The sequence below is a fragment of the Rhodopseudomonas sp. P1 genome (assembly GCF_039642825.1).
GTDB classification, from domain to species: Bacteria; Pseudomonadota; Alphaproteobacteria; order Rhizobiales; family Xanthobacteraceae; genus Rhodopseudomonas; species Rhodopseudomonas palustris_H.
The window spans coordinates 1,137,944-1,247,325 of the sequence record NZ_CP088006.1 but is presented as its reverse complement, the minus strand read 5'-3'; the positions used below and the strand labels follow the sequence as shown (position 1 = coordinate 1,247,325).

General features: G+C 65.4%; 112 protein-coding genes, 1 tRNA gene and 1 pseudogene (2 of these 114 running past the window's edge). 38 read left to right on the top strand and 76 right to left on the bottom strand.

The features are described from left to right. Both ruvA and ruvC read right to left on the bottom strand, forming a co-directional pair. Positions 1-90: the start of a Holliday junction branch migration protein RuvA gene (ruvA, locus tag LRC39_RS05855; RefSeq protein WP_107354477.1), read on the bottom strand. 528 nt of this gene lie to the left of the window's left edge; the window shows 90 of its 618 coding nt (coding positions 1-90); its start codon is at positions 88-90; its stop codon lies off the left edge, out of view. A 280-nt stretch (positions 91-370) separates the two neighbouring features. Continuing rightward, positions 371-895 (bottom strand): crossover junction endodeoxyribonuclease RuvC, encoded by a 525-nt coding sequence (gene ruvC / locus LRC39_RS05850; RefSeq protein WP_107357407.1) that lies wholly within the window; start codon positions 893-895, stop codon positions 371-373. A gap of 196 nt (positions 896-1,091) precedes the next feature. Between ruvC and LRC39_RS05845 the strand changes: the two genes are divergently transcribed. Then, complete coding sequence (locus LRC39_RS05845; protein WP_346296632.1) at positions 1,092-1,397, top strand: hypothetical protein; 306 nt, start codon at positions 1,092-1,094, stop codon at positions 1,395-1,397. A gap of 45 nt (positions 1,398-1,442) precedes the next feature. Here the strand turns inward: LRC39_RS05845 and LRC39_RS05840 are convergent, their stop codons facing one another. Beyond that, positions 1,443-2,189 carry a YebC/PmpR family DNA-binding transcriptional regulator gene (locus tag LRC39_RS05840; RefSeq protein WP_164573973.1) on the bottom strand — a complete coding sequence of 249 codons (747 nt, stop codon included), beginning with the start codon at positions 2,187-2,189 and terminating at the stop codon, positions 1,443-1,445. Between the two features lie 196 nt (positions 2,190-2,385). Between LRC39_RS05840 and LRC39_RS05835 the strand changes: the two genes are divergently transcribed. Beyond that, positions 2,386-4,137 (top strand): methyl-accepting chemotaxis protein, encoded by a 1,752-nt coding sequence (locus LRC39_RS05835; RefSeq protein ID WP_346296631.1) that lies wholly within the window; start codon positions 2,386-2,388, stop codon positions 4,135-4,137. Between the two features lie 12 nt (positions 4,138-4,149). Here the strand turns inward: LRC39_RS05835 and LRC39_RS05830 are convergent, their stop codons facing one another. The 7 genes from LRC39_RS05830 to LRC39_RS05800 form a co-directional block, all read right to left on the bottom strand. Further along, positions 4,150-5,082, bottom strand: a complete 933-nt coding sequence (locus LRC39_RS05830) for an MBL fold metallo-hydrolase (RefSeq protein WP_346296630.1) — start codon at positions 5,080-5,082, stop codon at positions 4,150-4,152. A gap of 189 nt (positions 5,083-5,271) precedes the next feature. Next, complete coding sequence (locus LRC39_RS05825) at positions 5,272-6,486, bottom strand: acyl-CoA dehydrogenase (protein WP_346296629.1); 1,215 nt, start codon at positions 6,484-6,486, stop codon at positions 5,272-5,274. 60 nt (positions 6,487-6,546) lie between these two features. Further along, a complete protein-coding gene (gene ribB, locus LRC39_RS05820; RefSeq protein ID WP_012494818.1) occupies positions 6,547-7,626 on the bottom strand; it encodes a 3,4-dihydroxy-2-butanone-4-phosphate synthase in 1,080 nt (359 codons plus the stop codon). A 134-nt stretch (positions 7,627-7,760) separates the two neighbouring features. After that, positions 7,761-8,132: a carboxymuconolactone decarboxylase family protein gene (locus LRC39_RS05815; RefSeq protein WP_012494817.1), complete on the bottom strand. Its 372-nt coding sequence runs from the start codon at positions 8,130-8,132 to the stop codon at positions 7,761-7,763. 75 nt (positions 8,133-8,207) lie between these two features. Further along, a complete protein-coding gene (locus LRC39_RS05810; protein ID WP_107343254.1) occupies positions 8,208-8,396 on the bottom strand; it encodes a YgaP family membrane protein in 189 nt (62 codons plus the stop codon). A 115-nt stretch (positions 8,397-8,511) separates the two neighbouring features. Continuing rightward, positions 8,512-9,183 (bottom strand): Crp/Fnr family transcriptional regulator, encoded by a 672-nt coding sequence (locus tag LRC39_RS05805; protein WP_119020152.1) that lies wholly within the window; start codon positions 9,181-9,183, stop codon positions 8,512-8,514. Between the two features lie 146 nt (positions 9,184-9,329). Next, positions 9,330-9,590 carry a hypothetical protein gene (locus tag LRC39_RS05800; protein ID WP_346296628.1) on the bottom strand — a complete coding sequence of 87 codons (261 nt, stop codon included), beginning with the start codon at positions 9,588-9,590 and terminating at the stop codon, positions 9,330-9,332. Positions 9,591-9,798: 208 nt separating this feature from the next. On the opposite strand from LRC39_RS05800, the gene LRC39_RS05795 reads away from it, so the two are divergent. Continuing rightward, positions 9,799-10,137, top strand: a complete 339-nt coding sequence (locus LRC39_RS05795; protein WP_346296627.1) for a hypothetical protein — start codon at positions 9,799-9,801, stop codon at positions 10,135-10,137. A 31-nt stretch (positions 10,138-10,168) separates the two neighbouring features. Here the strand turns inward: LRC39_RS05795 and LRC39_RS05790 are convergent, their stop codons facing one another. The 6 genes from LRC39_RS05790 to LRC39_RS05765 all read right to left on the bottom strand — a co-directional run bounded on the left by LRC39_RS05790 (position 10,169) and on the right by LRC39_RS05765 (position 14,629). Beyond that, positions 10,169-10,963, bottom strand: coding sequence for a lytic transglycosylase domain-containing protein (locus LRC39_RS05790; RefSeq protein WP_346296626.1), 795 nt, complete (start codon positions 10,961-10,963; stop codon positions 10,169-10,171). 2 nt (positions 10,964-10,965) lie between these two features. Then, positions 10,966-11,907: a CsgG/HfaB family protein gene (locus tag LRC39_RS05785; RefSeq protein WP_119020150.1), complete on the bottom strand. Its 942-nt coding sequence runs from the start codon at positions 11,905-11,907 to the stop codon at positions 10,966-10,968. A 51-nt stretch (positions 11,908-11,958) separates the two neighbouring features. Then, positions 11,959-12,375, bottom strand: coding sequence for a curli production assembly/transport component CsgF (locus tag LRC39_RS05780; protein ID WP_012494811.1), 417 nt, complete (start codon positions 12,373-12,375; stop codon positions 11,959-11,961). Beyond that, positions 12,372-12,809 carry a curlin subunit CsgB gene (locus tag LRC39_RS05775; protein WP_346296625.1) on the bottom strand — a complete coding sequence of 146 codons (438 nt, stop codon included), beginning with the start codon at positions 12,807-12,809 and terminating at the stop codon, positions 12,372-12,374. The genes LRC39_RS05780 and LRC39_RS05775 overlap by 4 nt, the downstream gene beginning before the upstream one ends. A 50-nt stretch (positions 12,810-12,859) precedes the next feature. Then, a complete protein-coding gene (gene csgH / locus LRC39_RS05770; RefSeq protein ID WP_012494809.1) occupies positions 12,860-13,180 on the bottom strand; it encodes a curli-like amyloid fiber formation chaperone CsgH in 321 nt (106 codons plus the stop codon). 114 nt (positions 13,181-13,294) lie between these two features. Then, positions 13,295-14,629 (bottom strand): curlin, encoded by a 1,335-nt coding sequence (locus tag LRC39_RS05765; RefSeq protein ID WP_346296624.1) that lies wholly within the window; start codon positions 14,627-14,629, stop codon positions 13,295-13,297. A 350-nt stretch (positions 14,630-14,979) separates the two neighbouring features. On the opposite strand from LRC39_RS05765, the gene LRC39_RS05760 reads away from it, so the two are divergent. Then, complete coding sequence (locus LRC39_RS05760) at positions 14,980-15,633, top strand: hypothetical protein (RefSeq protein WP_346296623.1); 654 nt, start codon at positions 14,980-14,982, stop codon at positions 15,631-15,633. A 110-nt stretch (positions 15,634-15,743) separates the two neighbouring features. Here the strand turns inward: LRC39_RS05760 and LRC39_RS05755 are convergent. The 4 genes from LRC39_RS05755 to LRC39_RS05740 all read right to left on the bottom strand — a co-directional run bounded on the left by LRC39_RS05755 (position 15,744) and on the right by LRC39_RS05740 (position 19,150). Beyond that, a tRNA-Pro gene (locus tag LRC39_RS05755) sits at positions 15,744-15,820 on the bottom strand. A 120-nt stretch (positions 15,821-15,940) separates the two neighbouring features. Continuing rightward, positions 15,941-16,843: an amidohydrolase family protein gene (locus LRC39_RS05750; protein ID WP_346296622.1), complete on the bottom strand. Its 903-nt coding sequence runs from the start codon at positions 16,841-16,843 to the stop codon at positions 15,941-15,943. After that, positions 16,836-18,122: an MFS transporter gene (locus LRC39_RS05745; RefSeq protein WP_346296621.1), complete on the bottom strand. Its 1,287-nt coding sequence runs from the start codon at positions 18,120-18,122 to the stop codon at positions 16,836-16,838. The genes LRC39_RS05750 and LRC39_RS05745 overlap by 8 nt, the downstream gene beginning before the upstream one ends. 125 nt (positions 18,123-18,247) lie before the next feature. Further along, the gene (locus LRC39_RS05740; RefSeq protein WP_346296620.1) at positions 18,248-19,150 is read right to left on the bottom strand and encodes an AraC family transcriptional regulator; all 903 of its coding nucleotides are present in this window, start codon (positions 19,148-19,150) and stop codon (positions 18,248-18,250) included. 245 nt (positions 19,151-19,395) lie between these two features. Here LRC39_RS05740 and LRC39_RS05735 point away from each other — a divergent pair, with 245 nt between their 5' ends. Next, positions 19,396-20,382, top strand: coding sequence for an L-threonylcarbamoyladenylate synthase (locus LRC39_RS05735; RefSeq protein WP_430624937.1), 987 nt, complete (start codon positions 19,396-19,398; stop codon positions 20,380-20,382). A gap of 119 nt (positions 20,383-20,501) precedes the next feature. After that, the gene (locus tag LRC39_RS05730) at positions 20,502-21,929 is read left to right on the top strand and encodes an FAD-binding oxidoreductase (protein ID WP_346296618.1); all 1,428 of its coding nucleotides are present in this window, start codon (positions 20,502-20,504) and stop codon (positions 21,927-21,929) included. A gap of 2 nt (positions 21,930-21,931) precedes the next feature. On the opposite strand, the gene LRC39_RS24575 is transcribed toward LRC39_RS05730, so the two are convergent. The 3 genes from LRC39_RS24575 to LRC39_RS05720 are packed head-to-tail and all read right to left on the bottom strand — an operon-like array spanning position 21,932 to position 23,254. Continuing rightward, entirely contained in the window at positions 21,932-22,228 is a 297-nt protein-coding gene (locus LRC39_RS24575) for a type II toxin-antitoxin system RelE/ParE family toxin (protein ID WP_414534005.1), read from the bottom strand. After that, the gene (locus LRC39_RS05725) at positions 22,225-22,455 is read right to left on the bottom strand and encodes a hypothetical protein (protein WP_264054475.1); all 231 of its coding nucleotides are present in this window, start codon (positions 22,453-22,455) and stop codon (positions 22,225-22,227) included. The genes LRC39_RS24575 and LRC39_RS05725 overlap by 4 nt, the downstream gene beginning before the upstream one ends. A 25-nt stretch (positions 22,456-22,480) precedes the next feature. Beyond that, positions 22,481-23,254 carry an SOS response-associated peptidase gene (locus LRC39_RS05720; protein WP_346296617.1) on the bottom strand — a complete coding sequence of 258 codons (774 nt, stop codon included), beginning with the start codon at positions 23,252-23,254 and terminating at the stop codon, positions 22,481-22,483. Between the two features lie 61 nt (positions 23,255-23,315). On the opposite strand from LRC39_RS05720, the gene LRC39_RS05715 reads away from it, so the two are divergent. The 4 genes from LRC39_RS05715 to LRC39_RS05700 all read left to right on the top strand — a co-directional run bounded on the left by LRC39_RS05715 (position 23,316) and on the right by LRC39_RS05700 (position 25,087). Next, on the top strand, positions 23,316-23,813 hold the full coding sequence (locus LRC39_RS05715; RefSeq protein WP_107357405.1) for a hypothetical protein: 498 nt from the start codon (positions 23,316-23,318) through the stop codon (positions 23,811-23,813). Next, positions 23,810-24,253, top strand: coding sequence for an NUDIX hydrolase (locus LRC39_RS05710; RefSeq protein WP_346296616.1), 444 nt, complete (start codon positions 23,810-23,812; stop codon positions 24,251-24,253). Before LRC39_RS05715 ends, LRC39_RS05710 begins: the two co-directional genes overlap by 4 nt. Positions 24,254-24,315: 62 nt before the next feature. Beyond that, the gene (locus LRC39_RS05705) at positions 24,316-24,693 is read left to right on the top strand and encodes a TIGR02301 family protein (protein WP_346296615.1); all 378 of its coding nucleotides are present in this window, start codon (positions 24,316-24,318) and stop codon (positions 24,691-24,693) included. A 130-nt stretch (positions 24,694-24,823) separates the two neighbouring features. After that, positions 24,824-25,087, top strand: a complete 264-nt coding sequence (locus LRC39_RS05700; protein ID WP_011156635.1) for a hypothetical protein — start codon at positions 24,824-24,826, stop codon at positions 25,085-25,087. A gap of 20 nt (positions 25,088-25,107) precedes the next feature. On the opposite strand, the gene LRC39_RS05695 is transcribed toward LRC39_RS05700, so the two are convergent. Together LRC39_RS05695 and LRC39_RS05690 are read right to left on the bottom strand one after the other, a co-directional pair. Then, positions 25,108-25,263: a hypothetical protein gene (locus LRC39_RS05695; RefSeq protein WP_011156634.1), complete on the bottom strand. Its 156-nt coding sequence runs from the start codon at positions 25,261-25,263 to the stop codon at positions 25,108-25,110. 489 nt (positions 25,264-25,752) lie between these two features. Beyond that, positions 25,753-27,087 (bottom strand): dihydroorotase, encoded by a 1,335-nt coding sequence (locus LRC39_RS05690; protein WP_346296614.1) that lies wholly within the window; start codon positions 27,085-27,087, stop codon positions 25,753-25,755. Between the two features lie 147 nt (positions 27,088-27,234). Here LRC39_RS05690 and LRC39_RS05685 point away from each other — a divergent pair, with 147 nt between their 5' ends. Together LRC39_RS05685 and LRC39_RS05680 are read left to right on the top strand one after the other, a co-directional pair. After that, the gene (locus LRC39_RS05685) at positions 27,235-28,116 is read left to right on the top strand and encodes a YgfZ/GcvT domain-containing protein (RefSeq protein ID WP_346296613.1); all 882 of its coding nucleotides are present in this window, start codon (positions 27,235-27,237) and stop codon (positions 28,114-28,116) included. Further along, on the top strand, positions 28,113-28,769 hold the full coding sequence (locus tag LRC39_RS05680; protein WP_346296612.1) for a DNA-3-methyladenine glycosylase I: 657 nt from the start codon (positions 28,113-28,115) through the stop codon (positions 28,767-28,769). The genes LRC39_RS05685 and LRC39_RS05680 overlap by 4 nt, the downstream gene beginning before the upstream one ends. 6 nt (positions 28,770-28,775) lie before the next feature. Here the strand turns inward: LRC39_RS05680 and LRC39_RS05675 are convergent, their stop codons facing one another. Next, positions 28,776-28,937, bottom strand: a complete 162-nt coding sequence (locus LRC39_RS05675; RefSeq protein WP_164638985.1) for a hypothetical protein — start codon at positions 28,935-28,937, stop codon at positions 28,776-28,778. Between the two features lie 182 nt (positions 28,938-29,119). Here LRC39_RS05675 and LRC39_RS05670 point away from each other — a divergent pair, with 182 nt between their 5' ends. The 4 genes from LRC39_RS05670 (at position 29,120) to LRC39_RS05655 (ending at position 34,035) form a co-directional block, all read left to right on the top strand. Further along, entirely contained in the window at positions 29,120-29,737 is a 618-nt protein-coding gene (locus tag LRC39_RS05670; RefSeq protein ID WP_107343234.1) for a YfbR-like 5'-deoxynucleotidase, read from the top strand. A gap of 66 nt (positions 29,738-29,803) precedes the next feature. Further along, positions 29,804-30,310, top strand: a complete 507-nt coding sequence (locus tag LRC39_RS05665; protein ID WP_346296611.1) for a tyrosine phosphatase family protein — start codon at positions 29,804-29,806, stop codon at positions 30,308-30,310. Beyond that, positions 30,307-31,302 (top strand): NUDIX hydrolase, encoded by a 996-nt coding sequence (locus LRC39_RS05660; protein ID WP_107343232.1) that lies wholly within the window; start codon positions 30,307-30,309, stop codon positions 31,300-31,302. The genes LRC39_RS05665 and LRC39_RS05660 overlap by 4 nt, the downstream gene beginning before the upstream one ends. Positions 31,303-31,353: 51 nt before the next feature. After that, on the top strand, positions 31,354-34,035 hold the full coding sequence (locus LRC39_RS05655; RefSeq protein ID WP_346296610.1) for a DUF2339 domain-containing protein: 2,682 nt from the start codon (positions 31,354-31,356) through the stop codon (positions 34,033-34,035). A 34-nt stretch (positions 34,036-34,069) separates the two neighbouring features. Here the strand turns inward: LRC39_RS05655 and LRC39_RS05650 are convergent, their stop codons facing one another. Next, positions 34,070-34,654, bottom strand: a complete 585-nt coding sequence (locus tag LRC39_RS05650) for a hypothetical protein (RefSeq protein WP_107343230.1) — start codon at positions 34,652-34,654, stop codon at positions 34,070-34,072. A 114-nt stretch (positions 34,655-34,768) separates the two neighbouring features. Beyond that, positions 34,769-35,755: an MDR family oxidoreductase gene (locus LRC39_RS05645; RefSeq protein WP_346296609.1), complete on the bottom strand. Its 987-nt coding sequence runs from the start codon at positions 35,753-35,755 to the stop codon at positions 34,769-34,771. A gap of 351 nt (positions 35,756-36,106) precedes the next feature. On the opposite strand from LRC39_RS05645, the gene nadA reads away from it, so the two are divergent. The 3 genes and pseudogenes from nadA (at position 36,107) to nadC (ending at position 39,817) form a co-directional block, all read left to right on the top strand. After that, the gene (gene nadA, locus LRC39_RS05640; RefSeq protein WP_346296608.1) at positions 36,107-37,219 is read left to right on the top strand and encodes a quinolinate synthase NadA; all 1,113 of its coding nucleotides are present in this window, start codon (positions 36,107-36,109) and stop codon (positions 37,217-37,219) included. A gap of 94 nt (positions 37,220-37,313) precedes the next feature. Then, positions 37,314-38,888 (top strand): annotated as a pseudogene (locus tag LRC39_RS05635) (L-aspartate oxidase); the annotation flags it as partial. A 53-nt stretch (positions 38,889-38,941) separates the two neighbouring features. Further along, entirely contained in the window at positions 38,942-39,817 is an 876-nt protein-coding gene (gene nadC, locus LRC39_RS05630) for a carboxylating nicotinate-nucleotide diphosphorylase (protein ID WP_346296607.1), read from the top strand. A gap of 382 nt (positions 39,818-40,199) precedes the next feature. On the opposite strand, the gene LRC39_RS05625 is transcribed toward nadC, so the two are convergent. The 4 genes from LRC39_RS05625 to LRC39_RS05610 form a co-directional block, all read right to left on the bottom strand. Then, positions 40,200-41,159 (bottom strand): IS110 family transposase, encoded by a 960-nt coding sequence (locus LRC39_RS05625; RefSeq protein ID WP_142884215.1) that lies wholly within the window; start codon positions 41,157-41,159, stop codon positions 40,200-40,202. Positions 41,160-41,455: 296 nt separating this feature from the next. Next, positions 41,456-42,886 (bottom strand): cell wall hydrolase, encoded by a 1,431-nt coding sequence (locus tag LRC39_RS05620; protein ID WP_264075711.1) that lies wholly within the window; start codon positions 42,884-42,886, stop codon positions 41,456-41,458. A 320-nt stretch (positions 42,887-43,206) separates the two neighbouring features. Next, positions 43,207-46,209 (bottom strand): pyruvate, phosphate dikinase, encoded by a 3,003-nt coding sequence (gene ppdK, locus LRC39_RS05615; RefSeq protein WP_346296606.1) that lies wholly within the window; start codon positions 46,207-46,209, stop codon positions 43,207-43,209. A 91-nt stretch (positions 46,210-46,300) separates the two neighbouring features. Beyond that, positions 46,301-46,456: a DUF3096 domain-containing protein gene (locus LRC39_RS05610; protein WP_013500996.1), complete on the bottom strand. Its 156-nt coding sequence runs from the start codon at positions 46,454-46,456 to the stop codon at positions 46,301-46,303. A gap of 469 nt (positions 46,457-46,925) precedes the next feature. Here LRC39_RS05610 and LRC39_RS05605 point away from each other — a divergent pair, with 469 nt between their 5' ends. Further along, positions 46,926-48,212 carry an MgtC/SapB family protein gene (locus tag LRC39_RS05605; RefSeq protein ID WP_346296605.1) on the top strand — a complete coding sequence of 429 codons (1,287 nt, stop codon included), beginning with the start codon at positions 46,926-46,928 and terminating at the stop codon, positions 48,210-48,212. Between the two features lie 10 nt (positions 48,213-48,222). On the opposite strand, the gene LRC39_RS05600 is transcribed toward LRC39_RS05605, so the two are convergent. From LRC39_RS05600 to LRC39_RS05565, 8 genes are all read right to left on the bottom strand, one after another. Continuing rightward, a complete protein-coding gene (locus LRC39_RS05600) occupies positions 48,223-49,329 on the bottom strand; it encodes a hypothetical protein (protein ID WP_346296604.1) in 1,107 nt (368 codons plus the stop codon). A 565-nt stretch (positions 49,330-49,894) separates the two neighbouring features. Continuing rightward, entirely contained in the window at positions 49,895-52,060 is a 2,166-nt protein-coding gene (glyS, locus tag LRC39_RS05595; protein ID WP_346296603.1) for a glycine--tRNA ligase subunit beta, read from the bottom strand. Continuing rightward, positions 52,060-52,494 carry an endonuclease domain-containing protein gene (locus LRC39_RS05590; RefSeq protein WP_346296602.1) on the bottom strand — a complete coding sequence of 145 codons (435 nt, stop codon included), beginning with the start codon at positions 52,492-52,494 and terminating at the stop codon, positions 52,060-52,062. The genes glyS and LRC39_RS05590 overlap by 1 nt, the downstream gene beginning before the upstream one ends. Before the next feature lie 192 nt (positions 52,495-52,686). Then, positions 52,687-53,634 carry a glycine--tRNA ligase subunit alpha gene (locus LRC39_RS05585; protein WP_264054458.1) on the bottom strand — a complete coding sequence of 316 codons (948 nt, stop codon included), beginning with the start codon at positions 53,632-53,634 and terminating at the stop codon, positions 52,687-52,689. A 424-nt stretch (positions 53,635-54,058) separates the two neighbouring features. Further along, positions 54,059-54,247 carry a DUF4234 domain-containing protein gene (locus tag LRC39_RS05580; RefSeq protein ID WP_107343220.1) on the bottom strand — a complete coding sequence of 63 codons (189 nt, stop codon included), beginning with the start codon at positions 54,245-54,247 and terminating at the stop codon, positions 54,059-54,061. 118 nt (positions 54,248-54,365) lie between these two features. Beyond that, positions 54,366-55,268 carry a S49 family peptidase gene (locus LRC39_RS05575; RefSeq protein ID WP_346296601.1) on the bottom strand — a complete coding sequence of 301 codons (903 nt, stop codon included), beginning with the start codon at positions 55,266-55,268 and terminating at the stop codon, positions 54,366-54,368. A 245-nt stretch (positions 55,269-55,513) separates the two neighbouring features. After that, positions 55,514-56,293: a tRNA1(Val) (adenine(37)-N6)-methyltransferase gene (locus LRC39_RS05570; protein WP_346296600.1), complete on the bottom strand. Its 780-nt coding sequence runs from the start codon at positions 56,291-56,293 to the stop codon at positions 55,514-55,516. Then, complete coding sequence (locus tag LRC39_RS05565) at positions 56,286-56,513, bottom strand: DUF2007 domain-containing protein (RefSeq protein ID WP_264075702.1); 228 nt, start codon at positions 56,511-56,513, stop codon at positions 56,286-56,288. The genes LRC39_RS05570 and LRC39_RS05565 overlap by 8 nt, the downstream gene beginning before the upstream one ends. Before the next feature lie 208 nt (positions 56,514-56,721). On the opposite strand from LRC39_RS05565, the gene LRC39_RS05560 reads away from it, so the two are divergent. Beyond that, positions 56,722-57,732: a polyprenyl synthetase family protein gene (locus LRC39_RS05560; protein ID WP_107343216.1), complete on the top strand. Its 1,011-nt coding sequence runs from the start codon at positions 56,722-56,724 to the stop codon at positions 57,730-57,732. Between the two features lie 140 nt (positions 57,733-57,872). Here the strand turns inward: LRC39_RS05560 and LRC39_RS05555 are convergent, their stop codons facing one another. The 3 genes from LRC39_RS05555 to LRC39_RS05545 all read right to left on the bottom strand — a co-directional run bounded on the left by LRC39_RS05555 (position 57,873) and on the right by LRC39_RS05545 (position 62,573). Continuing rightward, on the bottom strand, positions 57,873-58,772 hold the full coding sequence (locus LRC39_RS05555) for a 4-(cytidine 5'-diphospho)-2-C-methyl-D-erythritol kinase (protein WP_346296599.1): 900 nt from the start codon (positions 58,770-58,772) through the stop codon (positions 57,873-57,875). A gap of 105 nt (positions 58,773-58,877) precedes the next feature. Beyond that, positions 58,878-60,659 (bottom strand): tetratricopeptide repeat protein, encoded by a 1,782-nt coding sequence (locus tag LRC39_RS05550; RefSeq protein ID WP_107354429.1) that lies wholly within the window; start codon positions 60,657-60,659, stop codon positions 58,878-58,880. 255 nt (positions 60,660-60,914) lie between these two features. Continuing rightward, on the bottom strand, positions 60,915-62,573 hold the full coding sequence (locus LRC39_RS05545; protein ID WP_107343213.1) for an electron transfer flavoprotein-ubiquinone oxidoreductase: 1,659 nt from the start codon (positions 62,571-62,573) through the stop codon (positions 60,915-60,917). Between the two features lie 201 nt (positions 62,574-62,774). Between LRC39_RS05545 and LRC39_RS05540 the strand changes: the two genes are divergently transcribed. After that, positions 62,775-63,602 carry a uracil-DNA glycosylase gene (locus tag LRC39_RS05540; protein WP_346296598.1) on the top strand — a complete coding sequence of 276 codons (828 nt, stop codon included), beginning with the start codon at positions 62,775-62,777 and terminating at the stop codon, positions 63,600-63,602. A 59-nt stretch (positions 63,603-63,661) separates the two neighbouring features. Here the strand turns inward: LRC39_RS05540 and LRC39_RS05535 are convergent, their stop codons facing one another. The 3 genes from LRC39_RS05535 to LRC39_RS05525 form a co-directional block, all read right to left on the bottom strand. Further along, positions 63,662-65,170: a glycosyltransferase family 39 protein gene (locus tag LRC39_RS05535; RefSeq protein WP_346296597.1), complete on the bottom strand. Its 1,509-nt coding sequence runs from the start codon at positions 65,168-65,170 to the stop codon at positions 63,662-63,664. A 71-nt stretch (positions 65,171-65,241) separates the two neighbouring features. Continuing rightward, positions 65,242-66,138: a ribonuclease HII gene (locus LRC39_RS05530; protein ID WP_346296596.1), complete on the bottom strand. Its 897-nt coding sequence runs from the start codon at positions 66,136-66,138 to the stop codon at positions 65,242-65,244. A gap of 95 nt (positions 66,139-66,233) precedes the next feature. Continuing rightward, positions 66,234-67,394, bottom strand: coding sequence for a PA0069 family radical SAM protein (locus tag LRC39_RS05525; protein ID WP_346296595.1), 1,161 nt, complete (start codon positions 67,392-67,394; stop codon positions 66,234-66,236). A 181-nt stretch (positions 67,395-67,575) separates the two neighbouring features. Between LRC39_RS05525 and LRC39_RS05520 the strand changes: the two genes are divergently transcribed. Together LRC39_RS05520 and LRC39_RS05515 are read left to right on the top strand one after the other, a co-directional pair. Next, complete coding sequence (locus LRC39_RS05520; RefSeq protein ID WP_346296594.1) at positions 67,576-68,142, top strand: glycosyltransferase; 567 nt, start codon at positions 67,576-67,578, stop codon at positions 68,140-68,142. A gap of 157 nt (positions 68,143-68,299) precedes the next feature. Further along, the gene (locus LRC39_RS05515; protein ID WP_346296593.1) at positions 68,300-69,241 is read left to right on the top strand and encodes a bifunctional helix-turn-helix transcriptional regulator/GNAT family N-acetyltransferase; all 942 of its coding nucleotides are present in this window, start codon (positions 68,300-68,302) and stop codon (positions 69,239-69,241) included. Positions 69,242-69,400: 159 nt separating this feature from the next. Here LRC39_RS05515 and LRC39_RS05510 read toward each other — a convergent pair whose 3' ends face one another. The 4 genes from LRC39_RS05510 to ypfJ form a co-directional block, all read right to left on the bottom strand. After that, positions 69,401-70,153, bottom strand: coding sequence for a CoA transferase (locus tag LRC39_RS05510; protein ID WP_346296592.1), 753 nt, complete (start codon positions 70,151-70,153; stop codon positions 69,401-69,403). Further along, positions 70,150-70,968 carry a CoA transferase subunit A gene (locus tag LRC39_RS05505; RefSeq protein ID WP_346296591.1) on the bottom strand — a complete coding sequence of 273 codons (819 nt, stop codon included), beginning with the start codon at positions 70,966-70,968 and terminating at the stop codon, positions 70,150-70,152. The genes LRC39_RS05510 and LRC39_RS05505 overlap by 4 nt, the downstream gene beginning before the upstream one ends. Before the next feature lie 112 nt (positions 70,969-71,080). Continuing rightward, positions 71,081-71,629, bottom strand: a complete 549-nt coding sequence (gene moaB, locus LRC39_RS05500) for a molybdenum cofactor biosynthesis protein B (protein ID WP_346296590.1) — start codon at positions 71,627-71,629, stop codon at positions 71,081-71,083. Positions 71,630-71,764: 135 nt separating this feature from the next. Beyond that, complete coding sequence (gene ypfJ / locus LRC39_RS05495) at positions 71,765-72,682, bottom strand: KPN_02809 family neutral zinc metallopeptidase (protein ID WP_346296589.1); 918 nt, start codon at positions 72,680-72,682, stop codon at positions 71,765-71,767. A gap of 380 nt (positions 72,683-73,062) precedes the next feature. On the opposite strand from ypfJ, the gene LRC39_RS05490 reads away from it, so the two are divergent. Continuing rightward, positions 73,063-74,193 carry a site-specific DNA-methyltransferase gene (locus LRC39_RS05490; protein WP_107354440.1) on the top strand — a complete coding sequence of 377 codons (1,131 nt, stop codon included), beginning with the start codon at positions 73,063-73,065 and terminating at the stop codon, positions 74,191-74,193. Positions 74,194-74,292: 99 nt separating this feature from the next. Here LRC39_RS05490 and LRC39_RS05485 read toward each other — a convergent pair whose 3' ends face one another. From LRC39_RS05485 to LRC39_RS05455, 7 genes are all read right to left on the bottom strand, one after another. After that, the gene (locus LRC39_RS05485) at positions 74,293-74,658 is read right to left on the bottom strand and encodes a cytochrome b5-like heme/steroid binding domain-containing protein (protein WP_346296588.1); all 366 of its coding nucleotides are present in this window, start codon (positions 74,656-74,658) and stop codon (positions 74,293-74,295) included. Beyond that, entirely contained in the window at positions 74,655-75,917 is a 1,263-nt protein-coding gene (locus LRC39_RS05480) for a ferric reductase-like transmembrane domain-containing protein (protein ID WP_346296587.1), read from the bottom strand. The genes LRC39_RS05485 and LRC39_RS05480 overlap by 4 nt, the downstream gene beginning before the upstream one ends. Positions 75,918-75,921: 4 nt before the next feature. Further along, positions 75,922-76,233: a hypothetical protein gene (locus LRC39_RS05475; RefSeq protein ID WP_346296586.1), complete on the bottom strand. Its 312-nt coding sequence runs from the start codon at positions 76,231-76,233 to the stop codon at positions 75,922-75,924. 214 nt (positions 76,234-76,447) lie between these two features. Beyond that, positions 76,448-77,101, bottom strand: coding sequence for a DsbA family protein (locus LRC39_RS05470; protein WP_346296585.1), 654 nt, complete (start codon positions 77,099-77,101; stop codon positions 76,448-76,450). Between the two features lie 61 nt (positions 77,102-77,162). Beyond that, a complete protein-coding gene (locus tag LRC39_RS05465; RefSeq protein ID WP_346296584.1) occupies positions 77,163-80,387 on the bottom strand; it encodes an efflux RND transporter permease subunit in 3,225 nt (1,074 codons plus the stop codon). Continuing rightward, positions 80,384-81,379: an efflux RND transporter periplasmic adaptor subunit gene (locus LRC39_RS05460; protein ID WP_346296583.1), complete on the bottom strand. Its 996-nt coding sequence runs from the start codon at positions 81,377-81,379 to the stop codon at positions 80,384-80,386. Before LRC39_RS05460 ends, LRC39_RS05465 begins: the two co-directional genes overlap by 4 nt. 1 nt (position 81,380) lies before the next feature. Next, positions 81,381-81,722 (bottom strand): ArsR/SmtB family transcription factor, encoded by a 342-nt coding sequence (locus LRC39_RS05455; protein ID WP_430624924.1) that lies wholly within the window; start codon positions 81,720-81,722, stop codon positions 81,381-81,383. Positions 81,723-81,802: 80 nt separating this feature from the next. On the opposite strand from LRC39_RS05455, the gene LRC39_RS05450 reads away from it, so the two are divergent. Next, positions 81,803-82,006 carry a YgaP family membrane protein gene (locus LRC39_RS05450; protein WP_346296581.1) on the top strand — a complete coding sequence of 68 codons (204 nt, stop codon included), beginning with the start codon at positions 81,803-81,805 and terminating at the stop codon, positions 82,004-82,006. Positions 82,007-82,209: 203 nt separating this feature from the next. Here the strand turns inward: LRC39_RS05450 and LRC39_RS05445 are convergent, their stop codons facing one another. From LRC39_RS05445 to LRC39_RS05435, 3 genes are all read right to left on the bottom strand, one after another. After that, positions 82,210-82,602 (bottom strand): NifB/NifX family molybdenum-iron cluster-binding protein, encoded by a 393-nt coding sequence (locus LRC39_RS05445; protein WP_264054435.1) that lies wholly within the window; start codon positions 82,600-82,602, stop codon positions 82,210-82,212. A 250-nt stretch (positions 82,603-82,852) separates the two neighbouring features. Further along, entirely contained in the window at positions 82,853-83,386 is a 534-nt protein-coding gene (gene petA / locus LRC39_RS05440; protein ID WP_164636624.1) for a ubiquinol-cytochrome c reductase iron-sulfur subunit, read from the bottom strand. Between the two features lie 88 nt (positions 83,387-83,474). Next, the gene (locus LRC39_RS05435) at positions 83,475-84,065 is read right to left on the bottom strand and encodes a PadR family transcriptional regulator (RefSeq protein WP_346296580.1); all 591 of its coding nucleotides are present in this window, start codon (positions 84,063-84,065) and stop codon (positions 83,475-83,477) included. A 304-nt stretch (positions 84,066-84,369) separates the two neighbouring features. Here LRC39_RS05435 and LRC39_RS05430 point away from each other — a divergent pair, with 304 nt between their 5' ends. Together LRC39_RS05430 and ccoG are read left to right on the top strand one after the other, a co-directional pair. After that, a complete protein-coding gene (locus tag LRC39_RS05430; RefSeq protein ID WP_263990744.1) occupies positions 84,370-84,570 on the top strand; it encodes a hypothetical protein in 201 nt (66 codons plus the stop codon). A gap of 119 nt (positions 84,571-84,689) precedes the next feature. Further along, positions 84,690-86,132, top strand: coding sequence for a cytochrome c oxidase accessory protein CcoG (gene ccoG, locus LRC39_RS05425; RefSeq protein ID WP_264054432.1), 1,443 nt, complete (start codon positions 84,690-84,692; stop codon positions 86,130-86,132). A gap of 45 nt (positions 86,133-86,177) precedes the next feature. Here the strand turns inward: ccoG and LRC39_RS05420 are convergent, their stop codons facing one another. The 3 genes from LRC39_RS05420 to LRC39_RS05410 all read right to left on the bottom strand — a co-directional run bounded on the left by LRC39_RS05420 (position 86,178) and on the right by LRC39_RS05410 (position 88,285). Beyond that, a complete protein-coding gene (locus tag LRC39_RS05420) occupies positions 86,178-86,702 on the bottom strand; it encodes a carboxymuconolactone decarboxylase family protein (protein ID WP_346296579.1) in 525 nt (174 codons plus the stop codon). A gap of 39 nt (positions 86,703-86,741) precedes the next feature. Next, positions 86,742-87,500, bottom strand: coding sequence for a sulfite exporter TauE/SafE family protein (locus LRC39_RS05415; RefSeq protein ID WP_107354421.1), 759 nt, complete (start codon positions 87,498-87,500; stop codon positions 86,742-86,744). A 131-nt stretch (positions 87,501-87,631) separates the two neighbouring features. Beyond that, on the bottom strand, positions 87,632-88,285 hold the full coding sequence (locus LRC39_RS05410; RefSeq protein WP_346296578.1) for a 2-hydroxychromene-2-carboxylate isomerase: 654 nt from the start codon (positions 88,283-88,285) through the stop codon (positions 87,632-87,634). 262 nt (positions 88,286-88,547) lie between these two features. Here LRC39_RS05410 and LRC39_RS05405 point away from each other — a divergent pair, with 262 nt between their 5' ends. Beyond that, on the top strand, positions 88,548-90,494 hold the full coding sequence (locus LRC39_RS05405) for an alkyl/aryl-sulfatase (RefSeq protein ID WP_346296577.1): 1,947 nt from the start codon (positions 88,548-88,550) through the stop codon (positions 90,492-90,494). 174 nt (positions 90,495-90,668) lie between these two features. Continuing rightward, a complete protein-coding gene (locus tag LRC39_RS05400; RefSeq protein ID WP_346296576.1) occupies positions 90,669-90,890 on the top strand; it encodes a hypothetical protein in 222 nt (73 codons plus the stop codon). 3 nt (positions 90,891-90,893) lie between these two features. Here LRC39_RS05400 and LRC39_RS05395 read toward each other — a convergent pair whose 3' ends face one another. Next, a complete protein-coding gene (locus LRC39_RS05395; protein ID WP_346296575.1) occupies positions 90,894-92,081 on the bottom strand; it encodes a cytochrome P450 in 1,188 nt (395 codons plus the stop codon). A 153-nt stretch (positions 92,082-92,234) separates the two neighbouring features. On the opposite strand from LRC39_RS05395, the gene LRC39_RS05390 reads away from it, so the two are divergent. Beyond that, the gene (locus LRC39_RS05390; protein WP_346296574.1) at positions 92,235-93,125 is read left to right on the top strand and encodes a helix-turn-helix domain-containing protein; all 891 of its coding nucleotides are present in this window, start codon (positions 92,235-92,237) and stop codon (positions 93,123-93,125) included. A gap of 227 nt (positions 93,126-93,352) precedes the next feature. On the opposite strand, the gene LRC39_RS05385 is transcribed toward LRC39_RS05390, so the two are convergent. The 4 genes from LRC39_RS05385 to LRC39_RS05370 all read right to left on the bottom strand — a co-directional run bounded on the left by LRC39_RS05385 (position 93,353) and on the right by LRC39_RS05370 (position 95,676). Continuing rightward, positions 93,353-94,210, bottom strand: a complete 858-nt coding sequence (locus LRC39_RS05385; RefSeq protein WP_346296573.1) for a class III extradiol dioxygenase family protein — start codon at positions 94,208-94,210, stop codon at positions 93,353-93,355. A 15-nt stretch (positions 94,211-94,225) separates the two neighbouring features. Next, entirely contained in the window at positions 94,226-94,600 is a 375-nt protein-coding gene (locus LRC39_RS05380) for a protocatechuate 4,5-dioxygenase subunit alpha (RefSeq protein ID WP_346296572.1), read from the bottom strand. A gap of 140 nt (positions 94,601-94,740) precedes the next feature. Further along, the gene (locus tag LRC39_RS05375) at positions 94,741-95,391 is read right to left on the bottom strand and encodes an NUDIX hydrolase (RefSeq protein ID WP_346296571.1); all 651 of its coding nucleotides are present in this window, start codon (positions 95,389-95,391) and stop codon (positions 94,741-94,743) included. A 78-nt stretch (positions 95,392-95,469) separates the two neighbouring features. Then, positions 95,470-95,676, bottom strand: coding sequence for a hypothetical protein (locus LRC39_RS05370; RefSeq protein WP_107343182.1), 207 nt, complete (start codon positions 95,674-95,676; stop codon positions 95,470-95,472). A gap of 244 nt (positions 95,677-95,920) precedes the next feature. On the opposite strand from LRC39_RS05370, the gene LRC39_RS05365 reads away from it, so the two are divergent. After that, the gene (locus tag LRC39_RS05365; protein ID WP_346296570.1) at positions 95,921-97,555 is read left to right on the top strand and encodes a class I adenylate-forming enzyme family protein; all 1,635 of its coding nucleotides are present in this window, start codon (positions 95,921-95,923) and stop codon (positions 97,553-97,555) included. A 270-nt stretch (positions 97,556-97,825) separates the two neighbouring features. After that, positions 97,826-98,788 (top strand): IS5 family transposase, encoded by a 963-nt coding sequence (locus LRC39_RS05360; RefSeq protein ID WP_346294990.1) that lies wholly within the window; start codon positions 97,826-97,828, stop codon positions 98,786-98,788. Between the two features lie 166 nt (positions 98,789-98,954). On the opposite strand, the gene modD is transcribed toward LRC39_RS05360, so the two are convergent. Next, entirely contained in the window at positions 98,955-99,797 is an 843-nt protein-coding gene (gene modD, locus LRC39_RS05355; RefSeq protein WP_346296569.1) for a ModD protein, read from the bottom strand. A 246-nt stretch (positions 99,798-100,043) separates the two neighbouring features. Between modD and LRC39_RS05350 the strand changes: the two genes are divergently transcribed. Beyond that, positions 100,044-100,634, top strand: coding sequence for a DUF2478 domain-containing protein (locus LRC39_RS05350; protein ID WP_346296568.1), 591 nt, complete (start codon positions 100,044-100,046; stop codon positions 100,632-100,634). 14 nt (positions 100,635-100,648) lie between these two features. After that, positions 100,649-101,044 (top strand): ArsC/Spx/MgsR family protein, encoded by a 396-nt coding sequence (locus tag LRC39_RS05345; RefSeq protein ID WP_346296567.1) that lies wholly within the window; start codon positions 100,649-100,651, stop codon positions 101,042-101,044. 7 nt (positions 101,045-101,051) lie between these two features. Here LRC39_RS05345 and LRC39_RS05340 read toward each other — a convergent pair whose 3' ends face one another. Then, positions 101,052-101,666 carry an SAM-dependent methyltransferase gene (locus LRC39_RS05340; RefSeq protein ID WP_346296566.1) on the bottom strand — a complete coding sequence of 205 codons (615 nt, stop codon included), beginning with the start codon at positions 101,664-101,666 and terminating at the stop codon, positions 101,052-101,054. A gap of 194 nt (positions 101,667-101,860) precedes the next feature. Here LRC39_RS05340 and LRC39_RS05335 point away from each other — a divergent pair, with 194 nt between their 5' ends. Both LRC39_RS05335 and LRC39_RS05330 read left to right on the top strand, forming a co-directional pair. Next, the gene (locus LRC39_RS05335; protein WP_346296565.1) at positions 101,861-102,988 is read left to right on the top strand and encodes an NAD(P)/FAD-dependent oxidoreductase; all 1,128 of its coding nucleotides are present in this window, start codon (positions 101,861-101,863) and stop codon (positions 102,986-102,988) included. A gap of 44 nt (positions 102,989-103,032) precedes the next feature. Continuing rightward, entirely contained in the window at positions 103,033-103,407 is a 375-nt protein-coding gene (locus LRC39_RS05330) for a rhodanese-like domain-containing protein (protein WP_346296564.1), read from the top strand. A gap of 13 nt (positions 103,408-103,420) precedes the next feature. On the opposite strand, the gene LRC39_RS05325 is transcribed toward LRC39_RS05330, so the two are convergent. Next, a complete protein-coding gene (locus LRC39_RS05325; RefSeq protein ID WP_346296563.1) occupies positions 103,421-103,849 on the bottom strand; it encodes an ArsR/SmtB family transcription factor in 429 nt (142 codons plus the stop codon). A 240-nt stretch (positions 103,850-104,089) separates the two neighbouring features. Between LRC39_RS05325 and LRC39_RS05320 the strand changes: the two genes are divergently transcribed. Continuing rightward, entirely contained in the window at positions 104,090-104,965 is an 876-nt protein-coding gene (locus LRC39_RS05320; protein ID WP_346297476.1) for an alpha/beta fold hydrolase, read from the top strand. A 114-nt stretch (positions 104,966-105,079) separates the two neighbouring features. Here the strand turns inward: LRC39_RS05320 and LRC39_RS05315 are convergent, their stop codons facing one another. From LRC39_RS05315 to LRC39_RS05295, 5 genes are all read right to left on the bottom strand, one after another. Continuing rightward, positions 105,080-105,781 carry an ABC transporter ATP-binding protein gene (locus LRC39_RS05315; protein ID WP_346296562.1) on the bottom strand — a complete coding sequence of 234 codons (702 nt, stop codon included), beginning with the start codon at positions 105,779-105,781 and terminating at the stop codon, positions 105,080-105,082. Further along, positions 105,774-106,508 (bottom strand): ABC transporter ATP-binding protein, encoded by a 735-nt coding sequence (locus LRC39_RS05310; protein WP_346296561.1) that lies wholly within the window; start codon positions 106,506-106,508, stop codon positions 105,774-105,776. The genes LRC39_RS05315 and LRC39_RS05310 overlap by 8 nt, the downstream gene beginning before the upstream one ends. Next, the gene (locus LRC39_RS05305; protein WP_346296560.1) at positions 106,495-107,550 is read right to left on the bottom strand and encodes a branched-chain amino acid ABC transporter permease; all 1,056 of its coding nucleotides are present in this window, start codon (positions 107,548-107,550) and stop codon (positions 106,495-106,497) included. The genes LRC39_RS05310 and LRC39_RS05305 overlap by 14 nt, the downstream gene beginning before the upstream one ends. 358 nt (positions 107,551-107,908) lie before the next feature. Then, positions 107,909-109,132 carry a substrate-binding protein gene (locus LRC39_RS05300; RefSeq protein ID WP_346296559.1) on the bottom strand — a complete coding sequence of 408 codons (1,224 nt, stop codon included), beginning with the start codon at positions 109,130-109,132 and terminating at the stop codon, positions 107,909-107,911. A 4-nt stretch (positions 109,133-109,136) separates the two neighbouring features. After that, positions 109,137-109,382: the 3' end of a branched-chain amino acid ABC transporter permease gene (locus LRC39_RS05295; RefSeq protein WP_346296558.1), read on the bottom strand. Its footprint extends 612 nt past the window's final position; the window shows 246 of its 858 coding nt (coding positions 613-858); the start codon falls outside the window, past its right edge; its stop codon occupies positions 109,137-109,139.

Below are 109,382 nucleotides of genomic sequence, written 5' to 3'. Positions count from 1 at the left end.
GCAGTGCACCTGATAGCCAACGCCCTGCACGTCGAGGATCACGTAATCCTCGCCGTAGCTGTCGATGATGCCCTTGAGCTTGCCGATCATGTTGCGGCTCCAAGGCGAGGCGCCTCTTCTCCCCTCTCCCTTGCGGGGAGGGGTCGGGGGTGGGGGACCACGGGCACGGTGCTCGCGTCGCCCTCACCCCAGCCCTCTCCCGCAAGCGGGAGAGGGAGCGCGCTGTTCTCTTCCCCCCTCCCCCCTGCGGGGAGGGGTCGGGGGTGGGGGTCACCGAGCACTGTGCCGGCGTCGCCCTCACCCCAACCCTCTCCCGCAAGCGGGAGAGGGGGCGCGTCGCGCAAGGGAAGAGGCATCGCTCCAAACATCCTCACGCCCCCACCGCCTTCAGCCGCTGCGCGGCGCCGCGGTGGTGGGCGTGGGTGATGGCGATCGCCAGCGCATCGGCGGCGTCGGCACTTTTCGGATCGGCTTTGGGCAGCAGGATCTTCAGCATCATCTGGATCTGGGTCTTGTCGGCATGGCCAGCGCCGACCACCGTCTTCTTCACGAGATTGGGCGCGTATTCGGCGACCAGGAGGCCGCGCATCGCCGGCACCAGCATCGCGACACCGCGCGCTTGGCCGAGCTTCAGTGTCGCGGCGCCGTCCTTGTTGACGAACGTCTGCTCGACCGCCGCTTCAGCCGGCGCATGCTCGGCCAGCACTTTTGTCAGCCCGTCATGGATCGCCAGCAGCCGCTCGGCCAGCGGCAACGTATCACGCGGCTCCACCGTGCCGCACGCGACATAGACCAGCCGATTGCCCTCGCTCTCGACCACGCCCCAGCCGGTGCGGCGAAGGCCGGGGTCGATGCCAAGGATACGGATCGGGCTACGAATCGACGCTGGGGTCATGCGCATGTGATAGCGCCGAAAAGCTTAAGAACAAAATAGCAACGGCGCGCTGTGCGGAGCCTTCCCCAGCGCCGCATCGAGAGTCCCGGCAAACGCGACGCTCCTCGTGCAAACCCGAGGTGAGCAGATTGTGTTTTACAACCTAAAGTTGTGATGATTGCATAGCGCTATCGGAGATAGCCGATAGGAGATCATCATGAGCCGAGTTATCACTCACGGTCAGGTTAAACGGGTTTCGGAAACTGACGCCTTTGCAGTGCCGGTGGAGAGCCTGACGTTTCCCACCCTCCAGCCAATCGGCCCTTTGCCGCCGGCTGGAACAACGGGCGTTCTCATCACCCAACGCGTGCCGAACACGCCTTACACGCCGGCTCCGCCGCCGCCACCACCGGTGCCGGCGAACCAGACCATCATCTACGAGGACGGAAACAACAACAACACCATCTACATGCGAGTGGTGTCGGTGGTCGGGCCTGCGAAGTACAACATCGCGGTGCTTTAAAGCGACACGTCGTGGATGCGCGGCCGAGCGGCCGCGCAGTCCTGATCAGCCGGCCATCTTCGCCATCAGGGCGTCGGAGACTTCGAAGTTGGCGTAGACGTTCTGAACGTCGTCGTGGTCGTTCAGAGCGTCCATCAGCTTGAACAGCTTCTCGCCGGTCTCGTCATCGACCGCGACCGTGTTTTGCGGCTTCCAGATCACCGCCGCCTTGCGGGCCTCGCCGAACTTGGCTTCGAGCGCCTTGGCGACATCACGGAAGGTTTCCTGCGAGGCATAGACCTCGTGGCCGGCCTCCGACGACACCACGTCGTCAGCGCCGGCTTCGATCGCGGCATCGAGCATATCGTCGGCCGAGGCCTTGTCGGCGTCGTATTCGACGATGCCGACGCGGTCGAACATGAACGACACCGAGCCGGTTTCGCCGAGGTTGCCGCCCGACTTGGTGAAGAACGAGCGGATGTCCGACGCGGCACGATTGCGGTTGTCGGTCAGCGCTTCGACGATCACCGCGACGCCGCCGGGGCCGTAGCCCTCGTAGCGGATCTCATCATAGTTCTCGCTGTCGCCGCCGATCGCCTTCTTGATCGCGCGCTCGATATTGTCCTTCGGCATGTTTTCCGCACGCGCCGCCAGCACCGCGGCCCGCAGCCGCGGGTTCATCGCCGGGTCGGGGGTGCCGAGCTTGGCGGCGACGGTGATTTCGCGGGCGAGCTTGCTGAACAGCTTGGACCGCTGTGCGTCCTGGCGGCCCTTGCGGTGCATAATGTTCTTGAATTGCGAATGTCCGGCCATGCGCTCTCTCTCGCGGGTCGATCCGTTGGAATTTCGGGCTGCGGCGCGGCGTTATAAGCGGCGCATCCGCCAAAATCAAAGACTTGCCGCCGCCATCCGGCGCGAAACCCGTAATTCCACTGAAAGAAAATTTAACCGTAACTTCACGGGGTACCGCGAGAGTAGCAGGCCATCTTCTAGTTTTGCGGGAGGAACCATGGCGTTCGGCCTATTTCGCAAGCGGTCGCCGGAGACGGCGGCCCTGAACGTCGTGGCGGGTCCATCTCCGTCGGCACCCGAACCGACCGTCGCGGAGACCGATTCCGCCCGTGAAATCCTCGAATTGCTGGAGCTGGAACTCGGTTCGCTGATTCGGCAGCTCGAACGCGCCGCCCATTCCGTGACCACCGGCGTGCAATCGACCACCTCGACGCTGCACACCATCCGCGAGCGGACCGACGCCCTCACCGGCCGCAGCAGTGCGGCCCAGGCGACCGCCAGTTCGTTCTCCGAGGCCGCCGACAAATTCACCCATTCGGCCCACGGCATCGGCGCCCAGGTCCGCCAGGCCTCGCAGCTCGCCGACGACGCCAGCGCGGCCGCCAATGAGGCCACGGCCAATGTCGAGCGGCTGCGCGATTCGTCAGCCGCGATCGGCAACGTGGTCAATCTGATCTCCCAGATCGCCCGCCAAACCACGCTGCTGGCATTGAACTCGACCATCGAGGCGGCGCGCGCGGGCGCGGCCGGCCGCGGTTTCGCCGTGGTGGCGACCGAGGTGAAGGCGCTGGCGGTGCAGACCCAGGAGGCGACCGAGGAGATCAAGCGCAAGATCGACGCGTTGCAGCGGGATGCCTCCAGTTCGGCCGATGCCGTCCATCGCATCACCAGCGCGATCGCGGCGATCCGGCCGGTGTTCGACACCGTCAACGGCGCGGTGGCCGAACAGAACGCCACCACCGGCGACATCGCCGGCAACGCCACCTCGGCCTCGACTTTCATCGCCTCGGTCGGCGACAGCGCCGCGGAAATCGACAGCGCCACCCGCGAAGCCGAGCAGCACGGCGACGAGGTCGCACGCGCCGGCCAAAACGTCACCAACTTCGCCGAGAAGCTCCGGGCCAGGACCGCGGTTCTCCTCAAGCTCGGCGACCGCGAAGACGCACGGCGGCGCGAGAAGCTGCCCTGCCACCTGCAGATCGATCTCGACACCCCACGCGGCAGGATCACCGCGCCGGTATACGAGATCTCGATGGACGGCGTACTGATCAGCGGCCCTGCCGCGGGCACGCTGACGACCGGCCAACAACTGGCCGCTGAGCTTCAGGACATCGGCGCCTGCCGCGTCCGCATCGCCGAGCACGGCAAGGCCGGCGCGCTGGCGCGGTTCGTCGCCCTCGACGCAGGCCTGCAGCAGCGGATCGAGGATCGGCTGTGGGCGATCCGTGACGAGAACACCGAGTTCGTCACCCGGGCCATCGAGGCCGGGCATGAACTTTCGAAGATCTTCGAACGCGGCATTGCGTCCGGCGCGCTGACGCTGGAGCAGATGTTCGACGAAAACTACGTCGAGATCGCCGGGACCGATCCGAAGCAATATCGCACGCAATATCTCGATTGGGCCGACCGCGCGTTGCCGCCGTTCCAGGAAAGCTTCCTGGCCAAGGACCCGCGGATGGCGTTCTGCGTGATGATCGACCGCAACGGCTATCTGCCAGTGCACAACAAGCTGTACTCGCAGCCGCAGCGGCCGGGCGACGTCGCCTTCAACACCGCCAACTCACGCAACCGCCGGATCTTCAACGATCCGGCCGGGATCGCCGCAGGACGCAATACCCGCTCGTTCCTGATTCAGAGCTACGCCCGCGACATGGGCGGCGGCCAGACCGTGATGATGCGTGAGATCGATGTACCGGTGCGCGTGCGTGGCCGGCACTGGGGCGGCTTCCGCACCGCGTACAAACTGTGAGCGGATCGGCTGCTAACCAGAAAGCCGGTAGCGGCCGCTGATCACCGGGTCGCCCTCGGTGGCGACAACGCCGCGCATCACCAGATCTTCCAGATGCGCCAGCACCGAGTAACCCGCGGCGCTGACGAGCCGCGGGTCGATGCCGATATAGATCGCCCGCACCATGCTGGGGATATCGGTCTCGCCCTTGCCGAGGCGATGCAGGATCGAAGCTTCCCGCGCCAGCCTGTGCCGCTTCAGGAATCGCGAGTAGCGCGGGCCTTCGGGAATCTCGGCGCCGTGGCCGGAGAGATAGAGCTGCTCATCGCGGCCGATCAGCCGGTCCAGCGACGCCATGTAGTCCGGCATCGAGCCGTCCGGCGGCGCCACGATGGTGGTCGACCAGCCCATGATGTGATCGCCGACGAACAGCGCATCACCCTCGCGCCAGGCGAACGCCATGTGGTTGGCGGTGTGGCCGGGCGTCGCCACCGACTCGATCGTCCAACCGTCGCCTTCGATCATGTCGCCATCGCGGATTTCGACGTCCGGCTTGAAGTTGCGGTCGGCGCCGGACTCGGTCGACACCGTCTCGCTCTCGAAATACGGCCGCGACGCCCGATGCGGCCCTTCGGCATAGACGGTGGCGCCGGTCGCCTGCTTGATCAGCGGCGTGCCGGGCGAATGGTCCTTGTGGGTGTGGGTGACCAGGATGTGCGTGACGGTCTCGCCTTTGACGGCGTCCAGCAGCGCATTGGCATGGGCCTCGTCCGCAGGGCCCGGATCGATGATCGCGACCTTGCCGCGACCGACGATGTAGCTAACGGTGCCGGTGAAAGTGAACGGCGACGGATTGTTGCACAACACGCGGCGCAGGCCGGGACGGATTTCCTCGACGACGCCCGGCTGCAATCCGAATTCGCGATTGAACGGAACGTCGTCCTCGGACCTGCTCTCGTCGCTCATGGCTTTTCCAACCAAATTTGATTGTTGTTTGTTCTTACCAACTCACCCGGATAGTCATCCCCCGCGGATGCGGGGGATCCAGTACTCACCGCCATCGCGTATCGCGAACGCTCTAGGATACTGGGTCGCCCGCCTACGCGGGCGATGACGGCAGAGCGGGAAACGGAGGGCGCGGACTTACGCCCCGCCTTACGCGAACGCCTGCAGCCCGGTGATCGCGCGGCCGAGGATCAGCGCGTGCACGTCGTGGGTGCCCTCGTAGGTGTTCACCGTCTCGAGGTTCTGGGCGTGGCGCATCACGTGGTACTCGATCTGGATGCCGTTGCCGCCGTGCATGTCGCGGGCCATACGGGCGATGTCGAGCGCCTTGCCGCAATTGTTGCGCTTGACGATCGAGATCATCTCCGGGGCCATCTTGCCCTCGTCCATCAGCCGGCCGACGCGCAAAGACGCCTGCAGCCCGAGGGTGATCTCGGTCTCCATGTCGGCGAGCTTCTTCTGCACCAGCTGGGTCGCAGCCAGCGGACGGTTGAACTGCTTGCGGTCGAGCGTGTACTGCCGGGCGCGGTGGAAGCAGTCCTCAGCGGCGCCCATCGCGCCCCAGGAGATGCCGTAGCGCGCGCGGTTGAGGCAGCCGAACGGACCCTTGAGGCCCGACACGTTCGGCAGCAGCGCGTCTTCCGGAACGACCACGCCGTCCATCACGATCTCGCCGGTGATCGAGGCGCGCAAGGAGAGCTTGCCGCCGACCTTCGGAGCCGACAGGCCCTTCATGCCCTTCTCGAGGATGAAGCCACGGATCTGGTTGTCGTGCGCGGCCGACTTCGCCCACACCACGAACACGTCGGCGATCGGCGCGTTCGAGATCCACATCTTGCTGCCGGTGAGGCGATAGCCGTCGGCAACCTTCTCGGCCTTGGTCTTCATGCCGCCGGGATCGGAGCCGGCATCCGGCTCGGTCAGGCCGAAGCAGCCGACCCATTCGCCGGAGGCGAGCTTGGGCAGATACTTCTTGCGCTGGTTCTCATCGCCGTAAGCGTAGATCGGATACATCACCAGCGAGGACTGCACGCTGTTCATCGAGCGATAGCCGCTGTCGACCCGCTCGATCTCGCGCGCCACCAGGCCATAGGCGACGTAGCTGGCATTGGCGCAGCCGTATTCTTCCGGCAGCGTGACGCCGATCAGGCCGAGTGAACCCATCTCGTTGAAGATCTCGCGGTCGGTCTTCTCTTCGAGATACGCTTGGTTGATGCGGGGCAGCAGCTTGTCCTGGGCGTAAGCGCGCGCGGTGTCGCGGATCATCCGCTCGTCTTCAGTGAGCTGATCTTCCAGCAGCAGCGGATCATCCCACTTGAAGCTCGCCTGAGCCGGCTTGTCCTTGGTTTGCGCGCGCACGCTCATCGATTGTCCTTTCAGACCTTGCCGCTTCGGGCGACGTTGATGGGGAGGGTAAAACCTCGGTCAGGTGCCTTCAAGGTGCTCGTTGCCGACGATTTCGATGCCGAAACCCGACAGGCCCTTGTAGTCGATCTGCGACGTGGTGAGATGACGGATCGACGTCACGCCGAGATCACGCAGGATCTGCGCACCGACGCCGATCTCGCGCCATTGCCGGTGCCGGTCGGCTTCGGCGGTCTTCTGCTCGTCGATCGGCGACACCGGCACGCCAGCGGCGCCATCGCGCAGATAGATCAGCACGCCGGAACCGTTCTTCTTGAACTGCGCCAGTACCGATTCCATCCGCCGGGGACCGGTGAAGATCTCCTTGACGATGTTCGGCTTGTGGAACCGGGTCAGCACGTTCTTGCCGTCGCCGACGCCGTTGAAGACGAAGGCGATGTGGGCGATCTCGTCGAACGGCGAGCGATATGCATAGCCCTGCATCACGCCGATCGGGCTTTCGACCGGGAACGTGGCGACGCGCTCGATCAGCTTCTCGCGGGCCTGGCGATGCGCGATCAGGTCGGCGATCGTAACCAGCTTGAGATTGTGCTTCTTGGCGAATGCGACGACCTGCGCACCCTTGGTCACGGTGCCGTCGTCGTTCATCAGCTCGCTGATCACACCGACCGGCGGCAAACCGGCGAGCTTGCACAGGTCGACCGCAGCCTCGGTATGTCCCGAGCGCAGCAGCACGCCGCCCTCACGCGCGATCAGCGGGAAGATGTGGCCGGGGCGCGCGAAGTCGGCGGCGCCGGCATTGGGATTGGCGAGCGCGCGGCAGCACGATGCGCGCTCGTCCGCCGAGATGCCGGTGCCGTTGTCCGGCTTGTAGTCGATCGAAACCGTGAAGGCGGTGGTGTGGTTGCTGTCGTTGTGCGCGACCATCGGGTCGAGCCGAAGCCGCCGCGCGTCTTCCATGGTGATCGGGGCGCAGACGATGCCCGAGGTGTGGCGGATGATGAACGCCATCTTCTCCGCCGTGCACAGCGAGGCAGCGACCACCAGATCGCCTTCCCCTTCACGATCATCGTCATCGGTGACGACGACGATTTCGCCGGCGGCGAAGGCTTGCAGAACTTCTTGAATCGGGTGCGCCATGATCGGATCTCTGAAACAGGACCCGACCATATGACGCAGCGCGGGCGGCGACGCAAGGCGGGCCAGCCGGGCGGCCGCCTTGCGCGAAATTCTCTACCGCAGAGCGGAATTGAAACGACGCGTGCGGTTGGCCGTTACTCCGCAGGCGAAGTCGCCGCGGCCTTCTTCTTGACGAACTGATCGTAAGCCTCGACCGCCTGGGCGGCGTACATCACGCTCGGGCCGGCGCCCATGTAGATCGCCATGCCCATGGTCTCCATCACCTCGTCGCGGGTCGCGCCGTGCTTCACCGCGGCTTCGGCATGGAAGCCGATGCAGCCGTCGCACCGCGTCGCCACCGAGATCGCCAGAGCGATCAGCTCCTTGGTTTTGGTATCGAGCGCATTCGCCTTGAGCGCGGCCTGGGCGATCGCCGAGAAGCCCTTCATGACGTCCGGCGCGCCGGTGCGGACTTCGCGCAGCGCCACCGACAACTCGCCCGTCAGATCGATCCAGTTCTTGTGCATGGTTTCACCTATTCAACAAAGGCAACTCCCGGGAGCGGGCTGCGCCGCCCCGAGAGCCACACTTGGGTAGTGACGTCAAGACTTGGTCGAGCAGGTCTTGATGCCGAGCAGCGTATAGGCCGGGCAGAAGCCGATTCCCGCGGTCAGCAGCGGGACAACGCCGATCCAGGCCCAGATCGGACCGCCGGTCAGCGCCCAATAGATCAGGCCGGCGCCGACGATGGCGCGCAGCAGACGATCGATCATTCCCATGTTCACAGTCATCTTCGTTTCCCCTCGCTCGGTTGAGTGACACGCTGGTTGTATGGCGTGCGGGGATCACGGTCTGTGACCAAGTCACCGGCGACAGAGAAGACGTCGAGAATCTGCGAGGAGAGGTTCAGCGGGCGGCCTGCGCGGCGGCCCGCAGCGGGGCAGCATTGCGCAACTCGACACGACCTCGTCCGAGGCTGACCCAGCCGCGGCGTTCGAAGGTCTTGAGATGGCGGCTGACGACTTCCCGCGCCGAACCGATCTCGGCGGCGAGCTGGGCATGCGTGATCGACAATTCGCGGCCGTCCGCCGCCAGCGCCAGCAAGCGCGAGGCCAGCCGCGTCTCGATCGAGGCGAACGCGACGTTTTGGATCACCGCCATCAGATCCGCCATACGTGCGGCCTGGGCGTTGAACACGAAGCTGCGGAACTGCGCCGAGCGGCCGATCAAATCGTGGAACGTCGCGGCCGGCAGGCCCACCGCCTCAACCGGGCTCTCGGTCACCGCGAAAGCGCTGTAGCTGTCGGAGGCGAGCAGCGCCAACGTGGTGAGAATGCAGATGCTGCCGGGGCCGAGCCGGTACAGCACGATCTCGTTGCCGGCCGGATCGAGCTGGAACACACGTACCGTGCCGCGGCACACCAGAATGAACATGCCGCAGGGCTGATCCGGAGCGAACACAGAGGCGCCGGCCGGCAGGCTCATCGCCATCGCGGCCCCAGCCAGTGCGCTCCGTTCCGTCTCCGGCAGCTCCCCGAGCGCCGGGAAGCCGCGCAACCAATCCACAGCAGGCAACATCGCCACCAAGCCAGTTCGCGTTCGACCTGCGAAGGATAGAGGCGAGCGCCGCAGCGTCCAGTTGATCTTGATCAACCGAACGCGGCGGCGAACCGCCGCGCACGCGACTGGCGCATCTGCGAAGTTCGAAGGACGCGCAGAACGCGTTACGGATTCTCGGTCGCGGTCGACGGGCCAGAGATCACGTCACCATCGCGATGGCGCCAGTAGCGGGCGCGCAGGCGCGGCGCAATCAACCACGCGATCGGCGCTGCAACCACGAAGCTCGCCACCACCATCGCCGGAACCCATGCCATGGCGTTCTGCGACAGTGCGGGGATCGTCAAGATGGCGACCATGCCGATGCCGAACAGCACCGCGTTGGTCATCATGTAAACGAGAGAAGCGATGCGAAAGCGGTTGGACATCTTGAACCTCCTGTTCGGAGGTCAATGTCAATGATGCGAGAGTGTTCCGAGAGGAACATGGACCGACGGGTCATCGCAGCGATGATGGCCTACGAGCCGGAGATGTCGGCGATTGTCGAGCCACGCTTAATTCCTGTCGTAGGAGGTCACGTCTCGTGTCCTCATCTTTCGACGGTGTTATGTTACTTTCCACTGTTCGATTTGCGAGGTGGCGCAGCTGCAATCTTCAGTTAAGGTGGTTGAATTCGTCAGGGACTTCAACGCGATGTCTTGCTTACGGAAATCGCTACTGATCGGTGTCGTCGTGCTGCTCGCTGCTCCGGTGCAGGCGCAGCTCTCGCCCAATCCCCGCGCGGTCAATGATTGCACATTGCTGACAGATCCGACGGCGCTGCGCCGATGCATCGAGAAGCAACAGGGCGTCACGACCTATTCCGAAACGCCGCCACCGCGAAGCGATGTCTCACCACTGCTCAAGCGCGAAAGCGACTATTATCGGCGCAGCAAGGCCAAGAAGCCGAAGCGGAAACGCAACCGCCTGCCATGATCGGCCGTGCCGGTTCATCGGCACGTCGGTTTCAATATGCCGTCTGCAGGATGCAGCCGCGACCACCGGCGGCGACGGAAGCGCACAGCTCGGCCTCGGCGGTCGGCTTCTTCGTACTCGCACGACCGCGCTCTGCGCGGTTGGCAGCGCGCGGAGCGGCAGGCGCCGGGACGGCCGGAAGCACGCGTGTCGTCGCGGCAACGGCCGGTGAGACGATCGGCGGCCGGGCCAGCACGCCGGCGCTGATCGCCGACGCATCGGCACGATTGGCAGCCCAATCCTCCGCACTGGAGCCGGTGATGCGCAGCACGTAATCGCGGGTTTCGGCCGGCAATTCCGAGGTTCCGCGCAGCCAAGACGACACCCGGCCAGCGCCGGCATTATAGGCGGCGGCGGCGAGGCCGAGATTGCCGAACTGGCGGCGTAGGTCGGCGAGATAGCGCGCGGCGGCCGGGATCGCCTTGAACGGGTCGAATGGATCGTCGAGCCCGCGCGCGGCGGCCGTGCCGGGCATGAACTGCGCGATGCCCATGGCACCAGCACGGCTCACTGCCAGCGTGAACATGGTGCTTTCCTGGTTGAGCAGCCGGGTCAGGAACGCCGGCGGCAAGCCATTGTCCTGCGCGGCCTGCGCAATCACTTGCGCCCATGGCACCGTTGGCGCGGCGGGTGCATCAAACGACGAGTCGCCGGCGCGCGCGGTCACCACCAAGCCGCCGGCATCGGCGACGCGCTGCTGCGCCATCACACCGCCGCAGCTCGCGCCGGCCACGATCGCGGCAAGTGCCACTTTCCATAGCCAGGCGAGAGTGGCCCGCGCTGCCATGGTCAGCTCCGCGGTGCCCATTCCGGCGAATGATCGATCTTCTCGGCCTCGATCCGCTCCTCCTTGGTGAGATACGGCTTCATGAACGCCGGCTGCGGCTTGTCGCGGTCGAGATAGTCGCGGATCAGCTTGGCCTCCATCGCCGGATCGGCGAACCGCCACAGCTTGTCGCGCGCGCCCTCCATGATGGTGGAATACACCGCAAGGTCGATCGCCTGCCGCACCGCTAGCTGGGTCGGCTCGGTGCGAGTGATGCCGGCTTCGATCTGCAGCAGCTTGTCGAGCGCGACGTATTTGTAGGTGTTGCCCTGCAACGACACCGAGTACACCGTCTTCGTGGTGGTGACGCTGGTCAGCACCTCGCCGGTCTGCACCGAGGCGACCCGCAGGGCGACGGTCACCATATCGCGGCGGAACTTGGTGTCGGCGCCGATGCCGAGATAGTTGGCGCCAATGCCGCCGGTCATATAGTTGGCGTCGAAGGCGACGATGCCGCCCTCGATCAGGAGACCGGCGAAGCGCATCGGCGGCAACGGCTTGGCGCGATCGCGGTCGAACTCCTGACGGGTGGCGCGGACCAGCTGACGCTCCTGCAGCAGGTCGTTGAGGCCATTGCGTTCGACGACGCGGAACCAGGCGCCACCACCGGCGCGCTTCAGCGCATCGATCGCCAGTCCGGCGCCGCCCTGGGTGACGGCGCGCGAGAATACTGCGACGTTATCGTTTGGCTCGTTCTTGCCGGTGAGATCGGGGAATTGATAGATCGCGATGTCGATCTTCTGCTTCGGCGGCGGGAGCGTCTCGAGATTGACAGCGGTCGGCGACGGCGGCGTCACCACCGGCGGCTCCTCGAAGAAGCTGTCGCGATGACCGGGCCGCGAGCAGCCCGCGAGCAAAGCCGCCACCGCGGCGAGGCCAATGATCGATCTGAAATAACGTGTCACGCCAAATATCCTCAAACAACCTCCGGCCAACGCCGGCAGGTGAAACTCGGGTCAATGCGTCACGGTCGGCAGGCTGATCTGAGTGACGGTCGAACCGTCGTTGATCGTGATGTTGGTCTGACCGTCGACCTTGGCGAAGCTGATCGTCGTGCCCTGGAACGTGAAGGTGCCGCTCTGCTGCGCGTTGGTGCCGAAGATTGCCTGGGTGACTTGGTTGGCGAGCGAGGCGTAGAGCTGGCTCTGCAGCTGCTGGGCAAAGATCTGCGACTGCGTCAGCTGCTGCGGCCCGCTGGTGGGCGCCGCGCGGTTGAAGTGATTGCCCGCGGTCGCCTGCTGCATCTGCCACGACCCGTTCAGCGGGCTGCCGCCGAACGCCGGATTGGTCGGGGTGTAGACCAGGCTGCCCGCATCGGCCCCGGCGACACTGGCGCCCAAGGCGAAGGCGGCGAGGATGCCGGCGTATTTCATCGATGACCTCCCATTTGCACGATGACGGCCCCGCCATTGTTGCCGACCTGGCTGAGGCCATAGCTGAGATTGCTGCCTATCTGGGTGCTGCTGTAGGCGTTGCGGTTGCCGGTGACGTCGATCCTGGCGCTGTTGTTGTCGCCGATCTGACTGTTGTGCAGCACGTTCTGATTGCCGTTGACGGTGAAGCCGGACTCATTGCCGGAGCCGAGCTGCGACTGCAGCGTCACGTTCAACGAGCCGCGCACGTCGGACGTCACGGAGTTCGCATTGCCGGTCTGGTTGACGATCGCCGTATTGTGGCTGCCGCTCGGCAGCGCGCCGTCGGCGACCGCCCCCTGCTGCGCCCGGTTCACAAGATAGCCGGAAAAATCGGTGTAGAGATCGGCCGACTGCGCCGACGCCACACCGGCAAACGCCACGCCGCCGATCATCGCTGCGGCTACCCGAGGCACGGCTAATCGCATCGCTCGTGTTGATGCGGTCATTTGACTGTCTCCGGATCGAGATCGCATTGAATGGTGATGTTGCCGAACGACACGTCCAGCTTGGCGGCGTATCGATTGGCGGTGCTGTAATCGAGCACGACGTTGCCGACGGTCACGCGCTGCTCGGCGACGGCGCTGAAGGCGCCAGCTTGTTTGATGCGCGAGGTACCGGCTGCGCCGGTCTTGTCGACGGCCAGCGTGTAACTGCCGCCACCGTCGCGCGCTGCAGTGATCACGCCGCGCAACGTGACGTGACCGCCGCTGACCGCAGCCTCGACCTCACATTGGACAACCGGCGGGACTTGATCCACAGCCATAAGAACTCTCCGCGACGCAACCACGGGAAGATCAGCGACCGGACATGTCCGGTCGCTGCAATTCCCGGAAGAGAGCGAGGCGCGAACACCTCGCCTCAGGGCTTCAGCCCGCCATTACGGCTTCTGCTGAATGTTGGCGTGATTGCCCGTGCCGACCTGGTTCACGTTGGAGACGTTGTAATTGCCGACTTGAGCAACAATGATTCCGTTGCTCGACCCACTCTGGGTATAATAGCTGGCGCTATACTGACCGACTTGATTCACGTCTGCCGAGTTGAAACTTCCGGCGGTCTGCGAGCCTTTGCTGTATAGACCATTGCCGTCCTGCACCACGTAAGCAGTGTTCGACACCGCCGTGGCGGACTGGTCGTTGATGATCTGGTTGAAGGCGGTGCTGACGGTGTTGGTCTGCTTGTAGTCCAGGAGGTTGCTGGATCCCGCCTGATTATTGCTGACATAATTATACGTGCCGGCCTGCGCTCCCTTCAGAGTCTCGCTATTTCCGCTCTGCGTGTTGAATACTTGGTTGACGTTACCGGTCTGAGAACCGTTGGCACTGTTGGAAGTACCTGTCTGGGTGTTGATGTAGGTGTTGCTGTCGCCGGTCTGCGTGATCGGGCTGTCGGTGCCGTAGATACCTCCCGTCAAGCCGACGACGTTCCCGACATTCGTTTGGATCGAGCTGAAGACGTTCGCGTTACCGTTCTGCCAGGCGTTGGCGCCCTGCAGATTTCCCGACTGGCTGATCGACAGAGAGTTCGAATTGCCGCCGCCCTGCACGGCGACCGCGTAGTTCAGGCCGGCGCTGTTCTGCGTGATCGAGGCGACGTTGTAGTTGCCACCGGTCGGCAGCGCATTGCCCGTAGAGGCATCGGTCTCGGCTGCGCCGATGCCCTGACGAACATAGGCCATGCCCCACTCGCCGGTTTGATTGACCGAGGTCGAGTTGCCGGTATTGCCCTGCTTGATGCTGAAGACGTTGTTCTTGCCATCCTGGATGACGGAAACCTTGCTTCCGTTCGACGACGAATCCTGAGTAATCTTGTTGAAGACACCCGGATCGTTGGTCCAGTTCCAGCCGGACGGAACGGCGCCATTGCTGGTGCCGGTCTGCTGAAGCTCGACGTCGCTGCCGGTACCGTCCTGAACGATTGCGGCAGAGTTGCCAGCACCGGATTGCTTGCCCTGGATGTCGCGGCCGACGCTGTTGGAGTTGCCGGACTGCGTCACCGTGAGAATGTTCGCTCCCGATAACGTTCCATTTTCCTGAGTGAATCCCGAGTTGCCATTGAAGGCACCGACACTGTTGCCGTTACCGGACTGCGAGACGTCAGCCTTCTGATTGTCGCCAGACTGGTTCAGGTACACCGTGTTGGAGTCCGCAGCGAACGCAGCGCTCGCGGACAACACCAGCACGCTGGCCGTTACAAAAAACAGATTACGCTTCATCGACAAATACTCCCCTGTTGAAAGATCAATGCCGTATGTCCAGCGGGCTTCGCCGCTTGGAGCCCCGAATTGTTAGGGGGAAGCCAAAGGTTAAACAATGATTAAGTTGTGTCATTATGGGGCAAAACATGCTTTTAGCGATGTACACTTGGTGAGTGAGCTATACACTTTTAAGTAATCGACTTCCTTTCCCGAAATAGAACAGTCTAGATAAGCGAGCTAACAGCGATTAGCTGTCACTAACGAAGTAATAATTGTTGAGATCACAAAGGGACGGCAAGATTGGACTCGCGCCTTCTGGAGTTTCGGACTAGAAAATAACTACGCGCCCAACCATGGGTGGTATCAAAATGATGCGTTTGATCTATGGGGCAGCGCTGGTCTCGAGCTTGGTCGGCGCGGCTCATGCACAGTCTTCACAGCCCGCTCCGGCGTCGAAGCCGGGGGCCGTCAACGTTGATGGTACTAAATCACCATCGATCTCCGGGCCGGCAGCCGCCGATTCGCCGAAATGTCCGGAGGCCTGCGTCCGCGCCAACAACGAGAAGGCCTCGGCGATCTGCGCCCGCAAGATCGAGGCGCAGGCTCCGGGCGACTTCGAGTGGATCAGCAGGCCGTTCTCCGGCATTTTCCAGCAGGCTGATCCATCAAAGCCGGACAACGCTATCGTCAATTATCGCGGCGACTCGATCCGCTTCCTGTCGCCGCAGAAGGAGTGGGTGCGCGTCTCGTATGAATGCGCCTTCGACGCCGAGCGGGGCACCGTGGTCGGCGTCCGCGTCCGCCCCGGCCGGCTCGACCAGCCAATGGCGCTGCAGGCCCCACCGGGGTCGAACGGGCAGCCGCAGCAGACTGGCCCAGTGAAGGCCGGACCATTGGCCGAGGCCATCCTGAAGGCCGCCAAGCAGCGTGGCGCCCAGCCGCAAAAGCCGCCGCCGCCCAAGGTCGGCGAACCGAGCCCGATCGACTTCACCCAGATCGATTCCCGCCGCGGCAGCTGGTGAAGGCCACATCGGCGCAGCGGCTCGCACGGCCTTGCACAGCGGCGGCCGCGTCGTGATGCTGTGAAACGAAGAAGGGATCGGGAAAAGCGAGGGGAAATCGCTGAAAATCTTGGTCGGAGTGGCAGGATTCGAACCTGCGACCCCTGCGTCCCGAACGCAGTGCTCTACCGGGCTGAGCCACACTCCGACAAGAGGCCCGGCTTATAGCGTCCACCTTTCGGCTTCGCAAGCGTTCCAATCGATATTGAGCAGGATTTTTATCCAACCGCCGCCCTCCGGTCAGGGCGGCGGTCGCGCGCATGAAAGCTCAGCCCTGAACGGGCGTGAAGCCGTAGAGACGGTAGGCGTTGTCGGTGAAGACGCGGTCGCGCGCGGCCGCATCCGGCACCCAGTCGGCGAGCAGATCGAGCAGCTCGCCAACATTCATCATGTGCGTCCAGGTCGCGACGTGCGGCCAGTCGCTGCCCCAGACGCAACGATCGGGCGCCGTCTCGTGCAGCAGGCGGGCAAACGGAATGGTGTCGAGATAGGGAAATCCCGCGACCGTGTTCCGATAAGCGCCCGACAGCTTCACCCAGGCGCCGTCGCGGACCAGCGACACCAGCGTCTGGAAGCCGGGATCGTCGATCCCCCGCGACACCGGGAAATGCCCCCAGTGATCGACGATGAACGGCACCGGCAGATCGCCGAGTTGCGGCGCCAGCGGCACGAGATCCTTGGCATCGATCAGGAACTGCAGATGCCAGCCGAGCTCCTTGGCCATCGCCGCATATTCGCCGACGCGCTCGAACCCGATGCCGCCGCCATACAGGATGTTCAGGCGGAGGCCGACGACGCCGGCATCCTTCAGCGCCGCCAGTTCCTTGTCCGGTAGCCCGAGCGGGATCACCGCAATGCCCTTCAGCCGATCGCGGTGTGCCTGCAGCGTCTCCAGCATCAGCCGATTGTCGGTGCCGTGCACGCTGACCTGCACGACCACGCCGTAGGTCATGCCGGTGGCATCGAGCATCGCCAGATACGATTCCGGCGTTGCGGCGGGCGGGGTGTAACTGCGGGCGCCGACGAACGGATAAGTCGGCGGCAGCCCGATGACGTGGGCGTGAGTATCGACCGCGCCGGGCGGGACGACGTAACGCGTCGGCCGTCGCGGCGCCGGATCCGGCCCCGGACACGCCGGAGCCGGATCCTTTGACGTATCAGCCTTACTCATCGGCGCTCAGCACCGTGCCGCGGGTCTCCGGCAGCGCGTAGGCGGCGGCGAAGAACAGCACATAAGCGAACACCGCGAACAGGCAGATCGCATTGGCGAGCGTGGTAACCTGCGACAGATAGCCGACCAGGAACGGGAACAGCGCGCCGACGCCGCGGCCGAAATTGTAGCAGAAGCCCTGCCCCGAGCCGCGCAGGCTGGTCGGGAACAGCTCGGTCAGGAACGCGCCCATGCCCGAGAAGTAACCCGAGGCGAAGAAGCCGAGCGGGAAGCCGAGCACCCATAGCATCTCGTTCGACAGTGGGAGCTGGGTATAGGCGAGCACCACCACCATCGCACCGAGTGAGAACGCCAGGAACAGGCTGCGGCGGCCGAACCGATCGGCAAACCATGCGCCGACCAGATAGCCGACGAACGAGCCGACGATCAGCGTCGCCAGATAGCCGGTCGAGCCGACGATCGAGAGCTTGCGCTCGGTGGTGAGGAAGCGCGGCACCCAGAAGGTGATCGCGTAGTAACCGCCCTGGCAGCCGGTCGCGACCAGCGACGCCAGGATGGTGGTCTTCAGGATCCGGCCCTGGAAGATCGCCAGGATTGAGCGGCTGCCGCCCGCCGCGGTGACTTTGGCGCGGGCTTCAACGGCGACCTGCGGCTCCTTCACATAGGCGCGCAGATACAGCACCAGCAGCGCCGGCAGCGCGCCGATCGCGAACATCCAGCGCCACGCCTGGTCGGCCGGCAGCAGCGAGAACAGCGCAGCCTGCGCCAGCACCGCCATGCCCCAGCCGACCGCCCAGCCCGACTGCACCGAGCCGACCGCACGACCACGATACTGCGGACGAATCGTCTCGCCGATCAGCACGGCGCCGGCCGCCCATTCGCCGCCGAAGCCGAAGCCGAGCAGCGCGCGCAGGATCAGCAGCTGTTCGAAGTTCTGCGCGAACGCGCACAGCAGCGAGAACAGCGAGAACCAGATGATGGTGAGTTGCAGCGTGCGCACGCGGCCGATCCGGTCCGCCAGATAACCGGCGGCCCAGCCACCGACTGCGGAGGCCAGCAGCGTCACGGTGCCGGCGAGGCCGGCCGAACCGGCGTCGACCTTCCACAGCGCGATGATCGTGCCGATCACCAGCGGGTAGATCATGAAGTCCATGCCGTCGAGCGCCCAGCCTGTGGCACAGGCCCAGAACGTGCGCTTCTCGGTAACGGTCATGTCTTTGTAGAAGCCGGTCAGGCTGGTGTCCGTGATCGGCGCGACCGTGCTCGAAGATGTCGTCATACGTATCCTCCCTCGCTCGCCTTCACCGGGCGATCGCTCACGGCCGACAGATTTCCCAATCGCGACAACGCGTCTGCCGGAAAATTGTCAGCGTCCCGCGGTGTCCGCGGCTTTCTGTCGAAAAATTACTCGCGCCCGCGCTGCGCCCGGCGATACCGAGCGGGGCTTTCACCGGTGACCTGGCGGAACGCGACGCCGAAATGCGACTGCGACGAGAAGCCGACGCCGAGCGCGATCTCGACGATCGGCAGATCCGACGTCTCGAGCAGCCGCCGGGCGGCAGCGACGCGCTGTTCCACCACGAAGCGATGCGGCGTCATGCCGGTAGAACGCTTGAAGCTGCGAATGAAGCAGGACGGGCTCATGCCCGCGACCTCGGCCATCGCCGCCAACGTGATCGGCGCGCCGAGATCGGCACGGACGAACTCGGCAATACGGTCGCGCACCGGTGCTTCCAGTGGTGCAGATTGGTCCGCTGTCGCGGCGCGTGGCGCCGAATAGCGGTCCGTCAGATGCAGCGCGAGCGTATAGGCCAGTTGCTCGGCCAGCAGCGCGTTCGGCCGGTCGCCGCTTTCGCTTGCCTCGACCAGGCGCTTGGCCGACACCTCGAGCAGCGGATCGTCGACGTCCCACGCGGTGTCGCGCAAGCTGATCGGACCGGCGGAGCCCAGCGACGCCGCGACTTCTTTCAGCAGCGGTTCGCCGAGATACAGCAGCAGCAGCTTGCCCCATTGGGTGTCCGGGATCGCATCCACCACCACGCGCCGGCCCGGTTGGCCGATGCGAAACCGCCCGGACCGCACCGGCGCGTCGCGGCGCACCTTGCCGTTTTCCATCAGAACGTGGCGGCGCACGTCGTACAGCGTGATCGCCACGGTCGGCACCGGCAGTTCGCCGAATTCGTAGATATGCGGCCCCGTCACCTCGCTGACGGCCGCGGCAAATCCCGTGGTCGACCACAGATCGATCAAGGCCGATTGCCTTCGGCCGGTGACGCGTTCGGCATGAAGGAGGGGATTGAGCTGCATCAGAAGGGGCGCCTGTTTGAACGAACTATCCTCACTCTATATTGCAGGGGCTTGCAAGCCCCGGGCCCCAAACGCCGCCTAACCTGCGAGTTTGGCGGGGTTTTTCGCGTGCGGAACGGCCGGATTCGCGGTTTGCGCGAGGCCGTCAGCCACAAAGCGCAGTCGCATAACTTCCTCGCGCGGTGCATCGCAGCGCGTCGACTTTGCTACTTCGCAACCGCGCGATTTGCGATATGAAACCCGAAATGATGCTCGACCTGATCACCAAGACGCTGGCCGCGACCGATGCGGACGAAGCTGCGCGTGTGCTGCGCGGCGGCGGGCTGGTCGCGTTCCCCACCGAGACGGTGTACGGACTCGGTGCCGATGCGGCCAATGCTGAAGCGGTGGCGCGACTCTATGCGGCGAAGGGTCGGCCGTCATTCAATCCATTGATCGCTCACGTCGCCAACCTCGAAGCCGCGCGCACGATCGCGCGGTTCGATGCCGCCGCGCTGCGCCTCGCCGAAGCGTTCTGGCCAGGACCGCTGACGCTGGTACTGCCGAAGGCGCTGACTTGCTGCGTGTGTGATCTCGCCACCGCCGGCCTCGACAGCGTCGCCCTCCGCGTGCCGTCGCATCCGGTGGCGCAAGCCCTGCTGCGCGCCTTCGGCGGCCCCGTGGTGGCGCCGTCCGCCAACAGGTCCGGTCACGTGTCGCCGACCACAGCGGCGCATGTCGCTTCCGATCTCGACGGCCGGATCGACGTGATCGTCGACGGTGGGCCGGTGATGGTCGGCGTCGAATCGACGATCGTCAGTTGCCTCGGCGCACCAGTCTTGCTCCGCCCCGGCGGCCTGCCGCGCGAAGCGATCGAACGCGTGCTCGGTCACAAGCTCGGCGCACCAGCGCCAACTAACAACGCCAATGATCACGCGCCGCTCGCGCCGGGCATGCTGGCCTCGCACTACGCGCCGCGCGCAACGGTGCGGCTGAATGCGACCGAGGTGAAGTCGGGCGAAGCTCTGCTCGCATTCGGCCCTGATGTGCTGCCGGGTGCTGAGACGGCCGTCGCCGTGCACAACCTGTCGCCCGGCGGCGATCTCACAGAAGCTGCCGCACATCTGTTCGGCGCTCTGCGCGCGCTCGATGATCACGGCGCACGCGGCATCGCGGTGATGCCGATCCCGCACCACGGGCTCGGTGAAGCGATCAACGATCGCCTGCGCCGTGCAGCGGCGCCGCGCCCATGACCAACAAACAAATCCATCGCGACGTCGTCGCAAGCGAAACGAACCGATTCAAAAGCGTCTAAGACGCCCTTCGCATCGGCTCGCTTCGCTCCTCGCAACGACAGGGAAGAGGAAACACCATGAATATCGTCAGCCCGCTCTCGCCCGCTCCCCTTTCGCCTGAACTGATCGCGCGATTCACCGCGATCGTCGGCGACAAGCACGCGCTGACCGATCCTCTCGAGCTCGAAGCCTACATCACCGAGGAGCGCAATCTGTATCGCGGCCACTCGCCGCTGGTGCTGCGCCCGGGGTCGACCGAGGAAGTCGTGGCGATCTGCAAGCTGGCGAACGAAGCGCGCGTCGCGCTGGTGCCGCAGGGCGGCAACACCGGGCTTGTCGGCGGACAGACCCCACACAATGGCGAGGTGGTGATTTCGCTGAAGCGGATGGACAAGATCCGCGAGGTCGATACCTCGTCGAACACCATGACGGTCGAAGCCGGCGTGATCCTGCAGCGCGCGCAGGAGAAGGCCGCGGAGGTCGACCGGCTGTTTCCGCTGTCGCTCGGCGCCCAGGGAAGCTGCACCATCGGCGGCAATCTCTCGACCAATGCCGGCGGCACCGCAGCGCTGGCCTATGGCCTCGCGCGCGACATGGCGCTCGGCGTCGAGGTCGTGCTCGCCGACGGCCGAGTGCTGAACCTGCTGTCCAAGCTGAAGAAGGACAACACCGGCTACGATCTGCGCGATCTGTTCATCGGTGCCGAAGGCACGCTCGGCATCATCACTGCGGCGACGCTGAAGCTGTTCCCGAAGCCGCGCGCGGTCGAGACCGCGTTCGTCGGGCTGCAATCGCCTGACGACGCGCTGAAGCTGCTCGGCATCGCGCAAGGAGAGGCGGCCGGCAACCTGACCAGCTTCGAGCTGATTGCAGAGACTCCGCTCGATTTCTCGGTGCGCCACGCCAACAACCGCGATCCGCTCGAGGCGCGCTATCCGTGGTACGTGCTGATCGAATTGTCGTCGCCGCGCGACGACGCCCGCGCCGCGCTGGAGTCGATCCTCGAACGCGGTTTTGAAGACGGCATCGTGGTGGACGCGGCGATCGCCAGCTCGGTGCAGCAGCAGCAGGCGTTCTGGAAGCTGCGCGAGGAGATCTCACCGGCGCAGAAGCCGGAAGGCGGCTCGATCAAGCACGACATCTCGGTGCCAGTCGCCGCGGTGCCGCAGTTTATCGAACAAGCCAACGCCGCCGTGGTCACCCTCATCCCGGGTGCGCGCCCGGTGCCGTTCGGTCATCTTGGCGACGGCAATATTCACTACAACGTCAGCCAACCGGTCGGAGCCGACAAGGCGGAATTCCTGGCGCGCTGGCACGACGTCAACAAGGTGGTGTTCGACGTCGTGCTGCAGCTCGGCGGCTCGATCTCGGCCGAGCACGGCATCGGCGTGATGAAGCGCGACGAACTCCCCGAGGTGAAGGACAAGACCGCGATCGAACTGATGCGATCGATCAAGGCCCTGCTCGACCCGCACGGCATCATGAATCCCGGCAAGGTCGTGTAGCTTCAGTCGGAACGATTCGGGTCAAATGGCCGGCGCGCCGAATGCCGGATGTGAATGATCCAAACCTCCGCGTTCTCGATTGAATAGTGAACGCGGTAGGGATAGCGGCCGACGAGGCAGCTTCGCAGCGCGGGCGCTCTGGCGTTGCGGAGTCCTATATAAGGACGGTCCGAAATCAATCGGACCGTCTCCAAGATGGCCTGTCGGACCCGATCGGCAGCGACAGGACTGCGCACGTCCAAATAGCCGAGGATTTCACGAAGGTCGTCGGTTGCTCGCCGGGTGAACCGGACGGTCAAGGGCGGGGCGGCGTCAGCAGCGCCGCGATTTCGTCGGCAGAAGCGAATTCGCCGCGGCGCGCTTGCGCCAATCCTTCTTCAATCGCGGCCCACTCGTCGTCGTCAGGCTGATAGAACTCGCCCTCGCGCGCTTCCAATGCGAGCAGTAACTGCGCCGCGTCCTCGCGGCGTTCGCGGGGCCAAGTGAGCACGCGATTCAAAATCTCTTTGACCTGCTCGTCTGTCATGCGCCTATCCTAGCATGTTGGATGCTTAGAACAACGAGCCCTGCCCGCTGTCATCCGCCGAGATCTTGGGCCGCACCGCGCGCTTCGGTGGCGACGGCTTCGTCACGGCTGGCGGCGGAGCCTCGACCTCCTCCGCGGTAATCGGCAGGATCAGTTGCGGATTGTCGTTGGCGGTGCGGTTGACCGCGGTCGACACCGGGTGCCAGACGAACTCGCCCTCGCCCGGCGGGCGTAACAGGGCCATCACCTCCCCGGCATCTGTTTCATCGGTCTCCAGCCAGCGCACGAATTGATGCGGCGCGATCGTGACCGGCACGCGGTCGTGCAGACCGGCGAGGCCGCCGCGCGCCGCGGTGGTGATGATCGCCACCGTATCGAGCTCCTCGCCGTTCGGGCCGGTCCATGTCTCCCACAGCGCCGCAAATCCGATCGGGCCACCGCCGGCCGGATGGATGAAGTACGGCTGCTTGCGCGAGCCGCCGGCCTTCCACTCGTAGTAGCCATCGGCCGGTACCAGGCAGCGCCGGCGCCTGAACGCGTTGCGGAAGGCCGGCTTGTCCTGGACGGTCTCGGCGCGGGCGTTGATCAGCAGCGAAAACGTCCGCGGATCCTTCACCCAGGACGGGATCAGCCCCCAGCGCATCAGCCTGAACCGCCGGGCGCCTTCGTCGACGATCACCACGGGAATCGGCTGGGTCGGGGCGATGTTGTAGCGTGACGGAAAATTAGGCTGATCGGCGTAGCCAAAGAGCTGTCGGATAGCGGCGGGAGCCGAGGTGATCACGAAGCGTCCGCACATGCTGTCAGGACCCGGTGGCGTGTTCAGTGCTTGTTAACTTCGGTAAACAAAAATGCCGCCGATGGCGTCGAGTGAATCCACAGCTGCGCAAAGTGCGCCCTCCCGTTACGACGAGGCGCGCGCCGCTCAGCTTGCTGCCGCCAATATCAATCCGAAGACCGGGCTGGCCACCGACTACCTGAATCATTTCAACGAAGCCGTGATGCTGCTCGAAATGATTCCGGACATGCCGGAGTGCTCGGAAGATTTCCTGTCCTGGCATCCCCTCTCCTACGCGGAACACTTCAAGGCCTCGAACTTCAAGGCCCGCGATCTCGCAATCGAAGCCTATGACACGGCCGATCCAGGGATTAGATCGGATTTCGACGACATCACCAACAATATGACGGCGATCCTCACCGCGGTCGGCGAAGCGATGCGCCAGGCCTCGCAGGACGCCACCCGGGCCAAGCTCGCCGAGAGCGCGGTCGGCTGGATCAAGCCGTTGATCGGCCGCGCCGGCGGCATCATCAACGGACAGGGCTGCGAAGCCGACGTCGACTTCATCATGGCGCATTGACCGCCGTGACCGAAGCCTCACCGGCGCAGCCGCGCCATCCGCAATTGGCCGTCAGCGCCGCGATTTTCCGGGAGGGCCGCCTTCTGCTGGTGCGCCGGGCCAGGATGCCGGGCAAAGGCCTGTATTCACTACCTGGCGGCCGGGTCGAATTCGGCGAGACGCTGGAGCAGGCGGTCGCGCGGGAAGTCGCCGAAGAAACTGCACTGTCGATCCAGATCGTCGGTGTTGCCGGCCGGCGCGAGGTGCTGCCGTCCGCCGCCAGTGCGGCAGGGCATTACGTCATCATGGTGTTCGCCGCGCGCTGGGCAGGCGGTGAGCCGCAGCTCAACGGCGAACTCGACGACGCCCGCTGGATCCGCCCCGACGAACTGGCCGGCTTCTCGACCACCGAGGGGCTGGCCGAGCTGGTCGAAGGTGCCCGTGAACTGATCGGAACCTGATGGCTCGTTCGGGAACCGGCAACTTCTTGCTGCGGCCGACGAAACGGCCTATCAGGCCGGCCATGCTGAAGCGTTCCCTTGCCGTGCTGATGATCCTCGCCTGCTGCGGGCTCGCCCCGGCACGCGCCGAGGACGGCGCGGCGCCGTTCGACGCCGAATTGCAACGGCTGGCCGAGATTCTCGGGACGCTGCATTATCTTCGGGGGATCTGCGGCGGCACCGACGGCGCCAAATGGCGCACCGAGATGCAGGCGCTGATCGACGCCGAGACCCCTTCGGGCGAGCGCCGAACCCGGCTGATCGCCGCTTTCAATCGGGGGTACAACGGGTTCCAGCAGACCTACCGAACCTGCACGCCGGCCGCGAGCGTGGCGATTCGGCGGTATCTGGAGGAAGGTTCGAAGCTCTCGCGCGACCTGACCGCTCGATACGCGAACTGACCGCTCTATGGCTGCGGGTTTATCCCAGGCCGTTAACCTTTCCTAAAGAACTGCCTAGGCGTTCGGCAGCCGCGTGCTAACACTACCCCATCGCGCTTCGCGGTGGAGCGCGCCGAGACTGCTGAAGTTCATGAGCCTGACGACCTTCCCCATCGATCGCGAAGTGCAATCCGACCGAGAGCAGAAGCAAACTGCGCTCACCTATCTCAGCGAGGCATGGGCCGAAGCCCTGCACGACGGGGTCGACGGCGATTGCCTGGCGCAAGCCAGCCTGTTCACTGCTTTTGCCGAGCTCGTTGCCACCTATGGCGAGGATGCGGTGGCCAAATTCGTCGAAGGCCTGCCCGGCCGCGTGCTCAATGGCGAATTCTCGGTCGGCTTGGCGAAGCAGTAACGCGAATCAGTCGGCGACAATCAGGTGCGGGCGAACGCCTGCAGTCCCTTGAATGTCAGCCGCTTCGGATCGCGGACGCCGGCGAGATAAAACCGCCGGATGAATTCGGCCACGACGGCCCGATCATAGCCGGTCAATGCGACGATCGCTTCGACCGCGGTCTTTTGAGCTTCCATCTGGAATCCCCTTTCGGCGTATCGGTCAATCGACGATCCCGGCGATCGTGCGACGCGAAATGCTGCGCCTGTTGCGTTGCTTTCCTGTTAACCACCGGTCCTGCCGCGACCTCGCGCGGGCCGAATCGTTCTGGCCTCGATCATCGCGGATGATGATCGCGCAGTGGATACGCAAAATACCCCACCGGAGTTCCACGGAGGCACGGACAAAACGACGCGGTGCTAACCGGAATGACCGCTGATCATCTCGGCGGCTGCGGCGGGAATCAAAGAGAACGGCTGATGGTTCGCGCCATCAACCGCGGGATCAATCCGCCCCGTCACAGGTCGTCCTGGTCCACGGCAAGGTATCTGGAGGCTGTTACTACGCAGTGACCTGGAACCTGCGTGCCGCTTACCAGGACTTCGTAAGCGGCTCGTTTGACCTCAACGCCAAGGCGGAGCGGCCGCGCGTGACGCGGCAGCCATAGAAGCTGGGCGCAGCGCCGCTTATGGCTTCAATGTCTCGAGAAAACGTACCGGCTCGCCACGCGACGGCGTGGTCAGTTCGCCCTGCCACATCACCTTGGCGCCGCGCACGAAGGTGCCGACCGGCCAGCCGGTGACGCGGACGCCGTCATAGGGCGTCCAGCCGGCACGCGACGCAACCCAGTCGTTGGTGATCGTCTCGCTGCGCTTGAGATCGACCACGGTGAAGTCGGCGTCATAGCCGGCGGCGATGCGGCCCTTGCAGGCGATGTTGAACAGCCGCGCCGGGCCGGCGCTGGTGAGATCGACGAAGCGCGCCAGCGACAGCCGGCCGGCATTGACGTGATCCAGCATGGTCGGCACCAGCGTTTGCACGCCGGTCATGCCCGACGGCGAGGCCGGATAGGTCTTGGCCTTTTCTTCCAGCGTGTGCGGCGCGTGATCGGAGCCGAGCACGTCGACCACGCCCTGCGCCAGCCCGTGCCAGATGCCGTCGCGGTGCCAGGCATCGCGCACCGGCGGGTTCATCTGCGCTTTGGTGCCAAGGCGCTCGTAGCACTCCGGCGCCACCAGCGTCAGGTGATGCGGCGTCACCTCGACCGACGCGACGTCCTTGTGCTCGCGCAGAAACTCCATCTCCTGCCGGGTCGAGACGTGCAGCACGTGGATGCGCTTGCCGGTCTCGCGCGCGATCGCCACCAGCCGCTGCGTCGCCTGCAGGGCGGCGACATCGTCGCGCCACACCGGATGCGAGCGCGGATCGCCCTCGATCCGCTCGCCCTTACGGTCGTTGAGCCGATACTCGTCCTCGGCGTGAAAGGCGGCACGGCGCTGGATCACCGACAGGATGCGCTTGAGGCTCGGATCGTCCTCGACCAGCAGGCTGCCGGTCGACGAGCCGATGAACACCTTGACGCCGCAGCAGCCACGGGCGCGCTCAAGCTTGGGCAGTTCCTCGACATTGTCGCGGGTGCCGCCGATGAAGAACGCGAAGTCGCAATGCATCCGGTGCTCGGCGCGCTTCACTTTGTCGGTGAAGGTCTCTTCGGTGATCGTCAGCGGATTGGTGTTCGGCATTTCGAACACCGCGGTCACGCCGCCCATCACGGCACTGCGCGAGCCGGTTTCGAGATCTTCCTTGTGGGTCAGGCCGGGCTCACGGAAATGCACCTGGGTGTCGATCACCCCCGGCAGCACGTGGAGGCCGCGGCAATCGATCGTCTCACCGGCTTTTTCTGCGCCGAGCGAGCCCAGCGCGGCGATGCGGCCGTCCTTGATGCCGATGTCACCGACGCCCTCGCCGTCCTGGTTGACGATGGTGCCGCCCTTCAGAATGGTGTCGAATGTGCCGGTCATGACGTCCTCGGGTGCCCGTTTTGGCGCGACGCGGCGCGAGTCTTGCAAAGCCTTGTTGACCAGCGCCCGGCCGCCTAACTTGGGATGTCTTAGTCGGCCGGACCGTTAACGCAAGGATGTTTCCGGCCGGCCTCACGAGAGAGATCAATGAAGGCAGCCTTCCTCGCCGACCGTGGCGTTCTCAAGATCAGCGGCCCCGACGCGCGGCATCTGCTGAACGGCCTGGTCACCACCGATCTGAACAGGCTCGAACCCGGCGCCGGGCGTTTTGGCGCCCTGCTGACGCCGCAGGGCAAGATCGTCACGGATTTCCTGATCACCGAACTGCCGGCCGAAGACGACGGCGGCTTCCTGCTGGATTGTCCGAAACCGCTGACCGAAGCGCTGGCGACGAAGCTGAAATTCTACAAGCTGCGCGCCAAGGCGCTGATCGAGAACCTGTCGGACCGGCTCGGCGTGCTGGCGCTCTGGGGCGGCGAACCGCCGCAGCCGCCGGAGATGGGATTCCGCGATCCGCGCGGCAATCAGCTCGGCTGGCGCATCCTGGTGCCGGAGATCCTGGCCACCGCGACTGCCGAAGCGCTGGGCGCCACGATGGTGGCGGCGGACGAGTACGAGGGGCATCGCATCGCCTGCGGCGTCCCGGCCGGCGGCCTCGACTTCGGCTATGCCGACGCGTTTCCGCACGAAGCCAACATGGATCGTCTGTCCGGCGTCGATTTCAACAAGGGCTGCTACATCGGACAGGAAGTGGTGTCGCGAATGCACCACCGCGGCACCGCGCGCACCCGGATCGTGCGCGTCACCTTCGATGGCCCGGCGCCGCAACCGGGCAGCGAGATCACCGCCGGCGAAAAGAGCGTCGGCACCATGGGATCGTCAGCAACCGGCCGCGGCTTGGCGCTGCTGCGGATCGACCGCGTCGCCGAAGCGCGCGAAGCATCGCTGCCGCTGAGTGCCGGCGGCATCACCTTGCAGATCGCCGATCCCGACGAGCTGACACCGGCGCAGCGGAAGACCGGCACATGACCCGCTCCGCACGCGTCGGAGCTGACGGCCTCGTCCGCTGCCCGTGGCCGGGCGACGATCCGCTCTATGTTGCGTATCACGACACCGAGTGGGGCGTGCCGGAATACGACGACCGCGCGCTGTACGAGAAGCTGATCCTCGACGGCTTCCAGGCTGGACTGTCGTGGATCACGATCCTGCGCAAGCGCGATAACTTCCGCCGCGCCTTCGACGATTTCGATCCGGCCAAGATCGCACGCTACGACGCCGACAAGGTCGCGGCGCTGATGAACGATGTCGGTATCGTCCGCAATCGCGCCAAGATCGAAGGCACGATCGGCAGCGCCAAAGCGTGGCTGAAGATTCAGGAAGAAGGGCCGGGCTTCTCGAAGCTGCTGTGGGACTTCGTCGGCGGTGCGCCGAAGGTCAACAGCTTCAAGACCATCGGAAACGTCCCGGCCTCGACCCCATTGTCGGTGAAAATTTCCAAGGATCTGGCGGGACGCGGCTTCAAGTTCGTCGGCCCGACGATCGTGTACGCATTCATGCAGGCGGTCGGGATGGTCAACGACCATCTGGTCGACTGCCACTGCCACGCCACCTGCGGACAGATGAAGAAACCGGCGCGGCGTTCTGCGGCGCCGGTGAAGAGGGCTCCGTTACGTCAGCGCTGAAGTCTCTCAGCGCTGTCCGGCGACCCGCTTCATCACCAGTTCGGAGAGGCTGACGACGAGTTCCTTAAGCGTCTCGTTTTCCTTCTCCAGATCACGCGGCGCGATCGTTGGTGCGGTTCGTTCGTCCGCATCATGGCACTGCAACCGCTCCCCATCGCGGCGATCCAATCTCCCCATCGTGTATCCCCCTTGGTGCAATACGCCCACCAGCACAAGGACACCGGTCGTACTCTCAAGATCGTGCAGAACTGGGCCGACACGGTGGCTTAGTTCGGGCAAGGCTGCCTATATGGCGGTCACATCGCCGCCGCTGCGGCGCGTCCGCTCAAGTTGTCTCGTTTCGAATCGTCATGCCGTCTTCGCCGAAGAAATCGTCGCAAGCCTCCAGCCGTGTCTGGCAGCGGATGCTGTCCGGCCGCAGGCTCGATCTGCTCGACCCGTCGCCGCTCGATGTTGAATTCGCCGACATCGCGCACGGGCTTGCCCGGGTGGCGCGGTGGAACGGCCAGACCAGCGGCGCCCACATCTTTTCGGTGGCGCAGCACACACTGCTGGTCGAGGCGGTGATGCGGGAAAAGAATCCACGGATCGACGCCAAGCTGAGGCTCGCCGCGCTGCTGCACGACGCCCCGGAATACGTGATCGGCGACATGATCTCGCCGTTCAAGGCGGTGATCGGCGAATCCTACAAGCGGGTCGAAAAGCGCCTGCTCGGCGCGATCCACATCCGGTTCGGCCTGCCGGCGGTGCTGGATGAGGCGATCGAACGCCAGATCAAGGCCGCCGACCGCGGCTCCGCCTACCTCGAAGCGATTCACCTGGCCGGGTTCACCAAGGCCGAGGCCAAGCGGCTGTTCGGCAACGATCCGGGCCTCCCGGAGGCGATGGTCGAGGACTATTTGACGCCCTGGCCGGCCGGAAAGGCCGAAAAACGCCTGCTGGCCCGGTTCGAGAGCCTGAAGGCCTAAGGCCCGTCATCGCGCTTTCACCGCCCGCGGCGCAGGATTAAGATCGCGCCAACCTCGGAAAGGCCCATGATTCACGTCTGCTCGCTCGCAGCCTTGCATCCGACCGTTGCGGCGACCGAGGCCAGCCATGTGCTCTCGGTGATGGCCAATGTCGGTCAGGTGCAACGCCCGGCCACGGTGCTCGAATCCAATCATTTGCGGATCGAGATGGACGACATCACTGAGGTGATGGACGGCTTCAATGCGCCGAATCTCGATCACATCACCCAGGTGCTCGACTTCGTCCGAAGCTGGGACCGGTCGGCTCCCCTGGTGGTGCACTGCTACGCTGGAATCAGCCGCTCCACCGCCAGTGCGTTTGCGGCCGCCTGCGCGCTCAATCCGCACCGCGACGAGGTGACGATCGCCCGCCAGATCCGCCGAGCCTCGCCCTGCGCTTCGCCGAACCGGTTGATCGTGGCGCTGGCCGATCGGGCGCTGGGACGGCAGGGGCGGATGTTGCGCGCCATCGAAGTGATCGGCCCTGGCGATCTCAGCATCGAGGGCGTGCCGTTTCGCGTCGATCTCGAATGAGCCTCCCCTTCGAGATGAGCGACAAGTCCACCGTTCCGATCGAGATCGGGCTGACCGCGGCGATCGTCGCGATCGAGGCCAACCAGCCGATGATCCTGACCGCCTCGGGCGACGGTGGCGGCAGCCTCGCCGGCCTTCCTTCCGGCCCGTTCGACGCCATCACCCACCGCACGCTGGAGATCGGGCTGCGCGCCTGGGTGGAAGAGCAGACCGGCCTGCGGCTCGGCTATGTCGAGCAGCTCTACACCTTCGGCGACCGCGGCCGTCATGCCCGTCTCGGCGACACCGAAGTCCACGTCGCGTCGATCGGCTATCTGGCGCTGACCCGCGCCGCCGACAATGCCGCGCGCGCGGCGGGCGCCACCTTCGAACCCTGGTATCGGTTCTTCCCGTGGGAAGATTGGCGCGAGCAGCAGCCGGCGATCATCGCCCGCGATATCATCCCCGAACTCACCGCCTGGGCCGCCCAGGCCGAGGAGCCGGGCATGGCGCGGGCGCTGGCGCGGCGCGATCGGGTGCGGCTGTTCTTCGGCATGGATGGCGCGCCGTGGGACGAGGAGCGCGTGCTCGACCGCTACGAGCTGCTCTACGAGGCGGGGCTGATCGAAGAGGCGCGCCGCGACGGCCGCCCGGCGGCACTGTCGCGGAGCAAGATGCCGACGCTCGGCGTCGCGATGCGCTTCGACCACCGCCGCATCCTCGCCACCGCGATCGCGCGGCTCCGTGCCAAGCTGAAATACCGCCCGGTGGTGTTCGAACTTCTGCCGCCCGAGTTCACACTCACGGAATTGCAGCACACCGTCGAGGCGATTTCCGGCCGGCATCTGCACAAGCAGAATTTCCGCCGCCTGGTGGAAGCCGGCGCGCTGGTCGAACCGACCGGCGAGATGTCGACACGAACCGGCGGGCGCCCCGCTGCGCTGTTCCGCTTCCGCCGCGAGGTGCTGCAGGAACGCCCCGCCCCCGGCCTGCGGGTGCGCGGCCGGCGATAAGTCAGTCAATGCGAAACGCCCAACCACCCGGGCCGCTCGCCTGGAGGTTGGATGTTCGAGCTACTGGCTTTTGCGATCGCCATCGTTGCCCTGGTGATCGCCCGCAAGACGCAGACCCAGATCGTTCAGCTGCGCGCCCGGCTCGACGCCCTCACCGCTGGACAGCCCCTCCCCGTGGCACCGCTTGCCGCCACGGCTGCTCCGTCCGCGATCCAGGAAGCTCCGCTGGCTCCTGAGGCCGAGCCGGTGCCGGAGATGGCCGCGACGGTCACGGCCGAAGCACCAGCTCCCGAAACAACGCCCGCCTCCTCCGTCGAGGCGACGCCGCAAGCTGCGAAGCCCGGCTTCGAAGAGCGGATCGGCACCCGTTGGGTGGTGTGGATCGGCGGCCTGACGCTGGCGCTCGGCGGCTTCTTCATGGTGCGCTACTCGATCGAGCAGGGCCTGCTCGGCCCCGGCGTGCGGGTGCTGCTCGGCGGCCTGTTCGCGCTGGCGCTGCTGATCGCCGGCGAAGTCACGCGCCGCAAGGAAAGCGTCGCTCAGCTCGCCGCGCTGCCGATCGCCAACATCCCGGCGATCCTCACCGCCGCCGGCACCGCGGTGGCTTTTGCGACCGTGTATGCGGCTTACGCGCTCTACGATTTCCTCGCACCCGCGACCGCCTTCATCCTGCTCGGCCTTGTCGCGCTCGGCACGCTCGCCGCAGCGCTGCTCCATGGACCGGCACTCGCCGGGCTCGGCGTCGTCGCCGGCTTTGCGACGCCGGTGCTGGTCTCGTCGGGCGAGCCCGATTACTGGGCGCTGTATATCTATCTGGCGGTCGTCACAGCCGCTTCGTTCGCGCTCGCCCGCATCCGGCTGTGGCGCTGGCTGGCGGTGACGACGGTCATTCTTGCGCTGCTGTGGACGCTGCCCGGCCTCGAAGGCGCCGCAACGCTCGTCGCGCCGCATGCCTTCCACGTCATCGCGGGCTTCGCACTCGCCGCACTCTTGGTGGTGTGCGGCCTGCTGTTCGGCCCGGCGATCGAGCCGGGCCGGATCGAGCCGGTGTCATCAGTCGCGCTCGCGACCTATCTGCTCGGCGCCGCGCTGATCGTGGTCGCCAGCACGCACAGCGATGCGGCGCTGATCGTGTTCGCCGTGCTGGTCGCCGCTACGCTCGGCATCGCCTGGCAGGCTGCGTCCGCCACTGCCGCGGTCGGCGCTGCGGCTGGCCTGGTCGGTCTGGTGTTTCTGTCGTGGGTGGTGCGCGGCAGTCCCGAGCTGCTCGTCGTTCCTGGCGGAGCGCTGCCGGGCATCGGCGCCGACCCGCTGTCGGGTCCGGTGACGACGCATCTGATCGCCGCCGCAGTGTTCGGCATCGGCTTCGCAGGCTTCGGCATCCTGGCGCAGGGACGATCTTCGAGCGCAGCTGTTCCGGTGATCTGGGCTGCGGCCGGCGTGTTCACACCGCTGGCGCTGCTGATCGCACTGTACGCACGGATCGCGCATCTCGACCGCTCGATTCCGTTCGCGATCGTCGCCATCGTGCTCGCGGCGGCGTTCGGTTTCGCCACCGAACATCTCAGCAAGCGTGATAACCGGCCGGGGCTGCCGATCTCGATCGCGCTGTTCGCAACCGGAACGCTCGGCGCGCTGGCGCTGGGGCTGACCTTCGCGCTGGAGAAGGGCTGGCTCACTATCGCGCTGGCGCTGATGGCGGCAGGCACCGCGTGGATCTCGCTGCAACGACCGATCCCGTTCCTGCGCTGGCTCGCCGCGATCCTCGCCGGCATCGTGGTGGCGCGGATCGGCTGGGAGCCGCGGATCGTCGGCGACGCGGTCGGCACCACACCGGTGTTCAACTGGCTGCTGTGGGGCTACGGCGTGCCGGCGGCCTCGTTCTGGCTGGCTAGCATCTGGATGCGCCGGCGCGGCGACGACAAACCGCTCCGCATGGTGGAATCCGCCGCGATCCTGTTCACGGTGCTACTGGCCTTTATGGAAATCCGTCATGCCGTAAACGGCGGCGACGTCTATCGCGACAGCGCGGGGCTCACCGAAGTCGCGCTGCAGGTTTGCGTCACGCTGGCCATGGCAATCGGCCTGGAACGGCTGCGGCTGCGCAGCCACAGCCCCGTCCACAATATCGCTGCGATCCTGCTCGCGGTCTTCGCAGCACTGGGCAGCGTGTTCGGCCTGCTGCTGTGGGAGAACCCGACGTTCTGGGCCACCGATGTCGGCGGGCTGATCATCAACCGCCTCGTGCTCGGTTACGCCCTGCCGGCCGTGCTGGCGCTGCTGCTGTCCTATGCGGTCGCAGGCGTGCGGCGCCCGGTCTACGGCAACGGCTTCGCCGTATTGGCGCTGATCATGGGGCTCGCTTACGTGACGCTACAGGTGCAGCGCGTGTATCACGGCCCGATTCTGTCGTACGGACCGACCACCGATGCCGAACAATACACCTACTCGGTGGCGTGGCTGATCTGCGGTGTGATCCTGCTCGGTGCCGGCCTGCTGTTCAACTCACAGCGCGCGCGACTGGCGTCGGCGGTGGTGATCGGCCTCACCGTGCTGAAGGTGTTCGTGATCGACATGTCGACGCTGACCGGCGTGTACCGGGCGCTGTCGTTCATAGGCCTCGGCGTGGTGCTGGTGGCGATCGGATGGCTGTATCAGCGCATCCTGTTCCGGCCGCGCAGCACAGCGGCGGCGGACGCGCCATCGCAGCCTCCGCCGTCGGCGGGGGTTTAACTGATCATGAGATCAGCAGCAGGTACGAACAGTGTTAGTCCGTCGAGCGGCGCAGTTCGGACGCGGCTTCGATCTTGGCGGTCTCGGCCCTCGGCGGATCGAGCCGCGCCGACTCGACGCGCGGCGTCGGAACGCTGGCGGTGACTTCGGCGCGTTGCTGAGTGCCCGGCGCGTGCAGCGAGCGCGGCCGGCTCTGCGCGTGAGAATGCGAAATGGCGCGCGCGAGCTGGATCCGTCCCTGATGGCGGAAGTCGCAATACGCAAAGCCCATCCCCGACACCGAGCCGCGGAAGCTGCGCTCGCTGGTCTTGTTGAGGTTGAAGCAGGGCTCGAACGGAATGCCCTTGATCGACGCGCAGATCGCCTCGCCGCGAACCTGCAGCGTATTGCCGGGCAGCCGCATAAAACGGTTGGGACCGGAGCCGGAGAACTGGACCTGACCGGCGGCGCCGCCATCGTCGAACACCCGGCCTGCGCCGCGGGTTCCGTCGAAGCAGGTGAACGCGAACACCTTGTTGGCGACGAATTTGCGCGCCTCGTCCGCATTCATCGAACCAGCCATCGCCGGAAGGACCGCAGCGCCGGATATCACAGCGCCGACAACGAAACGCGCAAACATGCCTGTACTCCTACTGGGAGCGGGTGAAACTCGCTTAACCCGATCCTTACCATACAAACTGCGGCAAGAATGGCGCAGCTTGGTTGGTAAAGTCTGAACGAAGTAACCGATCCCCTACGAAATTTTCACCACGATGCGGCCGCGGACCTGACCGGCCAGCACCTTGGCGCCGGCGTCGATGACCTGGTCGAGGGAAATTTCTTGCGTGATTTCCGCAAGTTTTGCCGGATCGAGGTCGGTTGCGAGTCGCTCCCAGGCGCGCCTGCGCTCCGCCAGCGGACACATCACCGAGTCGATGCCGTAAAGACACACTCCACGCAAAATGAACGGGGCGACCGAGCTCGGCAGGTCCATGCCGGCTGCGAGGCCGCAGGCCGCGATGGCGCCACGGTACTTGGTCATCGACAGCAGATTGGCCAGCGTGGTCGAGCCGACGCTGTCGATGCCGCCGGCCCAGCGCTCCTTCGCCAGCGGCTTGGCCGGACCGGACAACTCGTTGCGGTCGATGATCTCGGCGGCCCCGAGCTGGCGCAAGTAAGCCTCTTCGGACGCCCGGCCGGTCGAAGCGATGACGTGATAGCCGAGCTTGGATAACAGCGCGATCGCCACCGAGCCGACGCCTCCGGCCGCGCCGGTGACCACCACCGGTCCATCCTGCGGGGACAGCCCGTGCTTCTCCAGCGCCAGCACACTGAGCATCGCGGTGTAGCCGGCGGTGCCGATCGCCATCGCGTCGCGCGCGCTCAGCGACTGCGGCAACCGCACCAGCCAGTCGCCTTTGACGCGGGCCTTCTCCGCATAGGCGCCGAGGTGAGTTTCACCCATGCCCCAGCCGTTGCACACCACCTTGTCGCCGGCCTTCCAGTCCGGGTGCGACGACTCCAGCACAGTGCCGGCGAAATCGATCCCGGCGATCATCGGAAAACGGCGCACCACAGGAGCCTTGCCGGTGAGCGCGAGACCATCCTTGTAGTTGAGGGTCGACCACTCCACGGCGACCGTGACGTCGCCGTCCATCAGCTCGGCCTCGTCGAACTGGGTCAGCGCCGCAACGGTGCCCTTCTCGGCCTTGTCGATGCGGATCGCCTTGAACGTCGCCATTGTCGCTCCCCCTTGAATTGTGCTTGCCGATGCCGACGTGAGTTAGAGAAAGCGCAGGCCCGCTGTAAAGATCGCTGCGCTGCAGCGATGCAAATGCGTGACTCTGGTGTGACGATTTAGCCCTTTCGGCCTCTGGCGGAACCTGAAGCCACGTGTTATATTAGTTATGCTCTGAATGAGGATAAGTGTTTCCTCATAGGTTCCTGGAAGCGGGGCGCGGGGACGCGAAGGCTTTAGGGAAGCGGTTCATCGCAGCGGTTGGAAAGTTGCCGGCCCATCGTGGCCGGATTTCTCAAACCCAGCATATGCTCAAACTGAGTATATATTGGAGCGCGGTACAAGGAGGCGTCGATGCCGCTTGCTGAACTCTACGGTCCGGAGAATTTCGGCCTGCCGCCGCATGCGCGCCAAGGATCGCTTCCGCGCGCGCCGCTGAGTCCCACCGAACGCGCCCGCGCGCTCCCGATGCCGTCCTTGGAATGGACGCCGGAGGTCGAGGCCGCCACGGCGCACCTGTACGAGAAGGTGCAGACCGTCATTCCGCCGGTTGAGTGGCCGTTCATGGCGCCGTACGTCAAAGCGATCAACGAGCTGAAGCGCGAGCGCGATGCCGTGATCCTGGCGCACAACTACCAGACACCGGAAATCTTCCACTGCGTCGCCGACATCGTCGGCGACTCGCTGCAGCTCGCGATCGAAGCCACCAAGGTGAAAGCTTCGACCATCGTGCAGTGTGGCGTGCACTTCATGGCCGAGACGTCGAAGATCCTGAATCCGGAGAAGCGCGTGCTGATCCCGGATTCCCGCGCCGGCTGCTCGCTCGCCTCTTCCATCACCGGTGCCGACGTTCGGCTGCTGCGCGAGAAATTCCCCGGCGTGCCGGTGGTCGCTTATGTCAACACCTCGGCCGACGTGAAGGCCGAGGTCGATATCTGCTGCACCTCGTCGAACGCCGTGCGGGTGGTCGAAAGCCTCGGCGTCGATCGCGTCATCATGGTGCCGGATCAGTATCTGGCGAAGTATGTCGCCTCCCAGACCAAGGTGAAGATCATCGCCTGGAAGGGCGCCTGCGAGGTGCACGAGCGCTTCACCGGCGACGAGCTGCGCGTCTATCGCGAGGCCGATCCGAACGTGAAGATCATCGCGCATCCGGAGTGTCCGCCGGATGTACTGGCCGAAGCCGACTTCACCGGCTCGACCGCGCACATGATCAACTGGGTCAAGACCCAGCATCCGAAGCGCGTGGTGATGATCACCGAGTGCTCGATGGCCGACAACGTCCAGGCCGAGCTGCGCGACGTCGAAATGGTGCGGCCGTGCAATCTGTGCCCGCACATGAAGCGGATCACGCTGGCGAAGATCCTCGACAGCCTGGTGTATCTGCGTGAGGAAGTGACGGTCGATCCCGCCATCATTGCGCCGGCCCGGCGCTCGGTGGAGCGGATGATCAACCTGAACAACTGAGCCTCAGGGCTTGCGACGTATGGCGGCGTCCGTGCCGCCATACGCTGTGCATCGAAGGCGTTCGCGGACAATCGCGTGAGAGTTGGATCGCCGCATGAGCACCACGCCCGAGTTCGCACATCTTGGCATCCATGGTGACGTCGTTATCGTCGGCGGCGGTCTCGCCGGCCTGTTCTGCGCGCTGAAGCTGGCGCCGCGTCCGGTGACGGTGATCAGCGCCGCGCCGCTCGGCGAAGGCGCCTCCACCGCCTGGGCGCAGGGCGGCATCGCCGCCGCGGTCGGCGAAGGCGACAGCGCCGAATCGCACGCGGCCGACACCATCGCGGTCGGCGCCGGACTGGTCGACGAGGCGGTGGCGCATCGCCTCGCCGGCGAAGCCGCCGCGCGCATCCACGATCTCCTCAGCTACGGCGTTCCGTTCGACCGCGACCTCGAAGGCCGGCTGGCGGTCGCGCGCGAGGCGGCGCATTCGGCGCGGCGCATCGTCCACGTTCGCGGCGACATGGCTGGCCAGGCGATCATCAGCGCGCTCACCGACGCGGTGCGCAAGACGCCGTCGATCAAGGTGATCGAAGGCTGGTTCGCCGACGGGCTGCTGATGCACGACGACGCGGTCGCCGGACTGCGGCTGCGCAAGGTGGGCAACGCCGCCGGTGCGCCGATGCACATCGCCGCGCGTGCCGTCGTGCTCGCCACCGGCGGCATCGGCCATCTCTATGCCGTGACCACCAATCCGATCGAGGCCCGCGGCGTCGGGCTGGCGATCGCGGCCCGCGCCGGCGCACGCATCGCCGACCCGGAATTCGTGCAGTTTCATCCGACCGCCATCATGGTGGGGCGCGATCCAGCGCCACTCGCCACCGAGGCGCTGCGCGGCGAAGGCGCGATCCTGATCAACGGCCAGGGCGAGCGCTTCATGCTCGCCGCGCATCCGCTCGCCGAGCTGGCGCCGCGCGACATCGTCGCCCGCGGCGTATTTGCCGAAGTCGCCTCCGGCCGCGGCGCTTATCTCGACGCCACCAAGGCGCTGGGCGCGCACTTCGCCGAGCATTTCCCGACCGTGTACGAGAGCTGCATCTCGGCCGGTATCGATCCTGCGACCCAGCCGATCCCGATCGCGCCGGCGGCGCACTACCACATGGGCGGCATCGCGGTGGACATGCACGGCCGCAGCTCGCTGCGCGGGCTGTGGGCGGCAGGCGAAGTGTCCTGCACCGGCGCGCATGGCGCCAACCGGCTTGCTTCGAACTCGCTGCTCGAAGCGGTGGTGTACGCGGCGCGCATCGCCGAAGACATCGCCGGCACCGAACTCGCTGCCACCAAGTCGCGGCTCGATGTGCACGAGACGCAAAGCACGCCGATCGATCCGGCGCAGGAGCAGTTGCTGCGGCAGACCATGGCCGGCAAGGTCGGCGTGGTCCGCGATCGTGACGGGCTAAGCGAAGCGGTGCGGACCTTTGCGGCGCTCGAAGCCGAGACCTCGTCGACCACGCTCGCCAATATGGCGACGACCGCGCTTTTGGTCGCTACCGCGGCGCTGGCACGCACCGAGAGCCGCGGCGCGCACTACCGCGCCGACTATCCGACTGAGAACCCGGCGCAGGCCAAGCGCACCACCACGTCGCTGGCGCAGGCCCGCGAGCGCGCCGCCGCGCTCGGCGACGCTGCCCGCGCGCGCCACGTCTCGCTGCGCAATCCCTCGCCTGATCAGGACCACCTTTCATGTTGCCGTCTGCCCTGCTGCATCCCGATGCATTCCTGTCGCCATTGGCGATCACCGATGCGGTGCGCCGCGCGCTCGATGAGGATCTCGGCCGCGCCGGCGATGTCACCTCGGTCGCGACCATCCCGGAGGCGACCCAAGCCCACGCCATCCTGGTGGCACGCCAGGCCGGCGTGATCGCCGGGCTGCCGCTGGCGATCGAGACCTTTCGCCAGCTCTCGACAGAAGTCGCCATCACCGCCCATGTGCGCGACGGTGACACGGTAGCGGCCGGCATTCAGGTGCTGACGATCTCCGGTCCGGCCCGCGCCGTGCTGACCGGCGAGCGCACCGCGCTCAACTTCGTCGGCCGGCTGTCGGGCATCGCGACGCTGACAGCGGACTACGTCCGCCATACCGCCGGCACCAAGATGCGGATCTGCTGCACCCGCAAGACCACGCCCGGCCTGCGCGCGCTGGAGAAATACGCGGTGCGCTGCGGCGGCGGCTTCAACCACCGCTTCGGCCTCGACGACGCCATCCTGATCAAGGACAACCACATCGCGGTGGCCGGCGGTATTCGCCCGGTGCTCGAAGCGGCGCGCGCCAAGATCGGCCATCTGGTCAAGATCGAGATCGAGGTCGACACCCTCGATCAGCTTCGCGAGGTGCTCGACACCGGCCTCGCCGACGTCGTGCTGCTCGACAACATGAACCTCGACACCTTGAAGCAGGCCGTCGCGATGAGCGCCGGCCGCGTCGTGCTCGAAGCCTCCGGCGGCGTCACGCGCGAATCGATCAGCAGCATCGCCGCCACCGGCGTCGACTACGCCTCCTCCGGCGCACTGACGCACTCGGCCCCGAACTTCGACGTCGCGCTGGATATCGACGCTTAGGCTGGCGCTCCGCAAACAGCCGAAGACTTCTTGCTTTACCAACGTCATTGCCGGGCTCGACCCGGCAATCCATCCTCTTGAAGAACGGGCCTTCGCCGCGCCGAAGGGGCTTCGGCCCCGCAGGCGCGGTCAATCCCGCGCATGACGTCGGCATACAAGTAATAACTCCGCCACGTCATTCCGGGGCGCGCGAAGCGCGAGCCCGGAATCCATAACCACCGTCATCGCGTTGAGGCACAGCGCGATAACCGCTTCGCCCAAAGCGCAAGCGCAGTGGCTATGGATTCCGGGCCTGCGCTGCTCCGCAGCGCATCCCGGAATGACGAAAGCTGAAGGTGTCATTCCGGGGCGCTCGCGAGAGCGAGCGAACCCGGCGACTGTCTCATGTGTCAAGGGTCTTACCTTGATATGGCGTGTCGGCTTTGACGAGTGCGTTGGCTGTGACGAGCAGTTTTCGGGCGATTGCGATGAGCGCGACCTTTCCGGGTTTTCCTTGCAGGCGAAGGGCGTTGTAGTCGTCGCGGAGCTTGGGGTGGTGGCGGGCGGCGACCAGGGCGGCCATGTAGAGGGCGGCGCGAACGCAAGGACGTCCGCCGGCGATGGCGGCGCGAGGCGGCGCTGCGCCGGATTGGCTGACGTGGGGCGCGAGCCCTGCGAGGCTGGCGATGGCCTTGCGATCGCGCTGGCCGAGTTCGGGTAGGTCGGTGATGAGGAGCGTAGCCACCCGTTCGCCGATGCCGGGGATCGATTTGAGGATGTGAAGGACGCGGCGGAGTTCGGCGTCGTCGCCGATGCGCCTGGCGAGTTCGGCCTCGATGGCTTGGCACTGCGCCGACAACGCGGCGATCGCGGCCCGATGACTATCGAGCAGGAGCGTGCCGCGGACCTGCTTCATCCGGGTCTTCTCCATCGCGATCATCTCGGTGAGCTGGCGGCGTCGCAGCGACAACGCCTTCAGCTCGAGTTGGGTGTCGGTCGGCAGGGGGCGCAGGGTCTCGGGCATAGTGAGAGCGAAGCGCGCAATCAGCCGCGCGTCCAGCCTGTCGGTCTTGGCGCGACCGCCTTCGGCCTCGCGGAACGCCTTGATCCGGCGCGGATTGACGATGCCGACTTCGAAGCCGGCGACCGAAAGCGCTTTGACCAGCGGTTCGGCATAGGGACCGATCGCCTCCAGAACCACCCGCCTGACGCCGGAGCGTTCGAGGCGGGCGATGATCTCGGCGATGCCCTCGGCCAGATTAGGCATCCGGAAGGTCTGGCCCGACGGAGCCAGCGCGACATCGAGGAAACGTTGGCCGGCATCGACGCCGGCCGCAACCGCAAGCGGCACTGCAATCGTCATGGGCATCGGTCCTGTATGCGGGCGATCACCGCAACGGCAATGCCCGTGCGACTGTTCGATCAAGCAACACCGACAGAGGCGCCCGCACCGGGTTACGGCGAGATGATCGGCCGGGAATCCACCGAGCGGCCTCCGTCGTGCTGACTATGCACCAGCACCTCGCAGATACAGGAATCTGAAGCGGGGCAAAGCGCTGCCTTCCAAAACGCGAGATTCCGGGGGCGCGCTGCGCGCGCCCCGGAATGACCGCTTGGGCTTGCGGATCAGCGATGCACAGACCTGTGCGCGTGTTCCGCTTAGTTGCCCTTCGCCTGAATCTCCGCCGAACTCTTGGCGGCTTCGGCGAGTTGGGCGGCGATCGAAGCGGTTTCGGCGGCGGTGCCCCAGCTCGGGGCGTCGCTGCCGTCGCCCCAGGCGCGCGGACGATAGAAGGTGTGTACGCCGAACTTGTACATCTTCTTCATCTCGTGGACCCACGACGGCCGCACCCAATAGGCGTGGTAGTGCGTCGACTTGCCGACTTCGGGCAGCCACAGCTTGCCGTCAAGCATCGCGCGCGCGATCTTGCGGGCGCGATCCCACATCTCCGGCTCGCGCACCACGTCGGCGATGTTGTCGCAGGCGAAGGTGAACTGGCAGGCGTAGCGGCGATTCTTGTTCTGATAGACAACGCCGCAGACGTTGGTCGGATAGAAGCCTGAGAACGCGCGGTTGAGTACCACCTGCGCCACCGCGATCTGGCCGCGCACCTTTTCGCCGCGCGATTCGAAATACACGGCTTCCGCCAGGCACTTCTCGTGCTTGGCGCGGAGCTTGGAGTCATTGGCGAGGCCGAGCCGCTCGGCTGGGGTCTTGACGTGGTGATCGGCGTTGACCTGGCCCTTGCCGGCGATGGTCTCGCCCGAAGCGGACGGATCGAGCGCAGCGGTTTGCGGCAGCGGCGACTTCATATCGGGATCGGCTGCGTTCGGCGACACGATGATCGGCTCCTCGCCCGGCTGCCATTGCTCGAGCGACTCATCCATGCCGCCGAGCGAACCGGTGCCGAAGAACAGGCTGGCGGTCTTGAACGAGAACGGATCGCGCGGCCGCGGCGCGACGGCGGCCGCCTCGTGATCCTTATCGAGCGACAGCGAGCCGTCGTATTGCGGCAGCGGCTCGGACTTCAGCGCTTCGGCAAGCTCGGGATCGAGCGCCGGCGAGGCTTCGGCCGCGTGGACCGCGCCGTTCTGCTCGGAACTCGGGAATTGGTCGGCGGTCTTGGCGCCAGCGACATTCGGCGCCTGCGATCCGGCGTCCTCCGGCGTCGGCGCGACTTCGAGGGTCGGAGACTGGTCGGGCTTGGCAAGCGCGAGTCGGTCGCCCTTCAGCGTACGATCGACCTTCGGATAGTCGGATGCCTGGTAACGGGACGGCGCCTGCAGCAGCGGATTGTGGGTCGCGGCGAGACCGCCGCTGCGACCTTCGATGCTGACCAGGCGCGACGAGCCGAGCTGCGGCGTCCAGGTTCCGAGCGGCCGGCCGAACGAGAACGTCGCGACCTGCACCGAGCCGAGCGAGGACGCGAACATCCGCTTCTGCCAGCGCTCGGTGACGCCCGTCTGCCGAACCAGCAGCGACGCAATATCCTGGTGTCCGATTTCATTGGGCAGCGCCGCGAAGACACAGACCCCGAGGCCGAAGGACGCAATCCGCGCGCCCTTCGACCGGTTACGCATGACTGACATCGATACGCTCACGCAACGCTTACTCGCGACCAAATCCGACGGTTTCGGACAAGTTGATCGTTTCTGTTGTTATCCGATTAAAGTTGCCCGGGCGTTAATGGCCGATGCATCCGCGCAACACGCAACGCCAAGCTGTTAGTTCGCGGAACCGGCTGCGAATGTGGTGAATCAGCGCTTCATAACGCTGGTTAAGAATGCGTTGTGCGACGTCGTTAACAAGACGTTGCACATCAGCCGCGCCGCTGGTTACCAGCGCGCAAATACAAATGGCCGGGACGAAGCCCGGCCATTCGAAATCTGATCAGTCTTGCGAGGCGCGATTACGCCTGGCTGGCGATGCCCTTGCCGAGCGCGGCCTGCGCGGCGGCGAGCCGCGCGATCGGCACGCGATACGGCGAGCACGACACGTAGTCGAGGCCGACCTCGTGGCAGAATGCCACCGACGCCGGGTCGCCGCCGTGTTCGCCGCAGATGCCGACCTTGAGCTTGGCGCGGGTCTTGCGGCCGCGCTCGACACCGATGCGGACCAGCTCGCCGACGCCGTCGCGGTCCACCGACACGAACGGATCGACCGTGAAGATGCCCTTCTCGATATAGGTGCCGAGGAAGCTGGCAGCGTCGTCGCGGCTGATGCCGAACGTGGTCTGAGTCAGGTCGTTGGTACCGAACGAGAAAAACTCCGCGCTCTCGGCGATGTCACCGGCCATCAGGCAGGCGCGCGGCAGCTCGATCATGGTGCCGACCTGGTACTTCAGATTGCTGCCGGAATCGCGGTTCACCGCCTGCGCGGTGGCGTCGATCCGGGCCTTGACCAGCTCGAACTCGGCGCGGGTCGCGATCAGCGGCACCATCACTTCAAGACCGACCTGCTCGCCGGTGCGCTTCTCGGCCTCGACCGCGGCCTCGAAGATCGCGCGAGCCTGCATCTCGGCGATCTCCGGATAGGCGATCGCCAAACGGCAGCCGCGGAAGCCGAGCATCGGATTGAACTCGGCGAGCTCGCGGGCGCGATCGGCGAGCCGGCGCGGATCGGCGTTCATCGCCCGCGCCACTTCCTCGATCTCCGCCTGGGTGTGCGGCAGGAACTCGTGCAGCGGCGGATCGAGCAGGCGCACCGTCACCGGCAGGCCCTTCATGATCTCGAACAGCTCGACGAAGTCGGCGCGCTGCATCGGCAGCAGCTTGGCGAGCGCGGAGCGACGCGACTGCTCGTCTTCGGCGAGGATCATCTCGCGCACGGTGCGGATGCGGGTCTCTTCGAAGAACATGTGCTCGGTGCGGCACAGGCCGATGCCTTCGGCGCCGAACTTGATCGCGGTGCGAGCGTCGGCCGGGGTGTCGGCGTTGACGCGGACCTTGAGCTTGCGGACTTCGTCGGCCCAGCCCATCAGCGTGTTGAAGTCGCCCGACAGTTCCGGCTCGATCATCGGCATCTTGCCGGCCAGCACTTGGCCGGTGCCGCCGTCGATGGTGATGATGTCGCCGGCCTTGAAGGTGCGGTTGCCGATCATCATCGTGCCGCGGCCGTAGTCGACGCGGATCGCGCCGCAGCCGGAGACGCAGGGCTTGCCCATGCCGCGCGCCACCACGGCGGCGTGCGAGGTCATGCCGCCACGGGTGGTGAGGATGCCTTCCGAGGCATGCATGCCGTGGATGTCTTCCGGGCTGGTCTCGATGCGCACCAGCACGACCTTGCGGCCGTCGGCGTGCAGCTTGGCGGCCTCATCCGACGAGAACACGATCTCGCCGGAGGCGGCGCCGGGCGAGGCCGGCAGGCCGGTGGCGATCACGTCGCGCTTGGCGTTCGGATCGATGGTCGGATGCAGCAGCTGGTCGAGCGAACCGGGCTCGATCCGGGTCACGGCGTCCTTGCGATTGATCAGGCCTTCGTTGGCGAGCTCGACCGCGATCCGCAGCGCCGCCTTGGCGGTGCGCTTGCCGCCGCGGGTCTGCAGCATCCAGAGCTTGCCCTGCTCGATCGTGAACTCCATGTCCTGCATGTCGCGATAGTGCTTCTCAAGCAGGGTGTAGATCCGGGTCAGCTCCTTGAACGCCTCCGGCATCGCCATTTCCATCGACGGCTTGTCGGAGCCGGATTCGATGCGGGCGTGCTCGGTGATGTCCTGCGGGGTACGGATGCCGGCGACGACGTCCTCACCCTGCGCGTTGATCAGGAACTCGCCGTACAGCCGGCTTTCGCCGGTCGACGGGTTACGGGTGAAGGCGACACCGGTCGCCGAGGTCTCACCCATGTTGCCGAACACCATCGCCTGAACGTTGACGGCGGTGCCCCAGGATTCCGGAATGTCGTGCAGGCGGCGGTAGGTCACCGCGCGCGCGTTCATCCACGACGAGAACACCGCACCGATTGCGCCCCACAGCTGGGCATGCGGATCCTGCGGGAAGTCTTCGCCGGTCTCGCGCGCCACGGCTTCCTTGTACTGGCCGACCAGATCGACCCAGTCGTCGGCATCGAGGTCGGTGTCGAGCGTGAAGCCCTTGGCGTCCTTATAGGCGTCGAGGATTTCCTCGAAGTGATGGTGCTCGAAGCCGAGCACCACGTCCGAGTACATCGTGATGAAGCGGCGATAGCTGTCATAGGCGAAGCGGCGATCACCCGACTTCTCGGCCAGCGCTTCGACCGTCTCGTCGTTGAGGCCGAGGTTGAGCACGGTGTCCATCATACCCGGCATCGAAGCGCGGGCGCCGGAGCGCACCGACACCAGCAGCGGGTTCTTGGCGTCGCCGAACTTCTTGTTGGTCAGCTTGCCGACGTGCTCGAGCGCACGCTCGACCTGCGACTGCAGCTCCTTCGGATAGGTTTTGCCGTTGGCGTAGAAGTAGGTGCAGACCGAGGTCGGAATGGTGAAGCCCGGAGGCACCGGCAGTCCGAGATTGGCCATCTCGGCAAGGTTGGCGCCCTTGCCGCCGAGCAGGTCGCGCATGTTGGCGCGGCCTTCGGCCTTGCCGTCACCGAAGGTGTAGACCCACTTGCCGGCCTTCGGCGCGGCAACCGCCTTGGCGGCGGGCTTCTTGGCGGGCTTTGCGGCGGCCTTGGCCACCGCCTTCGCGGCCGGCTTCGTCGCCGGCTTGGCCGCAGCCTTGGTCACCGTCTTGGTGGCGGGCTTGGTCACCGCTTTCGACTTCGCGGCGGGCTTTGCAGCGGGCTTTGCGGCCGGCTTGCTAACAGCCTTCTTGGCCGGCTTCGGCGGGCTCTTCGCCACTGCCTTGCGTGCACTCGACGCGGCAGCGCCCTTTCCACGCGCAGTCCCGGAAGACTTGGATTTCGGGGCGGTCTTCTTCTTCGAAGCGGCTTTGGCCATGGCTCTCAACGGTCCGCGAAAGAGGAACAGAAAACGGGCGCTTTAGACCACGTTTTAGCGGTCTCAAGCAAGCTGGCGGAACCCGAGCCGACTAAAGATGCAGGAAACGCAACGCGCCCAGACCGATCAGTCCGACGCAGATCAGATAGATCGCGACGATGAAGTTCAGCAGCCGCGGCATCACCAGAATCAGGATACCGGCGATCAACGCGACGATGGCTGGAATGTGGGCAGTGGTGATTGTCATGGCAGTCTCCGGCGGAAGGAAGCGATCGGATCGAATCGCAGGCGGATTGGTAGCGGACGCGGGCAAGGAGCGATACCGGCGGCTGATGACGCCGCTGCGTGGCTCAGGGTTCCCTGACCGGCAAAGATCCGGACCCCTGCGACATCCCTGCACGGAACATCGCGCGCGGGCGGGCATTGCCTCACCAGACCGAGCGGCGCAGCCTCGACAGGCCGCTGCTCTTTGATCGTTCAGGTGGACGCGCAATTCGCTTGAACGTGGGTCCGGACGCCACCGACGCGGCCGGATCGGAGAGCCCCGTCCCGTTCCCCCGCCGGGCGGGGCTCTTCTCCGTCGGTCCTCCCTCGCCTTCCGATTGCTTCTCCCGCATCGCACCGCCTGCTAGAGTTCCGGCACCGGCTCGGCTCTCGCGCCGGCGTCGCGGTGCTCTGCCGCGCCGACGTCCTCCCGCGCAGATGCGGCCTCGCCGATGCCGATGATCGCAACACCGTCCGTTCACAGCCTCGCGCTGTTGTTGCTGCTGAGTTTCTTTCTCGGCTTCGCGTTCGAAGATTTCTTCGAGCAGCGCAAATCCGCGCGGCCGGGCGGCGTCCGCACTTTTCCACTGCTATCTCTCGGCGGCGGCGTTCTGTACTGGCTCGACCCCACCCATCTGGTCGCCTTCACCGGCGGCCTGCTGGTGCTCGGCGTCTGGCTGTCGATCTTCTACACGGTGCATCTGCGCGAGCGTGACGACCAGGGCGAACGCAATGCAGGCCTCGTCGTGCTGCTGCTCAACGTTCACGCCTATCTGCTCGGGGCGATCGCGCTGGCGCTGCCGCATTGGGTCGCGGTCGGCGTCACGGTCACGGCGGTGATGCTGCTGACGGGCCGCGACTGGCTGCACCGGCTGGTGCGTAAGGTCGATACGCGCGAGATTACCACCGCGGCGCAGTTTCTGATCCTCAGCGGTGTCGTGCTGCCATTGCTGCCGGCCGAACCGGTGACCTCGCTCACCAGCATCACGCCGCGGCAGGTGTGGCTGGCGCTGACGCTGGTGTCGGCGCTGTCCTATGCGAGCTATCTGGCGCAGCGCTATTGGCAGCGCGCCGCCCAGGGGCTGTGGATGGCAGGCCTCGGCGGGCTGTATTCCTCGACCGCCACCACCGTGGTGCTGGCGCGGCAGGCCGCCGTCAGCGAGTCGTTCCGCCGCCAGGCCACGGCGGGTATCACGCTGGCGACCGGCATCATGTACCTGCGCATCCTGGTGGTGATCGCGGTGTTCAACATGACGCTGGCGCGTGCACTGGCGGCGCCGATGCTGGGCCTCGCGGCGGTCGCTCTGGCAATCGCAGCGCTGCAATACCTCATCATCAAGGCGCCCGGCGGCGAAGCCACCCAGCCATCGGAGCGCGGCAACCCGCTCGAACTCGGCGCCGCCGCGGTGTTCGCAGTCCTGTTCGTGGCGATCTCGCTGGCCTCGACCTGGGTGAAAACCGAATTCGGCACGCAGGGCATCTACTGGCTGGCAGCGATCGTCGGCTTCTCCGACATCGATCCCTTCGTGCTTAACCTGGCGCAGGGCGGCACCGCGGGCATCGGCGAACATGCGGTGGCGATCGCGGTGCTGATCGCGGCATCGTCCAACAATGTCCTGAAGGCCGCCTACGCGGTGGCGTTCGGCGGCCGGCGCACCTGGCAGAGCGCGGTGATGCTGGTGGCGTTGGCGATCGTCGGCGTTGCCCTGGCGGCGTGGCTGGCGAAGATCGCGGCGTGAGCGGCGAGCGCTAACCGCGCTTCAGCATCGACAGCAGCGACGTGGTCGCCTTGTAGCTCTGCACAGCGCTATCGCGGAACGCCGGCGTCCAGTTGGTCGCGGTGCGCTCCTCTGCGCTCATGCCGGAATAGGCATTGAGCAGGCCGAGGCTGAAATCAGCCGGATTGCCGGAGGTCTGGCTCTGCTTCAGCGCGGTGAGGATGCTGGCACGGTTGCGGCCATCGAGCTCGCGCTTGGCGGCGAACACCTCTTCCTGCGAGAACAGATCGTCCTTGTTGAGCGAGATCGCCGACAGCGAGCGATTGTCGAGCACCGACAGATCCGCCTGCTGGCCGGTCTTGCGCGCCGGATCGTACACCAGCAGCTTGCCGGCGGCGGTCGCCTGCGCGGCTTGGTCATCGAGCGTGGCGCGCGCCTGCTTGGCAACGCTGCCGAAATCCTTCGTGGCCGTGGTGGCGCTGCCGGACGGATAGCGCGCCAGATAGGCCGCCACCGGATCGTTGCTGATGCCGGCCGGTATCTTCGACGGATCGGCCTGGGTCGCTGCCAGGCCCTTGGTGATCGCGGCGCGCTCGGCCTGCCAGGTCGCGGTCGCCTTCTCTTCGCCCGAGGCGCCATCGAGATAGCTGGCAGCCGCCTTGTACACGGTGCTGTAGTCGCCGATCAGCTTGGCGGTCTGTGTCGCCGGCGACAGCGCGTCGTTGAACTGCGCAATGCGCGTGGTCGCCGCCAGCGTCTGCTCCGCGTCGGTGAACCGGCCGCCGGCGTTGGAGGCGATCGCGAACAGCGCCCGGCGGTCGAGTCCGGACAGATCGATCTTCGGCTTGCCGCTGTCGTCGTATGGCGCGGTGACGTTGGCCGCCTTGTACAGCTTGTCGATCGCGGTGCGGCTGTCGCTGATCACCGCGGAATAATCCTTGGACGAGCCGCTCGCGAGCTGCGCCCGCGCGGCCGCCGACAGCGTCAGCTGCGTCGCCGCATTGCTGCTGGCGCCCGGCAGCACGTCGTCGCTGGTGCCGTTCAGGATCGTGGCCAGCGAGGTCTGCGCGCCCGCGGTTCGCGCATAGGCGGCACCGTATTGCGCGTAATTGTTCAAGCCGTTGGTGATGCTGGTCATGGCATTGCGCCCCGCTGCCGAGGAGGACGGTTAAGGAACCGTTACCGCCAGCCAACCTGTCAGGACATGGTTAACGACCGGTTAATTGTTTCGCAGTGTTGCTGATCGGTGCAGCTTTTGAGGACGGGGCCTTCCCCTCCGTCATTCCGGGGCGCGCCGAAGGCGCGAGCCCGGAATCCATACTCCCTGAACTCCCCGTTGGGCCCAGCCGTCGACACGCCCTGCTCCACCACCAACATCGGTGGTTATGGATTCCGGGCTCGCCGCTGCGCGGCGCCCCGGAATGACTCCTGGTGGGGCACTTTCGCCAAAGGTACCGTCATTCCGGGATGCGTGCGACAGCACGCAGACCCGGAATCTCGAAGTTATTGCAGAAGGCGACGCAGCGAGGCGCGCGGCAAGGAGGCTGCCCCGCACCCGGCGTCATGCGCGGGCTCGACCCGCGCATCCATCACGCGCGTAGCGCTTCTGCGAAGATACCTTGGGAAGAAAGGATGAATTGCCGGGTCGAGCCCGGCAATGACGTGGCGTGGCAGCGGCTGGCGCGGCGGACCAACGGCCGCCGTTAGTCCTGGATCTTCGAAAAGTCCGCCACCGCGCGCGTTGCGGCGCGGATTTCGTTGAGCAGCTTCAGGCGGTTTTCGCGGACAGCCTTGTCGTCGGCGTTGACCGTCACCTTGTCGAAGAACGCATCGACCGCCGGCCGCAGGCCCGCCATCGCGGTCATCGCCGCGGCGAAGTCTTCCCTAGCGACGGCGGCGCCGGCATCGGCCTTGGCGCGGTCGATCGCTGCCGCCAGCGCCTTCTCCTCGTCCTGCGCATACAGCGACGCATCCGGCGCACCATCATAGGCGCGGCCGTCCTTCTTCTCCTCGATCCGCAGGATGTTGGCGGCGCGCTTGGTGCCGGCCAGCAGGTTCTTGCCGTCGTCGGTGGCGAGGAACGCCGCCAGCGCCTCGACGCGGCGAACGATCATCAGGATGTCGTCCTGCCCTTCGAGCGCGAACACCGCATCGACGAGGTCATGCCGCGCGCCTTGGTCGCGGAGTTGGACTTTCAGGCGGTCGGCGAAGAAGGCAAGGAGTGCTGTCTTCAGCCCAGACCACGTTTCATCGCGCATGGAGTTGAACAAGTGAGCTAAGAGGCCGAATTCCATCGGCATGTCCCGCCGATTGTCGTCAACGACCTTGAGCAGCGGCAGCCGCAGCCCGTTCTCCAGCACGATCCGGATCACCCCCAGCGCCGCACGTCGCAGCGCATACGGGTCCTTGCTCCCCGTCGGCTTCTCGTCGATCGCCCAGAACCCGACCAGCGTGTCGAGCTTATCGGCGAGCGCCACCGCGATGCTGACCGGATCGGTCGGCACGCGGTCGGCCGGGCCCTGCGGCTTGTAGTGCTCCTCGCAAGCGGCGGCGACGGACTTATCCTCGCCCTGCGCCTCCGCGTAGTACTTGCCCATCAGGCCCTGCAGCTCGGGGAATTCGCCGACGACTTCGGTCAGCAGGTCCGCCTTGCACAGCCGCGCCGCGCGCTTGGCCTTCTCGACGAGTTTTTCTTTTTCCGCGCCTTGCGCGGTTGGCACGACCAGCGGCGCGATCTCGGCTGCTAAGCGTTCGATCCGCGCGATACGCTCGGCTTGGGTGCCGAGCTTTTCGTGGAACACGATCTGGTCGAACTTCGGCAGCCGGTCTTCCAGCTTGGTCTTTAGATCGGTCTCGTAGAAGAACTTGGCGTCCGAAAGCCGCGCGCGGATCACGCGCTCGTTGCCGGCCGTGATCGCGGCGCCGCCGTCGCTGGCTTCGATGTTCGCGGTCAGGATGAACTTGTTGGCGAGTTTGCCGGTCGCAGGATCGGCGACCACGAAGCACTTCTGGTTGGCGCGGATGGTGGCGCGGATCACTTCGTCCGGGATCGACAGGAAGTCCTTGTCGAACGAGCCCATCAGCGCCACCGGCCATTCGACGAGACCAGAGACTTCGTCGAGCAGCCCCTGATCTTCGACCAGTTCGTAGTTCTGCGCCTGCGCCAGCGTCTTCGCGTCCGCCAGGATGATGTCCTTGCGGCGGGCGGAATCGAGCACGACCTTGGCGGCGAACAGCTTGGCCTCGTAGTCCTCGAACCGGCGCACACTGAATGCAGCCGGCGCCATGAAGCGATGGCCGCGCGTGGTCTGCCCCGCCTCGATGCCGTCGACGTTGAAATGCACCACGTCGGGCTCTTCGGTTTCCATGCCGAAGGTCGCGATGATCGAATGCAGCGGCCGCACCCATTGGAGCGCGCCCGGCTTGCGGGAGCGTTCGCCCCAGCGCATCGACTTCGGCCACGGGAAGGTGCGCACGATCACCGGCAGCAATTCGGCGATCACGTCGATCGCAGGCTTGCCAGGCTTCTCGATCAGCGCGACGTAGAAGTCACCCTTCTTCGGGTCCTTCTGGATCTTGGCTTCGTCGAGCGAGGCGAGGCCTGCGGCCTTCAAGAAGCCCTGCACCGCCGCCTCCGGCGCGCCGACTTTCGGCCCCTTGCGCTCGTCCTTCAGATCCGGCTGCCGCGCCGGAATGCCGTGCACCGTCAGCGTCAGCCGCCGCGGCGTCGCAAACGCCTTGGCGCCCTCATAGACGAGACCTTCGGCGACCAGCTTGTCGGTGACCAGCCGCTTCAGATCATCAGCAGCCTTCCCCTGCATCCGCGCCGGGATTTCTTCGGAGAACAGTTCGAGGAGAAGATCGGGCATTACTTGTCCTCCCCACGGAGGGCTTCACCCTCCCCTGGAGGGGGAGGGTCGCCTGCCGCAGGCAGGCGGGGTGGGGTGACAGCGGTCGCGTTGTAGATGGCGTCCATCACGGCGTCGGTCTTGCTCATCACATCATTGTTCCAAAATCGGATCACCCGGTAGCCCTCCGACTGCAGCCATTGCGTTCGCACTTCGTCACGCTTTAGGCCGTCTTCGTCGCCGTGTTGTGATCCGTCCACCTCGATGATCAGTCGCTTCGCGAGGCAGGCGAAATCGGCGATGTAGGGCCCGATCACCACCTGCCGTCTGAAGTGACTTCCTTCCACATTCATTCGTCGCAACCGCCGCCACAGGATGTCTTCGGCAGCGGTGCTGTTAGCCCGCAGTTTGTTCGCAGTAGCGCGCTTGAAGTCGCTGATCTGGCGCTTGACCATGTCGCAACCGCTGTCACCCCACCCCGCCTGCCTTCGGCAGGCGACCCTCCCCCTCCAGGGGAGGGTAATTAGTCCGAACTCGCTGCCCCGCCCCCTCCCCGCAAGGGGGAGGGGAGCAGAGGCGTCCTCGTTATCGTTTACCCCGCTCGCTATGCGAGCGACCCTCCCCCTCCAGGGGCGGGTAAGAGAGAACTACGCTTCCGCCCGTCCCGCTTCGGTATGCACCCAGGCTTCGCCACAGGCTTTGGCCAGTTCGCGGACGCGCAGGATGTAGCTTTGGCGTTCGGTGACGGAGATCACGCCGCGGGCGTCGAGCAGGTTGAAGACGTGGCTGGCCTTGATGCACTGGTCGTAGGCCGGCAGCGCCATGGCGTGGGCTTCGCGCTTGCCGCCATCGGCAGACATCACCCAGCCGGCGTCGAGATATTTCTTGCAGGCGGCCTCGGCCATCTTGAACTGCTCGAACAGCATCTCGGTGTCGGCGACCTCGAAATTGTGCTTCGAGTATTCCTTCTCGGCCTGCAGGAACACGTCGCCATAGGTGACCTTGTCATCGCCGTCGCGGCCGTTGAAGTTGAGGTCGTAGACGCGGTCGATGCCCTGGACGTACATCGCCAGCCGCTCGAGACCGTAAGTGAGTTCGCCGGCAACCGGCGCGCATTCGACGCCGGCAACCTGCTGGAAGTAAGTGAACTGGCTCACTTCCATGCCGTCGCACCAGCACTCCCAGCCGAGGCCCCAGGCGCCGAGCGTCGGGCTTTCCCAGTCGTCCTCGACGAAGCGCACGTCATGCAGCGCGGTGTCGACCCCGATCGCGGCCAGCGACTTCAGGTACAGGTCCTGGATGTCGGGCGGGGACGGCTTCAGGATCACCTGGAACTGATAGTAGTGCTGCAGCCGGTTCGGGTTCTCGCCGTAGCGGCCGTCCTTGGGCCGGCGCGACGGCTGCACGTAAGCGGCGTTCCAGCGCTTCGGGCCGAGCGCCCGCAGCGTGGTGGCCGGATGGAAGGTGCCGGCGCCGACTTCCATGTCGTAGGGCTGCAGGATGACGCAGCCATAATCGGCCCAGAAGCGCTGCAGCGTCAGGATCAGGCCCTGGAACGAACGTTCCGGGCGCATGTGCGGAGGCGTCGGGTCCATGATCGGCTTTGGATTCACGAGGGTTTTTGGAAAAGTGGCCGGACCGTATCGACCACGACCCGGCAAATCAAGGCGATGAACGGGCCAAATCGCCGGTTAACGCCTCCTTAACCACCCGCCACGGCGATCGCTAAAAGCTGAAATTCGTTAGCAACTGATGGGTAACCATCGGCCTCCAGGGACGTGGCGTGCGGCCGAGGAGCCGGCGCCGAAACGACGGGGAGCCGAAATGACAGCCTTTCATGCCGTGAGTGCTGCGCTTGTCGTGCTGGTGGTCGCGCCGCTGCTCAGCGGATCGCTCGGCCGCTCTTAAAAGTTTGCAACCTCCAAGGTTGCGCGCCGGCCCTATGGGTGATGCCCCGCCCTTCGGGCCGGCGCACCGATTCCCACATCACCGATTGAAGAGATCAGTCCGATCTGAAGGTCAGCCCGGCCGATAAGCGCCGGTCACGGGGTCGGGCCGCAGCGTCGGCAGCTTGGCGCGGTCCGCCTCGGCAAACACCGTTGCGCGGGCGACCTCGAGCTCCTGATTGACGCGTCCGGCCGTGCGGAAGGCCCACCGCACCATGGCGATGCCCACCAGGCTTCCAGCCAATACGAGCAGCGGCGGCATCGTCCAACCTCTCCTTGAGTCGCGTCACGCCCCTGTTGCATCTTCGCTCAGTGGGCGATCACTCGCAACTCACGCTGACGGGACCAAATGGCGCGGAGGCCGCGCGGCCGCGCATCTTCTAAAAGCCGTATTTGGCCCAGATCGCCCGTGTTTCCAGCGCCGTAATCATTGATTCGGGCAGTGCCGCGACGCCGTCGAGCGCAGCTCCGGCACCGCCGGATTTACGCGACAGATTGGCGAGCAGGCCGGTCGGCGGTGAGATCAGCGGGGTGCGCACCTTGTCGCCGAACTTGCCGCGTAGCACCGCACGCAGATCACCGATCGAATCAGCAAGGCCGAGCGACACCGCGGTGGCACCGGCCCAGTACTCGCCGGTGAACAGCTTGGACTCCTCGCCCTTCAGCCGGGTGCCGCGGCTCTCTTTCACCAATGCGATGAACAGCGCGTGGATTTCCTGCTGCAGCACCTTCAGCCGCGCGACCTCCTGCGGGTCTTCCGGCAGGAACGGATCGAGCTGCGCCTTGCGCTCGCCGGCGGTGTAGAGCCGGCGCTCGACGCCGATCTTCTTGATCAGATCCTGAAAGCCGAAGCCGCCGCCAACCACGCCGATCGAACCGAGGATCGACGATGGATCGCAATAGATCTCGTCGGCTGCGCACGCGATCATGTAGCCACCCGAGGCCGCGACATCCTCGACGAACGCGTAGACCGGCAGCTTCTTCTCGGCGGCAAGCGCGCGGATGCGCAGATAGATCAGCCGCGATTGCACCGGCGAGCCGCCCGGCGAATTGATCGCTAGCGCCACCGCCTTGGCGTTGCGGGTGGAGAATGCGCGATCGAGCAGCTTGGCGACTCCGGCCAGCGTCAGGCCCGGCCGCAACGGCGTGACCGCGCCGATCGTGCCTGACAGCCGCACCACCGGCACCACCGGAATGTCGCGCCGGAAGCGCGCCGGAATCCAGTTACCGAGACCGGCGAGCCAGCCCTGCTCGCTGCGACCGCTGATCGCAGCATCGCTCATCGCTTCACCCTATTGTCGACCATCTTGGATGCCACCATTTGGTAGGTATGGAACGTGTTTTGCAACGCAGGCTTCATATAGGGACGAGGCTGCAACGACGCAGCGGAGGGACCGATGAAAATTTACCTGCTGATGTTGTTGATCGCGGCAATTCTCGCGGCTGTGCACGTCACCAGCGCACCGGCCAAGCACAACGAACCGCAACCGCAGTAGTCAGCGCTGCGCAGTTTTTGCCCAGCCGCTGATTAGGATTGCGCCAGCGGCAGAATTTGCTCCCCGGCGAGCACGGCCCGCGCGATCGGGTTCGGGTGACCCGACGGGTCATTGAGCAGCAAACCTGGAACAAGCGCCAGCGGCGCCCGCCCGCCCTTCGTCGCACGCACCAGGATACGGATCGCCGGCTTGTCGGCATTTCCATGCACCGGCTGCACCATCACGCTGCCGAAGCCGCGGCCCAGCGCACTCAGAACATCGGCAAGTCCATCCGCCCGCCATATCATGGTCAGGGTCCCGCCGGACTTGAGCAGCCGCCGCGCCGCGTGAACCCAGGCCTCCAGCGTGGTCGCCGCTGCCAGATGCGCCACCTGCCGCACCGGATCCGGCGACCCCCGATGCCGGGCGGCATCATGGAACGGCGGATTCATCAGCACTGCGTCGGCCGAGTCGGGCCCGAGTCCGGCCGCCGCAAACGTCTCGGCTGAGCCGGTGATATCGAGACAGACGACTGCGGTTGCCAGCCCATTGAGGTGGGCATTGTCACGGGCAATCGCCGCAAGACTAGGATCGATCTCAACCAGGACCGGAGCGATTCCGTCGACCCGCCACGCCACCGCCAGTCCGGCGGTGCCGACGCCGCTGCCGAATTCGACCACTCGGTCGCCGACCCTCACCCGCGTCGAAGCCGCCAGCAGAATCGCATCGTGACCGGCACGATGGCCGGCGGCAGGTTGCCGCAGCCGCAGCCGGCCGCCGAGAAAGCCGTCCTCGGTCAGGCTTTGTGCTGCCGGATCAACCAGTTCAGCCATCGGACCTGAGCTCGTGCGCCAGTCCGGCGTCGGTCAGCAACTGGCGCGCAGCGCGAACATCGTCCTCGTGCACCAGAACGCGGCGCGGGATCACCCCGAGCGAGCCTTCGAGAATGCTCATGTTCTGGTCCAGCACCAGGTGGTCGATCCCGGCACCGTCCAGCAATGCCCCCACCGCCGAAAGCAGTACCGCGTCGTTGGTCCGCAGCAGTTCTCGCAACCTTGCCTCTCCTGTCGTCCCTGCATTATAGCTCGCGCCGACCGTTGCGGGGGATCGATCGCCTCGTTGCAGGGTCGTTCCCGTGCTATAGAGGGAACCGCAATGAGGCGCGGAATGGTCGAGCCGGCCGGCGCCTCGATGACTGGACCAAGGCTCGGATGGCGCGAGCAGCTTCGCCGCATCCGTCCCCGGAATTTGGAGACCCAGCGTGGCCGTAATCGTACCCTTCGAGGGCCCCTCGACCGCCTCGATCGACCAACTCGTCGAACTCGTTGCGGCGGACATGGAGCGAGTCAACGCCACCATCCTGTCGCGGACGGGCTCGGACGTCACGATGATTCCTGAAGTCGCCAACCACCTGATCTCGTCGGGTGGCAAGCGGCTGCGGCCGATGCTGACGCTGGCGATGGCGAACCTCACCGGCTACACCGGCGACGGCCACATCAAGCTCGCCGCCGCGGTCGAATTCATGCACACCGCGACCCTGCTGCACGACGACGTCGTCGACGAGAGCGAGATGCGCCGCGGCAAGAAGTCGGCGCGGATGCTGTGGGGGAACGAGGCCAGCGTGCTGGTCGGCGACTTCCTGCTCGGCCAGGCGTTCCGGATGATGGTCGAAGTCGGCAGCTTGCGCGCGCTCGACATCCTGTCGTCGGCATCCGCCACCATCGCCGAGGGCGAGGTGATGCAGCTCGCCGCCGCCAAGAACACCGCGACCACCGAGGACGAGTATCTCGCGGTGATCCGCGGCAAGACCGCCGAACTGTTCGCCGCCGCTTGCGAAGTCGGCCCGGCAATCGCCAATCGGCCGAAGCCGGAGCAGTCAGCCTGCCGCTCGTTCGGCATGAATATCGGCATCGCTTTCCAGCTGATCGACGACGTGCTCGATTACGGCGGCAAGGCTGCCAAGCTCGGCAAGAACGTCGGCGATGACTTCCGCGAGGGCAAGATCACTCTGCCGGTGGTGCTGGCGTTCCGCCGCGGCAACGACGCCGAGCGCGAATTCTGGATCAAGTCGCTGGAGCGCGGCGAGATTTCGGATGCCGACCTCGATCAGGCGATCAAGCTGATGACCAAGCACCGCGCCCTCGACGACACCATCCAGCGCGCCCAGCACTACGGCGCAATGGCGGTCGACGCGCTCGCGCTGTTCCCGTCCTCGCCGATGAAGACGGCTCTGGAGCAAGTGGTCGCGTTCTGCCTCGCGCGCTCGCACTGAGCGGACGCAGCTCTTTTTCAAACAAGCACCGTCATTCCGGACGCCGCGCAGCGGCGATCCGGAATCCCGAGATGTTCTGAACTGCGAGATCCCGGGTTCGCGCTGCGCGCGCCCCGGGATGACAGCCGCTGAAGCGGCCGTCAGCTCAGGCTGCCGGCGTGGGCCCACCAGCCAGGATGCGCAGCGCGGAGCGTATCCGCGGCGGCACGAGCCGAGACATCATCGGCATACAGCGCAAAGCAGGTCGCGCCTGAACCGGACATCCGGGCGAGCTGAACGCCGGCGGTCGCCTGTAGCGCCTCCAGCACGGTGCCGACAACCGGCTCGACCTTGAGGGCCGGGGGTTCGAGATCGTTGGTGCCGGCCTTGAGCGCCACGACCCAATCGGCGAGCGGCGCACCGGCTTTCGGCCAAGCGGGCGCAGCGAGGACGTCGGTCGCGCCGACCGTCAGCGAACCTGGCTTCAGACCCAGCGCAGTGAACACGTCCTTTGTGGCCACCGGCACTCGCGGATTGACCATCACGGCCGGAATTCGCGGCAGCGGCAGCGGCGACAGCTTCTCGCCGACGCCGGTCATCACGCAGGGCTTCGACGGCAGGCACACCGGCACATCGGCGCCGGTCAGCCGGGCGGCCTCGATGAGGCGTGGATCGTCAACGGTGAGATCATTGGCGCGGGCGAGCAACCGCAGCGCCGCCGCGGCGTCGGCGGAGCCGCCACCAATGCCGGCCGCCACCGGCAGATGCTTGTCGAGTGTGAAGGCGCCGGCTTTCAGGTTCGGCACACGCTCGCCGAGCAGCCGCGCCGCCTTCAGCACCAGATTGTCGGCGCTGTCGCCGCAATCCTGCGCGCCGGGACCGATCGTGGCCAGGCTCAGCGCCGCACCCGGCTGCAGGGTCAGGTGATCGGCGCAATCGGCGAACGCCACCACGCTTTCCAGCTCGTGGTAGCCGTCAGGGCGACGGCCGACCACGCGCAGCGTCAGGTTCACCTTGGCGCGCGCCTCGTCGCGCAGTGTTGTCGCAGAGCCGTCGGTCACGGAAATCGTCTCCTGGAGCGCCGGTTCTGAGCGAAACCGAACCGAAGCTCCACCCCCCTTTTAGGCGCGTTCGCGGTCCCGGCGCAAAGCCCTGACCGCGCCGCCTCAGCCGCCCTTGCCGTCTTCTTTCTTCTTGTCCGCGGACGCCGCCGAGGCCTTGTCCTCTTCGGGCAGACCGTTGGAGATCTTGCCCTCGATCTTCGGCAGCTCCTCCGGATCGGGCTTGAGGTCGCGGGCGTGCGCCCACTGGAAGCGCGCTTCGAGCGTGCGGCCGACCCGCCAATAGGCATCGCCGAGGTGATCGTTGATGGTCGGGTCCTCGGGCTTCAGCTCGATCGCCCGCTCCAGCGTCTTCACCGCATTCTCGTAGTCGCCAATGCGGTAGTAAGCCCAGCCGAGCGAGTCGACGATGTAGCCATCGTCGGGACGCTGATCGACCGCGCGCTTGATCATGGTCATCGCCTCGTCGAGGTTGATGCCCTGATCGATCCAGGAATAGCCGAGATAGTTCAGCACGTGCGGCTGGTCGGGCTGCATCTGCAGCGCCTTCTTCAGGTCGACCTCGGCCTTGGCCCACTGCTTGGAGCGCTCCTCGCAGATGCCGCGGAAGTAGTAATACACCCAGGCATTCTTCTCGGCGCCGGTGAGCGCGTCGATGCCTTTGGAGTAAGTCTCGCCGCAATCGGCGAACTTCTTGCGGCCGCGCTCGATATTGCCGAGCGCCATGATGGCTTCGAGATCCTTGCCGTCCTCGGCGATCACACCCTTGAGGATCTTGATCGCTTCCTCGCTGCGGTCGGAGGCGTCGAGGTCGGTGGCGAGCTGGATCTGGGCGTTGCGCTTCAGCGGCGAGGATGCCGGCACGCGCTCGTACACCTTGATCGCCATCTGCGGCTTCTTCACCGACTCGTAGAGATCGCCGAGCGCCAGCAGCGCCAGCGCATGGTTGGGTTCGAGGTAGAGCGCGAGCTGCAGATACACCAGCGCAAGATCTTCGCCACCGCGCCGGGTCAGCGACGCGCCGATACCGTACAGCGCTTCGGCCGCGCCGGCCTGCGGGCTATCGACCAGCGGCGCCAGCTTCTTGCCGGCCTTGACTTCGCGGATGCCGTCTTCGATCAGCGGATGACGCGGCAGCTTCTTATCGAACGCCTGATAGACCGCGAGCGCCTCGGCTTCGCTCTTGTTGCGCGACAGCCAGCGCGCATAGGACTCGACCACGCGCAGCGCGGAATCGTCGAGCTTGTAGGCGCGCTCCAGCCGTTCGCCCGCGTCCTTCTGGCGGTTGGCCAGCTCCAGCATCATGCCGGAATGCAGGTCCTTGAAGATCGGATACCACTCCGGACCGGCGAGCTTGTCGATGTTGCCGACCGCGGTCTTGACGTCGCCGGCGCCGTACAGCGACCAGCTCGAAATCAGGGTGGCGATCAGGTCGGTGATCGGGCCGCGCACCGACTGGTTCACGTTACGCACCGCGGAGGCGTATTTCTTGGTCTTCAGATCGCGGATACCGATCACCAGCCGGGCGACGCGGTTGGACTTGTCGATCTTCAGCACACGATCGGCGAGCTTGACCGCCTCGTCGATGTCGCCTTCGGCGAGCGATGAGATGAAGGCGCGGTCGAGCAGCTCGTTATTGCTCGGATCGGTGCGGAGCGCCGAGCGGTAGAACGCCGCGGCGGAGGCCGCGTCACGTTCGATGCTGGCGTGGCGGGCGGCCAGGTAGCTGCCGGCGGTCGTCATCGACCGCAGATCCTGGGTGGTCGGAAACTGTGCCGAGTTGTCGGCCGGGTGATCGGGGGTCTGCGCCAGCGCCTGTCCGGCGATCGGCATCGCCACCAGCGTGAGGGCGACGGCCATCGATCGACGGATTCGAAGGGAAAGCATCAAGGTTGCCTAGCTCCAGGAAAAGGCTCGTTGGCCCGGCCGCCGAGCCGGCAGCATCGCGTCGACAATGCCGCGTTTGGCGCTCAACCGCAAGGATAGGCCCGACGGCGCACAATGCCGCGGTCCCCGACGGCGCCGGCGGGCGGTCGCAGGATTGAGACGGTGGCAACATGGCAGGATCGTGGCCGCGCGGCGAGGCATCGCCTCGCCGCCGCTCACGGACGCGTGGTCAAAGCCGCGCGGTCAGAACAGCGATCACATGCCCTGATAATTCGGACCGCCGCCGCCTTCCGGCGGAACCCAAGTAATGTTGCCGTTCGGGTCTTTGATGTCGCAGGTTTTGCAGTGGACGCAGTTCTGCGCGTTGATCACGAAGCGCGGGCCGGTAGGCTCTTCCACCCACTCGTACACCGCAGCCGGGCAGTAGCGGCCCGACGGGCCGGCATAGACGTCGTGCTCCGACGTCTTCTGTAGCTGCATGTCGGCGACCTTGAGGTGCACCGGCTGGTCTTCCTCGTGATTGGTATTCGACAGGAACACCGAGGACAGGCGGTCGAAGGTCAGCTTGCCGTCCGGCTTCGGGTTTTTGTGCGGCTCATGCGATTTCGCCGGATCGAGCGTCGAGCGATCGGGCTTGCCATGCGACAGCGTGCCGAACACCGAGAACCCGAACGTCGAACACCACATTTCAAAGCCGGCCAGCACGACGCCGACGGCGGTGCCGAACTTCGACCACAGCGGCTTAACGTTGCGGACCCGGAACAGGTCCTTGCCGACGACGGAATCGCGCCAGGCGTTTTCGTAGTCCACCGGCTCGTCGTTGGTCCGGCCGGCAGCGAGCGCCGCCGCGACGTGTTCGGCGGCCAGCATGCCGGAGCCGATGGCGTTGTGGACGCCCTTGATGCGCGGCACGTTGACGAAGCCCGCAGCGCAGCCGATCAGCGCGCCACCCGGGAAGGTCAGACGCGGAACCGACTGATAGCCGCCTTCGGTGATGGCGCGGGCGCCGTAGGAGATGCGCTTGCCGCCCTCGAAGATCGGCGCCACCGACGGATGGGTCTTGAACTTCTGGAACTGCTCGAACGGCGACAGATACGGATCGTCGTAGTTGAGATGCACCACGAAGCCGACCGCCACTAGGTTGTCGCCGTAGTGATACAGGAACGAGCCGCCGCCGACATTGTTGCTGAGCGGCCAGCCGAACGAGTGGGCGATCCGGCCCTTACGATGCTTGGACGGCTCGACCTGCCAGATTTCCTTGAGACCAATGCCGAACTTCGGCGGATTGGAATCCTTGTCGAGCTTGTAGTTGGCGATCAGCTGCTTCGACAGGCTGCCGCGCGCGCCTTCAGCGAACAGCGTGTACTTGCCGAGCAGTTCCATGCCGCGGGTGTAGGAATCCTTCGGCTGGCCGTCGCGGCCGATGCCCATGTCGCCGGTGGCGACGCCGCGCACCTCGCCATTGTCGCCGTACAGCACTTCGGTGGCGGCGAAGCCGGGATAGATCTCGACGCCGAGTTCCTCGGCCTTCGGCCCGAGCCAGCGGCACAGATCACCGAGCGAGCCGATGAAATTCTTATGGTTGTCGAGCATCGGCGGCACCATGATGTTTGGCACCTTGAGCGCTTTCGACGCCGTCATGACGTAGAAGTGGTCGTCTTCGACGTGGGTCTTCAGCGGGCAGCTCTCGTCCTCGCGCCAGCTCGGCATCAGGCGATCCAGCGCCGACACGTCGATCACCGCGCCCGACAGGATATGGGCCCCGACTTCGGAGCCCTTCTCCACGACCACCACCGACAACTCGGGGTTGATCTGCTTCAATCGAATGGCGGCGGACAGTCCCGACGGGCCTGCTCCCACGATCACGACGTCGAATTCCATCGATTCGCGGGGCGGCAGCGTTTCATCACTCATCGTTTTTTCTCGCAGGACTCTCGGAGACGTTTCCTCGGGTGTTCTTTCGCATTTTTAGAAGAAGAACAACCACCCAAATGTACCGGCTGGCTCATCTTTCCAGCTTCAAGATCATAGATGCGAAAATAAGTTTCGCATTGCGGAACATGATGCATCGAGATCGGCTGTTCTGTTTCCCGCATTCACGGTAAACCACGCCGCATGACACCCGATCCTGTGCCGAGCCTGCGTCAATTGCTCGCGTTCTATGTGGACGCAGGGGTGGATTGCGCGCTCGCAGAGGATCCGATCAACCGGATGCTTGACGACGCGCCTGAGCCGGCTGCACGCGAGCGGGCGCCCGAGCCTCGCGCGATCGTCAAGCCAGCCTTACATGCACCGCCGCCGCCGCTGGCATTCGGTGCGCCACCTGCGAGTCCGGACGCTGCGATCATCTCGGCCCGCGAGGCCGCAGCGACCGCACCCAGCCTGGACGTGCTGCGCGAGTTGATGCAGCGGTTCGATGGCTGTGCGTTACGCGCGACCGCAACGCAGCTGGTATTCGCCGACGGCAATCCGCAGGCCAAGGTGATGTTCGTCGGCGAAGCGCCCGGCCGGGACGAGGACATCGAAGGGCTGCCGTTCGTCGGCCGCTCCGGCAAGCTGCTCGACCTGATGCTCGCGGCGATCGGGCTGAACCGCGGCAACGTCTACATCGCCAACGTGATCCCGTGGCGGCCGCCGGGTAACCGCACGCCGACGCCTCAGGAGACCCAGATCTGCCTGCCGTTCATCCGGCGGCAGATCGAGCTGGTGAACCCGGACCTGCTGGTGACGCTCGGCAACCCGTCGACCCAAGCGCTGCTCGGCACCCGCGACGGCATCATGCGAACCCGCGGCCGATGGTTCGACTACGACACCGGGACCCGCACCATCCGCGCCCTGCCGACGCTGCATCCGGCCTATCTGCTGCGCCAGCCGACCTACAAGCGGCTCGCCTGGCAGGATCTGCGCGCGATCGCGACCGTGCTCGCCGCGGCGTCTAACTAAGCAAGATCAAGCAAGAAGGTCGGCTCGTCCGCGCCGGGCGCCGCGCAGCTGCGGCGGGCTTACGGCGCTTTCGGCCGCACGATCGCCCAGCCGATCCGCAGCAGCGGCTGACGGCCGGAGATCATTCGGTCGAAGCCACGCGGCAGCTCCGGCACGATGCCCGGGAAGCGCTGGGCGATCTCGTCCGGCGGCTTGCCTGCCGTATCGGCCGCACGCCACACCACCACGCCGCCGTTACGTTCGAAGTCGCCTTGCGTAATCCATGGCGTCCGCGCCGGGGTGGCATCGAGCAAAAGATGCGGGCGCGACGGCGCCAGAGCGATCAGGCTGGCGAGCTGCGGATCGCCGGCGACCGCAGGCAGCGGCTTGCCGGTGCGGCGTTCGAAACTGTCCGCGAAGAACTGCGCCATCTGCTTGGATGGCAGCGAGGTGGGCACCTCGGTGCGCGTCAGCCAGGGCTGCACCACCACGGTGAAGATCACCGCGACGGCGGGTGCGGCGATCAGCGCCGCCCAGGCCGAGCGCAACAGCCGCTGGCGATGCAGATACAGCACGTCGCCGATCACCATCATCACCGCGAGACCGGCAAGCAGCAGCACCACGCCGGGGCCACCGACGACATGGCCGAGACCGAACACTGCGGCCGCGATGCTGGCGACGACCGGCGGCACCAGCGCGAACACATAAACGAACTGCCGCGCCAGCGGATCGACCGGCGGCCGCGCGATCATCGGCGCATCGTGGTGCTTGGGGGCGAACCGGCCGATGTTGAGCACCGCGAGCAGCGCAATGCCGGCGAGCGAGATCACCAGCCCGCCGAACAGCTTCAATCCCAGCAGCGCGCGATCGCCAAGATCCGCCGTGGTTGGCAGCGCCGGCAGCGCAAACTGATCGGCGCGCAGCAGCCAGACGCCATAAGGCAGCGCCAGCACGGCGATCACCAGCAGCGCGAACACCGTGTCGAGCGAGACCAGGGCCCGGCGGCAGCGTGCATTGGCGAGCGCAAAGGCGAGCGGCAGCAGGAGCAGCGCCGGCGCCGCAACGGTGGTCAGCAGCAGCAGGCCGATCTCGATCGACAGCGCGAACCAGGCCGCACGGCGATGCTGGCCGATCACCTGCCAGCCGTGCCACAGCACCAGCGCCCACAGCGGCCGCGCCAGGATCAGCGGGCCGAACTCGACGCCGGAGCCAGCAAAAGCGGTGACGGTCGAGGTCAGCAGCACCGCGACCACCGCGTATTGCGGCCCCACTACGCTGCGGGCGAGCTGGAACAGAGCATAGAACGTGACGACGAAGCAGAGCTGCGCCAGCACATAGACGCCGATCATGTGATTACCGGCGGCCCGATACGCGACATCGGCGAGCCAGAACGCCAGCGGCGGACCAAGATCGGTGCCGACCTGGTACTCGCGGCCATAGGCCAGCACCACCGCCACATCGCCGGGAGGGCTGACGTAGAACAGCGTCGGCACCAGCACCCACAGCAGCGCCTGGGCGCACACCACCAGCCAGAACACCAGCAGCGGCCGTGCGCGGATCAGTTCGACGATCAGGGAGGCGAAGCGCATGTGGGGCCAGCGAAAATCGGTCTGACCGTGATAGAGCCCGGCGGCCGCACGCGCAACCGGCGCCGCCGCACTCACGCGATGGCTTCGACCGTGACGTCGGCCTCGAACAGGTCGCGGATCTGCGGCGGCCGAGCGCCTTCGATCTTCTGCCAGGCTGCGGCGACCGGCGCGAAGAAGCGGCGGTGATGCACCGTCGGACCAAGTCGGGCGAGCGCATCGAGATGCTCCGGCACGCCGTAGCCCTTGTGCTGCTCGAAGCCATAGCCGGGGCATTCTTCGGCGAGACGGCACATCAGCCGGTCGCGTGACACCTTGGCGATGATCGAGGCCGCGGCGATCGAGGCGATCAGCCCGTCGCCGCCGATCACAGCTTCACAGTCGCATTTGGTTGCCAGCCGGTCGCGGCCGTCGACGAACACATGGCGCGGCATCTCGGGCAGCGCATGCACCGCGCGGGTCAGCGCCCACAACGACGCGCGCAGAATGTTGTCGCGATTGATCCGTTCCGGCGAGGCATAGACCACCGAAACCTGTGCGGTGGCGCAGATCTCGTCGAACAGCGCCTCGCGCTTTTCTGCCGTCAGCCGCTTGGAATCGTCGAGCCCCTTGGGCACGCGCTTGGGATCGAGCACCACCGCGGCCGCCACCACCGGACCAGCCAGCGGACCACGGCCGGCTTCGTCGCAGCCGGCGATCGGCCAGATGCCGCGCTTGATCAGCGTGCGCTCGCGCCGGAAGCTCGGCGGCGCCACCGCGATCACGCCCTTCAGCGCCTTGGTAGAGGCGGGCTTGCTGCCGGCGGCTTCCTTCGCGCCGGCCTTGGAAGAAACGGCCTTGGACGCAGCAGTCTTCGAAGCCCGAACCTTCGTGGTGGACGCTTTCCCGCCATCCGCTCTGACGGCCTTGCCGCCCGATCGGCTCGCGAGCTTGGTCGGAACCTTGATCGGCTGTTTCGTATCCCGAATCATGCCGCGATGCTGCGGGCGAGGCACAGCCGGCGCAACCGTAAACTCCGGATCATGCCCGCAATTCAGCGAGACCAGCGGGAACCGGGCCCCTGCCCTCAGAACAGGCTGAGTTGCTGCCCGGCCTTCTCCGGCTTCTCGAAATGATCGAGGGTCAGCTTGGAGCGGCGCTTGTTCAGTCCGAGCCGCGTGCAGGCGGTCTCGAACCTCCGGCCGATCATCCAGGCGATCGGGCCGGTCCCCTTCATCCGGGTGCCCCATTGCGAGTCGTAGTCACGGCCACCGCGCATGTCGCGGATCAGCGTGAAGACGTGGCGATAACGGTCCGGATAGTTCGCCATCAGCCATTCGCGGAACAGATCGCGCACTTCCAGCGGCAACCGCAGCAGCACGTAGCTCGCCTCCTTGACGCCGGCATGGGCGGCGGCATCGAGGATGCGCTCGATCTCCATGTCGTTGAGCGCCGGGATCACCGGCGCCACCATCACAGTGGTAGGGATGCCGGCGTCGGCGAGCAGCTTCAGCGCTTCAAGTCGCTTCGCCGGTGCCGAAGCGCGCGGCTCCATGCTGCGGGCGAGCTTCGGATCGAGCGAGGTGACGGACAGCGCCACCTTGGCGAGCTGCCGCTTGGCCATCCGCGCCAGGATGTCGATGTCGCGCACCACCAGTGCGGACTTGGTGACGATGCCGACCGGGTGGCCGGTCTTCTCCAGCACCTCGAGGATGCCGCGCATGATTTTCCGTTCGCGCTCGATCGGCTGATACGGATCGGTGTTGGTGCCGATCGCGATCATCCGCGGCTCGTATTCCGGCGCCGCCAGCTCACGCTCGAGTAACGCAGGCGCATCGGGCTTGGCGAACAGCCGGGACTCGAAATCCAGTCCCGGCGATAGCCCGAGATAGGCGTGGGTCGGCCGCGCGAAGCAGTACACGCAGCCGTGTTCGCAGCCACGATACGGATTGATCGAGCGATCGAAGCCGATATCGGGCGAGTCGTTGCGGGTGATGACTTTGCGAGCGGTATCCAGCGCCACCGTGGTCTTGAACGGCGGCAGGTCCTCCAGGCTTTCCCAGCCGTCGTCGAAGGCGGTTCGCGCCTCGGCCTCGTAGCGGCCGCTGGCGTTGGACTGCGCGCCGCGACCGCGGCGCCGCTGCTCGTCGACCGCCGCCTCGATGGCGGGGGAAGGGGAAGGCGCGCCCACCGGCTCGGAGGGCGCCGTGACCGGCGGGCGCTTGAGGGCATTGGATGCTCTGCTCATGCGTCCAAGATAGCGAGTCGATAGAACAAATCAAGAACAAACGTTCGGCCCGCACCGTCTGTCACCAGCAACGCGCCGGAGTTTGCCCGGATGATGGGCATTGCGCAATTCGCGGCTGATTTCGCGGCAGTGAGGTGCTAAGCGTGGCGCGCATCTGTCGTCGTAGGGTCACCCGCCGGACATGTTGAGTGTGATCATTTCTACCGAAGGCGTCGAGCGGACCGCCGTCGCCACGCTGGCGTCGCTAGTCCCAGGCGCTGCGGCCGGGGTCGTCAGCGACGTGACCTTGGTTGATCGCGGCGGCAGCGACACCATCGCCCGCGTCGCCGATGTGGCCGGCTGCAACTACCTCGCCTTCGACGGCAATCGCGCCGAAGCGCTCGCGGCCGGAGCCAAGCAAGCCCGCTCGCCTTGGCTGATGTTTCTCCATGCCGGTGCGGTGCTCGATCCGGGCTGGATCGAGGAGACCACCCAATTCATCGAAGGCGTCTCCGCCAGCGGCCATGCGCGCGCCGGCATCTTCCGCTACGCCAGATCGCCCTACGCACCGAGCGGGTGGCGCGAAGGCCTGATGTCGCTGATCCGCAGCTTCTCCAGCTCCAGCGCTGACCAGGGGCTGGTGATCGCGCGCGACCATTATGTTCGACTCGGCGGGCACGCGGGACATGGCGCGGAAGCAACGTTGCCGCGCGACCTCGGCCGCGCATCCCGCACCCTGCTGCGCAGCCGCGTCATCCTCGCCGCCTGACCTCGCTTCGAAGCTGCCCTTCGATCAAACAGCACGTCTTAATAGTTGCCTCCGGCAATCATTTTGTTGACAGAGGCAATTAATCCGGCTGAGATGGTTCCGCTGGCCCCACCGATCTCGCCAGGAGACCGCCCAGGGCCGCGACCGGAGACGACGAATGGAAGCAGCCATCGCGCAGCAGCAATCGAGCCAAGGCGACGCGGTCGCGCTGGTGCGGGCCTTCAACCGGTTCTACACGGCACGGCTCGGCGTGCTCGAGCAGCGGCTGATGGACAGCCCGTTCTCGCTCACAGAAGCGCGGATTCTGTACGAGCTGGCACATCGCGACGCGCCGACCGCCAAAGAGATCGGCTCCGAGCTGAAGCTCGACCCCGGCTATCTGAGCAGGATCATCCAGGGGTTTGCCGACGACGGCCTGTTGAAGCGATCCCCCTCACCGGCCGACCGGCGCCAGCATCTGTTGACGCTGACCGCCAAGGGCCGCGCCGCTTACGCCAAGCTCGAACGCAGTTCACAGAACGAAGTCACCGCGATGCTGTCGGGCCTGCCGCCGGCCGAGCGGGCGCGGCTAACCGCGGCGATGTCCACGATTCAGGGTTTACTTGGTGCAGGGAGCGCGCCGCCGCCGATTCTGCGCAGTCCGCGCCCCGGCGATATCGGCTGGGTGGTGCAGAGCCACGGCGCATTCTATGCGGCCGAATACGGCTTCGATGCGTCGTTCGAAGCCCTGGTGGCGGAGATCGCCGGACAGTTCCTGGCGTCGCACGATCCAGGCCGCGAGCGTTGCTGGATCGCCGAGTACGACGGCGCCCAAGCCGGCTCACTGTTCCTGGTGCGGGACAGTGACGACGTCGCCAAGCTGCGGCTGCTGCTGGTAACGCCACAGGCGCGCGGGCATCAGCTCGGACGCAAGCTGATCGACGAAGCGATCGGCTTCGCGCGCCACTGCGGCTATCGCAAGGTCACACTGTGGACGCAGAGCATCCTGACCGCGGCTCGGCGGATCTATCAGGACGCGGGCTTCCAGCGTGTCGCGGCCGAGCCGCATCGCAGCTTCGGCCAGGACCTGATTGGTGAGACCTGGGAGCTGAGCCTGTAATGCCGCCGCGGCGCACCGAGCCGCCGCGTGTCACCGCCGAGCTGATCGCCTTCCACACCAAACGTGGGCGGGCGCTGCGGCGTGCCGCGCTCGTGACCGCTCTCCAGATCATCATTCGCCGGCTGCGCGCCGCGCGGACGTCGCAGCCACAAGAAGCACCTACGCCGCCCGATCCGCCACCAGCGTTTCGGCAAATTGCGGGTAGCACTCGGCGAGCTCGTCGGTGACACGGCCGCGCAACAGTACCAGCGTTTCAGCATCCGGCTCCGGCGTGAACGGCACCTGCGCAGGCGCGTCGTAGTCGAAGCCGGTGGCGGCACGGATTTCCTCCGCCGAGCTGCCGCGATGCACGCTGCGCAGACAGAACCGCTTGCGCTGCTGATCGAAACCAAACAGGGCCAGCCCGGTGAGCAGCGCGTACGGTCCCCCGCTCCGATAGATCCGCTCGCTCGCGCCTGGCGCGCTGACGAAGTCGACCTGGTCGACCAGGACGCGCGGCGAATGCTCTTCGCGAAACAGGATCACCCGCGGCACCAGATAGTACATGAACGCCGATCCGAACGAGCCCGGCCAACGCACTTGGCTTGCCGGATAGTCGCCGGTGCCAACCAGATTGATGTTGGCCTGACCGTCGATCTGGCCGCCGCAAAGAAAGAACGCGTCGATCCGCCCTTGCGCGGTGGCGTCGAACAGCTCGAACGCACCGTTGGTGAAGAAGTTGTGCTGACGCGAGCCGAGCACGATCACCCGCACCGGGTCGCGGCCGCGGCTCTGATTGCGGGCGCGCAGCAGCATCGCGCCGGCAGCCGGAATCGGTGACGAGGCACCGACCGCGACGGTGCGGACGCCGTCGAGCAGATCGGCGATAGTCGCGATCAGGATTTCGCGCGAAGTCGCAGGCGCCATGCTCATGCCACCGCCTCGAACTTCCGGGCGAAGCCCTGCATGTAGGCGGCGAAGCCCTCAGCCGAGCGCGCCATCTTGGCGTAGCGCGCGACCTCGGCGGTGTCGGTGTTGTATTCGCCGGCGAGGCTGAGCGGCCACGCACCGTTCTTGGCCTCGGCGATCGCACTGACATACAGCGCTGGCAGCACGCCGGCGGCGGCGTTCTCGTCCGTCAGCAGTGAAGTCTCGACGATGCGCTCGACCGTCACAAGTGTGGTCTTGGCCGCATAGGCCATCGCGGCGAGTTCGGTCTGTCGGCCGATCCGGACGTTACCGAACCGATCGGCTTCGGGCGCGTGGAACAGCGCGACATCCGGGCGGATCGCCGGCACTACCACGATCGGATCGTGCGGCGCGTAGGGATTGTCGATCACCTTCCAGTCGTCACGCGCGCTCAGGATGTCGCTGCCGATGATGCCGCGGATCGGCATGAACGGCACGCCCTTCTGACCGGCGACGAGACCGGCGAGAATCGCCGGGCAGGTCGCATCCTTCATCACAAACGCGCTGCTGCGGATGCCTTCGGCGAACCGCGGCGCGCCGCCGGCTTCGCCGAGCGAGATCGCACTGGTCTCGACCGTGCCGACCAAACCTTCCCCGATCAGCATATCGGCCTGCAGGCCGCTGATCGGGATACAGACGAGATGCAGATGGCGCGGCCGGTTGGCGATGATCGCGGCGGTCGCCGCCATCGCCACGCCGCTGGTGTCGGACGGCACCGCCACCATCATGCCGTCGCAGATCTGCGCAGCAAGCGCCTCGATCGAAACGATCTGGCCCAAAACATCCTCCCATCGTCGCGGCGCCTTGTTGCGCCTTATGATTGGAGGCGATGGTTCCGTGGCACGGCGCGCCTGTCAAGGCACGCCGACGGTTGATGCCGATGCGCGCGGCTCAGCTCTTGCTGCGGCGCAGATGCTCGTCGAGCCGCGGCATGATCTCGACAAAGTTGCAGGGGCGCGTGCGATAATCGAGCTGCGCGGCCAAAATGCCATCCCAGCCATCGCGGCAGGCGCCAGGTGAACCCGGCAGGCAGAAGATGTAGGTCGCGCCGGCAACGCCGGCGGTGGCGCGCGACTGGATCGTCGAGGTACCGATCTTGCCCCAGCTGATCATGTGGAAGGCGATCGAGAATCCGTCCATCCGCTTCTCAAACAGCGGCTCGATCGCCTCCGGGGTGACATCGCGCCCGGTGAAGCCGGTGCCACCGGTGGTGATAATCGCGTCGACGCCATCGTCGGCAATCCAACGACGGATGATGGCACGGATCTTCTCGACATCGTCGGTGACGATCTCCCGCGCCGCCAGCCTGTGCCCTGCCCCGCTGAGCCGCTCGACCAACGTGGCGCCGGACCTGTCGTCATCGAGCGAGCGCGTATCGGACACCGTGAGCACGGCGATGTTGAGCGGAATGAATTGCTTCGGTTGATCTTTGCTCGCCATAACCGCCTCGTCGAACTTGTACCAGCGTCATGGCCGGGCTTGTCCCGGCCATCCACGTCGTCGTCACATCGCAACACGTGGATGCCCGGCACCGGCCGGGCATGGCGAATTCAGAATTTCCGTGAGGCCGAGACCTTACAGCCGCTCCGCCCCGAACGTGTTGCAGGCCTGGACGGTGCCCTGCTGATAGCCGGTCATGAACCAGCGCTTGCGCTGTTCGGCGGAGCCGTGGGTGAAGGAGTCGGGCACCACTTCGCGGCCGGCGCGGCGCTGCAGCGTGTCGTCGCCGATCGCGGCGGCGGTGGTGAGCGCGGCGTCAATATCACCGTCCTCAATGAAGTTCGGACGCTTCTTCTTTTCGCGATTGACCCACACGCCGGACAGGCAGTCGGCCTGCAGTTCGACCCGCACCTGCAGCGCGTTGGCTTCGGCGCGCGAGCCGGCAGCTTCCTGAGCCCGCGTCACCTTCGGCAGAATGCCGAGCAGGTTCTGAACGTGATGGCCGGCCTCGTGCGCAATGATGTAGGCGGCGGTGAACTGGCACGCCGAGCCGGAGCAGCCGCGGAAGCGGGTCTCGACCTGCTTGAAGAACGAGGTGTCGATGAAAATCTGCTTGTCCGGCGGACAATAGAACGGTCCCATCGCCGCCTGCGCCATGCCGCAGCGCCCGCCATTGGTGCGGCCGCGGAACAGCACGATCTTAGGCCCGACATAGGTCTGGCCGTTGGCCTTGAAGATTTCGGTCCAGCGATCGTCGATTTCGCCCAGCACACCCGAGATCATGCTGCCCATCTCGTCGGTCGGCGCGCCCTGCTTGCCGGACCGGCTGTCGGCCTGATGATGCTGCGTCGTCTCCGAGATCATCTCGGCGCCGCCGATCAGCAGCCGCGGATCGATCCCAAGCGCCCAGCCGACGATACCCAGCACCACGATGGTGCCGATGCCGAGACCGCCGCCGCCCATCGGAAATCCGAATCCACCACCACCCCCGCCGCCCTCTTGATCCCGGCGATCATCGATATTGTCGCTGCGACGGAAGTCATCGAAACGCATCAGCCTGTCCTCGGTTTGGCCGCACCGGCGATTCGGGGCCGGTCCTCGTGTGTAGCCGATCCGAAAAAATCGGCGACAATTAGCATTAACCCGCCCGGCAAATATTGCCTAGTGCGCAGCCCTGACACCGGCGAGGACAACGCACAGCCGGCGTCCGGGCAGCCAAAGCCGTGCGTAAACACCGATGGTGTAAACGTTTGCACGCGTTCATCGCGGTCGACATGCCGGCAGAGAGAACTGTTCCTCCGTCCGTTCGTTCCGTGGTCACCAAACTGCAATCCAATTAAGTCGATTTTTACTTTGACGGGTCATTGTAGTGGCTAGTCGGTTTGTTGGTCCCGCGTCGCCGACGGCGTCACATGAGTCAGGTTAGTTGAGTCATGGTTGTGTCGCGTCGCGGGGCGTCTGCAAAGGCGCCCCGCACTCAATTTGAAGATATGCCCGAGAGCCGAATCATCGTCGGTGATTGCATCGCCGAGATGGAGAAGCTCCCGCCGAAGTCGGTGGATCTGGTGTTCGCCGATCCGCCGTACAATCTACAGCTCAAAGGTGCGCTGAAGCGTCCCGACGAATCGGAAGTCGACGCCGTCGACGACGATTGGGACAAGTTCGCGTCCTTCGCCGCTTACGACAACTTCACCCGTGCGTGGCTGCTCGCCGCGCGACGGATCATGAAGCCGTCTGCGACGCTGTGGGTGATCGGTTCGTACCACAACATTTTCCGCGTCGGCACGATCATGCAGGACCTCGGGTTCTGGGTGCTCAACGACATCGTCTGGCGCAAATCGAATCCGATGCCGAACTTCCGCGGCCGTCGTTTCACCAATGCGCATGAAACGATGATCTGGGCGGCGCGTGACGAGAACGCCAAGGGCTACACCTTCAACTACGATGCGTTGAAGGCGGCCAACGAGGACGTTCAGGCGCGCTCCGACTGGCTGATTCCGCTCTGCACCGGCGACGAACGGCTGAAGGGCAAGGACGGCAAGAAGGTGCACCCGACGCAGAAGCCCGAACAGCTTCTGGCGCGCGTACTCCTGAGCTCGTCCAAACCCGGCGATCTGGTGGTCGATCCGTTCAACGGCACCGGCACGACAGGTGCTGTCGCCAAGCGTTTGCGCCGCAACTACATCGGTATCGAACGCGACAAGACCTACGCCGAAGCGGCGCGGGCGCGAATCGATGCGATCGAGCCGCTGCCGGACGACACGCTGAAGCCGTTCCTCACCGCGCGCGATGCACCGCGGGTGGCGTTCTCCGAACTGATCGAGCGCGGCATGATTTCGCCGGGCGCCCGGCTGGTCGATTCGAAGAAGCGGCACGGCGCGCTGGTGCGGGCCGACGGCGCCATCATGCTCGGCGACAAGGTCGGCTCGATCCACCGGATCGGCGCGATGGCGCAGGGCTCCGAAGCCTGCAACGGCTGGACGTTCTGGCACGTCGAGACCAGCAAGGGGCTTCGGCTGATCGACGAACTCCGCGCCGAGATCCGCAGCACGATGATCGCCTAAGGCAAAGAGAATTTCTCCGGTTCTGATCTAATCAGAACCGGAGGTCTTTCGCCGTGGACACACCATCCGAACCGCGCCTGTTCTCTTTACGACGTTGCTCTAGCCTCCGCCGACGAACCGTCCGATCCGGTACTTCGGCAGCAATGCGTCGGCTTCGGGCGAGTGTTTCCGCCCCTTGGTCTTGGTGTCGTACGCCTCAGACGCTTCCTTGCCGCACCAAGGCTCGATGATGCTCGGCCGCGATGGATGATCCGGCAGATACGCCGTGATGTCGTAGACGTTGCCGCGAATCGCCATCCAGCAATCCTGCGGCATGGCGTGCCGGGCCAGCTCGGCCGCGCCGATCTCGCGCTCGGCAGCGGTCGCACGCGTGTCGGTGCCGGGCACTAAAAGATTGCCGATCCAGAAGCCGGCAACGGCGATCCAAAACGCGGCGGTCGAGACATAGAACAGCTTGCGCATCATCTGAACTCGAAATTCTCGTAGTGGACATGCTGGGCGGTGACGCCGCGTGCCGCGAGCGCCGATTTCAATGCGGCGACCAAACCGGGCGGTCCGCACAAATAACACTCCGCGCGCGACAACTCGCCGGCAGTGGGCAGCAGCGGGCCGAGATCGGGAACATCGTCGCCGGTCTGAACGGCGTGGAGCGTGAACTTCGGATCAGACGCTGCAGTCGCGCGCAACTCCGGCAGAAACGCCGCGTCAGCTTCGCTGCGATACAAATACAGGAGCCGCGTCGGATGCAGCAGCGGACCGGCGTTCAGCAAAGCCACAAACGGCGTGACACCAATTCCACCCGCCACCCAGAACTGTGGTGCCTTTCCGTGCGGATCGACGAAGCCGCCGAAACCGCCGATGACGCGGGCTGCCACGCCGGGCTCGATCGCCAGCATCCGGGTGGTGCAGTCCCCCAGCGCCTTGATGGCGAGATGCAGCTCGTCACGGTTCGCGATTGTGCTGACCGTAAACGGATGGAATTCGCCGCAGCCGCGATAGCGCTCGCCGTTGCCGAATTCCGCCAGGACGAACTGGCCGGGCGTCACCATCGCCGGATCGCCGAGTGGACGCAGCACGACCTCGACCGATCGCGCCGCCAAAGGCCGGGCCGACGTCACGACATATGGCCGCGCGGCAAGGCCAAGATCGCCGCGGATCAGCCGCCAACCAAGGATCGCTGCCGCGACCGCAAGGATCGGCAGCACCGGCTCGTCTATGCCGAGCAGGATCAGATGCACCAACCCGGTCAGTACACCGAGGCCGAGTAGCGCGTGCAGCCAGCGCCAGGTGCCGTAGCGAATGCTGCGGATGAAGGTGGTGACGAGGCCGCCCATCAGCAGCAGCAGGCCAAGCCAGCCGGACCATACCGGCCAGCTCTCGGTGAACGGCGACAGCGTCTGCCAGGCGACCCGCGCCGACGGCAGGTTGTTGGCAGCAAGCAGCAGCGGATGCAGCAACAGAAACAAATAAGCAGCGAGCCCGGTGCCGTGGTGCCAGCGATACATCCGCTCCAGGCCGCCGAGCCAGGCGGCTAATCGCGGCTCGCGCAGCATCAGCAGCAGGCTGACCAGCAATAGACCGCAGCCGAGCCAACCGGTGACGATGCCGGCGGCGCGGATCGGCGGCAGGCCTTCAGGAAACGCCCAGACTGCAAAGCCCGCCGGCACCACGCATGACAGCAGCGGAACCGACGACTGGCGCACAGCTGCGGCCGCGGCTGCCATGGCCTCAATCCCGCCCGGACTTCAGATGGTCACAGAAGTCGCGGCCGCCATGCGGCAGGTCGAGCCCACGCTCGCGCGCCCGCTGTACCATCAGCGCGTGATGTTCGGCCCGATAGGCTTCGCACGCATTGTAGTCGGTGAAGCTGCGCACCCGTCCCTGATGTTCGATCCGCTCCTGCGGCGACATCAGCATCCAGCCGCGGGTGTTGCCCTCGTCGGCGCGCCATGGCGCAGCCTGTGCTGGGGTAGCCCACGGTACCAGCGCCAGCACACTGATCATCACGGCAGCACACGCCGCCAAGCGGATGCAGAGCATGACCGTCATCCCGCTGCGATGCGACGGCTCAGCTTAGCGCGCCCACAGTGGTTGTGAAGATGACTCAGATCAAGCAACGAGCGAGATTGGCGACTGAATCCGCCCTCTCTCCGTTATTGCGAGTGAAGCGAGGCAATCCAGGCACAGACTCAGCTTGGACCGTGTCGTCGTTTTGCTTCTCGCAATGACGAGGAAGGACAGGCTGACGAAGCTGTTACTTCTTGTCCGTCTTCTTCGCCGCTTCGCGGGCGTCCTTGATCGCCTGCTTGAACAGTGCGACGTCGAGCACGCCGGGCACGCGGAAGCGGCCGACGATGAATGACGGCGTACCCTGGAAGCCGAACGCCTTCGCCTGAGTGTCATTGCGCTTGAGGATCGCCTCGATCGTGGCGCGGTTGGCGTCGAGATCCTTGGTGGCGCGATCAACATCGATCCCGCCGGCCTTGAGCGTCTCGTTCAACGTGGTCTCGGTCAGCTTAGAGGTCGCGCCGATCAGCGCCTCGTGCGCCTGCAGAAACTTGCCCTGGTACTTCGAAGCGAGCACAAGCTTAGCGGCATCGACCGAGACGCCGCCGAAAATCGGCCAGTCCTTCAAGACCAGGCGGATGTTGCCATCCTCCTTGACTACCTTCATCAGGTCCGGCGCCACTTTCTTGCAGTACGGGCAGCGATAGTCGGACCATTCGACGATGGTGATGTCACCCTTCGGATTGCCGGCGACCGGGATCTCGGCGTCGTAAAGCACCGCGTCGGTCGACAGTACATCCTCAGCGTCCGGCGCGGTCGGGGCCGCTCCGGCCTTGGCGGCAACAAGCGCGGGAGCGAGAGCGAGCGCCGCCGTCAGGGCCGACCGTCGGGAGATCATCATCAGGTTCCAATCCTCAGGCTTTAGGCGGGCCTGTTGTGCACCGGATCGCGGCGTCGTGCCATCACTTTGCCGTGGCCGGCGGCGGATTTGGCGTTTTGTCGCGCAACACGATGTAGATCGCCGGAATCACCAGAACCGTGAGCAGGGTCGATGACGCCAGGCCGAACAGCAGCGAGATTGCCAGGCCCTGGAAGATCGGGTCGAGCAGGATCGTCGCCGCACCGATCATCGCCGCCAGCGCGGTGAGCAGGATCGGCTTGAACCGCACCGCGCCGGCCTGCAGCACGACGTCGCGCAAGGTCTTGCCGGCGCCACCCGAGTGCCGGATGAAATCGACCAGCAGGATCGAGTTGCGCACGATGATGCCGGCGAGTGCGATGAAGCCGATCATCGAGGTGGCGGTGAATGGCGCCCCGAGCAGCCAATGGCCGATCAGGATGCCGATCAGCGTCAGCGGGATCGGCGTCAGGATCACCAGCGGCAGCTTGAAGCTTTTGAACTGCGCCACCACCAGCACGTAGATTCCGAGGATCGCCGCGCCGAACGCCGCGCCCATATCGCGGAACGTCACCCAGGTGATCTCCCATTCGCCGTCCCACAACACAGTCGGCTTCGACTCGTCTGACGGCTGGCCATGCAGGCTGATCGCCGGCTTCGGCAGTTTGCCCCAGTCGTGGGATTCGATCAGCTTGTCGACGTCGAGCATGCCGTACAGCGGCGCTTCGAATTTGCCGGCGAGTTCGGCCATCACCATGTCGGCGAACCGGCCGTCGCGCCGGAAGATCATCGGCGAGCCGACTTCCTTGGTGGCCTTCACCAATTGGCCGAGCTCGACCACCGTCTTGGCGCCGGGCAGCGAATTGGCCGGCACCGGCGTCGAAGCCAACGCCTCATTCCATTCGAGATCGCGCTTCGGCAACCCGACCGTAATGGCGATCGGATTGCGGCCTTCGCCGCGATGCGAGTAGCCGATCGAGGTGCCGCCGAACAGCGCCTGGATGGTGTCATAGACGTCCTTTTGTTCGACGCCGAAGAACTCCAGGCGATCCTGATCGATCGACAGCCGCAGCCGAGGCCGCGGCTCGCCGATCGAATTGTCGACATCGACGATGAACGGCACCTGCTTGAAGATCTTCTCAACCTCGGCGGTGACCGCACGACGGGTGGCGGCGTCGGGACCGTAGATCTCCGCCAGCAGCGTCGACAGCACCGGCGGACCAGGCGGCACCTCGACGACCTTGAGGCTGGTGCCTTCGGGCAGCTTCAGCGTCTGCAATCGCTTACGCAGGTCGAGCGCGATGTCGTGGCTGGCGCGGCTGCGCTCGCCGCGCTCCTTCAAATTCACCTGCAGCTCGCCGAGTTCGGGCCGCTCGCGCAAGTAATAATGGCGTACCAGACCGTTGAAATTGAACGGCGCTGGCGTGCCGGCGAAGGTCTGCACCGAGGTGATCTCGGGCAGGCCGCGGGCGATATCGGCCGCAGCAAACAGCGTACGCTCGGTGTCCTCCAGCGTGGCGCCTTCGGGCAGGTCGAGCACCACGGCGATCTCGCTCTTGTTGTCGAACGGCAACAGCTTCACCGTCACCGACTTGGTGTAGAACAGCGCCATCGACATCAGCGTGGCGATGCCGACGCCGAGCAGGAAGATCCAGGCCGCGCGCTTGCTGGCGACGATCGGCGAAGCGAAGCGGCGATACAGCCGGCCGAGCCGGCCTTCGTCGTGACCGCCATGCGCGGCCACGGATGCGCCCTGCTTCGGCGCCAGCTTCAGCATCAGCCACGGCGCCACCATCATGGCGACGAAGAACGAGAACAGCATTGCGGCCGACGCATTGGCGGGGATCGGAGCCATATACGGTCCCATCAGCCCGGACACGAACAGCATCGGCAGCAGCGCCGCCACCACAGTCAGGGTCGCGATCACGGTTGGATTGCCGACCTCGGCCACCGCCTCGATGGTGGCCTGCAGCCGCGGCCGGCCGTCCTTCATCCCCCAATGCCGGGCAATGTTTTCAACGACCACAATCGCGTCGTCGACCAGGATGCCGATCGAGAAGATCAGCGCGAACAGGCTGACGCGATTAATGGTGTAGCCCATCAGATTGGCGGCAAACAACGTCAGCAGAATCGTGGTCGGGATCACCACCGCGGTGACGATCGCCTCGCGCCAGCCGATCGCGATCGCGATCAGCACGACGATTGAAATCGTGGCAAGACCGAGGTGAAACAGCAGTTCGTTGGCTTTCTCGTTGGCGGTTTCGCCGTAGTCGCGGGTGATGGTGACGGCGACATCCTTCGGGATCAGAGAGCCTTGCAGCGTCGCCAGCCGCGCCTTGATGTCGTGCGACACCACCACTGCATTGGCGCCGGCGCGCTTGGCGAGCGCGAGCGTCACCGCCGGCACGCGGTCCCATTTGCCGCTGGCGTCGCGTGCGTCGTTCCACACCCGATGCTCGGCCATATTCGGCCCGATGATCACCGAGGCCACGTCGTTGACGTAGACCGGACGATTGTCGCGGGTCGCGACCAGCAGCAGGCCGATGTCGGGAATACCCATCAGGGTCTGACCGGCCGAGACGCTGCGCATGGTGCCGGCGTCGCGCACGTTGCCGGCGAGGAACGAGCGATTGGCGTCCTTTACCTTGGCGACGAGTTGCTGCAGCGTCACGCCGTACAGCGACAGCTTCTCCGGATCGGGCTCAACCCGGATCTGCTGCGCGCCACCGCCGGAGATATAGGTCAGGCCGATACTGTCGACCTTCATCAGCTCCGAGCGCAGCTTGTCGGCGAGTTCGTACAGATCCTTGTCGGTCCAGCGCGCCGCAGCCTCCGGTTTCGGCGACAGCGTCAGCACCGTGACGGCCACGTCGTTGATGCCTCGTCCGACGATCAGCGGCTCGGGAATGCCGACCGGGATGCTGCCGATGTTGGCGCGGATCTTCTCGTGCACGCGCAGGATCGCGTCTTCGGCCTTGGTCCCGACCAGGAAGCGGGCGGTGACCATGACGCGGTCGTCTTCGGTCTGGCTATAGACGTGCTCCACGCCGTCGATCCCCTTGACGATCGCTTCCAGCGGCTTGGTCACCAGCTCGACCGCATCCGGCGCGCGCAGGCCATCGGCGTTGATACGGATGTCGACCATCGGCACGCTGATCTGCGGTTCCTCCTCACGCGGGATCGCCGCGAGGGCGATCAGGCCTGCGATCAGCGAGGCCAGCAGGAACAGCGGCGTCAGCGGCGACTGGATCGTGGCCTTGGTCAGGCGGCCTGAGATTCCGAGGTTCACGGCTGCACCAGCCTGTCACCGGGACGCAAGCCCGACAGAATTTCGAGACCGTCCGGCATCTCCTGCGTCGGATGATCGCGGCCGCGCTGCACCGGCACCGCCACGGTCTTGCCGGGTTCGCCAAGATGCACGTAGTCGATACCGAATTCGGTGGTGATGAACTTCGACGGGATCACGTAGGCGGGGCGTTCGCCGCCGGAAATCCACACCCGCAGCCGGTCGCCGACGAAGTACTGCGGCAGCCCTTCGACCGTGGCGTCGGCCACCACGCGGCCATCTTCGATCTGCGGATACACCAGGTCGATGGTGCCGAATTTGGCGACCTGATCGCCGAACTCGCTACCGTCCACCCGGATCTTATCGCCGGCCTTGAGGAAGCGCGCGTGCCGTTCCGGCACCCGCAGCCGCAGCTTGTAGTGCTGCTGCGCCACTGTGACGATCGGATCGCCCTGCAGCACCACCGAGCCGACGGTGATCATCTTCTTCAGCACGCGGCCGTCGTCCGGCGACAGCACCTGGCCTTCCTTGAACTGCTGTTGCACCACCGACCGCTCTGCGGTCTTGGCGCGCAGATTGTTCTCGGCGACGTTGAGCGCGGTGCGCGCTTCGTCCAGCTTGGTGCGCGGCAGCGTGCCGCGCTCGACCAGGCCCGAGGTGCGGTCGTAGTCGATCTGCGCCTGGCTGGCTTGCGCCTGCAGCGCCTGGATCTGGGCATCGAGCGAGTTCATCTGCAGCGTCAGCTTGTCGTCGCCGATGGTCGCGATCTCCTGGCCGCGGGTGACGCTATCGCCCTCCCGCACCTTCAGCGCCACCACGGTGCCGCCGATCCGCGCGCGCGCCGGCACCACGCTGATACTCTCGACGGTGGCAAACACCGCCTTCTCGTCGGAGATTCTGGTCTCCGCCACGGTCAGCGTCGCCGCGGCATGCGCCGCCACCGCTCCCAGCAGCAATGCGGCGACCGCGCCGCTCATCGTCCATCGCAGTCCCATGTCATGCCCTTGCAGGTTTGCGGCCCGTTATTCCGATCGTCTGCCCCGGGCAGAACACCCGGTACAGCGTCGTCAGCACTTCGCGTGCCGGCTCGCTGGTGATCGAATAGAAAATCGACTGCGCATCGCGTCGCGCCGACACCAACCCGTCGCGACGCAGCAGCGCGAGATGCTGCGACACCGTCGAGTCGCGCAGATCCAGCGCCTCGGCGAGTTCGCCGACCGAGCGCTCGCCATCCACCAACTGGCAGATGATCAGCAACCGATGCCGGTTCGATAGCGCCTTCAGAAGCTCGCTGGCCTGGTCGGCGGCAACCACCATCGGATCGTCTGTTATTTTCATATTTGCGTATATACAATTATTCGAATATATAGTCAACACGAACGCGGACGGCGGGGCCGTCACACAGGAGGAAGACTGCGATGAATCTCGATCAAACCGTGCTCGCCTTCGCCGGCACCGTCGTGCTGGTGAGCCTCGCACTCGGCTGGCTGGTCAGCCCCTATTGGCTGCTGCTGACGGCATTCGCTGGGATCAACTTGATCCAGGCATCGTTCACGGGCTTCTGCCCGGCGGCGATCGTGTTCAAAAAACTCGGCCGTCCGGCCGGCAACGCGTTTTCGTAAGGGCGACAGGAAGCAGCCAACAACAGACGTCATTGCCGGGCTCGACCCGGCAATCCATCTTCTGGCGACAAAGTTTTCAATGAAGAGCGATCGATGCGCGGGCCTTCGCCACACCGAAGCGGCGACGGCCGCGCAGGCGGGTCAAGCCCGCGCATGACGCTATTGCGTTTGGCGCCGCAGCGGCTGGAAGCGATGCGGCGCGCTCAGGCCGCCCGGCCGCAATTGCAGTTGCAGCCGCCCTCTTCCTCCTCGTCGTCATGATCGTGCGGCGCTGCCGGCGGCAGCGACCCGGCCAGGTAGTTCTGGATGGCGGTGACCGGATCAGTCTCGGACGTGGTGATTGCGACCACGCCGCGCGCGGCCATCCGCGCGAGAAAGCCTGGCCCGGCGCTGCCGGCGATCACTACGCTGACCTTGTCGAGCGGATGCGCACCGTCTTCCTTGAATTCATGGATCGACATCTCCTTCGGCAGGTCGAGCCGGTCGACCTCCTGAGGCGGGCGGCACGGCGCCGCATCGAACACCAGGAAGCGGCGGGTCTTGCCGGCGTGGCCGGTCACGGTGCGGAAATTCTGGCTGGCAACTGCGATCAGCATGATTGGGCTTTCGAGATAATGTGAAGAAAGAAGGGCTTCTTCCAGCAACTTCGGAAGGTGTACGCAGGCGCGAACCACAAATGGCTCGTCATTGCCGGGCTTGACCCGGCACTCCATCATCTTCGCGCAAGCGTTCGGGGCGCGCTAAAGCGCGCGATGGATGAGCGGGCCTTCGCCGCGCCGACGCGGCTACGGCCGCGCTAGCGGGTCGAGCCCGCACATGACAAGTTCGATTGTGGCTGCGCCGCGCTCAGGTCTCGCCGATGATGATCTGGGTGTCGGTGGCGAACTTGTAGGGCACCAGCGGCAGGTTGCGCGGCGCCGGCCCCAGCCGGATGCGGCCGGCGGAATCGTATTGCGAGCCGTGGCACTGACAGAACCAGCCGTCGTAATTGCCCTGATGCTCGGTCGGCACGCAGCCGAGGTGGGTGCAGATCGCCGACACCACCAGCCACTGCTCCTTGCCGGGCTTGACGCGGGCCGAGTCCGGCTCCGGATCACGGAAGCTCTGCCAATCGGCGGACTGCGCCGACTGGATTTCCTTCGGCGTGCGGTGGCTGATGAAGATTGGCTGGCCGCGCCAGAACACCTTGACGACCTGACCTTCCGCAATCGGCGCCAGATCGACTTCGAGTGGGAAGCCGGCCGCAACCGTGCCGGCATCGGGATTGAGCTGAGACACGAACGGCCACACCACGGCGGCGGTGCCGACCGCGGCCAGGGCCCCGGTCGCCAAATACAACACGTCGCGACGGGTCGGCTGTTCAGACGTAATGGCGGTCATCTTCGTCTCCTGAAGGTTATCCGTTGGCCGGATTGCCGTGCCGGCCCGCGGTCGAATGCGTCGTCCAATGATGCGGTTCGCGCCGCACCTACGTTTTGCGAAGCTCGCCGGCGGCGCGGGCGAGGATCGCAACAAGCTCTGCTTCGTTGTCCGGGTCTTTGACGATCTGGCGGATCGCGACTTCCCGCAGGTTGTCGAGCGCCGCCCGGAGCAGCGGCGGCAGATCGTTGCCCTCGGTGCCGCTGTTGCCGTTCTGTTGCCGCATCATCTCGCCGAACGCGGCGAGGCGGTCGAAGACCGCGTTCGCGAGCGCCCGGTTGGCCGCGAGGTGCTCAAGCCCGTCGTCGGTGGCGACATAGAGCTTCTTGGCGCCTTCCGGCTGGGCGATGACATGGCCGGTTTCTTCAAGGAAGGTGAGCGTCGGATACACCACGCCCGGACTCGGGGCGTAGAAGCCGGCGGTCTTCTCCTCAATCATCTTGATGATGTCGTAGCCGTGGCGCGGCTGTTCGGCGATCAGCGCCAGCGCGATCAGCTTAAGGTCACCCTGCGCCAGCATCCGGCCGGCGCGCATCATCTCGCCGCCGCCCATTCCGCGACCGCCCATGCCCCGGCGGCCCCACCGGCACCCGGGCATCCCAAACCCGCATCGTCGCGGGCTGTTGTCGACGCCGTCCATGACGACCTCCTGAAAGATATATCTTACCTAGGGACGCCCCCGGCCGAAGTAAAGATATATCTTTTGAGAGGACAGCGACATTTCAGCCAGCTGCGACAGAAAGGTGCCTTGTTACTTATCCTGTTCCACGGCCTGTGGTTTTCCGATACAGATCGTTTGATCCAGATCAAACTTAGAACGGGACCAAAATATATCGTCCGAACATATTCAAATGTTTCCCCGACATTTGAACCCCGCCATTGCGCACCCTGCGCTCGGCTCGGGCGCGAGGCTGACGGCCCCGGCAGAACAACAGGAGAAGATCATGATCAAGGTTGCCATGTTGCTTTGGATTATCGGCGGCGCGACGCTGGCGGGCATGATGATTATCGCGGTGCTGGTGGTGCCGAGCCTGTCCGAGCAGGCGATGCATTGGATTCCGATCGTGGTCGGCTGCGGCTTCGTGATCGCGATGCCGATCTCGTTTCTGGTCGCGCGCAAGATCGCGCGCCCCTCGATGCGTTAAACGACTCCCCTCGAGACGCTCGCGCGAGCGTCTCGAGGCCTGCGTGATTGATCCCGCATGATTTCGCCCGGAGACGGCCGTCCCCTCTCCGGGGCGAAGCTCCAGCGAAAGCCCTCCATATGACCGAAACCAATATCGAGGGGCCGCTCTACGCGCCCCGCAAGAAAGTCTATCCGCAGGCGGTGCACGGCCGCTTCCGCAGGATCAAATGGGCGCTGCTGGCGATCACGCTGTCGATCTACTACTTCACGCCGTTCCTGCGCTGGAACCGCGGACCCGGCCTGCCCGATCAGGCGGTGCTGATTGATCTGCCGGCGCGACGCTTCTATTTCTTCTTCATCGAGCTGTGGCCGCAGGAAGTGTATTACTTCACCGGCCTGTTGATCATCGCTGCGCTGGTGCTGTTCCTGATGAACGCGCTCGCCGGCCGGGTGTGGTGCGGCTATCTGTGCCCGCAGACGGTGTGGACCGACCTGTTCTACGCGGTCGAACGGCTGATCGAGGGCGACCGCCGCGATCGCATCACGAAGGACAAGCACGGGCTGACCGTGCGCCGCGTCGGCGAACTCGCGCTCAAGCACTTCATTTGGCTGATGATCGCGTGGTGGACCGGCGGCGCTTGGGTGCTGTACTTCGCCGATGCCCCGACGCTGGTAAAGGAGCTGGTCACCTTCCAGGCGCCAATGGTCGCCTATGTCTGGATCGGTATCCTGACCTTCACCACCTACACCCTCGCCGGCTTCATGCGCGAACAGGTGTGCATCTATATGTGCCCGTGGCCGCGCATCCAGGCGGCGCTGACCGACGAATGGGCGCTCAACGTCACCTACAAATACGATCGCGGCGAACCGCGGATGTCGGTGAAGAAGGCCGAGGTGGTGCGCGCCCACGGCGAAACCGTCGGCGACTGCATCGACTGCCATCAATGCGTCAACGTCTGCCCGACGGGCGTCGACATCCGCCAAGGCCTGCAACTCGGCTGCGTGCAGTGCGGCCTGTGCATCGACGCCTGCAACACGGTGATGAAGCAGGTGGGCCGGCCGCCGGATCTGATCGCCTACGACACCGACATCAACATCCAGCGCCGGCTCGCCGGCAAGCCTTCGGTGTATCGGCCGATCCGCGCCCGCACGCTGCTGTATTCCGGGCTGATCGTGCTGGTCGGTGCCGTGATGGTGTATGCGCTGGCGACACGCGGATCGCTCGACATCAACGTGCTGCACGAGCGCAACCCGCTGTTCGTGACACTGTCCGACGGCGGCGTGCGCAACGACTACACCGTGCGGCTGCTCAACAAGCGCCCGACGGGCCGTGTGATGCAGGTGTCGGTCAGCGGCGTGCCGGGCGCGCGGCTGCAGGCGGTCGGGATCGATCCGGACGCCAAGGACCGGCTCGACGTCGAAGTTGGCCAGGATCAGACCCGCGAACTGCGCTTGTCGGTGATGGTGCCGAGCGAACAGGTGCCGAGCAAGTCGATGAACATCACCTTCGAGGTCAAGGACCCTCAGACCGGCGAGATGGCGACTGCGGTGGATCACTTCGTGCCGCCGACCTCGAACTAACCGAACCGGCTCGGGGCGGCGCAGACTGCGCCTCCCCGCGTCGCCCTACACCACGTCGTCGACCGGCTGCAGGTCGATCCCGAAGGTTTCGAGAAACTTCGACGTCATGATGTAAAATCCGATCGCGAGTTGCAGTTCGACCAGCGCAGCCGGCGTCAATCGTCCGGCGATGTCGTCGAACACCGCGTCGGTCGGCCGATCGAGCTTCACCACCTCGTCGGTGAAGGCGAGCGCCGCCCGCTGGGTGGCATCGAAGCAGTCGGCACTGCGCCAATCATCGAGCGCAGCGTTCTGCGCGGCGCTGACGCCGACACCGGCGCCGATCTTTTTGTGGGCGGCGACCTCGTAGGGCGCGTTGCACAGGATGCCGGTCCGGGTGATCGCGAGCTCGCGCAGCACCGGGTCGAGTTCGCCCTTGAACCGGATCGCGCCACCGAGCCGGCAGTATTGCTCGAAATGGCTCGGCGCATGCGCCAGCATCCGGAAGATGTTGGCGTTGCGGTTCTTGGCCAGCACCTCGCGGGTGCGCGGGCTCGCTGTGGCCTCGTCGCAATCGTCGATCCGCGCCATCGGTCTCTCTCCCTTGTTGTTGTTCGTGTTGCGTCGCGATCAGCCGCGGATCAGGTCCGATAGCCCCTGATAAACCAGCGCCACCGACACTACGAACAGCAGCGCGTAGGCGATCCGGTAGAACAGCCCGGTCGGCGTCCGCTTCACCAGCCAGATCCCCGCCATGTTGGCGGCCGCGGCAAGCGGCAACAGCGCCAGCGACGTGCCGAGATTGGCCGGGGTGAATTGCCCGAGCAGAAAATACGGACCGATCTTCAGCGCATTGATGATGGCAAAGAAGATCGTGGTGGTTCCGACCAGCACCAATTTCGGCAGCAGCTGCGGCAGCATATAGACCTGATACGGCGGGCCGCCGCCTTGCGTCATGAACGACGTGAAGCCCGACACCGCGCCCCAGAATACGCCGGCAGCATCCGACAGCTTCACCGCCGAGGCATGCGGCCGCAGCCAGACGTTGAGCACAAACACCAGCCCGACGCCGCCGACGATCAACCGCACCGCATCGTCCGACACGATCGAGGCCGTCCACCACGCGATCGCCATTCCGACCAGCGCTCCGGGAAGCATCACCTTTAGGCTGCGCGCATCCCAATGATGCCGATACACGTACAGCGAGATCAGATCCTGGGTGATCAGCACCGGCAATAGCAGGCCGGCAGCTTCGAGCGGCGGCAGATACAGCGCCAGCAGCGGCGTCGCCGCAATGCCGACGCCGGAAAAGCCACCTTTGGCGAGGCCGAGCAGAAACACCGCGGGGATGGCGACGGCGTAGAACCAGGGATCGAGGATGATCGACAACGAACGGACTCGAACTGATGGAGGATCACCGCGCGACCGGCGGCGCTCCCGCTGTACAGAGGAATATCGGCCCCGGCAAACCGCGTCGGCGCATATCGCCCTCGCGGACACTCGCGCTCCGAACTGACGGATCAGCTCCGCTCCTTCAGCCCGTGCTGCTGCAGACGCCACAGCAACAGATCCAGCCGGTCCTGACCGAAGAACGGCTCGCCCTTGAACACGAAGGTCGGCACGCCCCAGTGGCCGGACGCGGCGTGGTCGCGCTCGTTGCTGCGGATTGTCTCATCGTATCGGTCGGGATCGGCCGCTATCTCGGACTCGAGCTGCGCCAGATCGAGCCCGGCCCGCTCGCCGGCTTTGGCCAGATGATCGCCTTCGTGCCAGTTGTCGACCGCGCCGCCATACAGCACCGAGCTGACCTCGCGGATGAACGGCAGGCCGCGGCCGGCAAGCTGGGCGGCGGCGCCGAGGCGCGTCAGGCGGGTGATGTAGGGCTGCTCGGCTGCCACTTCGAGCGTCTGCATGTTCTGCACGATCGGATCAGGCCGCGGGAAGCGAAACGGAATTCCCTCCTTCTGCGCGACACGAAAACTGTCGAGCACGACGTAGCGCGCGAACCTCGGATCGGTACGCTTGAAGAACGTCGGATCGCGCACCGCGAGCGGATACACCGGCCGCGCGTTGATGACGAAGTCATATTGCTCGACCAGCTTCACCGCCTTGGGCAGTGACAGATAGCTGTACGGGCTCCGGAACGACCAGAACAGATCGACGCTAAGACTCATCGGGCAACCTTTGCCCGGATCGTCGTCACGGGGGTCTCGCAATGCAGAATGTGCCCCGCCAATTTCCGCCACGCGGGCATGAACGGCGTCGCGGCGCCACTGATTAGTCTCATGAATACCTCCCTGATCGGTGCACCGCTTCGGCGGCATCTATCATTTCATGAACTAATCGTAAGGTGCAGACCTGCGATTGCAATCCGTTTCTGCATCGGCTGAGATGCCACCGTCGCGACAGACGACGAAGGCAGGGAGGAGACCGACGATGAGCGAGACCGTCACAGTCGCCAACGACGCAATTGAGCCGAAAGATGCCTCCGCTTCGGTCCTCGCGCGTCATAAGGCGGTGCTGGACGAATTGCCGTTCTCCGACACCGGTGATTTCGACGACGCTGCGCGCGGCTTTCTCGGCAGCATCGACCACGCCGCGATCAGTTCGGCGCAGGGCCGCACGGTGTGGAGTCTCGAACCCTATCGCTTCCTAAATGACGAGGTCGCCCCGGCAACCGTCGATCCGAGCCTGTGGCGACAATCGCGGCTGAACATGCAGCACGGGTTGTTCGAGGTCGTCCCGGGCGTGTACCAGGTCCGCGGCTTCGACATCGCCAATATGACGCTGATCGAGAGCGACAACGGCGTGATCGTGGTCGACACCCTGACCTCGATTGAAGGCGCCCGCGCGGCAATGCAGCTCTATATCCGCCACCGCGGCGACAGGCCAGTGGTGGCGGTCATCTTCACCCACACCCATGCCGATCATTGGGGCGGCGCGCGCGGCGTGCTCGACGAGGATGCAATCGCGAGCGGACGGGTGCCGATCATTGCGCCAGATTTGTTCATGGAGCACGCCGTCTCCGAGAACATCATTGCGGGGCCGGCGATGTTGCGGCGGGCGCAGTATCAGTTCGGACCACTGCTCGCCAAGGGACCGCGCGGCCATGTCGATTGCGGCCTCGGCAAGACGATGGCCGCCGGCACCGCGGCGCTGCTGCGCCCGACCGACCTGATCAAGGCGACCGGCGACACCCGCCGCATCGACGGCGTCGACTTCGAATTCCAGATGGCGCCGAATTCCGAAGCGCCAGCGGAGATGCACTTCTTCGTTCCGCGCTACAAGCTGCTCAACCTCGCCGAGAACTGCACCCACAACTTTCACAATCTGCTGCCGTTCCGCGGCGCCGACGTGCGCGACGCGCTGGCGTGGTCGGGCTATCTCGGCGAGGCCTTGCAGCTCTGGGGCGGCAAGGCCGAGGTGATGTGCGGGCAGCACCATTGGCCGGTGTGGGGCATGAAGCGGATCGACCTGATGATCCGGCAGCAGCGCGACATCTACAAATTCGCCCACGACCAGACGCTGCGACTGATGAACCACGGTCTCAACGCTGCCGAGATTGCCGAAACCATCCGCCTCCCAAAGAGCCTCGATGGCGCCTGGCACGCGCGCGGCTATTACGGCCACATCCGTCACAACGTGAAGGCGATCTATCAGAAGTATCTCGGCTGGTACGACGCCAACCCGGCCAATCTCGATCCGCTACCGCCGGTGGACGCCGGCAAGAAGTACGTCGAGTACATGGGCGGCGCCGACGCGCTGCTGGCGAAGGCACGCGCGGATTTCGAGCGGGGTGAATTCCGCTTCGTGGCGCAGGTGCTCAGTCATCTGGTGTTCGCCGATCCCGACAATCAGGACGGTCGGTTACTGCTGGCCGATACGTTCGAACAGCTCGGCTACCAGTCCGAGAGCTCGACCTGGCGCAACGCCTATCTGTTCGGCGCCCAGGAACTGCGCCACGGCATGCCGAAAATGCCGACGCGCCCCGGAATGCCGCGCGAGACGCTGTCGGCGCTGAAGACCTCTCAGATCTGGGACGTGCTCGGCGTCCGGCTCAACGGACCGAAGGCCGAAGGCAAGGCGATCGTGCTGAACTGGCAGTTCACCGACACCGGCGAAACCTGGGTGCTGACGCTGGAAAACTGCGCCCTGACCTATGTGGCCGGCACGCAATCTGCCGCGGCCGACGCCGGCTTTGTGCTGCCGCGAAGCCTGCTCGACGAGGTGATCGCCAAGCAGACCTCGTTTCCGGAGGCGGTGATGGCCGGCAAGATCAAGGTCAGCGGCAATCCGATGAAGCTCGCCGAACTAATGGGGCTGATGGACGAGTTTCCACGGATGTTCGAGATCGTCGAACCCCGTCGCAATTCGGTCAGTTGAGCCGCTGCGGTCCCACTCCGGACACTGACGGGGCAATGTACCCTGCTTAGGAACGTCGTATCACAAGCCGCGTTGGCGCCTCAGCAAGCGAGGGTGACCGCCATGCGTGGAAAGAAGCCTTCAGTTCGAGCGCCCCAGGCCAGGATCAAGAAGCCAAGCCCCAAGGCACGCAAGTTGTCGCGGCTGACGGCCATCGCCAGCCACGCGATGATGGGTGCCGCGATCGGGCTCGGCTTTGCGTTCGTGGCGACGCGGTCCCCGAATTTCGGCGTAACGCCGGCGCTGCTGAGCCTGCCGCCGTTTCGGCTGTTCGATTTCGCCCTGACCTCGGCGACCGGCTTTGCGATCGTCGCCGCACTCACCGGCCTCGCCCTGAGCGAGGCCGAGGAGCGCTGATCGTCAGGCGGCAGACCGCGCCGCGGCCTGCTCGACTGCAAACGCGAGCCGCAGCGGACTGCGGAAGGTCGACGACGGCATCCAGTTCAGATGCTGTTCGGTGCGCGTGTAGTCCGGCACCACCTTGTGGAACTCATCGAATGCGATCTTGATCGCCATCCGGGCGATCGCCGAGCCGAGGCAGGCATGGACGCCGCCGCCGAAGCCGAGGTGGCCCTTTGGCTTGCGCTTCAGGTCGTAGACGTCCGGATTCGGAAACTGCCGTTCGTCGCGATTGGCCGAGCCATAGGCAAGACAGACGAAATCGCCCGCCTTCATGGTGACGCCGTGCAGCGTCAGGTCGCTCTGCAGGCAGCGCTTAAACCGCTGCGCCGAGGTGTTGTAGCGCAGCGATTCCTCGACCGCATCCGGCAGCAGCGCCGGATCGGCCACCACGGCGCGGCGCGCATCGGCGAAATCCGCCAGGTTCAGCGCCAGCATACTCATGAAGCCGCCGAGCGACTCGATGCCAGCCATGATCAGCGTGGTGGTGGTAAGCAACACCTCGCGTTCGTCGAGCTTATCGCCGTCGATCTCCGCCATGCTGAAATGCGAGATCAGATCGTTCTTCGGCTCGGCGCGGCGCTGCGCGATCACGCTCGACGCATAGTCCTGCATCCAGGCGTAGGCGGCGAGATGCTCCGGCCCCTTGGCGCGGGTGACCGGATCGCTCTGCACCATCAGCACCGCCTTGTCGCGCACGGTCTGCTCATCGCCCATCGGCAGGCCGAGCGCCGCGAACAGCACCCGCACGGTGAACTTGGACGAAAAGTCGCTGATGAAATCGAACCGGTCGCGGCCGCGTAGCGCCTCGGCGGCGTCGCGGGCGATCTCCCGCATCGGTTCGGCCAGCGCTTCGAGATTGCGCTTCATGAAGGCGTGCTGCACCAGTCCGCGCAGCCGGTCGTGGCGCGGCGGATCAGTGGTGCCGAGGGTGGCGCCGGCCCGGTTCGGCAGCTCGGTCATCAGGTTGCCCTTGGCCGAGGAGAACACCTGCCAGTTGCTGCCTGCGCCGGCGACGTCGAGATAGCGCGACAGAATCCACATCTGCGCCGGCTCGCTCCAGTACACCGGATGTTCGTCACGCAGCGTCTTGTAGAGCGGGAACGGATCGGCATCGACAACGGGCGAATAAGGATCGAAGCTGAACATGAGCTGATTTCCTCTCTTGTTAAGGCCGCCCGGTTCGTTTGTTTGTCTATTAGTTGCGGCGATCGTCGGAGTGTAGTTGGCACCACCTCGCGCCGTGAGACGCCGCGATGACAAAAACTTGCACTTTTCCGACGTTCGGTCTTAGCTTCGCCGATGGCCCGTTCTCGCCGCAAAGCAGCAATTCCGATCTTCGCGCTGTACGGCGAGACGCCCGCCGCACCGGTCGACATGCTGCATGTCGAAGCGATTCAATCGCGCAGCCGATTGTATCAGTGGGAGATCGACGTCCACGCTCACCGCAGCCTGCATCAGATCCTCTGGATTGGCTCTGGAATAGCGACAATCGCGCTCGATGAGCAGCGCGTGCAACGCGATGGTCCGGTCGCGGTGATCGTGCCGCCCGGCGTCGTTCATGGCTTCAAATTCTCGCCGCACACCGAAGGCCAGGTCTTCACCTTCAATCCGCACGCGATGATCGAGGGCGACGTGCCGGCGACCGGACAGGCGCTGCGCGATCTGTTCGCCGCGGCCCGCATTCTGGAATTCGAGCCTGACGGCGCCGCCACGAGGCGGATCGACAGATTATTCGCCGAGCTTGCCGACGAATTCGCCTCGCCGGATGCCGGCAGTTCACCGGTGCCGCTATGGCTCGGCCGCGCCATCGTCTGGCGGCTGGCGCAGCAGAGCGAGCGGCAGGCGCGCTATGCGGCGCGCGGCGGCGATCAATTCACCCGCTTCCTGCTGCTGGTCGAAGCGCATCATTGCGAGCACTGGCCGATCGCACGCTACGCCGACGCGCTCGGTATGACGCCGGAGCGTCTCAACCGCCTGGCGAAAGCCGAAACCGGCCAGAACGCGCTCGACGTCGTCCATGCCCGTCTCACCCGCGAAGCCTGCCGCCGGCTGACCTATATAGCTGCGCCGATCTCCAAGCTCTCGTTCGAGCTCGGCTTCGAAGACCCCGCCTATTTCTGCCGCTTCTTCAAACGCCGCACTGGCCACAGTCCACGCGACTATCGACGCGTGATGAGCGAAGAGGCGTAGGCGCTGCGCTGTTCATCGTCATTGCGAGCGAAGCGAAGCAATCCAGGATCATACACCGAGCTGGATTGCTTCGCCGCTGCGCTCCTCGCAATGACGGGGAACGTACTGACGAACCGTACCAGCTACTTGCGCCAATCCTCTCATCCTGAGGAGCCCCGGCGAAGCCGGAGCATCTCGAAAGATGGCCCCCGGCACGGGCCGAGCAGCGCCTTGTCTCGCGTAACGACCTACGCCGCCTGCGCCAGCCTCGGCCGGTTCTCGATCAGCATGATGCCCGACGCGGTGTTGGAGATCGGCAGGTGATAGTTGCGGTGCAGCTCGTGGACGTCGCCGGTCAGCGCGCCGCGCATCGCGACCCAGTTCATCACCTCGACGCCCTGGCTGCCGGCGAGCTCGACCAGTTCGTGCGGGTCAATCCCAAGCAGGCCCTCGATATCACCGGTCATCGCATCCATGCAGCGGCGGTCGAACGCGGTGTTGATGAAGCCGGCGCGCTGGCCTTCGAGTTGATGCGACAGCCCGCCGGTGCCGATCACCACCACTTTCAGATCTTCCGGATAGCTCTCGATCGCGCGACCGATCGCCTGGCCGAGCTTGAAGCAGCGGCGCAGCGACGGCAGCGGATGCTGCACGGTGTTGACCACCACCGGCACGGTCGGAATGTCGTGAGCGCGGCCGCGCAGGAACAGCTCCATCGGCAAGCTGTAGGCGTGATCGACCAGCATCTCCTGGCAGGTGACTGGGTCGAACTCGGACTCCACCAGCGTTTCGATAATGTGCCACGACAGTTTGGTGTCGCCCTTGAACGGCGCCATCACCGGGATGCCCCAGCCCTCGTCGTCGTTGCGATATTCCGGCGCGGCGCCGACCGCGAAGGTCGGCATCTTGTCGAGGAAGAAGTTCAGTCCGTGATCGTTGTAGATCACCACCGCGGCATCGGGCTTGGCCGCCTCCAGCCAGCGGCACGGCGCATCGAAGCCGTCGAAAAACGGCGCCCAATACGGGTCTTTCTGGAGGCCCTTGGCCATCGCCCCGCCGATCGCCGGGACGTGCGAAGCGGCCAGGCCGCCGATGATCGTCGCCATGTCAGCAATCCCCTCTCAATTGTCCCGCGCCGCCAGCAGCTTCGCCTTGAACTGATCGACCGTCATGCCGGTCTGCAGCGCGCCGATGTCCTGCATGTTGAGGCCGAGGATGCCGGCAAACTTGGCGAGGTAGTAGGCGTTGCCGCCCTCGTCGAGCAGCTTGAGCAGATCGCGCTCGAGGATCGCTTCGGTCTGCGCCGCGGTGAGCCCGTAGCGCGCGCAATACGCAGCTTCGTCCTTGACGAACGCGGCGCGCGCGCCGGCGTCGTTGAACGAGAAGCACATCTTGTTGAGAGCGTAGCCCTTCTGCGCCGCTTCGGGTCCGAAGATCGGCGTCCCGAAAATCTCGCGCTTGGCGCGTCCGGCGCCAGCCGCCAATGCCTCACTCATGGCATCCCCTGATGACGTTTCCTGCCTGTGGCCATGCGGCCAAATTTCGCGAACGATAGGCGGCGGCAGGAGGGGTTATTTGACGTGCGTCAAATGTCAGGAGAATCCTGACAGCAGAGGACCGCCCCGGAGCAGAGCGCTCAGGAGCGCGTCGCCCCTCGCAGCCATCGCCGCAGTCTTTGCAGCATCGACAGCGGCGGCTCTGGTTCGATTGCGTCCGAGGGCTGTTCGAGCGCCAAAGACGGAGCTTCGGCAAGGTCGGTGATGATCTCGTCTCCAGTCGGCAACGGGCTGGTCGGGCAACGCGGTGGCAACGGCGCTGCGGGAGTCGCAGATACGAAGTGGCCGGCGGATTGCAGCACCAGCGGCCCGACCTCGGTCAGAAACGCCTGCTCGTAGCTACGGGACAGCCGCTGCAGTGCTTCGTCGAGCGGCAGCCAATCAACCGCGCGGATGTCCTTCATCAGCGGCAGGGTCTGCCGCGGCTCGGCTTCCATTCGCCAGAAATGCACCACCTTGGAACGGCCGCCGGAATCATACGCGAGCGTGCCGATGAACTCGTGGACCTCGACAACGTGGCCGGTCTCTTCCAGCACCTCGCGCTCGGCGGCCTGGCGCGGCGTCTCGCCATGATCGAGCTTGCCCTTCGGCAGAACCCAATCATTACGCTTACGCATCCGGACGACCGCGAACAGCGGATCTTTGCCGCGCCGCAACACGATTCCGCCTGCTGCCAGCACCGGAGTTCGCAACTTATCGCCCTTCGTCGTCGGGAAATCGACCTCCACCATATAGGATCAAGCGTCCCTCAAGCGAGGCACGACGTTGCGTGCCGCTTCGAAAAATCAACCACGCATGTCAGCCAGCACTTACGGCGCGGGCGGCGGCGGCACCACCGGATAGCTGCGATCCGGCGTCAGCACGCAGCGATACACGCGCTTGCTGCGGGTCTGCCACGCCTCGACGATCCGGCCGCAATTGGCGCAATGCAGATTGCCAGGTTCACCGTCGAGTGTTTCGGATTCGGCGCAGCGGTACAGCGCGCCGCATTCACATTCCACGTCGGAGAGTCTCATCGCTTCTTCCCTGATATCGACTTGCGGCGGTTCCCGCCGTCGCAAATTGCTATCCTAGGTGGCAATGCTGACGCCGCTGTGTCAGCCCATTGCGGAAGGCGAATAATTTCCGCGAGATGACACACCGAAGCACCGGCTGGCGGTTCACGGCCGAGCCGGGATAGAATTGCAGTGGCGCTGCAAACAACCGCCGGACGATCGCGGAGGTAACCGCGGCGTCCCAACGATCAACGAGGAAACACCCATGACGTTCTGGCCCGAGGCCGGCATCGGTGGCGCGCTGCGCCGCGAGACTCACTACGACGGCCGGTCGATGCTGTGCTTCTCCGAGCGCCCCGCCCATCTCGCAGCCATGTTCGACGATCTGGTCACCCGATTCGGCGACCGTCCCGCGATCGTCGATGACCGCGCGCTCAGCTATCGCGAGCTCGATCTCCTGGTTCGCAAGATCGCGCTGTCGCTGTCCGCACTCGGCATCGGCAAGGGCGACCGCGTCGCACTGTTCCTCGGCAATTGCTGGGAGTTCCTGGCGGTGACGCTCGCCTGCAACCGGCTCGGCGTGCTGGTGGTCCCGATCGGCATCCGGCAGCGCCGCGCCGAGCTCGAATTCCTGCTGAACAACAGCGGCGCCAAGGTCGTGGTGTTCGAGGCCGAGCTGGCGGGCGAGATCCCGTCTGCCGCCGACTTGCCGCAGCTCGCACATCGCTTCGTCGCGCACGGCAGTTCCAAGAACGCGCGACCGTTCGAGGATATGCTCGCCGTCGATCCGGCGAACGCGCCGCTGGCGGAGATGCACGAAGACGATACCGCGGTGATTCTCTACACCTCGGGTACCACCGGCAAGCCGAAGGGCGCCGAGCTGACGCATCTCAGCATCCTACACTCGTCCTATGCGTTCGCGCGCGCCCATGAGCTGACCGAACGCGACCGTGGGCTGGTCGCGGTGCCGCTGTCGCACGTCACCGGCCTCGTCGGCGTGTCATACGCGACGATCGCCGCGGGGGGCTGCGTAGTGCTGATGCGGCAGGCGTTCAAGACCGCCGACTTCCTTGCCCTCGCGGCGCGCGAGCAGATCACCTATTCGATCCTGGTGCCGGCGATCTACACACTTGCCGTGATGCACCCCGACTTCGCGCATTACGATCTGTCGGCGTGGCGGATCGGCTGCTTCGGCGGCGCGCCGATGCCGGTGCCGACCATCGAGATGCTGGCGAAGCGACTGCCGAACCTGCAGCTGCGCAATGCCTATGGGGCGACCGAAACCACCTCGCCGACCACGATCATGCCGCAGGCGTATTGGCGCGATCACATGGACAGCGTCGGCCAAGTGATCCCTTATGCACACGTCCGTGTGCTCGACGCCGACGACAACGAAGTCGCCCCCGGCGAGCCGGGCGAACTCCTGATCGCGGGCCCGATGGTGGTGCCGCGCTATTGGCAGCGGCCCGACGCAAACGCCAAGGAGTTTGTGAACGGCTACTGGCGCAGCGGCGACATCGGCTCGATCGACCAGGACGGCTTCGTTCGCGTGTTCGACCGCAAGAAGGACATGATCAACCGCGGCGGCTTCAAGATCTTCTCGGCCGAAGTCGAGAACGTGATCTGCGGCATCGAAGGTGTGCTGGAGACCGCGATCATCGGAACGCCAGATCCGGTGCTCGGCGAGCGCGTCAACGCCATCGTGGTGACGAGCGAAGGCGCCAGCCTGAACGAACGCGACGTCGCCGCCTACTGCGCGGCGCGGATGTCGGACTACAAAGTCCCCGAGAGCATCATCATCCGCACCACACCCCTGCCCCGAAACGCCAACGGCAAGATCCAGAAGACGGTGCTGCGCGAGACAATCGCGGACCGGGCGGCGAGTTACGCAAGGTCGTAGTCCACGAATTGAAAGATCAAGGCCTCGCGTCAATAGGCATCGTCATGCGCGGAGTTAGCACACTCTCGCCCCAGCGGCAGCGCAACCTCTCCCGCTTGCGGGAGAGGTCGACGCGCGAAGCGCGGCGGGTGAGGGCACTCCTCTCCGCGAGTGGCAAACTCACTGCCCCGGAGGCCCTCACCCCAGCCCTCTCCCGCAAGCGAGACCTCTGCAAAACCTGACTGTTCTATCCAGATGTGATTCACTTGCGCTTAGTCGGAGGTGAACGGGATGGCGCAGGACAGTTTCATTGAGGCTTTGCTGCCGGCGGGCTTTGGGCGCAACGAGCGGCTGGAGCGCATTTCGGGCCTGCTCGATTGGGGCCGTCTTGCCGTCCTGATCCGGAAGGTGCGGCCGGGCGAGACCGGTCGGCCGCCCTACGAGCCGCTGACAATGTTCAAAGCCTTGTTGCTGCAGCAGTGGTACGGACTGTCCGACCCCGGTCTCGAAGAGGCCCTGCTCGACCGAGTTTCGTTCCGGCGCTTCTGCGGGTTCGCGCTGGATGCGCAGACACCCGACGAGACGACGCTTTGCCGGTTTCGCAATGCCTTGCAGCAGGCCGGCCTGGGAGACGCCCTGTTTCAGGAAGTTCTCCGGCAGCTCGAAGCGGCTGGATATGTCTTGAAGACAGGGACTTTGATCGACGCAACCCTGGTTCAAAGTTCAGGGCGGACGCCTGCCTCGGGATCGACCCCGCGCGAGGTCGAGAGCCGCTCGTCACACGATCCGGAAGCCAACTGGACAAGGCAGGGCCCCAAGCGCCAGCTGTTCTTCGGCTACAAGGCGCACATCGCAATCGATCAGGGATCGGGGCTGATCCGGGCCCGCAAACTGACCGGGGCGAAGACGTATGAGAGCCAAGTCGCCGACGATCTCGTCCTCGGCGACGAGAAGGCGGTCTATGCCGACAAGGCCTACGAGAAGCGTGCGCGCCGCCAAGCCCTCAAAGCTCGTGGCATCAAGGATCGCATCCAGCATCGTCGCAACAAACACCAGAAGACGCTGCCGCGATGGCAGGCCGTACGCAACAAGCTGATCGGGCGCGTGAGGCAGGCGATCGAACGGACCTTCTCGCAACTCAAAGGCCGCTACGGCTTCACCCGCATGCGCTACGCCGGCATCACCGCCAACGCATTCCACCTCGATCTAATCTCGATCGCCTACAACCTGCGAACCGCAGCCGCCATCCGCTGACCAATCTCCGGCCACGGCGGCCGAAACCGCCGCTCGCAGCCAAATCGCATCACGCCATCACCCCTCCAGCTGCCAACTCGCCAAATCAACAAGTTTCGCAGAGGTCTCGCAAGCGGGAGAGGGAGCGCGCCTTGCTTGTGGAACGGCGCGACCCTACAGCCAATTATTACTTCGCCGGCGTGATCCGTACCTGCACGTCGCGCGGTTTTGCTGTGTACGGCGCCGACGTCACCAGTACCTCAGCGCCGGCCTCGGCATAGGCCGCAGCGTTGCCCGCATTGACGCCGCCGGCAACCGCGACCACCGGGCGCGACGGCCGCGCGGCAAGTTGCTGGATCAAAGTCGCGACATCCGCGGGAGCGAACTTTTCCAGCTGCAGTACGTCGAACCCGGCCTCGGCCGCGGTGACGGCCGCATCGATCGACGCCACTTCGGTGATCAGCTTCTTTTCGGGCAGCGTGGCGCGCAGCCGAGACACCGTGGCCGCCAGCGGCTCATCGAGAAAACCGCGATGCTCGCCGAACACCAGCACGGTTTCCGACAGGCCGAGCCGGTGCATGGTGGCGCCGCCGGCTTTCACGGCGGCGACCGCGAACCGCTTGGTGCCCGGTGTGTTCTTGCGGGTGCAGGCGACCGCGATGGTCGGCGACACCGCGCGGGCCGCATCGACGATGTCGCGCGCCGTGGTGGCGACGCCGGACCAAATCTCGATCAGCGTCTGCGCCACCTTCCAGCTGCGCAGCAGGCCCGAGGCGCTGCCGCGGGCGGTCAGGATCGGCGCGCCCGCCGCGAGCCGACTGCCGGACGAAGCAGAGAGTTCAACCTTGCAGCCGCACAGCCGGATGATCGCGGCGGCATCTTCGGCGAGCGCCAGCACCATCGGATCGCGGGCGGTGAACTGCATCGCGCCGGACGCCGCACCGATGCCCAGCGCCTCGGTCGTCAAATCGCCGCAAGGCACGTCGTCGTCGAGCAGGCGCTCCAGTTCGGCAGTGGTGGCGGCAGGCATACGGCAGGTCCCCGGTATCGTCGTTCGGCGCATTTGACGCGCGGCAGTTCCGGCGCAACATCTCCGCTTCGGATCGTTATGTCCATGACTATACAACGCTGTCAGGTTTGCGACCAAAGCTCGCAGCCGGTTCGCCGGAGCGAAACGATCGACAAATCAATCGCATAGCAAGCGAACGCGCCGGCCAAATAGCCGGCACGGCACTTGCTGAACTCACGACGAGCACACCGACTGGAGGGTGCAGAGATGACGGACAGCAGCGCAGAGGCACCAAGGATCGCCGCGATCATCTATCGTGCCGACGACGACGTCGACGCGCTGCTGGCGGAGTTCGCATTCGCCCGGCTTGCGGCCGGAGACCGGCTCGGCGGCATCGTGCAGCGAAACATCAAGGACGCGGCCGGCAAGAAGATCGACATGCAGCTGATCGACCTGATGACCGGCGAGGCGATCGGGATTTCGCAGACGCTCGGCAGCGGCGCGGGATCGTGCAAGCTCGACGCCGGCGGCCTGGCCGAGTCCGCCCAAGCCGTGACGCGTGCGGTCGCGAGCGGCGCCGCCCTGGTGGTGATCAACAAATTCTCCAAGCAGGAAGCGACCGGCAAGGGTCTGCGCAACGAATTTGCCGAGGCCATCGTCGCCGAACGGCCGCTCCTCACCGCGGTGCCGGAGAAATGCGCCGACGCGTGGCGCGAGTTCATCGGCGACGAGGGCGCGGAGCTGCCGTGCAGCCGCGCAGCGATCGAGACATGGTGGGCCGGCCTCGCACCGCGACTGGCAGAGCCATCGGCCTGCAGTGCGCGTGCCGATCAGCACGCGCACAAGACGATCTGTTGAAGGAGCCTTCGGCAATGGCCAAAGTCGTGTTCTACGAGAAGCCCGGCTGCGTCGGCAACGCGCGACAGAAGGCGCTGCTCACCGCATCCGGTCACGAGCTCGAGGTGCGCAACCTGCTGGCCGAGCCGTGGACACGCGAGACGCTGCGGCCATTCTTCGGCGACAAGCCGCTCATCGCCTGGTTCAACCAGTCGTCGCCGAAAGTGAAAGCCGGCGCGATCGATTTCGCCGCGCTCGGTGAGGAGGCGGCACTCGCTCTGATGATCGAGGATCCGCTGCTGATCCGCCGCCCGCTGATGCAATCGGGTGACCGCCGTGAAGTCGGCTTCGATCAGGCCACCGTTCACGCTTGGCTCGGGCTGCAGACTGGCGGACCGCGCGTGTTCGACGGTTGCGCGATGGATGATTAGACGCCGGTTACTTTGGCTTCCATCCGATCAGATCGATCAGCGCCGATAGTCCGGCGTGACCGGCGCCTTCGACGACCTCGCTATCGTGCTCGCGAATGCTGAGATTGTCGAAATCGCCGAATGCCTGCTCCAGCAGTTCGCGGGTGTAGAGGTTTTCGGCGCGGCTCGGACCGCCGGTCTTGTAGACGAGCTGCTTCGGGCGATAGCCCTCGATCAGTAAGAGCCCTCCAGGCTTCAGCGCGTCACGGATCTGTTGAAAGATCTGCGGGCGCCGCTCCGGTTCGACGAACTGAAAGAAGATGCCGGCGATCACGTCGAATCCGTTCGGCCACTGCCAGCTCAAGAGATCGACGGTTCGGGTTTCGATCGTGACGCCGCGCTCGGCTGCGAGCTTGTGCGCCTTGGCCTGCGCAGTCGGCGAGAAATCGACCGACAATACGGAGAGTCCGCATTCGGCCAGGAATACGCCGTTGCGGCCCTCACCATCGGCGATCGCCAGCGCGCGCCCCTGCTTCGGCAGCAGATCACGGCACGACGCCAGAAAAGCGTTCGGCGCAGTGCCGAACAGATAGCCGTCCGCGGAAAAACGGCTCTCCCACATGTCGAAATGTTCGGATGCCATGATGGCCGGTTCTCCTTCCAACACGCTGCACTGATGCGCCAGCTTGGCGGCAGCACGCGCGCCTTCGCAATGCTGCTTCCTTGATGCCCGATCGGCCGCGCTGCCGCGGTGACATCGTCACAGACCGCCGGTTCATCGCCATGCGACGGATCGCCCGGAAGCGACACGGCGCGCGCCAACGAGGATACGCGAGGATGCGCAACATCACCATCATCGGCTCGGGCTTTGCCGGCCTCACCGCCGCCCGCGAGTTGCGCAAGCATAACATCGACGCCGCAATCACGATGATATCGCCGCGACGGGAGCTGCACTTCCTGCCGAGCTCGATCTGGATTCCCGCCGGCCTCCGTCAAGCAGAGCGGCTGAAGGTGCCACTCGACAATTTCTTGACCAAACACCGGATCGATTTCGTCGAAGCCTCCGCCACAGGCCTGAAGGACGGTGGCCGCATGGTCGTCACCGACCGCGGCGAACTGCGTAACGATCATCTGATCATTGCGACCGGCGGCCGCTTCATCCGCAAATTGCCGGGTATCGAGCACGCGCTGATCCCGTGCGAAGGCATCAAGATCGGCGAAGAGATCGGGCGTCGGCTCGACGCGCTGAAGGGCGGCACCATCGCGGTCGGCTTTGCCACCAATCCGAACGAGCCCGGCGCGATGCGTGGCGGGCCGATGTTCGAGTTCCTGTTCATCATCGACGCGCTGCTGCGCCGGCAAGGAAAGCGGCCGGGCTTCGAGATCGTGTTCTTCAGCCCCGCGCCACGCCCCGGCGCGCGGCTCGGCGAGCGCGCGGTCGACGGCCTGCTGCAGGAAATGAAAAACCGCGGCATCGCGACCCGACTCGGCCGCAAGATCCTGCGGTTCGAAGAACGAAAAGTGGTGCTCGACGGCGGCGAGATCGACGCCGACCTGATCCTGTTCATGCCGGGTCTGACCGGTCCGGCCTGGCTCGAGAACACCGATCTGCCGCTATCGGCCGGTGGCATGATCAAGGCGGACGAGCTGTGCCGGGTGGAGGGGCAGCCCAACGTCTGGGTCGCCGGCGACGCCGGTTCATTCCCCGGCCCGGACTGGATGCCAAAGCAGGCGCATCAGGCCGATCTGCAGGCGATTGCGGTTGCGGCCAACATCGCCGCGATCGAATCGGGACAGCAACCGATCACTCGCTTCAAGCCGGAGCTGGTCTGCATCGTCGATATGCTCGACTCCGGCATGCTGGTGTTTCGCAATCAGCGCTCCAACTTCGTCGGACCGAAGATGAAGCTGTTTCATTGGCTGAAGCGCTTATTCGAACGTCACTATCTGACGACATTCCGCTGATAGCCGCATCGGCGCTCAGCCAACAAAATGGAGACGAATGGCCCATGAGCGTGAAGACGATTTCGCCGATCGAAGCCCACCGCCTCGTGACCGAAGGTGGTGCTGTGCTGGTCGACGTGCGCGAGCGCCACGAGATTGCCCGCGAACATATCGACGGCGCGATCGAACTGCCGCTGACTGGTTTCAAGCACGGCGATCTCGGCGCAGTGCAGGGACGCAAGGCGATCTTTTTCTGCCATTCCGGCGGACGGACGCGGATGTATGCTGGCCAGATCGAAGCCAAGGCGAGCGGCGTATGTGAGCCTTACGTGCTCGGCGGCGGCATTCTGTCGTGGCGCAAGGCCGGCTTTCCGACCGTGCAGGGCTCGAAACCGCCGGGCCTGTTTCAGCGCTTGTTCGGCCGCAAGCCGGCTGACTGAAGCAGCGCGCCGTTCAGGCGTCGACGCTCTGGCGCTTACGGCGTGGCGCGGACGTGGGCTTCGCGCGCGAGGCTGCCGCGGGTCTGTCCTTGTCGCGATCCTTGCGACAGAAGGTGGCGTGCAACGCCAAGATCAGGCTGCGGACCTCTTCGCTGGCCAAAGAATAGAACACCTGCTGCCCCTCGCGCCGTGCCTGCACCAGCTTTTCGCTGCGCAGCCGCGCGAGCTGCTGCGACACCGTCGGCTGCCGTTCGTCGAGCAGCTCGGTGAGTTCCGACACCGACTTCTCGCCTTCGGCGAGCTGACACAGCATGATCAGCCGTGACACGTTCGACAGCGTCTTCAGAAACTCGGCCGCTACCACGGCATTTTCGCGTAGCTCGCGGGTATCGACACGCCTCAGCGCCGGAGAGGTCTTTCGGGCTCCGCTGGCCGCAGCCATCAAGGGATCTCCGCTCAATTCATGATGGACGCTGAAGACGCATGCACGAGGTCTGCGACGTCGACCGCGCGCTCTCCACGCAGCGATATTCGAAGCCCCTCCATACCCGTGTTGCAACAGATTGTCAGCCCGTCGGCTTGCGCCGATGAGGATCCCTCACGGGACGTCCCAGCAAGCAGGGCATTGAAGCGGTCACCGGCTCGGGCTATTGCAGCCGTGGAAACGCTCGAAAAAATAACAATGCAACAACCACAAAGCCACTTCTATCAATCCCACGGCCTGCGCCTGCACTATTGGGACTGGGGCAACGCCGCCGCGCCGCCGCTGCTGCTGATTCATGGCGGCAAGGACCACGGCCGAAGTTGGGATGGCCTCGCCCACGCGCTAAAGCCGCACTTTCACGTGATCGCGCCGGATCTGCGGGGCCACGGCGATTCCGACTGGGCGCGCGGCGGCAGCTACGCGCTGCCGGAATACGTCTATGACCTGACCCGCCTGCCACCGCTGGCCGATGCTCCACCTGCGACCGTGATCGGTCATTCGATGGGCGGGATGATCGCGATGCTGTATGCGGGCACGTTTCCAAAGAAGGTGAATCGGCTCGTTGTGCTCGACGGCGTCACGACCCGACCTGACGCAAAGATGGCTGCGGTCCACGAGCGGATGATCAAATGGCTCGGGCAGCTGGAGCGGCTGGAAGGCCGCGAGCCGCGCCGCTACGCAACGATCGCCGACGCTGCGGCCCAGATGCGCGCACACAACAAGCGACTGACGCCGGAGCTGGCGTTGCATCTGGCCACCCATGGGGCGCGCCGCAACGACGACCGCAGCTATTCGTGGAAATTCGACCCGTATCAACGGGTGACGGCGCCGCACCGGCTCGCGCCGCAGGAATACGCCGAACTATGGGCGCAGATCACTTGCCCGACGCTGCTGCTGTTCGCCGGCGAGAGCTTCATCGATCCGGCCCAGGCGGCAGAGGCTTCGCGCACCTTCAAGGACGTTCGCGCCGAGATAGTCGCCGACGCCGGCCACTGGCTCCAGCACGACCGGCCGGACGAGGTGCTGCGGCTAATCGGACAGTTTGTGGGACTTCCGTCCGCCTCGTCGAACTAGCCTTCAAACCTATCCGTCATTGCGAGGAGCGCAGCGACGAAGCAATCCAGCTCTTTGCCCGGATCTCTGGATTGCTTCGCTTCGCTCACAATGACGGAGAAGATCTCAGCGCCGCTACGGCGCCAGATATTGCAGCAGCCGCGGATTGTTGCGGACTTCATCAGCTGTGCCGGTGAGAGCGACGCGTCCGCGATCGAGCACGAAGGCGTGGTCGGCGACGCGCAGCGCCAGATCGAGATGCTGCTCGACGATCACCACCGCGATTTCCTTGGCGAGCGCAATCAGCCGGTCGGTGATCTCCTCGATCACGCCGATCCACACCCCTTCGGTCGGCTCGTCGAGCAGCAGCACGCTCGGCTCCGACAGCATCGCGCGACCGATCGCCAGCATCTTGCGCTCGCCGCCGGACAACGTCCCGGCCGCCTGATCGAGCCGCTGGCCGAGCTTCGGGAACATCTCCAGCACGCGGTCGACCGCGCGGCTGTCCTTGTTGGTCAGCGCCCCGACCGCCAGATTGTCGCGGATCGACAGCCGGGCGAACACCGGATGGTCCTGCGGCACGTAGCCGAAGCCGGCGCGGACGCGCTGCTCGGTCGGCAGCTTGGTGACGTCGCGCGAATCCAGCGAGACGCTGCCGCGCTTGGCCGGCAGTTCGCCCATGATCGCCTTCATCAGCGTGGTCTTGCCGGCGCCGTTGCGGCCGAGAATGGCGACGCCGCCGCGCCACGGCGCGGACAGCGACACGCCGAACAGCACCTGGCTGCGGCCGTAGCCGGTGTCGAGGTCGCGAATGTCGAGATAATGATCCTCAAGCACGGCGCAGATACACCTCCTGGACCTTCGGGCTCGCCTGGATCTGCTCGACAGTTCCGGTATCGAGGACTGCGCCCTGATCCAGCACGGTGAGGCGATCGCAAATGTCGCGGATGAAATCGAGATCGTGCTCGACGATCACCAGCGAGCAGCGCGATTTGATCGGCGCCAACAGCTCACCGGTGACACGGCGCTCTTCCAGGCTCATGCCGCCGGTGGGCTCGTCGAGCAGCAGCAGTTTCGGGTCCGGCGCCAGCGCCATGGCGATCTCCAGCCATTGCTGCTGGCCGTGCGACAGCGCCGAAGCATGCTCACTGGCCCGATCGACCAGCCGGAACTGCTCCAGCATGGCCATCACCTTGTCGTGCAGCAGGCCGCGGGTCTGCGAGAACATCAGCTTGGTGAGCGCAGTCTGGCCCTGCAACGCAAGCAGCACGTTGTCGTACAACGTCAGCGCCGGCAGCACTGAGGTGATCTGGAATTTCAGACTCATGCCGGCGCGGGCGCGCTCGGCAGGCGACGCCGACGTGATGTCGATGCCGTCGAAGCCGACGCGGCCCTCGGTGGGCACTTCTGCTCCAGCGATGCATTTCATCATCGTGCTCTTGCCAGACCCGTTGGGCCCGATCAGACCGTGAAACTCATTCGGCTGCACCGTCAGTTCGGCCCCGTTCAGCGCAGTGAGCTTGCCGAACACCTTTTTCATGCCGCGCGCTTCAAGCAGGGCCATGGCCGCGCTCCTTATGGCGGGGCTTTGGCGGCCGGCCGAAGCTGCCGATCCGTTCGCTGTGGCCGACGACCAGGCTGATCAGTCCGGCGGGACGGAACAGGATTACCAGCAACATCAAGGCGCCGAGAATGATCGGCCAGATGTCCTGGTAGGAATTGGACAGCCAGAACGACACAATCTCGATCACCACGGTGCCGATCACCGCGCCGATCAGCGTGCCGGAGCCGCCGAACAGTACGTACAACACCACCTGGGTCGACATCACCACGCCGAGCATGTTGGGCCAGACGAATCCCTCGTGGAAGGCGTAGAGGCTGCCGGCGAGCCCCGCAATCGCTCCACCGAGCGAGAACACGATCGCCTTGAGATGCTGAACCTTGTAGCCGAAGAAGGCGATACGCTGCTCATTCTCGCGGAGGCCGGCCAACGCCAGCCCGAACTGTGACCGCACCAGAAAGCGGCAACCGAGATACACCGCAAACAAGATCGCCAGTGCCAGATAATAGAACACCGGGCCCTCGCCCAGTTCGTAACTGCCGATCGTCATCTGCGGGATCGACGGGATGCCGTTCTGGCCGCCGAGATAGTACCAGCCGCGCGCCAGCCGATCGAACGCATAGGATGCGGTCAGCGTCCCGAGCGACACGAAGATGACGCTCGACGGATTGCGTCCAAGCAGCAGAAAGCCGCCGATCAGCAGCGCCAGCGCGAACCCGATCAGCACGCCGGCTGGCACCACCAGCAACGTCGAGGAGATGCCGAGATCGCGACCAAGCAGTGCAACGCCGTAGCCGGCGCCGCCAAAGAACACGGCCTGGCCAAAGCTCATGATCCCGGCGTAGCCCCACACCAGGTCGAACGACAGCGCGAACAGGCACAGGATCAGCACCCGCGTCATGAACACGGTGAGGTAGTCCTGCAGCACCAGCGGCAGCAGCAGGAACGCCGCGAGCATCACGATCTCGATGACCGGCAACACCGCGCGGCGGCGCCGGGTGCGCGGCGGCGCGACCGTATCGAAAGTCGAGGAAGCTTCAGTCATCGAGCCGCCCCGCGTATCGGATGGGACGCAGCGGGTGCTGCAAAGCGAACGCACAGGCACTCGCGCCGGGTACTGATGCGGGATTCCGGCGTTGCCTCTCCGCACGTCGTCCCGGCGCAGGCGGGGGCCCATACGCCGCAGTCTCTCGACTGGAACCCAGAGGCAGAGACATTCTCCTTACTTGAAGCGCCAGGGGTTATGGGTCCCCGCCTGCGCCGGGACGACGCGTGGTGGATGCAGCGGCCGAACAATTCATCCATATGCAATCACCCACCCGCGCGCTCAGAGAGGTGACGTCCGTGCGCGCCCACACGGCGCGGTATTTGGATTTTGGCTGGGCGAGACGCTGGTGACCGCATCAGCATTCCTTCGGGTCGACCAGACCTTCGCTCCGCGCGACGATCTCGTAGCTGCCGCTCTTGGCGACCGCGGTGTACATCTTCATTTTGCAATGGCGCTTGCCGGGCACCATCTCGGCCGGGCCACCGGGACCTTCGGTGATCTTGGCGTGGTCAAGCGCCGCGGCGACGCCGTCGCGGTCGATCTTGCCCGCTTCCTTCACAGCCGCCTCCCACAGTTTGAGGCCGCGATAGGTGCCGGTGGCGGCGCTGCCGGCCGCAAATAGGAAGTTGCCCGGATAGGCCTTGTCGTATTCGGCCTGCAGTTTGGCGCTGACCGGATCGTCCTTCGCAAGCGCTTTGAAGTAATCTAGGCAGCTCGCCAGGCCTTCGATCTCCGCCGGCTGATTGATGCCGAGCGTATTCTCGTCGTAATACACGCAGGCGAGCCGACCACCGTTCTTCAGGAAACCCGCTTCATAGAGCTGCTTGAAGAACGGACCGACACCAGGTGGAATCACGGTGTTGAACACCACGTCGACCTTGTTGGAAATGATGCGGTTGACGGTGGACGAGAAGTCGATCTGGTCGAGAGGGTAATACTCTTCAAGCACCACCTCGCCGCCATTGGCCTCGATCACCTTCCTGGCATAGACGTTGAGGGTGTGCGGCCAGACATAGTTGGCGCTCGGCAGCGCGAACTTCTTGCCGCCGTTCTTGATCAGCCAGGGGATGAACTCGTCGCATTGCTGCGCCGGAGTCGGACCGGTGCAGAACAGATACGGCGTGCACTCCTTGCCCTCATAGAGCTGCGGATAGAGGTACAGCGTCTTGCCGCGGGCGACGATAACGTCCTTGATGGCGTTGCGCATCGAGGAAGTGATGCCACCGAGCACGACATCGACCTTGTCACGCTGGACCAGCTTGCGGACATTGCCGACCGCGACCGCTTCGTTCGACGCTGTATCCTCGATGTGCAATTCGAGCGGCCGGCCGAGCAGACCGCCGGCATCGTTGATCTGCTTCACCACCATCTTGGCGACGTTGGCGTCCGCATTACCGGCGTAGCCCATCGGCCCCGTGATGTCGGTGGCGACGCCGACCTTGATCGGACCTTCGGCGGCATTGGCCCAATCGGCCGGGATCACCCAGCTTCCGACGCCGGTAGCAATGGCGGTGCTGGCAAAGGCGAAGCTGGAGAGGAAGCGGCGGCGGTCGAGCTGAAAGCTGAAGTCGCTGGACATCAGGCTAGATCCCTTTTCCCGAAACGAGGCCCTGCGGCCGGAATTTGATGAAGATGATGGCGAGCACAAACACGAGGACGTCGGCGATCACCGGCTGGATCACCCAGGGCAGCGCCGCCGACAGCGTGCCGATGATGCCGGCGCCGGCCACCGGCCCGGCGAAGGACCCGACGCCGCCGACCATCACGGCGATGAAGCCCTGGATCAGGAAGCGCAGCCCGAGATCGGCGAATAGCGAGAACACCGGAAC

Excerpts from the sequence above, each read along its gene's own strand:
- LRC39_RS05380 (WP_346296572.1), bottom strand. The coding sequence starts at position 94,600 with ATGAGTGAGGCATTGGCGGCTGGCGCCGGACGCGCCAAGCGCGAGATT.
- LRC39_RS05690 (WP_346296614.1), bottom strand. The coding sequence starts at position 27,087 with ATGACCGGCACATTCGACACCATTCTGAAGGGCGGCACCATCGTCAAC.
- LRC39_RS05665 (WP_346296611.1), top strand. The coding sequence starts at position 29,804 with ATGATTCACGTCTGCTCGCTCGCAGCCTTGCATCCGACCGTTGCGGCG.
- LRC39_RS05760 (WP_346296623.1), top strand. The coding sequence starts at position 14,980 with ATGATGCGTTTGATCTATGGGGCAGCGCTGGTCTCGAGCTTGGTCGGC.
- LRC39_RS05550 (WP_107354429.1), bottom strand. The coding sequence starts at position 60,659 with ATGCTTTCCCTTCGAATCCGTCGATCGATGGCCGTCGCCCTCACGCTG.
- LRC39_RS05520 (WP_346296594.1), top strand. The coding sequence starts at position 67,576 with ATGTTGAGTGTGATCATTTCTACCGAAGGCGTCGAGCGGACCGCCGTC.
- petA (WP_164636624.1), bottom strand. The coding sequence starts at position 83,386 with ATGACCGCCATTACGTCTGAACAGCCGACCCGTCGCGACGTGTTGTAT.
- LRC39_RS05365 (WP_346296570.1), top strand. The coding sequence starts at position 95,921 with ATGACGTTCTGGCCCGAGGCCGGCATCGGTGGCGCGCTGCGCCGCGAG.
- LRC39_RS05700 (WP_011156635.1), top strand. The coding sequence starts at position 24,824 with ATGAGCCTGACGACCTTCCCCATCGATCGCGAAGTGCAATCCGACCGA.
- nadC (WP_346296607.1), top strand. The coding sequence starts at position 38,942 with ATGTTGCCGTCTGCCCTGCTGCATCCCGATGCATTCCTGTCGCCATTG.
- LRC39_RS05340 (WP_346296566.1), bottom strand. The coding sequence starts at position 101,666 with ATGGCATCCGAACATTTCGACATGTGGGAGAGCCGTTTTTCCGCGGAC.
- LRC39_RS05385 (WP_346296573.1), bottom strand. The coding sequence starts at position 94,210 with ATGGCGACGATCATCGGCGGCCTGGCCGCTTCGCACGTCCCGGCGATC.
- ribB (WP_012494818.1), bottom strand. The coding sequence starts at position 7,626 with ATGGCGCACCCGATTCAAGAAGTTCTGCAAGCCTTCGCCGCCGGCGAA.
- LRC39_RS05775 (WP_346296625.1), bottom strand. The coding sequence starts at position 12,809 with ATGATCGGCGGCGTGGCGTTTGCCGGTGTGGCGTCGGCGCAGTCGGCC.
- LRC39_RS05645 (WP_346296609.1), bottom strand. The coding sequence starts at position 35,755 with ATGGCGACGTTCAAGGCGATCCGCATCGACAAGGCCGAGAAGGGCACC.
- LRC39_RS05430 (WP_263990744.1), top strand. The coding sequence starts at position 84,370 with ATGATCAAGGTTGCCATGTTGCTTTGGATTATCGGCGGCGCGACGCTG.
- LRC39_RS05330 (WP_346296564.1), top strand. The coding sequence starts at position 103,033 with ATGAGCGTGAAGACGATTTCGCCGATCGAAGCCCACCGCCTCGTGACC.
- LRC39_RS05540 (WP_346296598.1), top strand. The coding sequence starts at position 62,775 with ATGACACCCGATCCTGTGCCGAGCCTGCGTCAATTGCTCGCGTTCTAT.
- LRC39_RS05835 (WP_346296631.1), top strand. The coding sequence starts at position 2,386 with ATGGCGTTCGGCCTATTTCGCAAGCGGTCGCCGGAGACGGCGGCCCTG.
- LRC39_RS05670 (WP_107343234.1), top strand. The coding sequence starts at position 29,120 with ATGCCGTCTTCGCCGAAGAAATCGTCGCAAGCCTCCAGCCGTGTCTGG.
- LRC39_RS05590 (WP_346296602.1), bottom strand. The coding sequence starts at position 52,494 with ATGGTCAAGCGCCAGATCAGCGACTTCAAGCGCGCTACTGCGAACAAA.
- LRC39_RS05410 (WP_346296578.1), bottom strand. The coding sequence starts at position 88,285 with ATGAGTCTTAGCGTCGATCTGTTCTGGTCGTTCCGGAGCCCGTACAGC.
- ypfJ (WP_346296589.1), bottom strand. The coding sequence starts at position 72,682 with ATGCGTTTCGATGACTTCCGTCGCAGCGACAATATCGATGATCGCCGG.
- LRC39_RS05805 (WP_119020152.1), bottom strand. The coding sequence starts at position 9,183 with ATGTTGCCTGCTGTGGATTGGTTGCGCGGCTTCCCGGCGCTCGGGGAG.
- LRC39_RS05480 (WP_346296587.1), bottom strand. The coding sequence starts at position 75,917 with ATGGCAGCCGCGGCCGCAGCTGTGCGCCAGTCGTCGGTTCCGCTGCTG.
- LRC39_RS05660 (WP_107343232.1), top strand. The coding sequence starts at position 30,307 with ATGAGCCTCCCCTTCGAGATGAGCGACAAGTCCACCGTTCCGATCGAG.
- LRC39_RS05610 (WP_013500996.1), bottom strand. The coding sequence starts at position 46,456 with ATGACAATCACCACTGCCCACATTCCAGCCATCGTCGCGTTGATCGCC.
- LRC39_RS05515 (WP_346296593.1), top strand. The coding sequence starts at position 68,300 with ATGGAAGCAGCCATCGCGCAGCAGCAATCGAGCCAAGGCGACGCGGTC.
- ruvC (WP_107357407.1), bottom strand. The coding sequence starts at position 895 with ATGACCCCAGCGTCGATTCGTAGCCCGATCCGTATCCTTGGCATCGAC.
- csgH (WP_012494809.1), bottom strand. The coding sequence starts at position 13,180 with ATGGCTGTGGATCAAGTCCCGCCGGTTGTCCAATGTGAGGTCGAGGCT.
- LRC39_RS05825 (WP_346296629.1), bottom strand. The coding sequence starts at position 6,486 with ATGAGCGTGCGCGCGCAAACCAAGGACAAGCCGGCTCAGGCGAGCTTC.
- LRC39_RS05740 (WP_346296620.1), bottom strand. The coding sequence starts at position 19,150 with ATGCAGCTCAATCCCCTCCTTCATGCCGAACGCGTCACCGGCCGAAGG.
- LRC39_RS05320 (WP_346297476.1), top strand. The coding sequence starts at position 104,090 with ATGCAACAACCACAAAGCCACTTCTATCAATCCCACGGCCTGCGCCTG.
- LRC39_RS05720 (WP_346296617.1), bottom strand. The coding sequence starts at position 23,254 with ATGTGCGGACGCTTCGTGATCACCTCGGCTCCCGCCGCTATCCGACAG.
- LRC39_RS05685 (WP_346296613.1), top strand. The coding sequence starts at position 27,235 with ATGAAGGCAGCCTTCCTCGCCGACCGTGGCGTTCTCAAGATCAGCGGC.
- LRC39_RS05450 (WP_346296581.1), top strand. The coding sequence starts at position 81,803 with ATGAATCTCGATCAAACCGTGCTCGCCTTCGCCGGCACCGTCGTGCTG.
- LRC39_RS05745 (WP_346296621.1), bottom strand. The coding sequence starts at position 18,122 with ATGACGACATCTTCGAGCACGGTCGCGCCGATCACGGACACCAGCCTG.
- LRC39_RS05510 (WP_346296592.1), bottom strand. The coding sequence starts at position 70,153 with ATGAGCATGGCGCCTGCGACTTCGCGCGAAATCCTGATCGCGACTATC.
- moaB (WP_346296590.1), bottom strand. The coding sequence starts at position 71,629 with ATGGCGAGCAAAGATCAACCGAAGCAATTCATTCCGCTCAACATCGCC.
- LRC39_RS05395 (WP_346296575.1), bottom strand. The coding sequence starts at position 92,081 with ATGTTCAGCTTCGATCCTTATTCGCCCGTTGTCGATGCCGATCCGTTC.
- LRC39_RS05310 (WP_346296561.1), bottom strand. The coding sequence starts at position 106,508 with ATGGCCCTGCTTGAAGCGCGCGGCATGAAAAAGGTGTTCGGCAAGCTC.
- LRC39_RS05815 (WP_012494817.1), bottom strand. The coding sequence starts at position 8,132 with ATGCACAAGAACTGGATCGATCTGACGGGCGAGTTGTCGGTGGCGCTG.
- LRC39_RS05735 (WP_430624937.1), top strand. The coding sequence starts at position 19,396 with ATGATGCTCGACCTGATCACCAAGACGCTGGCCGCGACCGATGCGGAC.
- LRC39_RS05530 (WP_346296596.1), bottom strand. The coding sequence starts at position 66,138 with ATGATTCGGGATACGAAACAGCCGATCAAGGTTCCGACCAAGCTCGCG.
- LRC39_RS05475 (WP_346296586.1), bottom strand. The coding sequence starts at position 76,233 with ATGCTCTGCATCCGCTTGGCGGCGTGTGCTGCCGTGATGATCAGTGTG.
- LRC39_RS05470 (WP_346296585.1), bottom strand. The coding sequence starts at position 77,101 with ATGATGATCTCCCGACGGTCGGCCCTGACGGCGGCGCTCGCTCTCGCT.
- ccoG (WP_264054432.1), top strand. The coding sequence starts at position 84,690 with ATGACCGAAACCAATATCGAGGGGCCGCTCTACGCGCCCCGCAAGAAA.
- LRC39_RS05585 (WP_264054458.1), bottom strand. The coding sequence starts at position 53,634 with ATGGACCCGACGCCTCCGCACATGCGCCCGGAACGTTCGTTCCAGGGC.
- LRC39_RS05535 (WP_346296597.1), bottom strand. The coding sequence starts at position 65,170 with ATGCGCTTCGCCTCCCTGATCGTCGAACTGATCCGCGCACGGCCGCTG.
- LRC39_RS05460 (WP_346296583.1), bottom strand. The coding sequence starts at position 81,379 with ATGGGACTGCGATGGACGATGAGCGGCGCGGTCGCCGCATTGCTGCTG.
- LRC39_RS05725 (WP_264054475.1), bottom strand. The coding sequence starts at position 22,455 with ATGACAGACGAGCAGGTCAAAGAGATTTTGAATCGCGTGCTCACTTGG.
- LRC39_RS05375 (WP_346296571.1), bottom strand. The coding sequence starts at position 95,391 with ATGGTGGAGGTCGATTTCCCGACGACGAAGGGCGATAAGTTGCGAACT.
- LRC39_RS05445 (WP_264054435.1), bottom strand. The coding sequence starts at position 82,602 with ATGCTGATCGCAGTTGCCAGCCAGAATTTCCGCACCGTGACCGGCCAC.
- LRC39_RS05730 (WP_346296618.1), top strand. The coding sequence starts at position 20,502 with ATGAATATCGTCAGCCCGCTCTCGCCCGCTCCCCTTTCGCCTGAACTG.
- LRC39_RS05790 (WP_346296626.1), bottom strand. The coding sequence starts at position 10,963 with ATGGCAGCGCGGGCCACTCTCGCCTGGCTATGGAAAGTGGCACTTGCC.
- LRC39_RS05325 (WP_346296563.1), bottom strand. The coding sequence starts at position 103,849 with ATGGCTGCGGCCAGCGGAGCCCGAAAGACCTCTCCGGCGCTGAGGCGT.
- LRC39_RS05840 (WP_164573973.1), bottom strand. The coding sequence starts at position 2,189 with ATGGCCGGACATTCGCAATTCAAGAACATTATGCACCGCAAGGGCCGC.
- LRC39_RS05765 (WP_346296624.1), bottom strand. The coding sequence starts at position 14,629 with ATGAAGCGTAATCTGTTTTTTGTAACGGCCAGCGTGCTGGTGTTGTCC.
- LRC39_RS05490 (WP_107354440.1), top strand. The coding sequence starts at position 73,063 with ATGGTTGTGTCGCGTCGCGGGGCGTCTGCAAAGGCGCCCCGCACTCAA.
- LRC39_RS05485 (WP_346296588.1), bottom strand. The coding sequence starts at position 74,658 with ATGATGCGCAAGCTGTTCTATGTCTCGACCGCCGCGTTTTGGATCGCC.
- LRC39_RS05570 (WP_346296600.1), bottom strand. The coding sequence starts at position 56,293 with ATGGCTGAACTGGTTGATCCGGCAGCACAAAGCCTGACCGAGGACGGC.
- LRC39_RS05705 (WP_346296615.1), top strand. The coding sequence starts at position 24,316 with ATGCTGAAGCGTTCCCTTGCCGTGCTGATGATCCTCGCCTGCTGCGGG.
- LRC39_RS05335 (WP_346296565.1), top strand. The coding sequence starts at position 101,861 with ATGCGCAACATCACCATCATCGGCTCGGGCTTTGCCGGCCTCACCGCC.
- ppdK (WP_346296606.1), bottom strand. The coding sequence starts at position 46,209 with ATGGCCAAAGCCGCTTCGAAGAAGAAGACCGCCCCGAAATCCAAGTCT.
- LRC39_RS05800 (WP_346296628.1), bottom strand. The coding sequence starts at position 9,590 with ATGTCCAACCGCTTTCGCATCGCTTCTCTCGTTTACATGATGACCAAC.
- LRC39_RS05455 (WP_430624924.1), bottom strand. The coding sequence starts at position 81,722 with ATGAAAATAACAGACGATCCGATGGTGGTTGCCGCCGACCAGGCCAGC.
- LRC39_RS05390 (WP_346296574.1), top strand. The coding sequence starts at position 92,235 with ATGGCCCGTTCTCGCCGCAAAGCAGCAATTCCGATCTTCGCGCTGTAC.
- glyS (WP_346296603.1), bottom strand. The coding sequence starts at position 52,060 with ATGCCCGATCTTCTCCTCGAACTGTTCTCCGAAGAAATCCCGGCGCGG.
- LRC39_RS05300 (WP_346296559.1), bottom strand. The coding sequence starts at position 109,132 with ATGTCCAGCGACTTCAGCTTTCAGCTCGACCGCCGCCGCTTCCTCTCC.
- LRC39_RS05525 (WP_346296595.1), bottom strand. The coding sequence starts at position 67,394 with ATGAGCAGAGCATCCAATGCCCTCAAGCGCCCGCCGGTCACGGCGCCC.
- LRC39_RS05305 (WP_346296560.1), bottom strand. The coding sequence starts at position 107,550 with ATGACTGAAGCTTCCTCGACTTTCGATACGGTCGCGCCGCCGCGCACC.
- LRC39_RS05605 (WP_346296605.1), top strand. The coding sequence starts at position 46,926 with ATGCCGATGATCGCAACACCGTCCGTTCACAGCCTCGCGCTGTTGTTG.
- LRC39_RS05750 (WP_346296622.1), bottom strand. The coding sequence starts at position 16,843 with ATGAGTAAGGCTGATACGTCAAAGGATCCGGCTCCGGCGTGTCCGGGG.
- LRC39_RS05620 (WP_264075711.1), bottom strand. The coding sequence starts at position 42,886 with ATGTCAGTCATGCGTAACCGGTCGAAGGGCGCGCGGATTGCGTCCTTC.
- LRC39_RS05600 (WP_346296604.1), bottom strand. The coding sequence starts at position 49,329 with ATGACCAGCATCACCAACGGCTTGAACAATTACGCGCAATACGGTGCC.
- LRC39_RS05360 (WP_346294990.1), top strand. The coding sequence starts at position 97,826 with ATGGCGCAGGACAGTTTCATTGAGGCTTTGCTGCCGGCGGGCTTTGGG.
- LRC39_RS05655 (WP_346296610.1), top strand. The coding sequence starts at position 31,354 with ATGTTCGAGCTACTGGCTTTTGCGATCGCCATCGTTGCCCTGGTGATC.
- LRC39_RS05695 (WP_011156634.1), bottom strand. The coding sequence starts at position 25,263 with ATGGAAGCTCAAAAGACCGCGGTCGAAGCGATCGTCGCATTGACCGGC.
- LRC39_RS05370 (WP_107343182.1), bottom strand. The coding sequence starts at position 95,676 with ATGAGACTCTCCGACGTGGAATGTGAATGCGGCGCGCTGTACCGCTGC.
- LRC39_RS05575 (WP_346296601.1), bottom strand. The coding sequence starts at position 55,268 with ATGAGCGATGCTGCGATCAGCGGTCGCAGCGAGCAGGGCTGGCTCGCC.
- LRC39_RS05345 (WP_346296567.1), top strand. The coding sequence starts at position 100,649 with ATGGCCAAAGTCGTGTTCTACGAGAAGCCCGGCTGCGTCGGCAACGCG.
- LRC39_RS05625 (WP_142884215.1), bottom strand. The coding sequence starts at position 41,159 with ATGACGATTGCAGTGCCGCTTGCGGTTGCGGCCGGCGTCGATGCCGGC.
- LRC39_RS05680 (WP_346296612.1), top strand. The coding sequence starts at position 28,113 with ATGACCCGCTCCGCACGCGTCGGAGCTGACGGCCTCGTCCGCTGCCCG.
- LRC39_RS05810 (WP_107343254.1), bottom strand. The coding sequence starts at position 8,396 with ATGACTGTGAACATGGGAATGATCGATCGTCTGCTGCGCGCCATCGTC.
- LRC39_RS05545 (WP_107343213.1), bottom strand. The coding sequence starts at position 62,573 with ATGAGTGATGAAACGCTGCCGCCCCGCGAATCGATGGAATTCGACGTC.
- LRC39_RS05435 (WP_346296580.1), bottom strand. The coding sequence starts at position 84,065 with ATGGACGGCGTCGACAACAGCCCGCGACGATGCGGGTTTGGGATGCCC.
- LRC39_RS05830 (WP_346296630.1), bottom strand. The coding sequence starts at position 5,082 with ATGAGCGACGAGAGCAGGTCCGAGGACGACGTTCCGTTCAATCGCGAA.
- LRC39_RS05350 (WP_346296568.1), top strand. The coding sequence starts at position 100,044 with ATGACGGACAGCAGCGCAGAGGCACCAAGGATCGCCGCGATCATCTAT.
- modD (WP_346296569.1), bottom strand. The coding sequence starts at position 99,797 with ATGCCTGCCGCCACCACTGCCGAACTGGAGCGCCTGCTCGACGACGAC.
- nadA (WP_346296608.1), top strand. The coding sequence starts at position 36,107 with ATGCCGCTTGCTGAACTCTACGGTCCGGAGAATTTCGGCCTGCCGCCG.
- LRC39_RS05780 (WP_012494811.1), bottom strand. The coding sequence starts at position 12,375 with ATGAAATACGCCGGCATCCTCGCCGCCTTCGCCTTGGGCGCCAGTGTC.
- LRC39_RS05580 (WP_107343220.1), bottom strand. The coding sequence starts at position 54,247 with ATGCCGCCGCTGCTCGTATTGGCTGGAAGCCTGGTGGGCATCGCCATG.
- LRC39_RS05650 (WP_107343230.1), bottom strand. The coding sequence starts at position 34,654 with ATGTTTGCGCGTTTCGTTGTCGGCGCTGTGATATCCGGCGCTGCGGTC.
- LRC39_RS05845 (WP_346296632.1), top strand. The coding sequence starts at position 1,092 with ATGAGCCGAGTTATCACTCACGGTCAGGTTAAACGGGTTTCGGAAACT.
- LRC39_RS05715 (WP_107357405.1), top strand. The coding sequence starts at position 23,316 with ATGGCGTCGAGTGAATCCACAGCTGCGCAAAGTGCGCCCTCCCGTTAC.
- LRC39_RS05420 (WP_346296579.1), bottom strand. The coding sequence starts at position 86,702 with ATGGCGCGGATCGACGATTGCGACGAGGCCACAGCGAGCCCGCGCACC.
- LRC39_RS05405 (WP_346296577.1), top strand. The coding sequence starts at position 88,548 with ATGAGCGAGACCGTCACAGTCGCCAACGACGCAATTGAGCCGAAAGAT.